Source organism: Alistipes sp. 56_sp_Nov_56_25 (assembly GCF_001915285.1).
Taxonomy (GTDB): domain Bacteria; phylum Bacteroidota; class Bacteroidia; order Bacteroidales; family Rikenellaceae; genus Alistipes; species Alistipes shahii.
In genome coordinates this window covers 57672-173014 of the sequence record NZ_MNQF01000003.1, presented here as the reverse complement: position 1 = coordinate 173014, position 115343 = coordinate 57672, and the positions used below count along the sequence as shown (strand labels likewise).

100 protein-coding genes, 2 tRNA genes, 1 other RNA gene, 1 pseudogene and 1 riboswitch (2 of these 105 cut by a window edge) are annotated in these 115343 nt (G+C 60.0%); of the genes and pseudogenes, 33 read left to right on the top strand and 71 right to left on the bottom strand.

Translation table 11 applies throughout. From position 1 onward, the window contains the following. The 6 genes from BHV64_RS02525 to BHV64_RS02500 all read right to left on the bottom strand — a co-directional run. A protein-coding gene (locus tag BHV64_RS02525; RefSeq protein ID WP_022062460.1) for a hypothetical protein crosses the window boundary here: on the bottom strand, nucleotides 1–222 show its 5' end (the start). The gene continues 429 nt to the left of window position 1, outside the view; 222 of the gene's 651 nt are visible here — the first part of the coding sequence; its start codon is at nucleotides 220–222; its stop codon lies off the left edge, out of view. A gap of 128 nt (nucleotides 223–350) precedes the next feature. Continuing rightward, the gene (locus BHV64_RS02520; RefSeq protein ID WP_015547766.1) at nucleotides 351–893 is read right to left on the bottom strand and encodes a DUF4251 domain-containing protein; all 543 of its coding nucleotides are present in this window, start codon (nucleotides 891–893) and stop codon (nucleotides 351–353) included. 180 nt (nucleotides 894–1073) lie between these two features. Next, nucleotides 1074–3890: an excinuclease ABC subunit UvrA gene (gene uvrA / locus BHV64_RS02515; protein ID WP_118406456.1), complete on the bottom strand. Its 2817-nt coding sequence runs from the start codon at nucleotides 3888–3890 to the stop codon at nucleotides 1074–1076. Nucleotides 3891–4086: 196 nt separating this feature from the next. Then, complete coding sequence (locus BHV64_RS02510; RefSeq protein WP_195285636.1) at nucleotides 4087–5580, bottom strand: BACON domain-containing protein; 1494 nt, start codon at nucleotides 5578–5580, stop codon at nucleotides 4087–4089. Nucleotides 5581–5919: 339 nt separating this feature from the next. Next, a complete protein-coding gene (locus tag BHV64_RS02505) occupies nucleotides 5920–6681 on the bottom strand; it encodes a nitrilase-related carbon-nitrogen hydrolase (RefSeq protein WP_217727164.1) in 762 nt (253 codons plus the stop codon). Nucleotides 6682–6686: 5 nt separating this feature from the next. Beyond that, nucleotides 6687–8498, bottom strand: coding sequence for a CocE/NonD family hydrolase (locus BHV64_RS02500; RefSeq protein WP_288115543.1), 1812 nt, complete (start codon nucleotides 8496–8498; stop codon nucleotides 6687–6689). Between the two features lie 168 nt (nucleotides 8499–8666). Between BHV64_RS02500 and BHV64_RS02495 the strand changes: the two genes are divergently transcribed. Next, the gene (locus tag BHV64_RS02495) at nucleotides 8667–9515 is read left to right on the top strand and encodes a CvfB family protein (RefSeq protein ID WP_022062465.1); all 849 of its coding nucleotides are present in this window, start codon (nucleotides 8667–8669) and stop codon (nucleotides 9513–9515) included. Further along, a complete protein-coding gene (locus BHV64_RS02490; protein ID WP_022062466.1) occupies nucleotides 9502–10266 on the top strand; it encodes a class I SAM-dependent methyltransferase in 765 nt (254 codons plus the stop codon). Before BHV64_RS02495 ends, BHV64_RS02490 begins: the two co-directional genes overlap by 14 nt. A 35-nt stretch (nucleotides 10267–10301) precedes the next feature. On the opposite strand, the gene BHV64_RS02485 is transcribed toward BHV64_RS02490, so the two are convergent. Beyond that, nucleotides 10302–12308 carry a hypothetical protein gene (locus tag BHV64_RS02485; protein WP_288115539.1) on the bottom strand — a complete coding sequence of 669 codons (2007 nt, stop codon included), beginning with the start codon at nucleotides 12306–12308 and terminating at the stop codon, nucleotides 10302–10304. Nucleotides 12309–12645: 337 nt separating this feature from the next. Here BHV64_RS02485 and BHV64_RS02480 point away from each other — a divergent pair. Continuing rightward, nucleotides 12646–12826 (top strand): annotated as a pseudogene (locus BHV64_RS02480) (DUF2795 domain-containing protein). Nucleotides 12827–12922: 96 nt separating this feature from the next. Here BHV64_RS02480 and BHV64_RS02475 read toward each other — a convergent pair. The 4 genes from BHV64_RS02475 to BHV64_RS02460 all read right to left on the bottom strand — a co-directional run bounded on the left by BHV64_RS02475 (nucleotide 12923) and on the right by BHV64_RS02460 (nucleotide 15989). After that, nucleotides 12923–13474: a cob(I)yrinic acid a,c-diamide adenosyltransferase gene (locus BHV64_RS02475; protein ID WP_217727159.1), complete on the bottom strand. Its 552-nt coding sequence runs from the start codon at nucleotides 13472–13474 to the stop codon at nucleotides 12923–12925. Continuing rightward, the gene (locus BHV64_RS02470; protein WP_022062553.1) at nucleotides 13471–13983 is read right to left on the bottom strand and encodes a hypothetical protein; all 513 of its coding nucleotides are present in this window, start codon (nucleotides 13981–13983) and stop codon (nucleotides 13471–13473) included. The genes BHV64_RS02475 and BHV64_RS02470 overlap by 4 nt, the downstream gene beginning before the upstream one ends. A gap of 5 nt (nucleotides 13984–13988) precedes the next feature. Continuing rightward, the gene (locus BHV64_RS02465) at nucleotides 13989–15260 is read right to left on the bottom strand and encodes an NAD(P)/FAD-dependent oxidoreductase (RefSeq protein WP_147620796.1); all 1272 of its coding nucleotides are present in this window, start codon (nucleotides 15258–15260) and stop codon (nucleotides 13989–13991) included. A gap of 144 nt (nucleotides 15261–15404) precedes the next feature. After that, nucleotides 15405–15989, bottom strand: coding sequence for a hypothetical protein (locus tag BHV64_RS02460; RefSeq protein ID WP_138266130.1), 585 nt, complete (start codon nucleotides 15987–15989; stop codon nucleotides 15405–15407). Between the two features lie 154 nt (nucleotides 15990–16143). Between BHV64_RS02460 and BHV64_RS02455 the strand changes: the two genes are divergently transcribed. From BHV64_RS02455 to yajC, 3 genes are all read left to right on the top strand, one after another. Beyond that, entirely contained in the window at nucleotides 16144–17079 is a 936-nt protein-coding gene (locus tag BHV64_RS02455) for a transcription antitermination protein NusB (RefSeq protein ID WP_015547776.1), read from the top strand. Nucleotides 17080–17091: 12 nt separating this feature from the next. Beyond that, nucleotides 17092–17505 carry a DUF1573 domain-containing protein gene (locus BHV64_RS02450; protein WP_015547777.1) on the top strand — a complete coding sequence of 138 codons (414 nt, stop codon included), beginning with the start codon at nucleotides 17092–17094 and terminating at the stop codon, nucleotides 17503–17505. Nucleotides 17506–17578: 73 nt separating this feature from the next. Beyond that, entirely contained in the window at nucleotides 17579–17899 is a 321-nt protein-coding gene (yajC, locus tag BHV64_RS02445; protein ID WP_022062549.1) for a preprotein translocase subunit YajC, read from the top strand. A 56-nt stretch (nucleotides 17900–17955) separates the two neighbouring features. Here the strand turns inward: yajC and nrdG are convergent, their stop codons facing one another. Together nrdG and BHV64_RS02435 are read right to left on the bottom strand one after the other, a co-directional pair. Continuing rightward, the gene (nrdG, locus tag BHV64_RS02440; protein WP_015547779.1) at nucleotides 17956–18441 is read right to left on the bottom strand and encodes an anaerobic ribonucleoside-triphosphate reductase activating protein; all 486 of its coding nucleotides are present in this window, start codon (nucleotides 18439–18441) and stop codon (nucleotides 17956–17958) included. A 305-nt stretch (nucleotides 18442–18746) separates the two neighbouring features. Then, nucleotides 18747–21134: an anaerobic ribonucleoside triphosphate reductase gene (locus BHV64_RS02435; RefSeq protein ID WP_015547780.1), complete on the bottom strand. Its 2388-nt coding sequence runs from the start codon at nucleotides 21132–21134 to the stop codon at nucleotides 18747–18749. 51 nt (nucleotides 21135–21185) lie between these two features. Next, nucleotides 21186–21386, bottom strand: a riboswitch (cobalamin riboswitch). Between the two features lie 109 nt (nucleotides 21387–21495). On the opposite strand from BHV64_RS02435, the gene BHV64_RS02430 reads away from it, so the two are divergent. After that, nucleotides 21496–21744: a TIGR03905 family TSCPD domain-containing protein gene (locus BHV64_RS02430; protein WP_015547781.1), complete on the top strand. Its 249-nt coding sequence runs from the start codon at nucleotides 21496–21498 to the stop codon at nucleotides 21742–21744. Nucleotides 21745–21806: 62 nt separating this feature from the next. After that, entirely contained in the window at nucleotides 21807–22058 is a 252-nt protein-coding gene (locus tag BHV64_RS02425; protein ID WP_015547782.1) for a GlsB/YeaQ/YmgE family stress response membrane protein, read from the top strand. A 46-nt stretch (nucleotides 22059–22104) separates the two neighbouring features. Here the strand turns inward: BHV64_RS02425 and BHV64_RS02420 are convergent. Beyond that, a tRNA-Gln gene (locus tag BHV64_RS02420) sits at nucleotides 22105–22175 on the bottom strand. A gap of 145 nt (nucleotides 22176–22320) precedes the next feature. Between BHV64_RS02420 and nhaD the strand changes: the two genes are divergently transcribed. After that, entirely contained in the window at nucleotides 22321–23667 is a 1347-nt protein-coding gene (gene nhaD, locus BHV64_RS02415; RefSeq protein ID WP_015547783.1) for a sodium:proton antiporter NhaD, read from the top strand. Between the two features lie 156 nt (nucleotides 23668–23823). Here nhaD and BHV64_RS02410 read toward each other — a convergent pair whose 3' ends face one another. From BHV64_RS02410 to BHV64_RS02400, 3 genes are all read right to left on the bottom strand, one after another. Beyond that, nucleotides 23824–25665, bottom strand: coding sequence for a S8 family peptidase (locus BHV64_RS02410; RefSeq protein ID WP_217727157.1), 1842 nt, complete (start codon nucleotides 25663–25665; stop codon nucleotides 23824–23826). 114 nt (nucleotides 25666–25779) lie between these two features. After that, nucleotides 25780–26289, bottom strand: coding sequence for a hypothetical protein (locus BHV64_RS02405; protein ID WP_015547786.1), 510 nt, complete (start codon nucleotides 26287–26289; stop codon nucleotides 25780–25782). A 319-nt stretch (nucleotides 26290–26608) separates the two neighbouring features. Next, complete coding sequence (locus BHV64_RS02400; protein ID WP_217727156.1) at nucleotides 26609–26983, bottom strand: thioesterase family protein; 375 nt, start codon at nucleotides 26981–26983, stop codon at nucleotides 26609–26611. A 133-nt stretch (nucleotides 26984–27116) separates the two neighbouring features. Between BHV64_RS02400 and BHV64_RS02395 the strand changes: the two genes are divergently transcribed. After that, entirely contained in the window at nucleotides 27117–27692 is a 576-nt protein-coding gene (locus tag BHV64_RS02395; protein WP_022062544.1) for a DUF4294 domain-containing protein, read from the top strand. Nucleotides 27693–27754: 62 nt separating this feature from the next. Here the strand turns inward: BHV64_RS02395 and BHV64_RS02390 are convergent, their stop codons facing one another. Continuing rightward, the gene (locus tag BHV64_RS02390; protein ID WP_015547788.1) at nucleotides 27755–28498 is read right to left on the bottom strand and encodes a hypothetical protein; all 744 of its coding nucleotides are present in this window, start codon (nucleotides 28496–28498) and stop codon (nucleotides 27755–27757) included. A 120-nt stretch (nucleotides 28499–28618) separates the two neighbouring features. Here BHV64_RS02390 and ffh point away from each other — a divergent pair, with 120 nt between their 5' ends. Continuing rightward, a complete protein-coding gene (gene ffh, locus BHV64_RS02385; protein ID WP_015547789.1) occupies nucleotides 28619–29950 on the top strand; it encodes a signal recognition particle protein in 1332 nt (443 codons plus the stop codon). 125 nt (nucleotides 29951–30075) lie between these two features. After that, complete coding sequence (locus BHV64_RS02380) at nucleotides 30076–31311, top strand: S41 family peptidase (RefSeq protein ID WP_022062542.1); 1236 nt, start codon at nucleotides 30076–30078, stop codon at nucleotides 31309–31311. Nucleotides 31312–31345: 34 nt separating this feature from the next. On the opposite strand, the gene BHV64_RS02375 is transcribed toward BHV64_RS02380, so the two are convergent. From BHV64_RS02375 to BHV64_RS02365, 3 genes are all read right to left on the bottom strand, one after another. Beyond that, on the bottom strand, nucleotides 31346–31510 hold the full coding sequence (locus tag BHV64_RS02375; protein WP_229094893.1) for a hypothetical protein: 165 nt from the start codon (nucleotides 31508–31510) through the stop codon (nucleotides 31346–31348). Continuing rightward, on the bottom strand, nucleotides 31432–31773 hold the full coding sequence (locus BHV64_RS02370) for a hypothetical protein (protein WP_229094888.1): 342 nt from the start codon (nucleotides 31771–31773) through the stop codon (nucleotides 31432–31434). The genes BHV64_RS02375 and BHV64_RS02370 overlap by 79 nt, the downstream gene beginning before the upstream one ends. A gap of 188 nt (nucleotides 31774–31961) precedes the next feature. After that, on the bottom strand, nucleotides 31962–32594 hold the full coding sequence (locus BHV64_RS02365; protein ID WP_288115538.1) for a hypothetical protein: 633 nt from the start codon (nucleotides 32592–32594) through the stop codon (nucleotides 31962–31964). A 354-nt stretch (nucleotides 32595–32948) separates the two neighbouring features. On the opposite strand from BHV64_RS02365, the gene era reads away from it, so the two are divergent. Genes era through BHV64_RS02350 form a run of 3 tightly spaced genes read left to right on the top strand, consistent with a single transcriptional unit; the run spans nucleotide 32949 to nucleotide 37267 of the window. Then, a complete protein-coding gene (era, locus tag BHV64_RS02360) occupies nucleotides 32949–33830 on the top strand; it encodes a GTPase Era (RefSeq protein ID WP_015547792.1) in 882 nt (293 codons plus the stop codon). 43 nt (nucleotides 33831–33873) lie between these two features. Continuing rightward, on the top strand, nucleotides 33874–35862 hold the full coding sequence (locus BHV64_RS02355; protein ID WP_022062538.1) for a tetratricopeptide repeat protein: 1989 nt from the start codon (nucleotides 33874–33876) through the stop codon (nucleotides 35860–35862). Between the two features lie 16 nt (nucleotides 35863–35878). Beyond that, nucleotides 35879–37267 (top strand): MFS transporter, encoded by a 1389-nt coding sequence (locus tag BHV64_RS02350; RefSeq protein ID WP_193559972.1) that lies wholly within the window; start codon nucleotides 35879–35881, stop codon nucleotides 37265–37267. Nucleotides 37268–37334: 67 nt separating this feature from the next. Here BHV64_RS02350 and BHV64_RS02345 read toward each other — a convergent pair whose 3' ends face one another. From BHV64_RS02345 to BHV64_RS02320, 6 genes are all read right to left on the bottom strand, one after another. Further along, complete coding sequence (locus tag BHV64_RS02345) at nucleotides 37335–37745, bottom strand: GtrA family protein (protein WP_118406461.1); 411 nt, start codon at nucleotides 37743–37745, stop codon at nucleotides 37335–37337. Then, nucleotides 37738–38517, bottom strand: a complete 780-nt coding sequence (locus BHV64_RS02340; RefSeq protein ID WP_015547796.1) for a polysaccharide deacetylase family protein — start codon at nucleotides 38515–38517, stop codon at nucleotides 37738–37740. Before BHV64_RS02340 ends, BHV64_RS02345 begins: the two co-directional genes overlap by 8 nt. After that, the gene (locus tag BHV64_RS02335) at nucleotides 38514–40424 is read right to left on the bottom strand and encodes a glycosyltransferase 87 family protein (protein WP_254886356.1); all 1911 of its coding nucleotides are present in this window, start codon (nucleotides 40422–40424) and stop codon (nucleotides 38514–38516) included. Before BHV64_RS02335 ends, BHV64_RS02340 begins: the two co-directional genes overlap by 4 nt. A 135-nt stretch (nucleotides 40425–40559) precedes the next feature. Then, on the bottom strand, nucleotides 40560–41705 hold the full coding sequence (locus tag BHV64_RS02330; RefSeq protein WP_288115537.1) for a glycosyltransferase: 1146 nt from the start codon (nucleotides 41703–41705) through the stop codon (nucleotides 40560–40562). A 244-nt stretch (nucleotides 41706–41949) separates the two neighbouring features. Further along, nucleotides 41950–42492 carry a ferritin-like domain-containing protein gene (locus tag BHV64_RS02325; RefSeq protein WP_044054567.1) on the bottom strand — a complete coding sequence of 181 codons (543 nt, stop codon included), beginning with the start codon at nucleotides 42490–42492 and terminating at the stop codon, nucleotides 41950–41952. A 74-nt stretch (nucleotides 42493–42566) separates the two neighbouring features. Continuing rightward, nucleotides 42567–43295 carry an acyl-[acyl-carrier-protein] thioesterase gene (locus BHV64_RS02320; protein ID WP_015547800.1) on the bottom strand — a complete coding sequence of 243 codons (729 nt, stop codon included), beginning with the start codon at nucleotides 43293–43295 and terminating at the stop codon, nucleotides 42567–42569. Nucleotides 43296–43380: 85 nt separating this feature from the next. Here BHV64_RS02320 and BHV64_RS02315 point away from each other — a divergent pair, with 85 nt between their 5' ends. The 5 genes from BHV64_RS02315 to BHV64_RS02295 all read left to right on the top strand — a co-directional run bounded on the left by BHV64_RS02315 (nucleotide 43381) and on the right by BHV64_RS02295 (nucleotide 50134). After that, nucleotides 43381–43992 carry a hypothetical protein gene (locus BHV64_RS02315; RefSeq protein ID WP_138266122.1) on the top strand — a complete coding sequence of 204 codons (612 nt, stop codon included), beginning with the start codon at nucleotides 43381–43383 and terminating at the stop codon, nucleotides 43990–43992. A 144-nt stretch (nucleotides 43993–44136) separates the two neighbouring features. Next, entirely contained in the window at nucleotides 44137–44850 is a 714-nt protein-coding gene (locus BHV64_RS02310) for a DUF2975 domain-containing protein (RefSeq protein ID WP_015547802.1), read from the top strand. Nucleotides 44851–44901: 51 nt separating this feature from the next. Then, entirely contained in the window at nucleotides 44902–45123 is a 222-nt protein-coding gene (locus tag BHV64_RS02305) for a helix-turn-helix domain-containing protein (protein ID WP_044054568.1), read from the top strand. A 35-nt stretch (nucleotides 45124–45158) separates the two neighbouring features. Then, on the top strand, nucleotides 45159–47957 hold the full coding sequence (locus BHV64_RS02300) for a M16 family metallopeptidase (RefSeq protein ID WP_288115542.1): 2799 nt from the start codon (nucleotides 45159–45161) through the stop codon (nucleotides 47955–47957). 119 nt (nucleotides 47958–48076) lie between these two features. After that, nucleotides 48077–50134, top strand: a complete 2058-nt coding sequence (locus tag BHV64_RS02295; protein ID WP_288115536.1) for an LTA synthase family protein — start codon at nucleotides 48077–48079, stop codon at nucleotides 50132–50134. Nucleotides 50135–50203: 69 nt separating this feature from the next. On the opposite strand, the gene BHV64_RS02290 is transcribed toward BHV64_RS02295, so the two are convergent. The 10 genes from BHV64_RS02290 to mltG all read right to left on the bottom strand — a co-directional run bounded on the left by BHV64_RS02290 (nucleotide 50204) and on the right by mltG (nucleotide 62985). After that, nucleotides 50204–51463 carry a DUF5689 domain-containing protein gene (locus tag BHV64_RS02290; protein ID WP_217727151.1) on the bottom strand — a complete coding sequence of 420 codons (1260 nt, stop codon included), beginning with the start codon at nucleotides 51461–51463 and terminating at the stop codon, nucleotides 50204–50206. A gap of 18 nt (nucleotides 51464–51481) precedes the next feature. After that, complete coding sequence (locus BHV64_RS02285) at nucleotides 51482–54316, bottom strand: TonB-dependent receptor (protein ID WP_288115535.1); 2835 nt, start codon at nucleotides 54314–54316, stop codon at nucleotides 51482–51484. Nucleotides 54317–54334: 18 nt separating this feature from the next. After that, entirely contained in the window at nucleotides 54335–55369 is a 1035-nt protein-coding gene (locus tag BHV64_RS02280; RefSeq protein WP_015547807.1) for an endonuclease/exonuclease/phosphatase family protein, read from the bottom strand. A 44-nt stretch (nucleotides 55370–55413) separates the two neighbouring features. Then, nucleotides 55414–56643 carry a DNA/RNA non-specific endonuclease gene (locus tag BHV64_RS02275; RefSeq protein ID WP_138266119.1) on the bottom strand — a complete coding sequence of 410 codons (1230 nt, stop codon included), beginning with the start codon at nucleotides 56641–56643 and terminating at the stop codon, nucleotides 55414–55416. 113 nt (nucleotides 56644–56756) lie between these two features. Continuing rightward, nucleotides 56757–59093, bottom strand: coding sequence for a hypothetical protein (locus tag BHV64_RS02270; protein ID WP_288115534.1), 2337 nt, complete (start codon nucleotides 59091–59093; stop codon nucleotides 56757–56759). A 246-nt stretch (nucleotides 59094–59339) separates the two neighbouring features. Next, nucleotides 59340–59807, bottom strand: a complete 468-nt coding sequence (locus BHV64_RS02265) for a DUF4293 domain-containing protein (RefSeq protein ID WP_015547809.1) — start codon at nucleotides 59805–59807, stop codon at nucleotides 59340–59342. Further along, nucleotides 59808–60764, bottom strand: coding sequence for a glycosyltransferase family 2 protein (locus BHV64_RS02260; protein ID WP_217727141.1), 957 nt, complete (start codon nucleotides 60762–60764; stop codon nucleotides 59808–59810). A gap of 2 nt (nucleotides 60765–60766) precedes the next feature. Then, nucleotides 60767–61282: a DUF4199 domain-containing protein gene (locus BHV64_RS02255; RefSeq protein ID WP_022061101.1), complete on the bottom strand. Its 516-nt coding sequence runs from the start codon at nucleotides 61280–61282 to the stop codon at nucleotides 60767–60769. Between the two features lie 65 nt (nucleotides 61283–61347). Continuing rightward, the gene (locus tag BHV64_RS02250; RefSeq protein WP_015547812.1) at nucleotides 61348–61950 is read right to left on the bottom strand and encodes an L-threonylcarbamoyladenylate synthase; all 603 of its coding nucleotides are present in this window, start codon (nucleotides 61948–61950) and stop codon (nucleotides 61348–61350) included. Nucleotides 61951–61971: 21 nt separating this feature from the next. Further along, complete coding sequence (gene mltG, locus BHV64_RS02245; protein WP_217727139.1) at nucleotides 61972–62985, bottom strand: endolytic transglycosylase MltG; 1014 nt, start codon at nucleotides 62983–62985, stop codon at nucleotides 61972–61974. Nucleotides 62986–63032: 47 nt separating this feature from the next. On the opposite strand from mltG, the gene ffs reads away from it, so the two are divergent. Together ffs and BHV64_RS02235 are read left to right on the top strand one after the other, a co-directional pair. Continuing rightward, nucleotides 63033–63130, top strand: an RNA gene (gene ffs / locus BHV64_RS02240) — signal recognition particle sRNA small type. Between the two features lie 126 nt (nucleotides 63131–63256). Continuing rightward, nucleotides 63257–64198, top strand: coding sequence for an NAD(P)H-dependent flavin oxidoreductase (locus tag BHV64_RS02235; protein WP_044054867.1), 942 nt, complete (start codon nucleotides 63257–63259; stop codon nucleotides 64196–64198). Between the two features lie 23 nt (nucleotides 64199–64221). Here the strand turns inward: BHV64_RS02235 and BHV64_RS02230 are convergent, their stop codons facing one another. Beyond that, the gene (locus BHV64_RS02230; RefSeq protein WP_022061472.1) at nucleotides 64222–65040 is read right to left on the bottom strand and encodes an NYN domain-containing protein; all 819 of its coding nucleotides are present in this window, start codon (nucleotides 65038–65040) and stop codon (nucleotides 64222–64224) included. A gap of 217 nt (nucleotides 65041–65257) precedes the next feature. On the opposite strand from BHV64_RS02230, the gene BHV64_RS02225 reads away from it, so the two are divergent. Further along, the gene (locus BHV64_RS02225) at nucleotides 65258–65533 is read left to right on the top strand and encodes a putative quinol monooxygenase (RefSeq protein ID WP_015547815.1); all 276 of its coding nucleotides are present in this window, start codon (nucleotides 65258–65260) and stop codon (nucleotides 65531–65533) included. A 59-nt stretch (nucleotides 65534–65592) separates the two neighbouring features. Here the strand turns inward: BHV64_RS02225 and rd are convergent, their stop codons facing one another. From rd to BHV64_RS02210, 3 genes are all read right to left on the bottom strand, one after another. Beyond that, a complete protein-coding gene (gene rd, locus BHV64_RS02220; RefSeq protein WP_162852210.1) occupies nucleotides 65593–66330 on the bottom strand; it encodes a rubredoxin in 738 nt (245 codons plus the stop codon). 170 nt (nucleotides 66331–66500) lie between these two features. Continuing rightward, the gene (locus BHV64_RS02215) at nucleotides 66501–68240 is read right to left on the bottom strand and encodes a hypothetical protein (protein ID WP_217727137.1); all 1740 of its coding nucleotides are present in this window, start codon (nucleotides 68238–68240) and stop codon (nucleotides 66501–66503) included. Nucleotides 68241–68242: 2 nt separating this feature from the next. Next, nucleotides 68243–71221: a tetratricopeptide repeat protein gene (locus BHV64_RS02210; protein WP_217727131.1), complete on the bottom strand. Its 2979-nt coding sequence runs from the start codon at nucleotides 71219–71221 to the stop codon at nucleotides 68243–68245. Between the two features lie 111 nt (nucleotides 71222–71332). On the opposite strand from BHV64_RS02210, the gene BHV64_RS02205 reads away from it, so the two are divergent. Continuing rightward, a complete protein-coding gene (locus BHV64_RS02205) occupies nucleotides 71333–71740 on the top strand; it encodes an OsmC family protein (protein WP_254886355.1) in 408 nt (135 codons plus the stop codon). 48 nt (nucleotides 71741–71788) lie between these two features. On the opposite strand, the gene BHV64_RS02200 is transcribed toward BHV64_RS02205, so the two are convergent. The 11 genes from BHV64_RS02200 to BHV64_RS02150 all read right to left on the bottom strand — a co-directional run bounded on the left by BHV64_RS02200 (nucleotide 71789) and on the right by BHV64_RS02150 (nucleotide 84793). Beyond that, complete coding sequence (locus BHV64_RS02200) at nucleotides 71789–73027, bottom strand: TolC family protein (RefSeq protein WP_217727128.1); 1239 nt, start codon at nucleotides 73025–73027, stop codon at nucleotides 71789–71791. Next, nucleotides 73024–76056 carry an efflux RND transporter permease subunit gene (locus BHV64_RS02195; protein ID WP_195579362.1) on the bottom strand — a complete coding sequence of 1011 codons (3033 nt, stop codon included), beginning with the start codon at nucleotides 76054–76056 and terminating at the stop codon, nucleotides 73024–73026. Before BHV64_RS02195 ends, BHV64_RS02200 begins: the two co-directional genes overlap by 4 nt. A gap of 7 nt (nucleotides 76057–76063) precedes the next feature. Continuing rightward, nucleotides 76064–77092: an efflux RND transporter periplasmic adaptor subunit gene (locus BHV64_RS02190; RefSeq protein WP_118406473.1), complete on the bottom strand. Its 1029-nt coding sequence runs from the start codon at nucleotides 77090–77092 to the stop codon at nucleotides 76064–76066. A 61-nt stretch (nucleotides 77093–77153) separates the two neighbouring features. Then, nucleotides 77154–78260, bottom strand: coding sequence for a BT_3928 family protein (locus tag BHV64_RS02185; RefSeq protein ID WP_118406474.1), 1107 nt, complete (start codon nucleotides 78258–78260; stop codon nucleotides 77154–77156). Continuing rightward, a complete protein-coding gene (locus BHV64_RS02180) occupies nucleotides 78257–78943 on the bottom strand; it encodes a dTMP kinase (RefSeq protein WP_015546591.1) in 687 nt (228 codons plus the stop codon). The genes BHV64_RS02185 and BHV64_RS02180 overlap by 4 nt, the downstream gene beginning before the upstream one ends. 19 nt (nucleotides 78944–78962) lie before the next feature. Next, nucleotides 78963–80183 carry a SufS family cysteine desulfurase gene (locus BHV64_RS02175; protein WP_217727127.1) on the bottom strand — a complete coding sequence of 407 codons (1221 nt, stop codon included), beginning with the start codon at nucleotides 80181–80183 and terminating at the stop codon, nucleotides 78963–78965. Between the two features lie 3 nt (nucleotides 80184–80186). Next, nucleotides 80187–81008, bottom strand: a complete 822-nt coding sequence (locus BHV64_RS02170) for a SufD family Fe-S cluster assembly protein (protein WP_217727122.1) — start codon at nucleotides 81006–81008, stop codon at nucleotides 80187–80189. Beyond that, complete coding sequence (gene sufC / locus BHV64_RS02165) at nucleotides 81008–81760, bottom strand: Fe-S cluster assembly ATPase SufC (RefSeq protein ID WP_217727121.1); 753 nt, start codon at nucleotides 81758–81760, stop codon at nucleotides 81008–81010. The genes BHV64_RS02170 and sufC overlap by 1 nt, the downstream gene beginning before the upstream one ends. A gap of 153 nt (nucleotides 81761–81913) precedes the next feature. Continuing rightward, a complete protein-coding gene (gene sufB / locus BHV64_RS02160; RefSeq protein ID WP_022062369.1) occupies nucleotides 81914–83359 on the bottom strand; it encodes a Fe-S cluster assembly protein SufB in 1446 nt (481 codons plus the stop codon). 139 nt (nucleotides 83360–83498) lie between these two features. Beyond that, complete coding sequence (locus BHV64_RS02155; protein WP_195579367.1) at nucleotides 83499–83810, bottom strand: hypothetical protein; 312 nt, start codon at nucleotides 83808–83810, stop codon at nucleotides 83499–83501. Between the two features lie 113 nt (nucleotides 83811–83923). Beyond that, a complete protein-coding gene (locus tag BHV64_RS02150; RefSeq protein ID WP_288115533.1) occupies nucleotides 83924–84793 on the bottom strand; it encodes a DUF4861 family protein in 870 nt (289 codons plus the stop codon). 611 nt (nucleotides 84794–85404) lie between these two features. On the opposite strand from BHV64_RS02150, the gene BHV64_RS02145 reads away from it, so the two are divergent. After that, a tRNA-Ser gene (locus BHV64_RS02145) sits at nucleotides 85405–85493 on the top strand. 234 nt (nucleotides 85494–85727) lie between these two features. Then, nucleotides 85728–86399 (top strand): MarC family protein, encoded by a 672-nt coding sequence (locus BHV64_RS02140; RefSeq protein ID WP_015546580.1) that lies wholly within the window; start codon nucleotides 85728–85730, stop codon nucleotides 86397–86399. Between the two features lie 29 nt (nucleotides 86400–86428). Here BHV64_RS02140 and BHV64_RS02135 read toward each other — a convergent pair whose 3' ends face one another. From BHV64_RS02135 to BHV64_RS02120, 4 genes are all read right to left on the bottom strand, one after another. After that, nucleotides 86429–87190 (bottom strand): TIGR03915 family putative DNA repair protein, encoded by a 762-nt coding sequence (locus tag BHV64_RS02135; protein ID WP_288115532.1) that lies wholly within the window; start codon nucleotides 87188–87190, stop codon nucleotides 86429–86431. Between the two features lie 4 nt (nucleotides 87191–87194). Continuing rightward, a complete protein-coding gene (locus tag BHV64_RS02130; protein WP_168950106.1) occupies nucleotides 87195–88454 on the bottom strand; it encodes a putative DNA modification/repair radical SAM protein in 1260 nt (419 codons plus the stop codon). 189 nt (nucleotides 88455–88643) lie between these two features. Beyond that, nucleotides 88644–88994: an RNA recognition motif domain-containing protein gene (locus tag BHV64_RS02125; RefSeq protein WP_015546577.1), complete on the bottom strand. Its 351-nt coding sequence runs from the start codon at nucleotides 88992–88994 to the stop codon at nucleotides 88644–88646. A gap of 27 nt (nucleotides 88995–89021) precedes the next feature. Then, the gene (locus BHV64_RS02120; protein ID WP_118406476.1) at nucleotides 89022–89468 is read right to left on the bottom strand and encodes a cold shock domain-containing protein; all 447 of its coding nucleotides are present in this window, start codon (nucleotides 89466–89468) and stop codon (nucleotides 89022–89024) included. A 375-nt stretch (nucleotides 89469–89843) separates the two neighbouring features. On the opposite strand from BHV64_RS02120, the gene BHV64_RS02115 reads away from it, so the two are divergent. After that, a complete protein-coding gene (locus BHV64_RS02115; protein ID WP_022062361.1) occupies nucleotides 89844–91115 on the top strand; it encodes a porin in 1272 nt (423 codons plus the stop codon). 111 nt (nucleotides 91116–91226) lie between these two features. Here the strand turns inward: BHV64_RS02115 and BHV64_RS02110 are convergent, their stop codons facing one another. Both BHV64_RS02110 and BHV64_RS02105 read right to left on the bottom strand, forming a co-directional pair. Next, the gene (locus BHV64_RS02110) at nucleotides 91227–91721 is read right to left on the bottom strand and encodes a 3'-5' exonuclease (RefSeq protein ID WP_022062360.1); all 495 of its coding nucleotides are present in this window, start codon (nucleotides 91719–91721) and stop codon (nucleotides 91227–91229) included. 102 nt (nucleotides 91722–91823) lie between these two features. After that, the gene (locus tag BHV64_RS02105) at nucleotides 91824–93509 is read right to left on the bottom strand and encodes a DUF6377 domain-containing protein (RefSeq protein ID WP_217727115.1); all 1686 of its coding nucleotides are present in this window, start codon (nucleotides 93507–93509) and stop codon (nucleotides 91824–91826) included. A gap of 222 nt (nucleotides 93510–93731) precedes the next feature. Between BHV64_RS02105 and BHV64_RS02100 the strand changes: the two genes are divergently transcribed. Continuing rightward, on the top strand, nucleotides 93732–95837 hold the full coding sequence (locus BHV64_RS02100; RefSeq protein ID WP_256169307.1) for a beta-glucosidase: 2106 nt from the start codon (nucleotides 93732–93734) through the stop codon (nucleotides 95835–95837). A 905-nt stretch (nucleotides 95838–96742) separates the two neighbouring features. On the opposite strand, the gene BHV64_RS02095 is transcribed toward BHV64_RS02100, so the two are convergent. The 4 genes from BHV64_RS02095 to guaB form a co-directional block, all read right to left on the bottom strand. After that, nucleotides 96743–96874 (bottom strand): hypothetical protein, encoded by a 132-nt coding sequence (locus BHV64_RS02095; RefSeq protein ID WP_256168911.1) that lies wholly within the window; start codon nucleotides 96872–96874, stop codon nucleotides 96743–96745. A gap of 99 nt (nucleotides 96875–96973) precedes the next feature. Further along, nucleotides 96974–98500: a glutamine-hydrolyzing GMP synthase gene (gene guaA / locus BHV64_RS02090; RefSeq protein ID WP_015546572.1), complete on the bottom strand. Its 1527-nt coding sequence runs from the start codon at nucleotides 98498–98500 to the stop codon at nucleotides 96974–96976. 13 nt (nucleotides 98501–98513) lie between these two features. Beyond that, nucleotides 98514–98684 carry a hypothetical protein gene (locus tag BHV64_RS02085; RefSeq protein WP_015546571.1) on the bottom strand — a complete coding sequence of 57 codons (171 nt, stop codon included), beginning with the start codon at nucleotides 98682–98684 and terminating at the stop codon, nucleotides 98514–98516. After that, the gene (gene guaB, locus BHV64_RS02080) at nucleotides 98685–100163 is read right to left on the bottom strand and encodes an IMP dehydrogenase (RefSeq protein WP_015546570.1); all 1479 of its coding nucleotides are present in this window, start codon (nucleotides 100161–100163) and stop codon (nucleotides 98685–98687) included. A gap of 161 nt (nucleotides 100164–100324) precedes the next feature. On the opposite strand from guaB, the gene BHV64_RS02075 reads away from it, so the two are divergent. Both BHV64_RS02075 and BHV64_RS13330 read left to right on the top strand, forming a co-directional pair. Continuing rightward, the gene (locus BHV64_RS02075) at nucleotides 100325–100597 is read left to right on the top strand and encodes a hypothetical protein (protein ID WP_288115531.1); all 273 of its coding nucleotides are present in this window, start codon (nucleotides 100325–100327) and stop codon (nucleotides 100595–100597) included. A gap of 30 nt (nucleotides 100598–100627) precedes the next feature. Further along, the gene (locus tag BHV64_RS13330; protein WP_441294227.1) at nucleotides 100628–101491 is read left to right on the top strand and encodes a TlpA family protein disulfide reductase; all 864 of its coding nucleotides are present in this window, start codon (nucleotides 100628–100630) and stop codon (nucleotides 101489–101491) included. A 76-nt stretch (nucleotides 101492–101567) separates the two neighbouring features. On the opposite strand, the gene panB is transcribed toward BHV64_RS13330, so the two are convergent. Together panB and BHV64_RS02060 are read right to left on the bottom strand one after the other, a co-directional pair. Continuing rightward, a complete protein-coding gene (gene panB / locus BHV64_RS02065) occupies nucleotides 101568–102383 on the bottom strand; it encodes a 3-methyl-2-oxobutanoate hydroxymethyltransferase (RefSeq protein ID WP_288115529.1) in 816 nt (271 codons plus the stop codon). Between the two features lie 34 nt (nucleotides 102384–102417). Beyond that, nucleotides 102418–102954 (bottom strand): TrmH family RNA methyltransferase, encoded by a 537-nt coding sequence (locus BHV64_RS02060; protein WP_015546567.1) that lies wholly within the window; start codon nucleotides 102952–102954, stop codon nucleotides 102418–102420. A gap of 90 nt (nucleotides 102955–103044) precedes the next feature. On the opposite strand from BHV64_RS02060, the gene BHV64_RS02055 reads away from it, so the two are divergent. The 3 genes from BHV64_RS02055 to BHV64_RS02045 all read left to right on the top strand — a co-directional run bounded on the left by BHV64_RS02055 (nucleotide 103045) and on the right by BHV64_RS02045 (nucleotide 107170). Next, complete coding sequence (locus tag BHV64_RS02055) at nucleotides 103045–104148, top strand: hypothetical protein (protein ID WP_138266071.1); 1104 nt, start codon at nucleotides 103045–103047, stop codon at nucleotides 104146–104148. 1 nt (nucleotide 104149) lies between these two features. Beyond that, nucleotides 104150–105826 carry a glutamine--tRNA ligase/YqeY domain fusion protein gene (locus BHV64_RS02050; protein WP_147620677.1) on the top strand — a complete coding sequence of 559 codons (1677 nt, stop codon included), beginning with the start codon at nucleotides 104150–104152 and terminating at the stop codon, nucleotides 105824–105826. Between the two features lie 123 nt (nucleotides 105827–105949). Then, a complete protein-coding gene (locus BHV64_RS02045) occupies nucleotides 105950–107170 on the top strand; it encodes a sensor histidine kinase (RefSeq protein WP_195579371.1) in 1221 nt (406 codons plus the stop codon). Between the two features lie 6 nt (nucleotides 107171–107176). Here the strand turns inward: BHV64_RS02045 and BHV64_RS02040 are convergent, their stop codons facing one another. From BHV64_RS02040 to BHV64_RS02010, 7 genes are all read right to left on the bottom strand, one after another. Beyond that, entirely contained in the window at nucleotides 107177–108013 is an 837-nt protein-coding gene (locus tag BHV64_RS02040) for a hypothetical protein (protein ID WP_168949458.1), read from the bottom strand. 83 nt (nucleotides 108014–108096) lie between these two features. Beyond that, entirely contained in the window at nucleotides 108097–109113 is a 1017-nt protein-coding gene (locus BHV64_RS02035; RefSeq protein ID WP_118406479.1) for a glycosyltransferase family 2 protein, read from the bottom strand. Next, nucleotides 109100–110020, bottom strand: a complete 921-nt coding sequence (locus BHV64_RS02030) for a lysophospholipid acyltransferase family protein (protein ID WP_022061511.1) — start codon at nucleotides 110018–110020, stop codon at nucleotides 109100–109102. Before BHV64_RS02030 ends, BHV64_RS02035 begins: the two co-directional genes overlap by 14 nt. Nucleotides 110021–110034: 14 nt before the next feature. Next, the gene (locus BHV64_RS02025; protein ID WP_217727113.1) at nucleotides 110035–111420 is read right to left on the bottom strand and encodes a TIGR00341 family protein; all 1386 of its coding nucleotides are present in this window, start codon (nucleotides 111418–111420) and stop codon (nucleotides 110035–110037) included. 19 nt (nucleotides 111421–111439) lie between these two features. Beyond that, a complete protein-coding gene (gene rsmI, locus BHV64_RS02020) occupies nucleotides 111440–112144 on the bottom strand; it encodes a 16S rRNA (cytidine(1402)-2'-O)-methyltransferase (protein WP_138266065.1) in 705 nt (234 codons plus the stop codon). Between the two features lie 4 nt (nucleotides 112145–112148). Further along, entirely contained in the window at nucleotides 112149–113636 is a 1488-nt protein-coding gene (locus BHV64_RS02015; protein WP_278409814.1) for a hypothetical protein, read from the bottom strand. 209 nt (nucleotides 113637–113845) lie between these two features. Next, nucleotides 113846–115343, bottom strand: partial view of a glycoside hydrolase family 3 N-terminal domain-containing protein gene (locus BHV64_RS02010; protein WP_288115528.1) — the 3' portion only. The gene runs 719 nt beyond the window's last position; only the last 1498 of its 2217 coding nucleotides appear in the window; its start codon lies beyond the right edge, outside the window; it ends in the stop codon at nucleotides 113846–113848.

The window sequence follows — 115343 nt, the reverse complement described above, 5'->3', positions numbered from 1 at the left end:
CTTATAAGCCCTGCGCTGGGCGCGGTCCATCCCCGCCGCAGGCTCCTCGTAGACGGTCGTATGCTCCACGACCTGCACCGGGGCCTGCTGCACGGGAACGATCGTCGTCTGCGGCACGCTGTCCGCGGCGGAAGTTTCGAGCGTATACTGCGGGGTCTGCGCGACGGCGGCGCAGGCAATGAAAGAGAGTGCGCCGCAGGTGGAAAAAACGGAGTGTTTCATAAGTCGGACATCGGATTGAACGGGAAAAAAGCCCCGCCTGAGGCGGGGGTTCGGGGATCGCCGGAGCGGCAAACGGACAGCGCAGCGGATACGGCTGCCCGGGATGGGTCCGACAAAATGGATTTACGTCAATAGAGCTGCGAAATCGAACCCGTATACTGCACGGGGTTATACCACGGATTGGTGATCGTCAGCGTAGCCCCGCCCGTGCGGGAGAAGATTTCGAAGGTGAACGTGTAGGTCGACGCCGAGAACAGCGAGGTCGAGAAGGTCACCATCCAGCCTTCGTGCGTCTGCTCGGTGATATAGCCCTGCAAATCGGAAACGGTGTAATTGATGATCGTCACATAGTAAGGCGGCACGTAACCCTTGATGTAGGGAAGCGTGATGTCCGCCGTTCCATCCCACATGCCGACGTTGAACGCGGGGTTCATAATCTGGCGCATCGGACCTGCGGGCTGACGCTGGAAGGTCGTCGGGTTGAACTGGAAGTTGCGCGACAGCACGAGCGAGTCCATGAACTTCTCGTAGTTGGCAATACGTTCCGCACGGCGTTTCTCGCGCACCTCGCGGCGTTCTTCCTTGGGCGACAGCACTTTTTTCTGTCCGATCACGGTAACGGCCGCCGCACAGAGCAGCAGGCCCACAACGATAATGACTGTTTTTTTCATAGCACATAAGGTTTGTTACGGCTATGAAAGCAAGTTTTGTGCCGAAAGCGGGATCATGGGCCACTTTCCGCGTCCGGACCACCGTTACCGTCACGGGCGTCGGCGTTTGCATACGCCGTCCTCCCTCGGGACGAGTTTCAGGGCCTCACGGCAGAGCGCCCCGCCGGACAGACGGAGACGCTACAACCCCAGTTTTTTGAGGAACTGACCCGTGTAGCTGCCCTCGCACTGCGCCACCTCGTGCGGCGTGCCCGCGACGATGATCTCCCCGCCGGCCGCCCCGCCCTCGGGACCTATATCTATAATATGGTCGGCGACCTTGATGACATCGAGGTTGTGTTCGATGACGATGACCGTATTGCCGCGGTCGACGAGCTTGTTCAGCACCTCCAGCAGCAGACGGATGTCCTCGAAATGAAGCCCCGTCGTAGGCTCGTCCAGGATATAGAGCGTGCGGCCCGTGTCGCGCTTCGAAAGCTCGGACGAGAGCTTGATGCGCTGGCTCTCGCCGCCCGACAGCGTCGTGCAGGGCTGCCCGAGCGTCAGGTAGCCGAGGCCCACCTCCTGAATGGCCCGGAGTTTCTGGTAGATATTGGGGATGTTCTCGAAAAACTCCACGGCCATGTTGACCGTCATGTTCAGCACGTCGTCGATATTTTTGCCCTTGTACTTCACTTCGAGCGTCTCGCGGTTGTAGCGGTGGCCGCCGCACGCCTTGCAGCGCACGTAGACGTCGGGCAGGAAGTTCATCTCGATGGTCTGCACGCCCGCCCCGCGGCACTCCTCGCAGCGGCCGCCCTTGACGTTGAACGAGAAACGCCCGGCCTTGAAGCCGCGGATCTGGGCGTCGGGCGTCATCTCGAACAGCTTGCGGATGTCGGAAAAGACGTTCGAATAGGTCGCGGGATTCGACCGCGGAGTGCGCCCGATGGGCGACTGGTCGACAACGACCAGTTTGTCGATATGTTCGAGGCCCTCCGCCCCGTCGTACTCCAGCGGCTGGTCGAAGGAGCGGTAAAGCTCTCTGGCGAGAATCGGCCGCAGGGTTTCGTTGACGAGCGTCGACTTGCCCGAGCCGCTGACGCCCGTCACGCAGATGAACTTGCCCAGCGGAAATTCCGCCGTGACGTTCTTGAGGTTGTTGCCCCGCGCGCCGCGGATCACGATGCGCCCGCCCGTTCCCTTGCGCAACGTTTCGGGAATTTCGATCCGCCGGCGTCCCGTCAGGTAATCGGCGGTGATGGTGTCGGACCGGAGGATGTCGTCGAACGTCCCGGCGGCCACGATGTTGCCGCCCTTGCGCCCGGCGCGGGGTCCCACGTCGACGATGAAGTCGGCGGCGCGCATCATGTCCTCGTCGTGCTCGACGACGATCACCGAGTTGCCCGCGTCGCGCAGCTCTTCGAGGCTGCGGATCAGCCGCTGGTTATCGCGCTGGTGCAGGCCGATCGACGGCTCGTCGAGGATATAGAGCACGTTGACGAGTTTCGAGCCGATCTGCGTGGCGAGGCGGATGCGCTGGCTCTCGCCGCCCGACAGCGAACGCGACGAACGCGCCAGCGAGAGGTAGCCCAGCCCCACGTCCATCAGGAACCGCAGGCGTTCGCGGATCTCCTTGACGATCTCCTGGGCAATCTTCCACTCCTTCTCCGAGAGCTGTTTTTCGATGGTGGGAACCCACTCCGAGAACTCGGAAATCGACATGGCCGACACCTCGGCGATGTTCTTCCCGGCGACGCGGAACTGCAACGACTCCTTCCGCAGGCGCGAACCGCCGCAGACCGAACATTTGCGGTAGACGAGGAACTGGTCGCGCCACTTCTGGCCGTGCTTCGAATCGTCGTCCTCGGTGCGGCCGATGTACTCGGCCACGCCCTCCCACGAGAGGAACTGGCGTCCGCCCGAAGACGAGAACTCCTGCAGGTCGACCGTCAGCGGCTCGGAATCGCCGTAGAGCACGGCGTTCAGCGCCTCCTCGGAGAAACTTTCGACAGGATCGTCGAGCGTGAAATCGTAACGGCGGCCCAGCATCTCCAGAATGGCGAAAAGCATGTTGTTGCGGTACTTGCCCAGCGGTCCGACGGCCCCTTCGCGCAGCGAGAGGCGGGCATCGGGAATGATCTTCCCCACGTCGAAAACCGCCTCCTCGCCCAGTCCGTTGCAATGGGGGCAGGCGCCCTTGGGCGAGTTGAACGAGAAGGTGTGCGGCGCGGGGTCCTCGAAGGCCACGCCCGTCGAGGGGCACATCAGGTGGCGCGAGTAGAAACGCTGCTGCCCGGTCCCGTAGTCGTGGACGGCCATCGTGCCCTTGCCCTGGCGCATCGACTCCTTCAGCGAGGTCATCAGCCTTTCGCGGGACTCCTCGCTGACCACGAGGCGGTCGACCACCAGGTCGATGGTGTGTATCTTGTAGCGGTCGAGGCGCATGCCCGACGATATTTCGCGGATCTCGCCGTCGATGCGCGCATAGATGTACCCCTTCTTGGCCAGCGACTCGAACAGTTCGCGGTAGTGGCCCTTGCGGCCCTTGACGATGGGGGCCATCAGGGCGATCTTACGCCCGGCGAAGCCCGTGAGAATCAGCTCGGCGATCTGGTCGTCGGTATAGTGGACCATCTCCTCGCCCGTCACGGGCGAATAGGCCCGCGACGCCCGCGCGTAAAGCAGGCGCAGGAAGTCGTTGATCTCGGTCACGGTGCCCACCGTCGAGCGGGGATTCTTGTTGGTCGTCTTCTGTTCGATGGCCACCACGGGGCTTAACCCCGTGATCTTGTCCACGTCGGGACGCTCCATCGTCCCCACGAACTGCCGCGCGTAGGTCGACAGCGTCTCCATGTAGCGCCGCTGCCCCTCGGCGTAGATCGTGTCGAAGGCCAGCGACGATTTGCCCGACCCCGAGAGGCCGGTGACGACTACCAGTTTGCGGCGCGGAATTTCGAGGTCCACGTTCTTGAGGTTGTGAACCCGGGCGCCCAGTATTTTGATCGTATCTTCCATTTCAGGTATGTAAACGTGCGGAACGTCCGGTTTATTGGATCGCAAATCAGCAACGTGCAAAGATACGTTTTTTTTCAATACATTGTCTTCTCCGCAGTTGTCGCGGTCAGGGTTCCGACGCTGAAAAAACGAAGTCCGCCCGAATGCCTTGCGGCATTTCGGACGGACTTTACACGAATCACCGGTATTAACGCCCCTACTCGTAGGTCTGGAGGATATACCAGTTATCGGAAGGATCCTCCGGGAACGACACGTCGATGCGCGTAGGATACCCTTCGGCGTCGAATTGGTAGGTCAACGCACCGTCGGCATCCGCATGTTCCGACATCAGGTGCTTGCAGGAGACGCCGAGCACGCCGATCCACTGGCCCAACTGATCGAAAACATCGGAAGAGCCGAATATATCGGGCGTAACGATCGGATACATGTAGCCACCCTTGTTCTCCCGGGCCGAATAGCTGTACGTGCTATGGTCCGTCTCGCGGGTGATAATATCTTCCTGGTTGAAAATGCCGTCGCCGTTATGGTCGTGATGGTAATATTTATGCCCGTCATACTCATCATAACTGCCGTCACAGGTGTGCACGCTCTCGGAATAAGTGCTCACCACATTCCCGTTCACCCACGTGGCATTGCAAAACCCGTCGAGTTTCCCGGCATTGTCCGTCATCCGATAGGAGACCAGCTGCCTCTGGTTGTTATAAGTATAGTATATCTTATAGAGCACGACGCCTTTGTGCTGAATAACCGAAGAGCGGGCCAGCCCCGCCGCATTGAGCGTATAGGTAACCTTAAACACGCCCGGCTCTCCGAGGGTTTCGCCGCCTTCGAACTGATACCAGACTTTGCCATCCTCGTAATTGATCGGAATTTCCAGCGTCAGGCCGCCCTGTGAAATCTTAATCTTCGACATCCGCCGATTCGCATCGTAACTGTATTCGATGGCGCCGTTTCCCTCCGTAGGTTCTTTCGACTCGACCCTTTTGATCTTCTTATCCGCCGACGCCGGGGGAGTTACGAAACGCTGCTCGTCGAGTTCCGCCGTGGAGGGAGTTCCGCCGGTCGGGGCGATCGTCATGGAGGCTTTGCCGTTCCCCACGTCGCTGATGGTGATTTTGCCGAAATCGCTCAACGTGAGTTCGTGCAGATCGGCAGCAACGGAATAGGCGCCCGACAGCAGGTAGATATTATTCTCCGCAGCCCGGGTAAAGGGCGTTTTGGATAAAAACGTATAAAGGCCGTCGGTTGTGAACTCGAGCGAAACATAGTTCGAACTCTCCGCAAAAGTCCACACTTTGGCGATAGCCTGCTTCAGTTTGGCCTCGGTATCGGGATATTGCTCCTTCCCGGCGGCTGCCTGCGTGACATCAATCGTCGCCTTTTCACTCCCGGCCGTCACCGTAATCACCGCCGGCGTCGGAGCTGTTTCCGACGTATTGGGATCGGCGGAAACCGTAAACTGACCCTCCCCCGCAGCGACCTTGCACCAGCTTTGCGAAGACTCGGCTTTCCACGCCGGTTGATTGGTGACGACCTTTACGGTGAAGGTCTCCGTCGCCGCGGCCGTAAAGGCAATCGCAGTTTGGGGACTGACCGACAAAGTCGCTTTATCCGGAGCCGGATCGTCCTTCTTGCATCCCGACAGCAGCACTGCCGCCAACAGGAACGATGTAAAGATTTTGGATTTCATACGCATTTTTTTATTGGATGAGAGTGATTTCGAGATACGACACGACAAAACACAACAACCCCTTGTCAGAGTCATTATATAATCGCGGAAAGCCGGATTCAGAAATTCAACCGGAACAGCGCGAGGGGGGGGTAAGTCGATCGACAGCCGAGAGCCAATGGGGAAGAAATTTACCTCCCGTTTCATTTTCCGAACGAAAACCCGTTCTATCGCTGTCAGATCGTTTCATAGCTGAAAACAAAGGTATTCAAATTCCGCTGAATTCAAAATAAATCAACGGAAATAATCGCCTGAAGGGCAAAATAACAGGCATTGGCGTCCCCCGCGCGCATGACACGTCTATTTCAAAACGAATTCGTCGGCATCCCGCCATGCGGGGAATTTCTCGCGGAACGCCGCCAGCGCCTCCGTGTCGAACACGCCTGTCAGAATTCGTTCCCCGCCGCCGGCTTCGGCCATCGTGCGGCCCTTGAAGTCGACCAACGCCGAATCCCCGGCGTAACGGGCCGCAGGGTCATCCCCCACCCGATTCGCCCCGGCCGCATAGCACTGGTTTTCGATGGCCCGGGCGCGCAGCAGCGTCCGCCACACTTCGCGCCGCGGCGCAGGCCACGAGGCGCAGCACAGAATGGCGTCGTAATCGCCCCGGCAACGGCTCCAGACCGGAAAACGCAAATCGTAACAGACGAGCAGCAGGAACCGCACGCCTCCGTATTCGACCACCGCACGGCTGTCGCCGGGCGTGTACTGGCGCGCTTCGCCGCCGGGTGCGAACAGATGGCGTTTATCATAGCCGATAAATTCGCCCGAGGGTTTCACGAAATACATCCGGTTGTAGAAACGTCCGTTTTCGGCAACGGCGACGCTGCCTGCGACCGCCTTGCCGTATCGGGCGGCCCAGCGGCGCAGGGCCGTGACGACCGCCCCGCCGGCCCCGTCGGCCACTCCGGCGGGATCGAGCGTGAAGCCCGTGGCGAACAGTTCGGGCAGCAGCACGACATCCGCTTCGGCGGCAGCGACCATCGGTTCGAGCCGCGCGAGGTTCCGCGCGGGCTGTTCCCAGGCGATGTCGCACTGGCAGAGGGCGATGCGGAGTTCCACGAAAATCAGAGCTTATAGACGGTCAGCGACGACGCGCGGTCGCGCTGGTGGAAAAGCGTCACCCGGCAGGGCACGAAATCCGACGCCGCACAGCGCCACAGGTCGACATACTGCTGGGGATTGCGCTCCGTGAGCGGGAACCACGAACTCTGCACCTGCACCATGATCCGGTGTCCGGCGCGGAAGGTGTGGGCGATGTCGGTCGTGCGGAAAGGCACGGTCTCGGGGTTGCCCGGCACGAAGGCTTTCGGACGCGCGAAGCCGTCGCGGTAACGGCCGCGCACCACGTCGCCGCGGACGAGCATCTGCATGCCGGCCTTTTCACCCTCGTCGGGGTAAACGTCGATCAGTTTCACGACGAAATCGGCATCCGAGGTCGAAAGGGCCACTTTCAGCGAAGCCTCGACCGGACCGGCAAGGGTCACGTCTTCCGCAAGCGGTTCGGTCACGAACGTCAGCACGTCCTTGCGGCCCTCCAGAAACCGCTGGTCGGCGATCATATACTCCTTGGGACGCCGCGTGCCGGAGGTTGCGATATACGGCACGGGGTCGGCAGGATCGGACGTATAGCTCGTCGAGGAGTTTTTCACCGTCGGTTTTTCGGTCGTGATGCGGCCGCCGTCGGCGAGGTAAAGAGTCAGTTTGCGGGCCTCGGAAGGCGTCCACCGCCCGAACGTATGCCAGCGGTTGTCGCCCGACGAGAAAGCCGCCACGGGCGGCAGCCGGTCGACCGTGTCGCGCGCCCAGAGGTAGCAGTCGAAAAAGGGCGCCTCGAAATGTTCCATATAGTAGGCTCCGGAGGCCTCCTCTCCGAAATCGAAGTCGCCCAGCGTACGCCCGTCGCCGCGCCATGCCCCGTGGGCCCACGGCCCGACGACCAGATGGAGCGGAGTCCGGGCGCTCTGGCGCAGGACGGCTTTGTAAAGGTTCCAGGCCCCGTAGCAATCCTCGGCGTCGAACGTGCCGCCCACGACCAGCATCGCGGGACGGATGTTGTAGCAGGCCCGGCGCGTGTCGCGCGCGCGCCACCACTCGTCGTAGTCGGGATGTTCGGCCATCTCCTCCCAGAACGCATTGGGTGCCAGCAGTTTCGTCAGGTCAGCCCGCGTGGGGCGCTCCGTGAGGAAGAACGTGCGTTCGTCGGGCGAGATCGTCAGCCCGCGCCGCGGCATCTTGTCGGTCGGCTCGTGTCCAGCGGGCGTGTTCATCGAATTGAGGAACCGCACGGCGTCGCTCAGCATCAGCACGCCGTTGTGGTGCACGTCGTCGCCCATGTACCAGTCCGTAACGGGGGCCTGCGGCGAAACGGCCTTCACGGCCGGATGCCCGCTCAAACCGCCCATCAGGGCGTAGAATCCCGGGTAGGAGCATCCCGCGAAACCCACACGGCCGTTGTTGCCGGGAATGTTCTTCACCAGCCAGTCCACCGTATCGTAGCTGTCCGTCGTCTCGTCCACGCTGCCGAAGCCCGCGGGACGCACGTGCATGAACTCGCCCTCGCTCATGTAGCGGCCCCGGACGTCCTGCCGGACGATGATGTAGCCGCGGTCGACGTAGCTGCGCATGTAGCCTTTTTCGAAACTGCCGGGAAACTGTCCCTCGCCGTAAGGTCCCGTACCGTAAGGCGTCCGGAAAATGATTATCGGGGCCTTGCCGGGGGCCTTGGGCGTGAAGACCGAGGTGTGCAGGCGCACGCTGTCGCGCATGGCGATACGGTATTCGGTCTTGTCGTAAAGCGTGCTGACAGGCTGGGCGCACGCGGCGGCCGCTACCAGCAATCCCGCCCAGAGCAGGAACAGAAATCGGCGTAGTTTCATCATTTCGGGAGATTTTTACGTTTCGTAAAGATACGGTTTTTCGGCCAATCCGCAAAACTTTCGCTCCGCAAGCCGGCAAATCCGCCGCATCTTCCGGCAGTACGGCCCGCGAAGTTTGGATTCGGACGAAAATAAACGTACTTTTGCAGCGTATATACCGGAAAAACCATGTTGAAAGCAGGACGCATACAAACCCTCACCGTAAGCCGCGTATCGGAATACGGCCTATACCTCGCCGACGAGGAGCAGAACGAAGTGCTGCTCCCCAACCGCTACACTTCGCTGACGGACAAGGTCGGCGACCGGAAAGAGGTCTTCCTCTACCACGACTCGGAGGACCGCCTCGTGGCGACGACCGAAACGCCGCTGCTGCGCGAAGGCGAAGCGGGCTATCTGCGCGTGGTGGACAAGACGGCCCACGGGGCTTTCCTCGACTGGGGACTGCACGGCAAGGACCTGTTCCTCCCCAACCGCAACCAGCAGGGCGGCATCCTGGCCGGACACAGCTACATCGTCTACCTCTACGAAGACAACATCACGGGCCGCTGCGTGGCCACGACCAAACTCAAGAGTTTCATAAACAACGACCTGATCACGGTGAAACCCCGCGAGGAGGTCTCGCTGCTGGTGGCTTCGGAGAGTGAAATCGGCTTCCGCGTGATCGTCAACAACCGCCACTGGGGCATGATCTACCGCAACCAGATCTTCCGTCCCGTGGCCGTCGGCGACCGGCTGAAAGGTTACGTTAGGCGTATCACCGAGGACAACCGCATCGACGTGAGCCTCCAGCAGACGGGATTCGCACAGGTGAAGGACTCGGCGGAGGTGCTGCTCCAGCTGGTCCGCGACAACGGCGGATTCCTGCCCCTGAACGACGACAGCGCCCCCGAGGAGGTGACGCGCCTCACGGGAACGAGCAAAAAGGTTTTCAAACGCTCGCTGGGCATGCTCCTCAAGCGCGGCGCGGTCGAAGCCGGCGAAAAAGGCATCAAAATCCGGAAACATGGCGAAGATTAACACCGCGGAGCGCGTTTCGGCGGAAGCCTCGGACAATTTCGTTTTCCAGCGCTCGCTGCTGGCCTACCACGCCGCCTCGGCGCGCATCGCGGGCGACGTGCTCGAAATCGGAACCGGAGCCGGCTACGGCATCGAGGTAGCGGCGCCCCGGGCGCGGCGGTTCGTCACCGTCGACAAGCACGCCCCGGCGCCGGAGCTGCTCGACCGCCCCAACGTCGAGTTCCGGCAGGCAGTGGTCCCGCCGCTGGACTTCCCCGACCGAAGTTTCGACTGCGTGATCTCGTTCCAGGTGATCGAGCATATCAAACGCGATGCGGAGTTCGTGCGCGAAATACACCGGGTGCTGCGCCCCGGGGGACGGTTCATCGTGACGACCCCCAACGCCCCGATGTCGCTCACCCGCAACCCGTGGCACGTGCGCGAATACACGGCCGAACAACTCCGCAGGCTGCTCGCCGCACGGTTTTCGGAGATCGAAACCCTCGGGGTCTTCGGCAACGAAAAGGTGATGGACTACTATGCGGAAAACCGCCGCGGCGTCGAACGCATCACGCGCTTCGACATTCTCGACCTCCAGCACCGCCTGCCGCGCTGGATGCTGCAAATCCCCTACGACATCCTCAACCGCATGAACCGCCGCAAACTCCTCCGGGAAAACACCGGGCTGACGACCTCGATCCGCATGGACGACTACCGCATCGAACCGGTGGGAGACGGTTGTTTCGACCTGTTCTACATCGCGGTGAAATAAACGAGGGAGGTTTTCGGAAACCTCCCTCTCTTTTTCTATTCCAGCGTCACCCCGAGGCTCTGCCCCGCGCGGAGCCTCTTGCGGACGACCTCCCGCCCGTCCTGCGTCACGGCGACCTCCATCCCCTTCGCCGCACGGCGCACCTCGATGTCGAACGCCGAGCCGAAGGCGCGCACGTTGCGCAGGTTCATGCGGTCCCACGCCGCGGGCAGGCGCGGCGTCAGGGTAAACGACCGGAACCCCGTCGGACGGATTCCGAACACCCCTTCGGTCAGGATGCGGCAGTAAAGGCCGCTCTCGGCCGAAAGATGACGCTGGGAACCTTCGGGCCACGCCTCGATGGCGTAGGGAACATGGTCGCCCAGCAGGCGCACCCCGGAATAATAGGACAAATAGCCGGTGGCCTTCTCGGTCTCGCCCGAGGCGTAGACTCCGCGCAGGGCGTAGAGCGTCGACCGGTCCCAGAAGGTCTTGTCGCCCGACCGGGTCAGCAGGCCGTTTTCGGTCCACAGTTTCGGCGAAAAGAGCGCCTCGACGGTCGCCTCCTTCCGTTCGTCGATGCCGACGGTCAGCGGAATGCAGATCCACGCACGCAGACGGTCGTTGCCCGTATAATAACGATAGGTCTCGAAGCCCTCGACCATGCCCCCGAAATGGCGGTCGATGTTTTTCCGCAGCGCGGCGGCCTGACGTTCGTAGGCGGCCAGCTGCCGGGCGGGCTTATGCAGTTCGCGGCCCAGCATTGCGGCCGAGAGCAGCGCGTCGTAATAAAGCGACGAGGTGCACAGATTGGCGTCCCCGGCCGGGAAGCGGCCTTCCAGTTCGTCCGAATCGGAGGCCACCACACCGTCGCCGGTCAGCCGGCGGCGGCAGTACTCCAGACACCACTCCACCAACGGCCACACTTCGGCCGCTTCGGCGGCATCGCCGCGCGCCAGCGCATAACGCGCCGCACCGTAGGCGATCATGGCTGCATCGCCGCGGTCGCCCGCGCCGTTCCAGATGTCGGTTCCTTCGGCTATGATCGAACTGGGAATCGGCCGGTAGTCGGGATTCATGTAGCGGGCGAAATAGCCGAACGAGCAGAGCGCCGAGCGGTTGCCCCGGTCGTAGCCCAGGAAGGGGAAGAACGGGTTGATGTACTCGGCCTGGTCGTTGGCCCAGATCGCGGCATAGAAACGCTCGCCGCCGGGACCGTGCATCAGGCCGCCCTTGGTGTCGTAGATGCTCTCCGCAGCGCGGATTTTCGCAAAGGCGAACATGGCGTCGATCACGGGATCGGGGGTGTCCAGCACCAGATTGCGCTGCCATTCGGCCACCAGCGCACGGCGTTTGGCGCACTCCGCGTCGGCGTTCAGCGCCAAGGCTTCGTCCCCGGACCGGCGGCCGCTGAAAAAGGCCCCGAAAGCGACCTCGGCCCGCGGAGCGAGCATCAGCGCCGTGTCGCCGCAGATCTCGGCCACCAGTTCGTAACTGCCCTCCACGCCCTTTGCCGGAGCTGTCCGGATCACCGAACGCGCCCGGGGAATCTCAACGTAAAGCGGCTTCTCGCCCGTATTCTTCAGGATGTATTTTTCGCAGAAGGCAGCCTCGTCGACCGACGGGAAAAGGACACGCGTCAGCGAAAGCGAGCCTTTGACCGCCGTCCAGTCGCTCTCGACGGTCATCGTGCCGTCGAGCACGATCCGGCGGACCTTCTCCTGCTGAAGGCAATTCTCATTGACCGAGAGCATCAGGGGAACGTCCCACGCGAAACGCCGCATCAGCGAACCGTGCGTATTGTTCGGGATGGTGCGCAGCATCGGCCACACGATACTGCGTTCGAACCGGAAACTGCCGTCGGCGCCGACACCGTAGCGCAGGACGGCGGAAATCCGCAATCCGCTCATTTCGATATGGTCCCGGTGCGAATCGCCCTCGCGGACATTCCACACGATGGCCGTGCTGTCGGGAACCACCTCCCAGCGGGTTTGCGTACCGGCAAGGGCAGACGCCGTCAGGCAACAGAGAAAAGGCAGGAAAAAGCGGCTGATGCGGATCATGGAGTCGGGGTTTTCGTTTTTAAAATAAGTCGTATTATTTCGAATCGTAACAAAAATACGATAAAAAACGAACTCCGCAAAAAAACGACGGCGGCATATTCCACGGGACGCCGCCCGCCGGAGGAGGCAAAACCCTTTCACCGCAATTTGCAGCCGAGTTTTTTCCACCGCTCAAAACATTGGTTACCAACCATATAATAACACACGCACGATGTTTTGCCGATTTTTCTTTGTTTTTCTCGTTTTTTTTATACTTTTGCAAATCAGCCATAACGGGTTAACACCCCTTGAGGACAAATAATCCGTTGACAATTGGGAACTTAAAAATATTGTGACTATGTATTGGACGCTTGAACTGGCATCGAAACTCGAAGATGCCCCCTGGCCCGCAACGAAAGATGAACTCATCGACTATGCAGGAGATAGAAGACGAGGGTGAAATCTACGAATCTATCGAAGACATCTGGCCCGACTACCCCTCCAAGGACGATTTCTTCTTCAACGAGGAGGAATACTAAAAAGCGATTTTGAGGCCGACGGCCTCAAAATAATATCAATGCGAAGCGGCACGATTCCCGGAATGTGCCGCTTCGCATTTTACATACCCGGCCAGGTCAGGGAATCCACAGGACCTCGTCGACGGCATAATGGGCCGTGAGGGTGCGTCCCAGCAGGTAGAAATAGTCCGAAAGCCGGTTCAGCCAGACCAGCGCCGTGGAGTCGACGCCGTATCTGGCGTCGGCACGGAGCGCGGCGCGTTCGGCGCGCCGGCAGACGGTGCGGCACACGTGGCACATCGACACCACGGCGTTTCCGCCCGGAATCGTGAATTTATCAATCGGTTTCAGAACCTCCTGCATGGCGTCGATGCGCCCTTCGAGCCATGCAACGGTCTCCGGGTCCAGCGGAGCGACCTTGTCGCTCCCCGACTGCCCCGTGGCCAGCAGCGCCTCGACCGACATCAGCCGCGAAAGAATGCGGTTCAGGTCGCCGACCGACGACGCCAACGCAGCGTCGCCGCGCATGTTGTCGGCCAGCAGAGCCATGAAAGCAGCCAGTTCGTCGACCGTACCGTAAGCCTCGACCCGTTCGTCGGTCTTGAAGACCCGCTCGCCGCCGATCAGCGAGGTCATTCCCTTGTCGCCCGTTTTCGTGTATACCTTCATATCCTGAAATGTTGTTTCGGCAAATGGTTGTTGAAAATCAGCAGGTAACCGCGGTTATCCACCGTCGTCGAAGCGTGTCCCGCGATAATCTGCCCGCACAGCGCTTGCCGTTCGCAGCCGTCGTAGGGCGACATCAGCGCCACGGTATGCCCCGCTTCGGCCGCCGCACGCACCAGCGCGAGCGTCGCAGGGCGCGGCAGGCCGCACGTGGCGACGCAGAACTCCGCATCCGCACGATTCAGGCCAAAGGTCGTATAGCCGCAATGAATCATCAGATTCTGCAACTGCACCGCCCGACGGCGGGAAACGCCCGCCGTGAGCAGGGCTTCGTACAGGTCCCGGCGCCCCGGCAGCAGGTCGTCGCGCATGAAGACGCTGCGCACAATGTCGTAGACGAACGGCGAATGTACTCCGTGACCGCGGAAATAACGGGCGCGTGAGAGCCGGTTACGCAGTTCGGAAACCCGCCCGGGCAACCGGAAAGAAATGGGATGGCCGACGATCTTCATAACGTCTATTTTTTCAGCGACCCGGCCAGGCGGCCCGTCGAAAAGGCGATCTGGAGGTTGTAACCGCCCGTATTGGCGTCGATGTCGAGCACCTCGCCGGCAAAATACAACCCTTTGACTTTCAGCGACTCCATCGTATAGGGATTCACTTCGTCACAGCGCACGCCGCCGGCCGTCACCACGGCGTATTCGAACGGCGCATAGTCCGTGATCGGGAAAGTCAGCCCCTTGAGCGTACGCACCAGACGCGTGATCTGTTCCTCGGTGATTTTGCCGACGTAACAGTTCGCACGGATGTCCACCTCCTGCGCCAGCGGCATCACCAGCGGCTTGGGAACCAGCTTGCGCAGCAGTTCGCCGAAGAACTCGTTGGGTTGCAGCCCGGCGATTTCACGGGCGATGCGTTCGTGCAGCACCTCCTCCGTGAGCGCGGGTTTCAGGTCGAGGACCAGCTTCACGCGCTTCTCTTCGATCAGGGCGTCCACCGCGTCGCGGCTCATGCGCAGCGCCACGGCGCCCTCGATGCCGCGGTCGGAAAATCCGATCTCGCCGAACTCCTCGCGCACGGGTTCGTTATCGACATAGAGCGTCGCGCGCACGTTGCGCAGCAGCACCTTGTCGAGGTATCTCATCTGGGCGTGCGACGACAAGAGCGGCGTCAGCGACGGACGCAGCGGCTCGATCGTATGACCCAGGTCGGCGGCGAAGGCATAGCCGTCGCCCGTCGATCCGGTCGCGGGATAGGAGACGCCGCCCGTGGCGAGGATCACCTGCGCGCACTCCTCCTTGCGTTCGAAACCGCGCCTGTTGATGTATTTCACACCGAAGACCCGGTCCCCGAGGGTCAGAATCTCCGTAACACGCGTATTGTAGATGATCTTGACGCCGTTTTCGACGCAGAACTCCAGCAGGGCGTTGGCGATGTCCCACGCCTTGCCGCTCTGCGGAAAGACCCGGTCGCCGCGTTCGATGTCGAGTTTCACGCCTGCGCGTTCGAAAAACTTGATCGCCGCCCGGTTGTTGAACTCCGAGAACGCGACCTTGAAAAATTCGGCGTTGGTGCGCACCTGATCGGCGAATTCCTCGGCCGGACGCGCGTTGGTGACGTTGCATCGTCCCTTGCCGGTGATGCGGACCTTGCGGCCCGACTTCTCCATCTTTTCGATCAGCAGCACGCGCCTGCCGCTGCGCGCCGCCGTACCCGCGGCCATCATGCCCGCAGCGCCCGCCCCGATGACGATCACGTCGAAAGGCTGTTTTTCTTCCAATTGTTCCATACGGGTGCAAAGATAGGCAAAAGCAAATTAAAAATTAAGAATTAAAAATTAAAAATCAGGATGCAAAGAGCCCCGCAGGCGGTCGGCAGAGTATATTTCTTTCGCAATTCAGTATATTTTTTTCTATTTATCCGTTCGCCTCTTTTATTTCAAAATCCAATGTCCTAAATTAGGACCAATATAAAACGCCATTGCTATTATTTCGGAGGCGAGGCCGAAGAGGGAATTTAAAATGAATCTGCCATGAACAAAACCGAGCTGAAAGTGTTTCTCAAAGGATTGGCTAATTTCTACGTCGTTCTGATGATTATAGCGTTTCTGCCCACACCCGGAAAAGATTGCTCTCCGGGACGCCTCGTGCGGTGCATCGCCATTTATACGATCGTAAGCATCGTGATCTTTTCGGCCGTCTATTTTTGGAACCGAATCAGAAAGGGTCCGGATAAACGTCCCGATACGTGTCCGGTTCCCGATGCAAAAGAGACGAAAGACGACGATTTGAGTATTTCCCGGTTCCTCACCTTGCGAAACATGGGCGCCTGCTTCATCTATTTTCTTTGTGTCTTCGCGCTTCTCTATCCGGAAATGTCTCTCGAAAGCATGCTCAAAGCCAGCGCCCGAAGCACCGGCTATTGCATCCTTGTCCTGCTCGTGGCCGGAATCGTTTATTGTGTCTATCAAAGTCATGTAGGCAAGAAAAAGTCGATCCGGGAAAAGTAGTTGCAGCATCGGGAGGCCATCGCGCCTCCCGTTTTTTCGGATACGCCGGAATCCGCCGCGACGGCCGCGCGGAAATCGCCCGGAGAAAGAATTCTCCCGGCTTAATTTTTTATTCTTGATTTTTAGTTGTATTTTTGCGGCCGTTAAAAATCGTTCTAAAAAAATGTTGAGCAGAAGATTACTCCGTATAAAGGTCGTCAAGGCGCTGTTCGCCCATCTCAAATCGGGCGCGGATAACATGATGGCGTCGGAAAAAACGCTGATGGCGTCCGTCGACAAGGCCTATGACCTCTATTTCCAGATACTGATCCTCCCCGTGGAGATCGCGCGTTACGCCGAACAGCGTCAGGAGCTGGCCAAACAGAAGAAACTGCCGACATTCGAAGACCTCAACCCCAACACCAAGTTCGTGGACAACGCCGTGATCCGCACCATCGCCAACAGCGACGCGGTGAACGATCACGTGGCGGCCCGCAAACTGGGATGGGAACGCTATCCCGAACTGATCCGCACGCTCTACGCGCAGTTGACCGAGAGCGACTACTACAAGGACTACATGCAGCGCGAGGAGCGCTCGTTCGACGACGACAAAAAGCTGCTCGAGGACTTCTTCAAGGAGTTGCAGAGCTGCGAGGCGCTGGACGACGTGCTGGAGGAGATGTCGATCCTCTGGACCGACGACCTTCCCTACATCGTGATCATGGTCCTGCGCACGCTTTCGAACCTGCGCGTCTCGCACACCGAACTGAAGGTTCCCGCAAAGTTCAAAAGCAGCGAGGACCCCGAATTCGTCAAGACGCTGTTCGAAAAGTCGCTGGTCAACTACTCCGCCTTCCAGGACTACATCGAGAAGTTCACGGCCAACTGGGACGTGGAGCGCATCGTCTTCATGGACAACCTGATCATCGGCACGGCGATGGCTGAGCTGACTTCGTTCCCGTCGGTTCCCGTCAAGGTGACGCTCGACGAGTGGATCGAAATTTCGAAATACTACTCCACCCCGGGCAGCAGCACCTTCATCAACGGCGTGCTGGACAAGATCGTCGAGTCGCTGACCGCGGAAGGACGCATCAAAAAGGCCGGGCGCGGCCTGATCTGACCCCTGCCGGCCATGACCCGCATGCTCGCGATCCTCGCCCTGGCGGCACTCGCCGTTGGCTGCGGCACATCTCCCCGTGCGGTCGAACGCAAGGGCCGGATTATCTCGCTAACGGATTCGATTCTCACCACGGGAGGCACGGACACCGTGCGTTTCGGACGCCTCGGGTCCGGCGAAATCGCCGTGCTGCGCCTCTGGCTGGCCAACGACGCGAGCCGTCCCGTGGCCGTCGCCTCCTACCGGCGCAGCTGCGGATGCACGACGCTCGAATTTGACGCACAACCGATTGCACCGGGCGACGCACGGCAGGTGACGCTCACCTTCGATTCGCGCGGCGAACGGGGCTGGCAACTCAAGGCGCTGGACATCACGCTGGCGGGAGGGCAGCGGCCCCTGCGGCTGTTCGTGGAAGCGGACATAAAATAAATCCTTGTTTATTCGGCAATAATTTGTACCTTTGCTTCGTTCAATGGAATAAACACTTAAAACGAATACAATTATGATTAATTTTCTTCAGACGGTCCCCATAGAGCCTCAACCGGGATTCATGCAGCAGTACAGTTTCATTATTATGATCGGCCTCATGGTGCTGGTTCTCTGGTTGTTCATGTGGCGTCCCGAGGCCAAGCGCCGCAAACAGATGCAGGAGTTCCGCAACGGTCTGAAAAAAGGCGACAAAGTCATCACCGCCGGCGGCATCTACGGCGTCGTGAAGGAGATCAAGGAGACCACCCTGCTGATCGAGGTCGACGGCAATGTGACGCTGCGCATCGACAAAAACATGGTCGTAGCCGACAATTCGGACCTCCAGCGTCAGTAGAGATAACCCGCGCATAAAAAAGAGCTGCAAGGATTTGCAGCTCTTTTTTCACACACCTATCCGAACAGGTGCAAGGCCCCGACGTCGATGATCCGCTGGTTGGAACTCCCCCGGAAATCGAGCGACAGATCGCGCAGCGCCTCGACGTAGCGTCCGTCGACCAGCGTGTCGATCCACCGCAAGCACTCCCGGCGGGCCGGGTCGGCGAGACACTCTTCGAGCGTATAGCCCGTATAGCACCAGACGTTCTGCCCGGTGCGCTCCTTCACCAGCCGCAGAAAGGCCGCCATGGCTTCGGGCTGCAACAGCGGATCGCCGCCGCTGAGCGTCACCCCGTCGAGAATCGGATTCGCGGCGATTGCAGCGCAGATGGTTTCGGCACGCTCCACGGTCAGCGGCTCGCCCCGCCGGGGATCGTGGCTCTCGGGGTTGTGGCAGCCGGGACAACGGTGCGCGCACCCCGCGAAATAGATCGCATAGCGCAGCCCGTAACCGTCGGAGATGGTTTCGGGATAGATGCCGATGATTCTTAATAATTCCATTGCGTTTTCATAACATGAATACAACACCGTCGGTCTCGATTCACGGCGGAACGCCGTGTTTACAAATCTGATCCACCTCTAAACTTTAGGCGGGGACTTGCCGCACGCGACCGGAGACGGCGGCAAAAAGGGATTCTTCCGCCGGGTGAATTTTGATTTTAGGCGGGCGGACAGGGGGCCGCCAATTTCGATTATCGCAGAGCGGTTTTCGGGCTTCGTGAAGTGGGGCGAAGCAGGAGCATACGAACGTATGTAACTGTTTCGCCCCGCAAGGGAAGTGCAAAAGATGCCGGTGAGAATCGAAATTACCGGTGCTTTACCCGATCGCGCTCCTCGGCCTGCTTGGCCGAGTTCCACGATTCGAGGCTGCCTGTCAGGTAACCCGTGATGCGGCGCATGCGCAGGATGTCGTCCGAACCGCAGACGGGACATTTCGAGTAGATCACCCCGCGGTGGCCGCACTTGCGGCAGGTGTCGATCGGATGGTTGATCGAGCCGTAGCCGATCCCCTCGTCCTGCATCACCTTGACGATCTTGAGGATCGCCACGGGATTCTTCCGGGCCTCGCCGTCGAGTTCGACGTAGGTGATGTGCCCGCCGCGCGTGATGGCGTGGAACGGCGCTTCGAGGCGGATTTTCTCGACGATGGAAACCGGCTCGCGCACGTCGACGTGGAACGAGTTGACGTAGTAGTCGCGGTCGGTGACGCCCGGAATCTCCCCGTAACGCTTGCGGTCCATGCGCGTGAAGCGTCCGCTCAACCCCTCGGCCGGGGTCGCCAGCACCGAATAGTTCAGCCCGTATTTGGCCTTGTACTCCTCGACCACGCGGTTCATCACCGTCACGGCGTCGTAGAGCGTCTGCCACGCCTCCTTCGAGGTCGCATGGCCTTCGCCGTAAATCGCCACCATCGCGTTGTGTCCGCCGATGAAGCCGATGCCCAGCGTGCCGTGCTTGAGCACGTCGCCCACCTCGTCGTTGGGCTGCAACCGGCCGCCGCCCTTCCAGACATCGTTCGACATCATAAACGGGAACTGCCGCGCAAGGGCCGTGCGCTGAAAGCAGTAACGTTCGTAGAGCTGCTCGGCCATCATCGTGGCGGTCTTGCGCACCGATTCGAGGAAAATTTCGCGCGCCTCCTTGCGGATCGCGTGTTTGTTGCCGTCGGGAATCATGTCCCCGGCCTCGCGCATCGCCTCGATGGCCAGCCGCGGCAGGTTCATCGACGTGAAGGAGAGGTTGCCGCGCCCCCACGACGACTTTTCGCCGTGCAGATTCTCGAAGACGCGCGTACGGCACCCCATCGTCGCCACCTCGTAGCGGAAGCGGTCGGGGTCGTCGATGCGCCACTTCTCGTGGCGGTTGAACGGTGCGTCGAGAAACATGAAGTTGGGGAACAGCGCCACCGACGTGGTGCGGCACGCCTCGATCAGCAGGTCGAAGTTCGGAGTTTTGAACTTGATCTCCCCGGCCAGCGCCTTGTCGAAGTCCTTCACCGCTGCGGCATAGTCCTCTTCGGACCACGAAACACCCTCCTTGACCTTGAAAATCTGGATCGGGAAGACCGGCACTTCGCCGTGCCCCAGCCCCTCGATCGTGGCGGAAAGCAGTTCGCGGATGACCATGCGGCCCTCGGGCGAAAAGTCCGTGCCGTAGTTCACCGAGCTGAACACCACCTGGTTGCCGCCGCGCGAGTGCATCGTATTGAGGTTGTGGATGAATCCCTCCATCGCCTGATGGGTCTCGCGGCGCGTCGTGTCGTATGCCTGCCGCCAGATGCGTCGGATGTCCTCGTCGGCGACCTCCACGCCCGACTGGCGCAGGGCGGCGAACAGACGCCCCACCGCCGTCTCGCAGGGTTCGATCGTCGGCACGTGTTCGGCGACCAGGGCCTTCAGCTCGGCGCGCTCCAGCGTCACGCCGCCCCGCACGCCGCACAGGAACAGCGTCATGTCGGTTAGGTGACGGCGGAAGGTTTTCAGCACGCCCGGGGCCATGAAATGGTCGAACGCCGGGATCGACTGCCCGCCGTGCTGCTCGTTCTGGTTGGTCTGGAAGACGATCGTGGCCAGCGTGGCGTAGCTCTGGATCGACTGCGGCGTGCGCACCGAGCCGTTCTTCGTCGAGAATCCCCGTTCGTAGATGTCACCCAGATCGTACTGAATGCACGTCGTGGTCTTCGTGGGATAGTAGTCCAGGTCGTGAATGTGAATGTCCCCGTCGCGGTGGGCGCGGCCGTGGCGCACGCCCACCAGATATTTCAGGGCGTAGTCCTTGGTGATCTCCGAGGCGAAGGTCATCATCTGCCCCGCGGGCGTGTGCGACGACATGTTGGCGTTCGAAAGGTTGATGTCGTTCTTCTCGACGGTCACGATGCCGTCCATGACGCTCTTGATCGACGAGCGGCGGTCGCGTTCGACGTTGCGCCACTCGCGGTAGATGATATAACGTTTGGCGATCGAGGGGTTGCGTTTCATCAGCCGCTCCTCGACCATGTCCTGAATCTCCTCGACCGAAATCTCGGCCTTCGTAATTGCCGCCGCCACGTCGGATGCGATCTGCTCGACGGCCTGCCCCTCGTCCGTTATGCCGCCCGCGCGAAAGGCCTTCGTGATGGCGCGGACGATTTTATCCAGAGAAAAAGGCTCGGTTTTACCATCACGTTTGATGATGGAAATCTGCGTGTAATCCATTGTAATATGAGTATATACGTTTCACAACAGGCCCCGTTTCCCCGCAGGGCCGACATTGCATGCGCAAAGGCAGGTCTTCTGACTCGCACCGACCCGCAGGCGGCCTTCCCGTCCCCCGCGGGACAGTGGCTCGACGATTCGCCTGCGGCATTGAAGTGCATACAGCAGCGGGAACTGTCCGGGATTCGCACCCGATTCCCTCTTATCCTCCGCCCCGGCGGGACGAAGGATACCTTTGCGGGTCACAAAAGTCTCCATTATTCCCCGACTTTCAAAATTCCGGAGCAGGAAGTTTTCAACATTTTGTGAAAGGCTCCGAATTTCGTATCTTCGCCCCCGCAAACCGGAAAATCGTAACTCCATGACACAGAAAATAACACACGTCTGCCAGGGAACCTGCTCCCGGCAAATCGACGTCGAACTCGAAAACGGCGTCGTCCGAAGCGTCTCCTTCACGGGCGGCTGCCACGGCAACCAGCAGGGAATCGCGGCGCTCGTGCGCGGGATGACGGCCGCGGAAGCCGTCGCCCGGCTCGAAGGCATCGACTGCCGGGGCCGCGGCACGTCGTGTCCCGATCAGCTGGCAAAAGCGCTGAAAAAGGCGTTATAAAACGCCCCGGCCCGGCCGGGTACGGATTTTGCACTCCGAAAAGCGTTCCAAAATGCAAGACTATGTATTTTCTATGGTATCTGCTGATCGGACTGGCCGCCGGATGGATCGCCAACCTGATCGTCAAGGGAGGAGGTTCGGGACTCTTCGTCAACCTGATCGTCGGGCTTATCGGCGGCGTATTGGGCGGCTGGCTCTTTTCGCTCTTCGGATGGGTTCCCGTCGGCACGCTGGGCAGTCTGGCGACGGCCGTCATCGGCTCGGTCATCCTGCTGTGGATCGCCGCGCTCATCTCACACCGCAAGATCCGCTAAACAAACGTATGCACGAAAAAGGCGGTCGCATGACCGCCTTTTCGTGTTGAGCTGCCGGGATTCGAACCCAGAACGACAGAACCAAAATCTGCTGTGTTACCATTACACCACAGCTCAAACATTCGCTCGAAAGCGACTGCAAAGATAAACAAAAAATCGCAAAAACCAACCCCCGGATGCAAAATTGGCAGGGACAAAACCGGACCTCTGCCGGATTTTTCGTATCTTTGCTTCAGTTACCCTGTAAATAAACGCAAACGATATGATTCCGACAATGATTCTGCTCTTCGTGGTGGGCTATCTGTTCATCGCGCTGGAGCACAAAACCAGGATCGACAAATCGGCCGTCGCCCTGCTGATGGCCGGAGCGATCTGGACCGTGTTCAGCCTCCTGGGCAACGACCCGCACATTCAGCACGAGCTGGTGGACCAGCTGGGCGACACGTGCGAAATCCTGGTCTTCCTGATCGGGGCCATGACCATCGTGGACCTGATCGACAGCTACGGCGGCTTCAACGTCATCACCGACCACATCACCACGCGCAACAAGCGCAAACTAATGTGGCTGCTGGCGATCATCACCTTCTTCATGTCGGCCGCACTGGACAACATGACCACCACGATCATCATGGTCATGCTGCTGCGGCGGTTGATCGCCAACAAGAAGGAACGGTGGATTTTCGCCAGCGTGATCGTCATCGCCGCGAACAGCGGCGGCGCCTGGTCGCCCATCGGCGACGTGACGACCATCATGCTGTGGATGCGCGGCAACGTCACGGCCGCCAACCTGATCGCCAACCTCTTCCTGCCGTGCCTCGTGTCGGTCGTGATCCCTGCGGCCATCGCCAGCCGCTACGTCGCCGACCGCCCCGCCGCCGCGGTCAGCGCCAAGGCCCTCGCATCGGGATGCCCCGAATGCATCGGTCCGCGCCTGCGGCTATTCATCCTTATCGTGGGCGTCGTAAGTCTGCTGTTCGTGCCGGTGTTCAAGAGCCTCACCGGACTGCCGCCCTACATGGGCATGATGGTGTCGCTGGGATTCATGTGGATTCTGACCGAAATCATCTACGACCGCAAACGCAGCATCCGCAACATGGAGGAGTCGATCCAGCCGCGCGTATCCAAAGTCCTCAAGCACATCGACATGCCGACGATTCTCTTTTTCCTCGGCATCCTGATGGCCGTGGGCGCGTTGCAGACCGGCGGCGTGCTGACCGACATGGCCGACTGGCTGGACAAGAATGTCCACGAAGTGTTCACCATCGCGGGCGCCATCGGCATCCTCTCGTCGGTGGTCGACAACGTGCCGCTGGTGGCGGCCTGCATGGGCATGTACCCGGTGGCCGACGTCGCAACGGCTGCGGCGAGCGCCGATCCGGCTTTCGCACAGAGTTTCGTGGCGGACGGGCTGTTCTGGCACCTGCTGACCTACTGCGCCGGCGTGGGCGGCAGTCTGCTGATCATCGGCTCGGCGGCCGGCGTCGTGGCGATGGGACTCGAAAAGATCAATTTCGGCTGGTACCTCAAACGCATCTCGCTGCTGGCCCTGTCCGGCTATCTGGCGGGCATCGCGGTGATCTGGCTCGAACACGTCCTGATCGGGCTTTGACCGAAAAGTTCCGGATGCGTCGTGCGCCCAGAATATTGCCGATCACGGGTTTGCCCCATAACAGTATAATCAGAGGTTGGATAAAATATTTTTATCCAACCTCTGATTTACAGCCAAATTATCAGCAGTTTGTAAGTCAGGAACTCCAATATCAATTTAGTAAGAGTACCCTTGCGGAATCAATGCCAGATGTACCCCGGAAGATGTGGATAGACCATTTTTCAACACCCGACATTCGATATCGTGAAGTACGGGTTCATCGGTATCCGACGCAAAATCAACGGTAAATGTGAAGCCCTCACCCGTGTACGGAGGCAGGGTGCTGCTCCATACATAAGTGACAGAAGAATCGTAATTTTCAATAGAACACGTTGCTTGCCCTTCTCCACGGGCCAAATACGCTATATTCCATTTATCATACCCCAAACCCATCATCGAAAGATCGCCGGGTTCCACCTCCGACAATGAAGTCCCGATGTTTGGAGCGGTGGGAGCGGGCCCCGAAACCGCTGATACAGCTGCATAGGCATTTACCAGACCATAACCCACAAATTGGTTCCATAATCCGTTCAATCGAAGCGGATCGACACCATAAGTGTTGCCGCCGATCTTTCGGGTAGTTTGTTCGATAATATTGCGTACCCGCCATACCGAAAGATCGGGATCCGTTGCCCATATCAAAGCCACGATGCCGGAAACATGGGGAGCAGCAAAAGATGTGCCCAGCACACAAGTATATCCACCGGTCACATCTGTTGTCCAGATTTCACGCCCGGGAGCGACAACATCCAATGAAGAACCATAACCGGAGAAATCCGATTTGTACCCATTCCGATCTATTGCACCTACTACTAACGTTGCAGAAGGTGCTCCCGCTGCCGGCTGTGATACAGCACTGCCTTTATTGCCCGATGAAAAAACAACGATGCATCCTTTACCATGAGCATATGTTATAGCATTATTGATTTCGGATATTGGAGAAGATGTATCAAATGACCATGAATTATTAATTACGCGCGCACCATTATTTGCGGCAAACCGAATTGCATTCGCAAAATTGGTCGTGGTGGAGGCAGCTATGCCAAGCTCGTTATCAGTATAACAAATACTGATGGGCATGATTTTCACTCCGGATGCAACGCCTGCAATGCCTTTGCCATTATTAGCCGTGGCTCCGATAACACCGGCAACCTTTGTGCCGTGATCTCCGTATAGCCCACTTGGAATTCCTCCCGTGTGAGCGTTGTAACTGACATTATACAAATGTAAATCATCATGGTTATTATAAACACCGTTATCGACAACCGCAACGATAATATCGTTGATATATGGAAAAGCAAAGGCATTCCTTGCGTTCACATAATTGATATCGATCCCCGAATAAGAGACGTTTTTCAGATTCCATTGATAGCTGAAATAGGTATCGTTCGGAGCGGCGTCGGGCATCGACTCAACGATAAACTCGGGTGTTGCATACTCAAACGCGCCCGATTCATACATAAAATTCGCCATTTCGAGCGCATTCCCTTTCGACTCCTTTGTACACGAAAGATAATAGATACTCGGGTCGAATTTGTTTTCTCCCAATATCTCCAGATTATACTCTTCCGCGATTTTTTGAAGTTTGGCAAGGTCTTGCTCTCCTGTCAGTTGTACGCTGAATACATTCGTTATGCCGAGATCGGCGCCATCGCTTGTTTTAAAATAGGGAGCCTCATACACTACATCCTGCGGATTAATCGATTTTTGTTGGGCGTTATCCAGCGTAAACGACGTAAGACTTTTTTGCATGCGGAACTCTTTTGACGATCTTATGCCCAGCGCAGCATAGTTATCAATAGTTCTGGTATTTCCCCCACGGATATTTACGGCCGATTTGCGAACACTTTCAATTTTTGCGGTTTCAACCAAAACATACGACTTGTTCTCGTTGACCGTTAGTGGGATTTTCACACCGTCACACCAAATAATAATAATCAGACGAACCCACAGACGCACGGGTCGCGGGAACGTTTTCTTGATATTCCTCTGACAAAATGTCATCCTGGCAACCATAAAATGTTATGACTGCAATGATAAGAGAAAGCAGCTTTTTCATGATATTAAGAATATCTAAATTATGATTTTGTTGACAGTAAGCGTTTTTTCGGGAAGTTTGTCGTATAGTCCCCAGAAATAAAAAATAGTCATAATCGCCGGAGTACCACCCTTCAGTTGCTTATACACCAAATTCAATGTCATCTTATCGGATTCGGTATCGACGGCCTGCTTCTCGAAAGAGTATCCGGGATGCCCCATCCAATGCTGTCCAATAATAAGGGTATATTTGTCAAAGTCGATTACCGGCAGCTCGACCGAAGGAGGTGCAACGGCCTCGAACTCTTCCATGCTGTTGATCACAAAACATTCGATGTCGCGATCATCGATCTCGCTGAAATTGAATTCCGGCTCGGGATGCGAACTGGAACTCGAAGGCAGATAGGTCTTGAAAAAAGCCGATACGTCCGCGGAGGCTGTGACGGGAGGAGTGCCGATATATTCGGATTCTTCCGAGTCGTTGCATGCGACAAACCCACCCAGTAGAAGCAGGGCTGCTGTCAAAGTCAAAATGCGAGTTTTCATAGTTTGAAGTTTAAGGATGAAACATTGAAGGCAGGTTCGCGAGAGTCTTACGGATAATTACAATATGTAGTTGTAATGGATGTAGGGCAAAAATAACGAAAAAAATCAATTATGCAAATTCAACCGCCAATAATTCAGCAAGATTAAGTAGTATAAGCACAGAAATTTACAGGCATCGGGCGACTTGAACAGAATTGTACACAAACGAAAAGGATCGAGCCCTGTCCAAACACGGAGCCCAATCCTTCGATCCGGCATAAATAACTACAAATCAAGCTGTACGTCTTTTCGCAGACGCAGAAGATCCGGAGCTTTTCCGTTACTTCACCTTGGCCATGAATTTTTCCCGGTCGACGATGTAGCGGATGTGGATGCCCTCGCCGATCAGCCCCTCGGCGTCGCGGACCCCGACGTTGAAGGTCAGCTTGCGCCCCTCGACTTCGGCAAGCACGGCCGTGGCGGTGATTTCGGCGCCAAGCCCCGACGGCTTGATGTGCGTGACGTTCATCTCGGAGCCGACGGTGGTCGCGCCTTCGGGAAGTTCGCCGGCAACGGCCGTCATGGCGGCGTTCTCCATCAGCGCCACCATCGCGGGGGTGGCGAAAACCGCAAGGTCGCCCGAACCCATCGCGGCGGCCGTGTTGCCGGCGGCGACGGTTGCGGCGCTGCGGGCGGAAAGTCCTTTTTCAAGCATAATATTCGCTGTTCGTAATTCGTTTATTGCGGTGAATCGTTATCTTTGCCGGAGACATCCCGGCAAACCGGATGCAAAACCGCACGGGTTTTCGTCCGGACTCCGCCGCAAAGGTACAAAAAATTCGCCGCCGTTGAAAAAGTGGATACTCCTCATCGCCCTGCTCGCCGCCGCGCTTTCCCAAGCGCAGGCGCAGGGAGGCCGTGGCTTCTGGCATCAGGAGTGGACGGTCGAGAAGGGCGATTCGATCCCGCTGGTCCACGTCCTGCCGGTCTACGTCTTCAGCCGCCCGGTCGACCTGCGCCGCTACCGCCGGCTGGTGGACGCCGTGAAAAAGGTCTACCCCATCGCGCAGATCGCCAAGGCCAAGATGGCGACGATGGAGGAGGAGTTGTGCCGCCTGCCGACCAAAAAGGCCCAGAAGGAGTATATCAAACAAATCTACCACGAGATCAAGGACGAATACACCCCCGTGCTGAAACACATGACCCGCACGCAGGGCCGCGTGCTGCTGAAACTCATCGACCGCGAAACCGAATACACCGCCTACGAGGTGTTGAAGGAGTTCCGCGGCGGTTTCGTGGCGGGATTCTGGCAGGGCGTCTCGAAAATCTTCGGCCAGAACCTCAAGTCGGAATACGACAGGGAGGGCGAGGACCGGATGATCGAGCAAATCGTGATTTATTACGAAGCCGGACTGCTCCGGTAGCGACGGACGGACCGGGTAACGGAGGGACCGGGTAACGGAGGGACCGTTCCGGAATCCCGCTCCTAAAAATTGAACGACAGCCCCACACCCAGCCCCATATAGGAGCGCGAAGGCCGAAACTCCCCGGCCCGGAAATTATCGGTCAGGTAGCAGTGATAGGTGAAGTCGCCGAAGAGGTTGAACCGCCAGATCGGGATGATCAGCCGCGCACCCGCGTCGAACGTACAGGAGAAACGCTGCCGGACGGTATAGGGCCGCCACGAAGGGTCGGTCGTCGAATAGCCTTCGGTCGTGAACGGCCCGCACATCAGCCCCGGGGTAAAGCCCGCATGGACCTCGAACCCCGAGGGCAGGATCGCAAGCAGCACGTTGAGAAACGTACTGCCCACGTCCGCCCCTCCGCCGGAATAAGCGCCGTAAGGATCTGCATAAGAGCCGTTGTAGTAATTATTCTGCACGCTCCGCTCCCGGCTCTCCCGGCGCCAGGACGAGGCGATACGTCCGGTCCGCCAGGTGAATTGCAGCGGCACGGAGAAATAGTTCTCGGCATCCTCGTCGACGAAGACGTTCAGCCCCGTTCGAAAACCGATATTGTAAAAATTATAACGGGCATAGTCGATCGAAAAGGCCTGCAATTCGGGTCCCCGCCCGTCGCCCACGTAAAGCTGCGCTCCGTAGCGCACGCCCAGTTCGTTGTCGAAGGTCTTCGGGACGGGTGGCATTTCGTGCTCGCCGGGATAGACGAGGGTTTGCGCCGGAGCGGTCCCGGCCGTGACGGCAAGCAGCAGGAAAAGAAATTTCTTCATTGCATGACGGTTAGGTTCAGTTGTAAACATAACTATTTTTCACGGCATAACAAAATTTCCACGGCGGATTGTGCTTTGTGAATTATTGATTATCTTTGCGCTCGGATAATTTCAGAAGTCATGTTTGAAAATTTAACAGATAAACTCGAACGGTCGTTCAAAATTCTCAAAGGCGAGGGGCGCATCACCGAGATCAACGTCGCGGAGACGCTCAAGGAGATCCGCCGCGCGCTGATCGACGCCGACGTCAACTACAAGGTTGCCAAGACCTTCACCGACGAAGTGAAGCAGAAAGCCCTGGGCCAGGACGTGCTCAAAGCCGTCAAGCCGGGACAGATGATGACCAAGATCGTCCGCGACGAGCTGGCCGAACTGATGGGCGGCACGGCCACGGACATCCGGCTGGAGGGCACGCCTGCGGTGATTCTGATCGCGGGTCTGCAAGGTTCGGGTAAGACGACCTTCTCGGGCAAGCTGGCTTCGCTGCTCAAGTCGAAGAAGGGCCGCCAGGTGCTGCTGGTGGCAGGCGACGTTTACCGTCCCGCAGCCATCGACCAGCTGAAAGTGCTCGGCGGACAGATCGGCGTGGAGGTCTACACCGAGGAGGGTAACAGGAATCCTGTCGAGATCGCCGAGAACGGTATCAAGTACGCCCGGCAGAAGAATTACAACGTGGTGATCGTCGACACCGCGGGCCGTCTGGCCGTGGACGAGGCGATGATGCAGGAGATCACGGCCATCAAGGCCGCCGTGAAACCTTCGGAGACGCTGTTCGTCGTCGACGCCATGACGGGTCAGGACGCCGTGAACACCGCCCGGGAGTTCAACGAACGGCTGGACTTCGACGGCGTGGTCCTCACCAAACTCGACGGCGACACCCGCGGCGGTGCGGCCATTTCGATCCGTTCGGTGGTCAACAAGCCCCTCAAGTTCATTTCGAGCGGCGAGAAGATGGACGCCTTGCAGGTGTTCCACCCCGAGCGCATGGCCGACCGAATCCTGGGCATGGGCGACGTGGTGTCGCTCGTGGAACGCGCACAGGAGCAGTTCGACGAGGAGGAGGCCCGCAAGCTCAAAAAGAAACTGGTCAAAAACCAGTTCAACTTCAACGACTTCATCTCGCAGATTCAGCAGATCAAGAAGATGGGCAACCTCAAGGACCTCGCTTCGATGCTCCCCGGCATGGGCAAGATGCTCAAGAACGTGGACATTCCGGACGATGTGTTCAAGCAGACCGAGGCGATCATCTCGTCGATGACCCCCGCCGAGCGCGAGCATCCCGAGATCATCAACGCCCGCCGGCGCGAACGCATCGCCAAAGGTTCGGGTACGACGATGGCCGACGTCAACCGCCTGATGAAACAGTTCGACGACACGCGCAAGATGATGAAGGCCGTGGCCGGCGGCGGCATGAAGATGCCCAAGATGCCGGGCGGGATGATGCGGCGATAGTATTATATAAGGATCGGGCAGGCTCCAAGGCTTGTCTGATTTGTTTACATGCGGACGTCTCAAATAGCACATTACGCAAGATCACAGAAAAATCGTCACCTTCACCGAAAGAAAACGTATAAACCATGAAGAAACTCCTCTTGCTGTTGCTCTGCACGTGCATGCAGGCGGCATTTGCACAATCGGGGAAAATCGACTGGAAAGCCGATCTGGAATTTCTGACCAAGGAGCTGCCCGAAAAGCATTGCAACTTTTTTACGGCCCGCAGCAAAGGGGAGTTTGTATCGGGAATCGAGGCTATTAAAGCAGAGTCGGAGCGACTGACTGATTTTCAGGTCGCCCTCAAAACGCAACAGCTGATCGCCCGCTTCGGCGACTCACACACCATGCTGCAATTCTTTCAGTTGATTGACCAGACACAGATTCTTCCGCTCGGCACATTATGGGTCAGCGACGGGCTCTACATTACGAAAACGACCCCGGAAAACAAAGAAATTTTGGGACTGCGGATTGTAGCGATCAACGACACGCCCATCGCGACGGTCATCGACAGTTTGAGCACTCTTTTCACCATCGACAACCAGGCGATCGTGAAGTCAATCGTCCCGGAAACGGTGATGAGCCTTCAAGCTCTCGAACACTTCGGATTTGCCGACTCCCGGCAAGTCAAGCTTATGCTGTCGGACGGAAAGACGCAGGTGGTAAAGCCGATACATCCCGACAATGCATTCGTAAATTTCAGACCCGACTCCCTCGCTTTCGCAACCGCCAACCGCAAAGTCCTCTTCACCAGCCGTTATTTCCCCGAAGATCGGATCTATTACATGCTTTACAACAAATGTCACAGCCGTGAGCTGGCGGCTGAACGGGGCGACGCGGAAGCTGCGCAAAAGCTGCCGTCGTTCGAGGCGTTTACCCGGAAAGCATTCGAAACGCTGAATGATAAACCGGTGGACAAACTCATTTTCGACATGCGTTACAACGGAGGCGGCAACTCATCACAGGGAACCGAATTTGTCGAACGACTCGCACAAGCCCTCAAACAACACCCGCAAGTTGCGGTATATGTGGTGCTGGGACGCGATACATTCTCCTCGGCGATTCTGAACGCCATGGATTTCAAACAGCTGACCAATGCCGTTTTCGTCGGAGAAGAGACGGCCGGAAAGCCCAACCATTTCGGGGAGGTCCGCAGCTTTCAGCTTCCGAGTTCGAAGGTTTTGGTCAATTATTCAACAAAATACTTCAAACGCTCGGAAAAAGAGATCGAGACCATCGAACCCGACATGTCGATCGAGATGAGTTTCGCAGATTTCAAAAAAGGAGTCGACCCCGTTTTCGAATGGATAAAAGCTCAATAGCAAAGAATCCCTGCGGTTTGCACAGGGATTCCGTTTACTCGGCCCAGCCGTTGCAGCGGACCTTTGCAGGGTCCCACTTCTGCTTGAGAGCGGGATTTTCGGCTGGATAACCGATCGGTATCACGTTGAGCGGCACGACGCGGCGGGGAAGCCCCAGCACGTTGCGGACGGCACGCACGCGATCCTCGGAGGAATACACGCCCGTCCAGACAGCCTCCCCAGCCCGACGGCATGGGCCGCCAGCAGCAAGTTCTCCGAAGCGGCCGCCGCATCCTGTACCCACCACCCGGCATTGGTCGCACCCTGCGACTCGGTCAGCACACCGCACACCACGACAGCCATCGGAGCCGCAGCGGCACTCTGCGCATAAGGCAGCGAGTCGGCCAGTTGCCGTAGCAAGGCCTTGTTATCCACCACGATAAAGGCCCACGGCCGGCGGTTGCGAGCCGAAGGGGCCGACATCGCGGCGCGCAGCAACAGTTCGACGACACGCGCAAGATGATGAAGGCCGTGGCCGGCGGCGGCATGAAGATGCCCAAGATGCCGGGCGGAATGATGCGGCGATAGGCTACATTTTACAAGACTTCATTGCAAAAAGGCTCTCGGAAACGAGAGCCTTTTTGCAGTCATGTGAAACCCGGTGAGGAATGCTACTTTTCGGAGAACGTCCTGCCGTTATCGTTGGTTTCATAGGATTTTCCGCTCCGGCCTTCATAATATTTTTCGCCGAACAATCCCGATTTTTCGGTCACCTCATCGCCATTGTCGAGCGAAAACCGCCTCTTTTTCGAACCTCCTCCGTCAAACAAGGCAATGATCGTCATCACGACACTCAACAGGAACAAAGCGATCGAAATGGCAATGGACAGCAAAACAAGAGCTATAAGCAGCGGGAAAATAGACGGTCCCAGAATAGCAAGCATCACACAAGTGAACAGTCCATATCCGATTTTCTGACCGGTCGTCGAGAACAAATACAAATGCCGTTTCAAATAATAGATCCAGTAGGCGACACAACACAGAAAAGGAATCACTACAAGAAAAGACATCGCCATGCGTATGCCAACTGTCGAATCAGGAGAAAGATTTCCGAGCAACATGCTCATAACTACACCCCTCAGCAGCGAGGTAATAAATGTCGCTCCGATAGATATGCCCGTCACGATCAGGATATGCTTACTCAAATCGGATGTGTAATCGGGATGATTCTTCCGGGTGAATTTTTCTTCCAGCGTGTTTATGCCCCGGTAAACATACACAAGCAAATTAAAGCGTTTCATCATTCAAGGAGTTAGAGTTTTACATCGAGCAAATGTCAAAACACAAAAAACGCGGACAAACTCTGTTCATCCACATTCAAGGCCTTGGACTGCCTGCACAGAAAGATGAAAGGAATGCCCGCGCCGTAAAACAGCGCGAGCATCAACTTTAATTCCTCTCTGTGATTCAAAAGTGTCCAAGTTCTGAATGTAAGAAGAAAAGCCGATGCGCTTTTATATGTCGTGTGCCGCCGTAGCGGCATTAAAAATCAAAAGTTCTCATTTTTTCATAGGCAGTGCGATTTTAGCATATTGTAAAACAAATATAGGATAAATTCGAATAAATCCCTACCTTTGTCTGCGAATAAAGCAAAAAAAATGCACCGTTCCGGCTTCGTAAATATCATCGGCAATCCCAACGTGGGCAAATCGACGCTGATGAACGCCCTCGTGGGCGAAAAACTCTCGATCATCACCTCCAAGGCGCAGACCACACGCCACCGCATCATGGGCATCGTCTCGGGCGAGGATTTCCAGATCGTCTACTCCGACACGCCCGGCATCCTGAAGCCCTCGTACAAGTTGCAGGAGTCGATGATGAAGTTCGTGACGGGCGCCCTGACCGACGCCGATGTGATCCTCTACGTCACGGACACCGTGGAGCAGAGCGAACGCTCGGCCGAAATCGTCGACAGCATCCGCCGGAGCGGCATTCCGACCGTCGTGGTCATCAACAAGATCGACCTCTCGACGCCCGAAGCGCTCGAAGCGCTGGTCGACAAATGGCAGGCCGAAATCCCCGGGGCGCAGGTCGTCCCCACGTCGGCCAAGGAGAATTTCAACATCGAAGGGCTGTTCCGGACCATCCTCTCGCTGCTGCCCGAAGGCCCGGCGTTCTACCCCAAGGATACGCTCACGGACAAGACGCTGCGCTTCTTCGCCTCGGAGATCATCCGCGAGAAGATCCTCAAATTCTACGACAAGGAGATCCCCTACTGCTGCGAAATCGAGATCGAAAGTTACAAGGAGGAGCCGACGATCGACCGCATCGCGGCGACGATCTACGTGGCCCGCGACTCGCAGAAGGGCATCCTGATCGGCCACAAGGGCGAGAAGCTGAAGAGGGTCGGACAGACGGCGCGCGAAGACATGGAACAGTTCCTCGGCAAGAAGGTTTTCCTCCAGTTGTTCGTCAAGGTCAGCGACGACTGGCGCAACAACGAACGGCAATTACGCAGGTTCGGATACGAACAGGAATAATAAATCGCTCGGAAAGACCGTTTAAAGAGCAAAATCAGTCAGCATGCGGAAACTCATCGCCGGAATCATATTGGGAACCGCCCTGCTGTGCGGCACGAAAGCCCACGCACAGTACAACCGGGAATATTTTTTCTGGGTCGGACGTTCGTGCATGATGAACAACGACTACCAGGAGGCCATCCGCACGCTGAACACCCTGCTGCGCTTCGACGAGGACGCTTTCGAAGGCTACTTCCTGCGCGGCATCGCCAAATACAACCTCGACGACCTGCTGGGCGCCGAGGACGATTTCTCGACGGCCATCCGGCTCAATCCCGTCTACACGCAGGCCTACACCTACCGCGCCATCACGCGCTCGCGTCTGGGCAACTACGACGACGCTTTGCAGGACTTCCGCGAGGCGATCGAGCTGCGCCCCGACCTGCCGGGCCCCTATTACAGCCGCGGCGTGACGCGCCTGCTGAACCAGCAGTTCAAGGAGGCCATCGATGATTTCGACAAGTTCATCCGCCAGGAGAACAAGGTGGCCGACGCCTTCATCTGCCGGGGATTGAGCTACCTCCACCTGAAAGACACCACGCGCGCCTACGAGAATTTCAACACCGCGATACGCACCAACCGCGAGAATCCCAACGGCTACAACCGCCGCGGCGGACTGCACCTCCAGCAGGAACAGTACAAGGAGGCCGAGGCGGATTTCAACAAGGCCATCGAGTGCGATTCGGCCTACCTGCTCTCCTACTTCAACCGCGCGCTGGTCTACAACGCCACCAACCGCCCGATGCAGGCGCTGGCCGATTTCGACAAGGTGATCCAGCTCGATTCGACCAACTCGCTGACCTATTTCAACCGCGCGATGCTGCGCACGCAGATCGGCGACTACAACCGCGCGCTGGAGGATTACGACAAAGTGGCGCTCTACTCGCCCAACAACGTGCTGGTCTACTACAACCGCGCAGGCGTCTACGCCCAGCTGGGCGAGATCGAGCGCGCCGTGGAGGACTACACCTCGGCCATCAAGCTATACCCCGACTTCGCCAACGCCTACATTTACCGCGGCCGGCTGCGCGAACTGCTCCGCGACCCGCAGGGCGCCAAAGAGGACCGCTCGATCGCCCAGCGGAAAATCGCCGAATACCGTTCGCGCCTGAACGACAGCACCTATTCGATCTACGCCGACACCACGCAGCGCTTCGACCGCCTGCTGTCGTTCGACAGCAAGTTCGCCGGAGGCAGCTTCGACCGCATCACGGGCCACAACGGCGGACACGAGGAGATGCGCCTGCTGCCGCTGTTCAAGTTCACGCTCATGCGCCCCGACTCGGTTCCCGCAGCCAAACCCTATCACCTGCAACGCGTCGACGATTTCAAGAAGCGCATCGGCAACGAATACCTCACCCTCTCGTGCCGCGAGAGCAACATCGCGCCCGACACGCTGGTGATGCTCGACAAGCAGTATGTGCAGGAGCTTAACGCAAGCAACCCCGCATGGACCGTGCTCTTCGAACGCGCCGTCACGCAGTCGCTCATCAAGCAGTACACCAATTCGGTGAGCACCTATTCGTCGGCCATCGAGTTGAACCCGTCGAACCCGTTCCTCTACCTGAACCGCTCGACGACGCGCGCCGAGATGATCGACTTCATCTCGTCGATCGACAACTCCTACCAGCGGATCACGATCGACTCGGACCCCGCCAACCGACTGAACAACAATTCGAAACGCACGTACAGCTACGACGAGGCGGTGGCCGACCTGAACAAGGCCGTGAAGCTCTTCCCCGACTTCGCCTACGCCTACTACAACCGCGCCAACCTGCTGGCCCTCTCGGGCAGCCTGCCCGAGGCGTTCGAGGACTACACCAAAGCCATCTCACTCAACCCCGCATTCGCCGAGGCCTACTACAACCGCGGCATCATCCAGCTGTTTATGAAAGACACCCGCAAGGGCTGCCTCGACCTCTCGAAAGCCGGCGAACTGGGAATCACCGAAGCCTACGAGGTGCTGAAACGCTACGCATCACTGGATAACTAACTCAACACAAAAAAATATGGCAGAAACTATCCAACGTAAACTCAACGACTCGCCCGCAGCCCGATGGACGGCGTTGTTGCTCATCGCGTCCACGATGTTTTTCGGTTACATGTTCGTCGACCTGATGTCGCCGCTGCAAAGCATGATCGAGGCACAGCGCGGATGGACCCCCGACGTATTCGGCATGTACGGCAGTTCGGAGTTCATACTCAACGTCTTCGGATTTCTGATCCTCGCAGGCATCATCCTCGACAAGATGGGCGTGCGGTTCACCGGCCAACTGTCGGCTTCGCTGATGTTCATCGGCGCCTGTCTGAAATACTACGCCGTGAGCGACTCGTTCGCGGGTTCGGGCATCGAAACGTGGCTCGGCTCGTGGTGGACCTCGTTCCCCGCCTCGGCCAAACTGGCGTCGCTGGGCTTTATGATCTTCGGCTGCGGCATGGAGATGGCCGGCATCACCGTATCAAAAGCCATAGCCAAGTGGTTCGAAGGCAAGGAGATGGCTCTGGCCATGGGGCTTGAGATGGCCATTGCCCGCGTCGGCGTTTTCGCCATCTTCTCCATTTCGCCGTGGCTCGCCGACATGGCTCCCGCAACGGTCGTACGACCGGTGGCATTCTGCACGGCGCTGCTGCTGATCGGTCTGCTGACGTTCGTGATCTTCTCCTTCATGGACCGCAAACTGGACAAACAACTGGGTCTCGACAGCCGGGGCGGAGGCGGCAGCGAGGAGGAGTTCAAGGTCAGCGACCTGAAGTACATCTTGAGCAGCAAGGTGTTCTGGATCATCGCGTTCCTCTGCGTGCTCTACTATTCGGCCATCTTCCCCTTCCAGCGCTTCGCCACCAACATGCTGGAGAGCAACCTCGGCGTATCGGCCCAGACCGCAGCCGACATTTTCCGCTGGTTCCCGATGGGCGCGGCGGCCATCACCCCCTTCCTGGGCCGATACCTCGACCACAAGGGCAAGGGCGCCACGATGCTCATTTTAGGCGCCATTCTGATGATCGTCTGCCACCTGACCTTCGCCTTCGTGCTCCCGGAGTTCCCGAGCAAGCCCGTCGCCTACGGCTCGATCGTCCTGCTCGGCATCTCGTTCTCGCTGGTTCCGGCCGCACTCTGGCCCTCGGTTCCGAAGATCGTGGAGACGCGCTATCTGGGTTCCGCCTATTCGCTGATATTCTGGATTCAGAACATCGGACTGTGCCTTTTCCCGATGCTCTTCGGCTTCGCACTCAAATATTTCAACGCCGGACGGACCGAGGGAATGCCCTACGACTACACCCGTCCGATGCTGATTTTCGTCGCATGCGGCGTGCTGGCGATGCTGCTGGGACTGTGGCTCAAAGCGGAAGACCGGAAAAAGAAATACGGGCTGGAACTGCCCAATATCAAGAAGTAGCCCAAGCTACACCCGAATAAATGAAGAAGGAGACCCTGCCGCGCATCGCACGGCAGGGTCCGTTTTTTCAGGATTTCAAACGCCCGCGCAGGGCGAAGCGCACCATCAGGAAATTGACCGGAAAGGCGACCAGAAAAACGCACAGCGGCGCATAGAGTTTCGGAACGCCCGCCCACAGCCAGATTTCGAGCAGTACGAGTTCGTTCACAAGGTTGATGAGGTGGGCCGTCAGGAACCGCACGGCACGGCGGGCAGAGGGCCGTACCCGAAAGGTGAAATAGCTCGACAGCAGAAAGTTGCAGACGATGCTGACGCAGAAGGCGCAAAAATAGGCAAGGGCCGGCCAGAGGTCGTCGAAACACCGCACCAGCACGACGTAAACGGCGTAATTGACCGCCGTGGCGACGCCTCCCACCACGGCGAAGCGCACGAACGGACTCTCATAGAGCCTCCGGAGCATCATCGCTACCCTACTCATCGCATCCGAGGTATTCGCGGGTGGTCAAAAACCGACAGCCGCGGGCTTTCAGCCACTCCAGCAGCCGGATGAATTTCCGTTGCAGGTCCGTCCCCGAACAATGCGTAAGATAGCCCGGAACACCGAAAGCCGGCTCGCGCAGCCGTGCGGAAAACTCCCACGGATGGAAATAGAGGTTCAGGTGCCCGTCGCGGCGCAGGGCGCTGCGGCACAGCAGTTTGTAGAGCGGCAGCGGCATGACGTGGAGCGAAATCCAAAACAGCGGCACGCGGAAAGGCGCGGAGACCGAAACCGGATAGATCGTGAGCCCCTCCTCCCGCGACACGGAGCACGGGGCCCGGAGGTTGTTGTAGCGCGTCGGAATCCACGTCGGATTGATCGACGAATTGTACCTGTACCCCGCCGCCGCGAGCGCCGCGGACGAAGCGGCGGCCAGCCGCGGGGCACGGTAGCCGACAATGCGCTGTCCGGTCAGCTCTTCGAGCGTCCGCCGGCTGCCGGCAGGGTCCGACCCGGCGGTCAGCCCGTGGTAATAGTCATGCGAAGCCACCTCGTGGCCTCCGGCGACGATGCGGCGGACAAGGTCCGTGCGGTGGAGGGCAAAATTGGCCGTCGTGTAAAACGTGGCCCGCAGCTCCAGCCGCGCGAGCAGGTCCAGCAGGAACTCCAGCCCCTCGGAGCTGACCGCAAGCTGGGTGCCGAAATCGATTCCGCGGCCCCTTTCGAGCGGAAAATCGAACTCCTCGACGTCGAAACCGAGTGTCACAGTCATAGGCGGATGGCGATACGGAAAAAGTTTCTCAATTCACGGAACAACACCCGCGGAGACATCGCCGACATGACGATGCCGTCGCGGAGCATGGTCTCGACCTCCTCGATGCGCAGGCGTTTGTCGCGTGCGGCGAGGACGACGAATTCGGTGTCGAACAGGAAATCGGAGATGCGTGTGCGCAGCATCACCGCCCGAGCGCGGGGCGAGAGGCCCTTCAGACCGCCCTGCGTGTCGGTATGGCGGATGTTGAGGAAGATGCGGTTAAGCAGTTTCGACCCGTAGGACATCATCTTGCGCATGGGCGAAAGCCGCGAATGGTAACTCCGGTTGCGCACGGCGATCACCACGTCGGTCCCTGCGAACACCCGGTCGATCACCTCGCACATCGACTCCGCCGTATAGGGCATGTCGATGTCCGTATAGATGGTATACGGGGCCCGGGAACGGGCGATGCCGGCCCGGATGGCAGCGCCCTTGCCGCCGTGCGGAATATCGACGATCTCGACATCCGGAACGGCCTGCCGCAGCGCCCCGTGCTGTTCCTCGCCGAAACCATGCGGCGAACCGTCGTTGACGACGATCAGGTGCAGGCGCTTGTCCGGATACCGGGCGCAAAGCTCCGCATAGGAGCGGGCCAGCGCAGGGACGAACCCCGGAGCCGGATTGTAACACGGGCATACGATGTCGAGCCCGTCGCCCGGCCGCGCGGGACGGGATTCTGCCGCCTCGTTTGCCGCCTCGTCTGCCGCAGGCAGGGTTTTGTAGTCCAGAAGGACGTCCGTGACGGCGAAATCCTCGCGCCACAGCCTCCGGATGCAGTGGAGCCAGATGGCGAAGAACGGCAGCGAACGCAGCGCGTAGGCTACGAATACGCCACGGTAGAACTTAGTCGGGAGTAAGTTATAGGAGAAACTGGCGAACAGGGCCAGTAGGAGCAGCGTCCATTCGAGCCGGCCGCGTGCGGGGGGGGGAAAATTCACCCACCAGATACCCATGCCGAGCGCGGCTATCACATAGCCGCTGTGTTCGCTGCCGCTGCTGAACAGCACGATGAACAACAGGAGTGAAGCCAGCATCGTCAGGCGGTAGCTGAAGTGTTTGTACTGCCCGGTGCGCAGGTAGGAGAGCAGAAACAGCACCATGGCGGGGACGATGATCAGCAGGTCGGAATAGGCCGGCGAACCGCTGATCTTGCGCACACAGCCCACCAGCGAGATGTTCGTATAGGCACAGAACATGTTCTCACCGTTCTTCTGCACAATGTCGGCGGCCCATGCCGCATACTGCGACCAGAGGTATTCGGGACTGACGAAGAGCAGGGGCAGCAGCAGGGCCATGGCGCTCCACAAAGCCATATACCCGATGAAACGTCCTTTGCGCCGCACGAAGAAGAAAAAGGCCAGCCCGACGATGCCGTAAATCTTGACGAACGTACCGATGACGATGAACAGTGCGGCCCATCCTTCGCGGCGTTTCTCGATCATGGCCAGCGCCCCGACGACCAGCGCCGCGACGGCGATGTTGAACTGCTGTTTGAAGCAGGCTCCGTAAAAGTCGTTGAGCGTCAGCCACAGCACCAGGCTCGTCAGCACCACGGGCATCGGCAGCTGCCGGACGGTCCAGTAGAGCAGCAGCGAAAGGCTCATGCACCACAGCGACATGCCCAGCCACGGCGGCAGCACCGCGAAAGGTGCGATGATAAAGGCGAAAATCGGACCGTAATGGTTGATATCCCCGTATTCGAGCGGATAGGGCTCGTAAAGGGGAAGCGAGGAGAACAGATGGTCGAACACCCCGCGGAAGACCAGGAAATTGTTGTAGTTCTGAGGCCCGGCCAGCGACTGCGTGATGCAGATCCAAACCGTGCAGAGCATCCAGACGGCAAATACCACATACGGGTTAAGCAACCTGGATTTCAGATTGATGAATTGTGACGCCACAATATGCAAGAGTATGAGTTAGGTCCCGCAAAGATAGGTCTTTTCGCCTGAATAACAAACGAAATGCCGAAAAAACAGTTCTCCCGGAAGCTGCGGCGCCCCCTATTTTCCGGAAGCCACCAGCCCGTACAGCTCCGTGATGCGGCTGCACATCTCCTCCCACGAAAAGCGGCGGCGTTCCTCGACGCAGTTTTCCCGGAAGCGTTGAAGCGTGTCCCCTTCGTACATCCGTTCGATGGCGCCGGCAACCCCTTCGGGCGTGGGTTCGCAGACATACCCCACCCGGCCGTCGGGCACGATCTCGGCCAGTCCCCCGACTTTCGTGACGACCATCGGCACGCAGAACTGGTAGGCTATCTGCGTCACGCCGCTCTGCGTGGCGGTCTTGTAGGGCTGTACGACGAAATCGGCCGCCGAAAAGTAATATTTCACGTCGTCGTCGGGGATGAAGCGGTCGTGGAGCAGCACCTCGTCCTGCAATCCGTTGTCGGCGATCCGGTTCAGATACGGCTCCCGGGCGGTGTAGAACCCCCCCGCCACGATCAGCCGGCGGCCCTCGGTGCGGCCCGCGCGCCGGAGCTGCGCCCAGGCGTCGAGCAGCAGGTCAAGCCCCTTGTAATCGCGGATCAGCCCGAAGAAAAGCACGTAGCGGTTCGCAGGGTCCAGCCCCAGACGCACGCACGCCTCGGAGCGTTCGACCCGCTCGCCGAAGTTCTCGAACAGCGGGTGCGGCGAAAACAGGGCCGGAGCGTCGCTGTACGCGCGAAGCTCGCTGTGCACCTGCTCGGACATGTAGACGAAGCCGTCCACCGAATGCAGGTAGTAGCGGTTGAAGGGTTTGTCGGTCAGGTGGTGTTCGTGCGGCTCGACGTTGTCAATCTGGCACAGCACCTTCGTATGGCCGTTGCCGCGGGCGATGCGGGCAATGGTCCCGAAACAGGGGGCCATGAAGGGCGTCCAGTACTTCATCAGCACGAAATCGGGACGCTCGCGGCGTATCCGGCGGCCGACGCGCACCCAGTTCAGCGGATTCATCGTATTGACGCAGCGGCAGATGCGGAGGTCCGCAGGCGGAGGCGTCGCAACCGTCTGGCTCTCGCCGGGAAACAGCAGCGAGGGATATTGCAGCGTGAAGGTCTTGATGTCGACCTCGTCGCCCCGCCGCTGGAACGTGCGGGCCATGATCTCCATGATCGAGGCCAGGCCCCCGCGGTAGGGATGGGCAGGTCCTAAAATCGTTATTTTCATCGTATCAGAGCATTCCGGCGATTTCATGCCGTTCATCCGATCCGGCAACCCGACGCCTGCGGCCTCCGGCCGCGTCGGCAGGCCCGCCCCGCCCCGAATCCCTCCCCCGGGAGGAACTCATGCGCCGGCCGGGGTTTGCACAGGTTCCCGCGAATGATTCAGGTACAAAGATAACCGAAAAAACGGGACCCCGGCAAAAGGATTCCGTTTTTTGCGTCAGAAGTGCTTTCCGCCGCGCGAACCGCTATTCGCCGCCGCCGGAATGGTTGAAACTCTTCGACGTATGCTTGCTGCCGGCGGCCGATTGCAGCGCGAGGTACTCCTCGCCGTAGTCGATCAGGTTCTGCAACTCGGTGCGGAAGGTGTCGAGATGCTGCTCCTCCTCGCCGATGATGTCCTGAAACATCTTGTGCGTTACGGCGTCCTTGTTCTCCGAGGCGATGCGCGAGGCTTCGTTGTAGCTGTCGATCGTACTCTGCTCCAGCTGCATGGCCATGCGCAGCATCTCCTTCACGTCGGTGACCTGCCGGGTGCGGAACGAGGCGTTCATGTCCACGTCGCCCTGCAGGAACAGGATGCGGTCGGAGAACTCCTCGATGTGGCGCATCTCGGCGATCGAAATCTCGCGCATGATCTTCGAGAGATACTGGTAGCGGTCGTCCTCGAAATGAGTGTGGAAATACATGTACTGCAACGAAGTGGCGATCTCCTTGCCCACGGCATCGTTCAGCAGGTCGATGCTTACCTGATACTTGTTTTTCGCTTGTGTTTTGGTTGCGCTCTCCATAATGAAAAAAGGTTTTGCAGCCGTAAACTGCAAAACCCGTTCCACAAGCGCCCTGCGAAGCGTTCCCCGCAGGCCTATTTCCATTCGATAGAGGCACGCACGGCAGCCGCAGCGCCGTCGGCCGAAATTTCGAACAGCGCCGAACGCCCGCGCAACTCGCACCCCACCGTCAGCGTCTGCCCGAAGCGGCACTCTTTCAGGAAATGAATGTCCAGCCGCACCGGAGCCTCCTGCGTCAGCATGTCGACGGGCAGCATGTCGAGCATCATTTCGATATAGCGCATCGTGTTGACGTGGCGGTTGAAGTCGATGTCGCTGTAAACCACGCGGTGTTCGGCCGTCGCGGTAGGGCTTACCGCACGGATCTTGCGCGGCTTGTCCGTCGGGGGCGCGGCATCGACGATGGCGTCGGCATGCGCGTCGCCCACCCACGAGAGGTCGATCGCCGAACGGCTCTGCAGGTCGATCATCGCCCACTGCGTCACGGCGCGGCCGAATTCGCGGCCTGCGGCATCGGTCAGCGTGAAGTTTCGCGTCGAGAGCACCCGGCCGTAATCGCTGATCCACGTAGCCACGGTGTAGTCGGTGTACTGCGTGGGCTGGCAGTCGAATTCGACGGCCATGCGCGAAAGCACCCACGAATGGTTGTCGGCATTCAGCGCATCGACTCCGAACCCCTTGCCGTGAGCGTCGATGCCCGCGGTGTTGAGTATCGAGCCGCCCAGCGAAGGGATTGTCGCCCGCAGCGTGAAATCCACGTCCTGCGGTTCAACCCGGTAATTATAGCGAGATTTTTCAGCCATTGCATTGAATTTTACGGTTATGCAGGCAAAGATACGATTTTTTTCGTATTTTTGTTTTTGATGTTAACCCTTAAACCTGTTAGTTATGGAAGTGAAAAAACTCGATTTCGGAGAAACCCTCAAGGATTCCGTCGCCATCGGCGTAAAGAACGCACCTTCGGTGATCGCAGCAGTGGCCTTATGGCTCATTACGATCTGGATACCTTATCTCAATGTGGGGACCACAATCGCCATCACCTTACTGCCCACACAGTTGGCCAAGGGTGAGATTGTCAATCCCCTGGGCATTTTCGACAGCAAATACCGCCGCTACATGGGCGAGTTCTTCATCACGATGGGCCTGATGGTTTTCCCGATTTTCATCGGCGTGCTCTTCATGGTCATCCCGGGCATCGTGCTCTCGATCGCATGGACGCTCTCCTACTATTTCCTCATCGAAAAGGGCAAAAATCCGATACAGGCCATCAAGGCTTCGAACGACGCCACCTACGGCAGCAAATGGACCATGTTCTTCGTGTCGCTGGTCGTCGGCGTGCTGTTCGGCATCGTATTCGGCATTTTCCAGGCCATCTGCAACGCGATCGGCATCGGCTTCATCACGTTCGTCGTCATGTTCATCCTCTACGTGCTGGCCATCTCGATCTCAATGTCCATCAGCGCTTCATTCTGGAAACAGCTGAAAGACAACGTGGAGTAAACGCTCCGGAGACGATCCGAAGGACGGCACAGGCGGCCGTCCTTTTTTGTCCGCCGCGAAAAATTTTATCGAAAAACGATAAATATTATTTGTTTTTCGAAAATTAATTCTATCTTTGCAACTGTAAAACCAAAATAGTCACACATGCAGAACAAAAAATCGCTCCTGCAACGCCTGCTGGTCATTTACATTACGTTTTTCATCGTACTCGTGGCAAGCATCGCCCACGGAATCCTGCCCAATTTCTCGCGGGGCGCGGCGGAAGGCGCGGAACTCGGTAACGACATCGCCGAAAAGTGGAAATCCGGCGTGCCGCGCATGATCTACATGCTGGGCGACATCCGGGTGACGGGACAGCCCGAAACGGCCGTCGAAATCGCCGCGGCGCCGGGCGTGGAAATCAAAGCCAACGTCCGCAAACTCGCCCTGGTCGTCGAGCAGAACGCCCCGGGCACATCCCCGCTGGGGCTGGCATTCCGTTCGATCGGCGGCAGCGCATGGCTCTATGCGCTGGTTATGCTCTGCCCGCTTCTCTATCTGGCCATCATCGTACTGATGTTCGTGATCATCCACTCGCTGCGCCGCTCGATCCGCGAAGAGCGCACGCTCGACAAACGCAACGTCTGGTATCTGCGCGCAATCGGCATGCTGACGATCGTCACCGAACTGATCAGCGACACCGTGGACTGGGTGATGAACAGCCGCGCCGCCGAACTGCTCGCCGGAAGCGGATACACCGTCGACGCGGGTTTCCACGTCTCCTACGCAATGATCATCATGGGTATCCTGATCCTTTTCGCCGCCGAGGTCTTCGCCATCGGCCAGAATTTGAGCGAGGAGCAGAAACTGACCATCTAAAACAGACGACATGAGAGAAATGCAAACGATAAAAGGGGGGGGGACGACTTTATGGCGATAATCATAAACATAGACGTAATGATGGCCAAACGCAAGATGTCGCTCGGCGAACTGGCCGAACGGGTCGACATCACGCCCGCCAACCTCTCGATCCTCAAGAACGGGAAGGCCAAGGCCATCCGGTTTTCCACGCTCGAAGCGATCTGCCGCGAGCTGGACTGCCAGCCGGGTGATATCATCGAATACCGCCCCGAAGAGACACAGAAACAATAAACCTTATACCACAAATGCCCATGAAAAAATTATTGATGCTGGCCGTCGCGGCGTTCGCCGCCGGCAGCGCCGCGGCACAGATGAACCAGCCGATCCCGGCCGATCCGGAGGTCCGCACTGGGAAACTGGAAAACGGAATGACCTACTACATCCGCCACAACGAAAAGCCGAAAGGCCAGGCCGATTTTTACATCCTCCACGACGTGGGAGCCATCCAGGAGAACGATTCGCAGCAGGGCCTCGCCCACTTCCTGGAACACATGGCCTTCAACGGAACCAAGAACCTCCCGGGCAAACAGCTCACGGAGTATCTGGAGACCGTGGGCGTGAAATTCGGCGCCAACCTCAATGCCGGCACGAGTTGGGATTACACGTGCTACAACATGAAGGACGTGCCGACCTCGCGCGAGGGAATCATCGACTCGGCGCTGCTGATCCTGCACGACTGGTCGCACTTCATCGCGCTGGAGCCGTCGGAAATCGACTCGGAGCGCGGCGTGATCATGGAGGAGTTGCGCACGCGCGACGGCGCGTCGTGGCGTTCGACGATGAAGCTGTTGCAGGCGCTGGGCAAAGGCACGAAATACGAGCGCCGCAACTTGATCGGCTACCTCGACGGGCTGAAGAACTTCCGGCACAAGGAGCTGGAGGATTTCTACAAACAATGGTACCGTCCGGACTACCAGGCCGTAATCGTGGTCGGTGACATCGACGTAGACGCCATTGAGTCCAAGATCAAGACGCTGATGGCCGACATTCCGGCTCCCGCCGCCGGCGCATCGCAGAAGGAGACCATCGAGGTTCCCGACAACGAGGAGCCGATCGTCAGCATCTACACCGATCCCGAAATGCAGGGTACGAAGGTGCAGCTCTTCATCAAGCGCCCGGCGCTTCCCGAACAGCTCGCCAACACGGTGCTGGCCGAGGCCAACAACGTGATCGAGGCCTACATGACCACGATGGAGAACGCCCGCCTGCAGGAGATCGCCATGCAGCCCGACGCGCCGTTCCTCGGCGCCGGCATGGGCACGGGCGACGTGATCGGCATCATCCCGACGCTCGACGCCACGGTATTCGTGGCCATGACCGAGGACGGCAAGCTGGCCCGCGGCTTCGAGACCCTCTATACCGAAATGGAGAAGGTGCGCCGCTACGGATTCACGCAGGGCGAGTTCGAACGCGCCCAGGAGAACCTGATGCGTCAGGCCGAACGCTCGTACGCCAACCGCAACGACCGCCGCAACAACGAATTCGTGCAGACCTATCTGAACAACTACCAGAAAAACCAGCCGATGCCCGATGCCGAGACCGAATGGCAGCTCGACAGCATGCTGATCAAGATGCTCAACGTGGATGCCGTCAACGCCTTCGCGAAGCAGACCATTCTCCCGACGAATCAGGTGATCGTGATCAACGCTCCCGAGAAGGAGGGCGTCGCAACGCCCACCGCCGAGGAGATTCTCGCCATCCGCGACAAGGTGGCCGCATCGGAGGTCACGGCCTATGAGGACAACGTGGTCAAGGAGCCGCTGATCGCAGAAGGGACCGTGCTCAAAGGCTCGCCCGTGAAGAAGACGGTCGAGGACAAACAGCTCGGAACGACGGAATGGACGCTGGCCAACGGTGCGAAGGTCGTCGTGAAACCCACGACCTTCAAGGCCGACGAAGTGCGCCTGGGCGTAGTCGGCAAGGGCGGCCTGTCGCTGCTCTCGGACGAGGAGTACTACATGGGCGAAATGATGCCCGCCGTGAACTCGATGTCGGGCGTCGGCAAATTCTCGGCCACGGAACTCAAGAAACAGCTTTCGGGCAAAACGGCCTCGGTGCAGCCCTCGGTGGAGAACTACACCAGCGCCATGGGCGGCGTCTGCTCGCCCAAGGACATCGAGACGATGCTCCAGCTGCTCTACCTCAATTTCACGCAGCCCCGGTTCAACAAGGACGACGTGGACAATCTCACGAAGATGCTCCTCGCCCAGCTCGCCAATGCCAAGTCGAATCCCGACTTCCTGATGCAGGAGAAGGTGGCCGACGTGACCTACGGCCACAATCCCCGCCGTCAGATGATCTCGACGGAGATCGTCGACAAGTTCGACTTCGAACAGCTGCCCGGCATTTACGCCAAGCTCTACCCCGGAGCCAACGGATTCGTCTTCACGTTCGTGGGCAACATCGACCCCGAAACGCTGAAACCCCTCGTGGAGAAATACATCGGTTCGATCCCCGCCGCCCGCAAACCGATCAATTACGTCGACGACAAGGCCTATCCGGTGAAAGGCGAGGTTACGGAGGAGTTCACGGCTCCGATGCAGCAGCCGAAGGTCTCGGTCAACTACCATTTCTCGGGTGAGATGCCCTACACGCTCAAGAACAAAATGGCCCTGACGTTCCTGACGCAGGCGCTCAATTCGCGCTATCTCGTTTCGATCCGCGAGGAGAAGGGCGGAACCTACGGCGTGCGCGTCCAGGGTTCGACGAAGTACATCCCCCGCCAGACTTACAGCATGACCATTTCGTTCGACACCAACGAGGAGATGGCCGACGAACTGCGCGAGATCGTGATGAAGGAGATCGAGGAGATCGCAGCCAACGGTCCCAAGAGCGAGGACATCGAGAAAAACCGCGAATTCATGCTCAAGAGCTGGAAGAACAGCCTCGAACAGAACGGCGCATGGATGAGCTACATCCAGATCAAATACGGCTCGGGCCTGAACTACATCGCCGACCACGAACAGGCGATCCGCGACCTGACCAACGCCGACGTGCAGGCGCTCGCCAAGAAGATCCTTGCGGACGGAAACCTCGTGAAGGTCGTCATGCGCCCGTCGAAGTAAGCACCAAAACAAACGATTTTTCAAAACAACAGAACAAGGCAATCACCCGGTGACTGCCTTTTCTTTTTCCGAACGGGCTGAAAATGGTTAACTTTGTACCGTTAATTCCCAAATTCATCATGCAAAAAAGTATTCGGCTGGTCTCCGGCCTCTATCTCAAACTGTCGCTGCTGACCGTCGCCGTCGGCCTCGTGCTGCGCGTCGTACTGCTTTTCAACGAGCAGACCACCTCACTCGCCTTCTCATTCGGCGAATGGTGCGAAGTCTTCCTGCTGGGCGCCGTGAACGATTTCTGCGCCGCGACGGCGGGATTCATTTTCCTCTGGCTCTTCATGTTGAGCGTTTCGCGCACCAAGTACAAAAAGCCGTGGGGCTACATCCTCCTCGCCCTGCTCGTGGCGGCGTTCTGCTACGTGGCGTTCTTCAACACGATCTTCGACGAATACGGAAGCGTCGCGCCGCGAATCGCCCTCTATGTGCTGGGCTACTGGGCCGGCAGCTTCGCACTGCGGCTCTTCCTGCCCGGATTCCGCAGCCACTGGACCACGGTGTGGTTCGCCCTCTTCATCGTCGTCTACGTGGGCGCCATCATCTTCAACGGCATCAGCGAATATTTCTTCTGGAGCGAATTCGGCGTCCGCTACAACTTCATCGCCGTCGATTACCTGGTCTACACCAACGAGGTGGTGGGCAACATCATGGAGTCCTACCCCGTCATTCCGATGACGCTGGGCATCGTCGTCGTGACGCTGCTCGTGACGTGGTACTTCTTCCGCAGCGAACTCGTGCAGACCGAATGCCTGAAAGGCTGGAGGTGGAAAGCCGTAATCGGACCGGCCTACGTCGCGGCGCTGTTCGCCGCGATCGGGCTGCTGAACTTCAACACCCGCTTCCAGGACAGCGACAACGTCTACGTCAACGAATTGCAGGCCAACGGACTCTACAAGTTCTACGACGCCTTCGTCAAGAACACGCTCGACTACGAACAGTTCTACCTCACGCGTCCCGAAGCCGAGGCCGAAGCCTTCGTGCACGGGGTCTACCAAAGCACGGGCGACAACCTGCACGCCGTGCGCGCCGAAGGGGAGGAGATCCGCCGCAACATCGTGCTGATCACCATGGAGAGCATGAGCGCCTCGTACATGGAGCGGTTCGGCAACACGGAACGGATCACGCCCGTACTCGACTCGCTCTACAAACTGGGACTGGCGTTCGACCGCGTATACGCCACGGGCAACCGCACGGTGCGCGGCCTGGAGGCCGTGACGCTCTCGCTGCCGCCCTGCCCGGGCCAGAGCATCATCAAGCGTCCGAACAACGCCGGAATGCACTCCACAGGAGCCTTGCTGCGCGACAAGGGTTACAACGTGACCTATTTCTACGGCGGCAACAGCTATTTCGACAACATGGAGACCTTCTTCTCGGGCAACGGATACGACATCGTCGACCAGAAAAGCTACAAGCCCGAAGAGATCACCTTCGCCAACATCTGGGGCGTCTGCGACGAAGACGCCTACCGGAAGGTCATCCGCACGCTCAACGAGGAGACCCGCAGCGGCAAGCCGTTCTTCGCCCACGTGATGACCGTCAGCAACCACCGCCCCTTCACCTACCCCGCCGGACGAATCCGCATTCCCAACGACTCGAAGAGCCGCGCCGGAGGCGTGCTTTACAGCGACTATTCGCTGGGACGGTTCTTCGCCGAAGCGGCCAGGCAGCCGTGGTTCGAAAACACGATCTTCCTCGTCACGGCCGATCACTGCGCTTCGAGCGCCGGCCGCACCGAGATTCCGTTGCAGAAATACCACATCCCGGCGCTGATCCTCGCCCCCGGGCTTATCGAACCCGGAGTGGTCGACGGCATCGTCTCGCAGATCGACCTGATGCCCACCCTGCTGTCGCTGCTCAACATGAGCTACGACTCGCATTTCTACGGCCGCAGCATCTTCGACCCGGCATATGTCAACCGCGCGTTCATCGCCACCTATCAGGACCTCGGCTACCTCGAAGGCGACACCTTCACGATTCTGTCGCCCGTGCGCCGCTTCGAGCAGTACCGCGTGGTTCCCACCGAGGAGAATCCCCACCACCTCGAAGCGATGGAGCGGAAGGACGCCGTGCAGGTCGACCGCGCGATCGGCTACTACCAGACCTCCTGCAAATGGAACAAGCGGTAACGCTGCCGCCGCGGCACAAAAAAACTGCGACCCTTTTGGGTCGCAGTTTTTTATTGCTCAAACGCGGGATCAGTCACCCTCGTAATCGTCGCCGCCGTTCTTCACGGGAGGCGTCAGCGACGAGGCGGGCGTATTGGCCCTGATCCACTCCTCGGAAAGCAGCGACTCGGGCGGGAAGCCGAGGTCCTCGATACGGCTCACTGAAATCTGGTACTGCGCCCAGTCCTCCGAACCTCCCGTGAAATCGCTCTTCTTCGCATAGATGCCGTAGATGCCCAGCACCGTACCCTCCGTGCCGTCCTTCGGGATGGGCTTCATGGCGAACTGGCTGTAACCGCTCGTACGGATGCCGTAAACGCCCGGGTCCGAAGTGTACTCCGCCGCATCGTTGTAGCTCATCAGCACCGAACCGTAGAGACGGATATTCTGCTCGCTGTTGTTGTAGGCCCAGCGATACCACGCGCCGAAGATGGGCGTTCCCCAGTCGGTCACGATCCAGCTCGGATAGGGATTCGCATTTCCGCCGTTTTTGAGGTTCGGAGGCGTCACGCCGTCCTGATTCTTCACACCCGCATAGCGGATCTTGATCTTGTTGAAACGCACCAGCCGGCCCAGATCGGCCTCGCCGAGCGACGTGTAGTTCGAACCGTCGACCTCCTTGATGTCCGAGTCGTCGAGCGTCGTGTATTCGCCGCGGAAGACGTTCAAGGCGGCAACCTTCGGGTTGTCGAGGTTCGAGTTGGCGTAGAACTTGTGGTTGCCGGCCGTGTTGATACCGTCCGAGGGAGCGCCTCCGATCGAAAGCATCATGCGGTAGTTACCCAGATAGAGACCGTCGAGACGCACGTAGACCCACTGGCTCTTGATCGGCTTCGCACCCAGATCGAGCAGGAAGTCGAGATAAAGGCCGTTGTAAAGCTTCAGCTCGATACCGGCTTTTCCGGTCTGGTCATCCCCATCCCACTCACCATCATCATAAATATAGAGCGACTTGTAGATGTTGCCCTGACGGTCGCTGCTGATCACCTTGCCCTTGATGTAGTATTTCGAAGCCTCGGGCCACTCCATGAGGCCGTCGAACTTGGCCTCCTCGGACGTGCGGGTTCCGAACTTGAGGGTCTTGGTCGTGGAGAAATTGTCGTTGGTTCCCGTATTGGAGATCGGACCAAATTTTTCCTTCACTTCGGCAATGGTGATCCGAGTAAGCCCCATTGCGGCCATATCGTCGTCCACATAGAGTTTCTGCGGAGCCGGAGTGTCGAAATCGTTGTAGCAGCTCACGGCCACCAGACCGACGAGAGCCGCCAATGCTATTTTAAGACTTTTCATAAATTATGCTTTGCGCGATTAGAAACGGAAATAGACATTCAGGTAATAGGTCGTACCGAACAGGTAGAAATACTTCGAGGGGAAGCGGCCGTAAATCTGCTCGCCGCCCTCGCCGCGGACCTTGCTCATACGCATCTGCTCGTAACCGCCCGTGCGGATGTCCTGATCGTTGAGGATGTTCTTCACCTCGAGGCTGAAGCCCAGCATGTAGACCCGGTGGATATACCAGTTCTTGCCGATATTGGCGCTCAACGTATATGCGCTGTCAAACTTCTCCTGCTTGCGGAGGGTCTTGATCGACGAGAGGGCCGATGCCTTCTGCGCATTGGTGGCCGTATTGGAAGTCAGCACATTCGTATAATACTTAATGGCGGTAGCCGTACGGTACATCGGGTTCATCGAAAGATAGATGTTGTCGTAGTAGTTGAAGTTCACACCGGCGAACCAGTTGCGCGGTCCGCGGTAGTCGAGACCGATGTTGAAAGCCAGCTGCGGCGAGCTTTCCACATGATAACCGTCCCAGTTGACCTTATCTTTCAGTACGATCTTGTCCACGTTGTCAACCGTCTGCACGAAGTTGGGATTCGACGTATAGATATAGTCGCCCCAGCTCAAGGCACCCACGACCGAGAGGCCGTTCCATACGGGAACCGAAAGGCCCAACTCAACGCCGTAGTAGCGTTTGTCGATACCGCTCATGGCGAAGTTGGTGAACGAACTGCGGGTATCGTCGTAGAACGAGATGACCTTCGACTGGTCCTCGATCGTCGTATAGTATCCCGAAAGACGCGCCTTGATGTAGGGCAGGTTGAGGTTATAGGTAAGATCGGCTGCGAAAATCTTCTCGGCCTTCAGACCCGGCGTGGTCGTGTTGCGCGTACGGGGCGACACGAATGCCGTCGCGAACTTGGGCGCCTGCTGCATGTAAGCCACATTGGCCTCGATCGAATGCGCTCCCGAGAACTTGTAGCCCAGCGAAAGTTTCGCATCGTAGGTCAGGTAGTCGAGTTTCTTCGAATCGCCTTTCGAATCGTTGGGGAACAGACCCTTGCGCCACATGCCCTCGCGGTACATGTTCGAGTAGCCGACCGATCCGGAAACGCCCAGCGAGAAACCGCCGATGCCCCACGTGTAGTTGGCCCAGGCATTGGTTTCGAGCAGGTGCGCCCGGTAGTAGTAACCGTACTTGTCGCCGACACGGGCAATGCGGGCGTGCCCCGTAGCCCAGTAGTAATCCAGGTCGTTCTGGTAAGCCTCGGCGCTGGCCATGTCGCGCTCGGCGAACTTGTCGATGTCATACCAATAGTCGCCGCCCAGCAGGTCCTTGATCTCCGAGTAGTAATTCGTGCGGTTGACGCGCAGGTTGGCGCCGCCGACGATGCGCATGTTGTGGCGCATGTTATGCTGCACGTTGACCGCCAGGTTGTAGTCCAGCTGGTCGGTGTGACGCTCCTCGATCATGTAGTTCGAACGACTGTTATTGCCCATCAGTTTGGACAGCACCGGATCGGTGTCGATATTCCGCATATTCGTCTGGAAGAATTTGTCGTAGTCGAGCATACCGTCCCACACACCTTTCGCTATGGCGCCATCCATCGCGTAAAAATAGATCGTCTCGTCGGTGGTTATGCCCGGCACGATCTGCGTCTTATCCGAATTCGGCATATAGCGGTAGTAGTCGCCGCGGGGGTCCGCTCCGGCGTTCCACGTCAGGGCCGAATAGCCGTTCCTGCCGAAACGCAGCGACGTGGCGGCGTTCAGGCGCGTGTTCTCCGACATGTCCCACGTATAGTTCAACATCACGATCGGCTCGTGGGTGTTGCGCACGCGCGAGTTGCGGAGCTTGCCGGCCTGGTAACCCACATTGGGGTTGTAGTAGTTGTTGCCGAACAGGGCGTAAGCCTCGTCGGTCGAAGCCTGCTGCGCGCCGCGCTCCGAAGGCGAAGCCAGCAGCGTCAGCGCAAGGCGGTGGTTCTGTCCGAAAAGCTTCTCGGCCGAAGCGAAATAGGAATAGGAGTTGTAGTAAACGCCGTCCACATAGCCGTTGCCGCCCTGGCGGGTTCCCACCGAGAAGGCGTACGACCAGCCGTTGTCCAACTGTCCCGAGCCGTAGGAAACCATCGCACGGAAACGGTACATCTGGTTGCCGTTCGACACGCTCACGCGGAATCCCTTGCGCATCTGCGAGGCGCGGGCGTTGACGTTGGTCATGCCGCCGATGCCGCCGATGCCGAAATCCGACGCTTCGAGGCCCGTGTAGTTCTCCTGGTTACGCGTCGCGTCGTTCAGTCCGCTCCACAGCGACCAGGGACCGTAGCCCGTCATGGCGTCGTTGAAGCGGATGCCGTTCAGGTAGATGTCCGAGTACTGCGAATCGTAGCCGCGGACGTTGAAACGCATCTCGCTGAAACGGTACGATGCGATGTTGTTGAAGAGGTCCTTCGACGAAGAGAGCGACGAAGGCAGCGCCTGCGTGTCCGACGACGAGGAGTCGCTGTCGAATTCGGCGAAAACGGCGTCGTCCAGAACCGCACTCTGCCCCGACGGCACGATGATCACCGACTTGAGGTCCTGCACATGCTTATCGCCTACGCGGACCATCAGGTTGAGATCCTCGAAGTCGGGCGTAGAGAAGAGCACCGTGTAGCTGCCCGCAGGAAGATTCTCGAAGATGAAGTTGCCGTCCTTGTCGGTCATGGCCGTCAGACCCAGCGATTCGATCTTCACCTGTACATTGCTCAAGGCCACGCGACCGTTGCGCGAAACCACCTTACCGCGGATGCCTCCGTCCTGCGCATAGGACGTGAAGGTCACGGCGGCGAGCATCAGAATAAGTAGAACTTTGAGTTTCATACAAATATTTTAGAGTGTTTATTTGGCGATGTAGATATATACGGGGAAGTGGTCGCTGAAACCGCCCTGGAAATCGTTGCCCACGAACGTACGCAGCGGATAGCCCTTGTACTGGCCCTCCTTCTGGATCATGTAGGGACGGCGGAAGATGCCGCCGTAGAACTTCGAGTTGCCGGCGGGCTGGATTTTCAGACTGCCCGTGGAACCGGTGGCGAGGTTCTCCGAAACGATGATGTTGTCGAACAGGTTCCACTCGTCGCGGTAAGCCAGCGTGCCGTAACCCGCTTTCAGCAGGCCGATGAAGGGATTGAACATGTCGCCCTTGCCGACCTCCTTGATCTTGCCCTTGGCGTTGAGGCCCTCGACGATGCTGTCATCCGTGGCATCGTCGTTCAGGTCGCCCATGACGACCACCTTCGTGGCCGGGTTGGCGGCGGTCACCGAGTCGACGATGTGCTTCACCTGCTTGGCGGCAGCCAGACGCTTGGGGGCCGAAGCCTCCTTGCCGCCCAGACGCGAAGGCCAGTGGCTCACGAGGAAGAAGAACGGCTCGCTGTCGATCGTGCCCCACATCGTGACGAAATCACGCGTCCTGAAGTTGGGCAGTTCCGGCATCTTGAACGGAATGGCGGCGCTTCCCTCCAGCTTGAAAACGTCGGGACGGTAGTAGAACGCCACGTCGACGCCGCGTGCGTCGGGCGAATCGTAATGCACGATGCGGTAGTTGCCGGGCGCGAGTTTCGGCTGCGCGATCACATCCTCCATCACCGAGCGGTTCTCGATCTCCGAAACGCCGATCACCACGGGATAATCCTTATCCTCGGCGGCGATGTCGAACAACACCCGTTCGAGGTTCCCGATTTTCCTGGTGTACTTGGCCGAGTTCCACTTCTTGGGTCCTTCGGGCGTGAACTCCTCATCGAGGACGCCGGGATCGTGAATGGTGTCGAACAGGTTCTCGAAGTTGTAGAAGACCACTTTGTAGGGCTTCTGCGCGAAGCATGCCACCGCGATCAGCGAGGCAAACAGTCCTGTCAAAAAGATTCTCTTCATAAACGATTTTTGTTGTTAAGGTTCAATTCATTGTATCATAATCCCTACCAGTCGGCGAGGTTCTTCTGGCTTTTCACCGCATCGGCCACGGCCGGGTCGAGGTTGCGGAAGAACTTGAAGCCCGTCAGCTCCTCGATCTCCTTCACCGAACGGACAGCCGATTCGATCGACGTGGCGGCTCCGGCGTCATCGTTGGTGAACACGAAGCCGATGGCTTTCAGTTCATCCGCCTTGAATTGAGAGATCTGCCGGTTCTGGTTGCCCCGCTGACGCAGCAGCACTTTCCAGCAATGCGACGGCACGGCGATCGGTCCGTTGGCATTGTCGATGGTCTTCGTGCTCTTGAAAGCGGCTCCCGTCACCACATAGAGCGTATCGTAGGTCTGCAAGCCTCCCCAGCCACGGACTTTGCCCTCCAGCGAGGCCCAGATATTCTGATTCAGCGTGCTGTTCTGGGGCATCATGTTGGTGCCGTAGTAAGTCATCCGGTTCGGCTCGTAATTGTTGTAACGCGAAGCCTGCGGAAGCATGTGCCCGCGGTCGTAACCCCTTGCACCGTAACCGCGGCCGTTGCCGCCTGTCCCGATGTATTGCTGGTCGCGGGTGGGAATCACGGGCAGCTGGTCATTGGGATCGTAATTGAAATCGTTGACCCGGCTCAAAACGGGCGTTTCGTAGACCTTCTTGAAAATCGGATAAGCCACCCAATGCGAAATATGCCGGTCGACATCGTAGCATACCGAATAGTTGCGCAGTTTTCCGCCCGGAAAGAACTGATTGCTCACAAACGTCGCATAATAGGTCTTATAGATATAAGCGTCGTCGGAACGATATTCGGGCTGCTCGCCCCACGAACGGTCGTAGTCGATGAAGCCCGCGGCCCTCTGCGTCAGCGTCAGGGAGGTGGAATAACCGTTGGTATAGGTTACGTCGATCCGCGCCGTGCGGTCGTCGTCGGAATTGTTTTTGTCCAAATAGAGGTAGGCCGGGTCCCCGACGTTTCCGCCGGCGGAGGATACCTGCTTATTCAAATCGAACGAACACCACTCCGCATCCCCGCCCTGCGAGACGATCGTCGCCTCGAAGGTGATGCCCGACGGGCCTTGGGTCGAAATCTTGTTCGTTGTGGTTGAACTGCTCACGGTCTCTGCAACGAGCGTCGCGAGGGACTCCTTGTCGCCCCCGTCGTCCTTGTCGCCGCATCCCGCAAACAGGACAAGCATCGCCGACATCGTCACGAGCAGCATGCCTATCTGTTTAATTTTCAACATCATTCAGAATAAAGTATAACATTTGGTCCGCAGACCCATTTAGAAACCAAACTCTTGACGGGGTGTTATCCCCGCCAAGAGTGGTTGGTTTTACAAGTCGGTTTCCTCGACTGTTGTTATTTTGCCAGGAAGAATACAACACCGGCAACACCAGACGTATTCGTCGTCACATACGACCGAATATATTTCGACGCAGCTCCAGTCGATGTCATCATAATAGATGCAAATGCTTTTGCGGTTGCCTTAACACCATCAGTGTCATCAGTAAACGTCCAATAGTTATCGCCCGCAGAATCAGCCAATACAAGTTGATTCTTACCGGCAGCACCAACTGTCAGATATTTTTCACCATACTTAATATAATAAGCATTAGAAACACCGCTTACAGCTACAAGTGAAATCTCTGCACCTGCGGCATCATCAGCAACAAATGCACCCGTTGCCTCGGTATATGAATAAGGAACTGTCTCACACTGCTTATTGGTAAGTACTCCTGTCCAAGTCTGATATTTACCATTAACAAGGCCTGCCAGATAGCCCGTTCCTTCTTTCAGATCGGCAATCTTTTCAATCTTCGCATAGCCAGAACCGCTCGTAGGCGCAGCCTGCTTCAGAGCAACCGTTGCAACCGTCGCACCGGCAACTTTGGCAACCAGATTGGCCGTATAGGCTGTCTTATCCGTGTTGTTGCCTTTCGCGCTTACGACGATGGTGTTATCAGTCTTGGCGCCGAGCGAGAACTTGTCGGCATTCGTACCCTCGATTGCGAACGTTACAGCCGAAGCCGTCGTGTTGGTAACCGTATAGTTGAGCGTTTGAGCCACGGGAGAGGTTGCAGCGAACTGCTGGGGAGCGGAGATTTTAACAATCGGCGTCGAAGAATCGGCCGTCACCGACGTAGCCATCGTCTGGAGATAGTTGGCCGTACCGCCCAGCAGCCAGCCTTCGACAGTCACCGGTTTGCCATTAAACGACGCCCACTCCGATTTGCCATAGGCAACAGAGCCTTTCGTGGTCGTACCGGCGATAACGACATTGTAATAGTTGCCGCTGACTGTAAACTCACCGTTGTATTTCACATACTTGTACACAGCCTTATTTTCCAAGGCCGTTGCGATATAGGCCGTGACAGCCGTGCCGTCCATCACCTCGGGAGCAGGCGTGTTATAGCTGCCCGTGCCGGTCTTGGCGACCGAAAGACCCTCCTTGCCGAACTGAATGACGCCATTCCGCAATTCGGTCGTTCCCTTAACGGTAACGGCATCGTTAACAGCTACCGCAGGAGCCTCGCCAAGGAACGCCAGCATGACACCCGACGCATCGCCGATCAGGATACCCTGCGTGTGCATGGCTACGACCGTAGCGGCAACCTCGTAGTTCTTGCCGGCTCCGGCTGCGATAGCCTCGGCAACCGTACCCTTCGTATAATCCACCGAAGGAACGACGAGTTCCGAACCGTTGCCGCCTTCATAAAGTTTGAAGTCGTCGATACGCAGACCGTGGTTTTCAAGTCCTGCATAGCCGTCGAAACGAACCCAGATCTTATCGGTCGAAACACCGGCGGGCAGTTTGAATTCGGCGGTGCAGAGATACCAGTAGCCGGAAGCGACTTTTTTGACTTTCAGAGCAACGGGAGCATAGCTCGAACCATCGGTAGACACCGAGAACCGAATCGTTTCATCCGTCATGTCGCCCAGCACTACGCCACCGGAATAGTTAACCTGTTGAGCGGCAGTAAACGTGAAGGTGAAATTGGTGTTCGATGCGATATTGATGTCATTGATGTTGAAAACCGAAGTCGATTTGTTCATCGAAACATAGGGAGGACCCGTAACTACCGTCGTTTCATCCTCGGCAGGATCGAAAACCTTGCCGCTGTTGGCTACCGAAGCGCTGTTGCCGGTATAAGTAACGGCCTTCTGATCGAGCGAACCGCCGCGGGTCCAACCTTCGAACTTGTCCACATAAGGCCAGTAGCCATCGACTTTCTCGACCTTCGTGCCGCAGTTCTCGCTGTAAAGAGCGTTACCCGTCGGAACATCGCTGTCGCTCTGTACGACCGTGATCGTAGCCTCGTCCGTAAGCGGGAAGCCCTCGACCTTGGAGCTGGCGGTCAGAACAAGGATTGCGCTGCGCTCTCCCGAAGCCTGACCCAGCGTGAAGGTAAGCTGCGTCGTACCGGTCTTGCCCGACATCGCGCTGGGAGTAACCCACTGCGAATCCCCGGGGTTCTTGAATGTCAGGGTCCAGTCGCCTTTCGAAACGACCTCGACCGTCTGTTCGAGCTTGCCGCCCTCGAGTTTCCCGGCGACAGTCACCGACTCGCCGCCGTTCACGGTAATTTCGGGCATGCCCGAATAACCGCCCTCTTCGTCATCGTCCGAACATGCGCTAAAAGCCGTCACGGCCAGCGCTGCACAGAACAATGTCTTCCAAAAATTTACTACTTTCATAGAGTTGAGTGTTAGTTAAAAAATGTATTGTTTGTAGCCAAAATTCTTTAAATTCACTACATAATGGCAATATTATGCCTCAAAGTTAAAATTATTTTCCGGACCTGCAAAGGTTTGTAATATTCTTTTAATAATCAGATCGGTCCGAATTGCAACCCTTTTCCGTCCGAACAGCAGTTCGCCGACGGGGACAGAAGACCCGGAACATGCGCTCGGGCATACTCCGGGTCAGCAGTATCCGCTCGATCAGCGTATTCTGTCGGCTGCGCGCACCAGCAGTTCGTCGCGGAAAATCGCACGGGCCGCCAAATAGGCAAACAGCAGGCAGACCAGAGGCAGCACAATGGCGGGCTTGAAGCCCTGCGTATGGAACGTCAGGTCGGAGAAGACCCGCCAGCTCAAAAAGTAATAGACGCCTTCCATCACCAGCGAGCCTAACAGCAACACCATTTCCACCACACAGAGGCGTATTTGCAGCAAACGGCGACGGAACAGGAAAATCGTCACCAGCGGCAGCGCGCAGGCCAGCGCCAGCAGGACGCCCATATAGACGGTGGACTGGACAAGCTCCCCTTCGGCGGTTTTCAACCCGAAGGCGTAAAGCCCGAACTCGCCGGCGTCACCCGCAAACCACGCCAGCCCCGAAAAGAGCGTCACGGCCATAAGCGCCGCAATGATCAGCAAATAAAGCGTTTGGATTCGTTGTATCATCATTTACAAAGTTTTGTCGATCAGGTATTTGTTCCGCTCGGAAGACCCTCTGTTGATCAGCTCGCCCAAAAATCCGGCCAAAAACAGCTGAACGCCGAGAATTACGGCCAAAATCGCCAGATAAAACAGCGGCTGGTCCGTAACCGCCCGCAGGGGCAGGGCGTGGCTCTGCTTCCAGAGCTTCTCGGCGATGATCCACACCGTCGTGCCGCCGCCCATGAGGAACATCAGCGTTCCGAGGCTGCCGAAGAAGTACATCGGCGAACGCCCGAAATGCGTCATAAACAGCACCGTGATCAGGTCCAGATACCCTTTCACCGTGCGTTCGAGGCCGAATTTCGAACTGCCGTACTTGCGGGCGCGATGGTCGACGACCTTCTCGCCGATGCGGCCGAACCCGGCCTGCTTGGCCAGGAACGGAATGAAGCGGTGCATCTCGCCGTAGACCTCGATGGCCTTCACCACCTTGCGGCGGTAGGCTTTCAGCCCGCAGTTGAAATCGTGGAGCCGGATGCCCGACGCGGCCCGGGCCGTCCAGTTGAAGAATTTGCTGGGCCAGCGTTTGCCGATCGGGTCGTGGCGTTTCTTTTTCCACCCCGAGACCAGATCGTAGCCCTCTTCGAGGATCATGCGGCGCAGTTCGGGGATTTCGTCGGGCGAATCCTGCAAGTCGGCGTCCATCGTAATGACGACCTCGCCTTCCGCAGCCGCGAATCCGCAGTAGAGGGCCGCGGACTTGCCGTAGTTGCGCGCGAAACCGATGCCCCGGATGGCCGGATACTGCCTCTTGAGCCGTTCGACCTCCTCCCACGAGCCGTCCGACGAACCGTCGTCGACCAGAATAAGCTCGTACGAAAACCCGTTTTCGCGCATCACGCGGTCGATCCATGCCGCCAGTTCGGGCAGGGACTCCGCCTCGTTGTAGAGCGGCACGACGACCGATATATTCAGTTTATCCATCCTTATTGGTTAGTGCCTTCCGAGAAAACGTCGGGATCACGCTTGGTGAAGGCAGCAATAAACAGACCGAAAAAGCCGCCCTTGATAGCCGAGGCGAGCATTCCGCTGAAGAGCTGCACCAGCGGCGAACGCATCAGTTTCATCATCATCTCGATCTGGTCGCCCGTGTAGAACCCGGTGTTCTCCAGCATGGCGATCGACGGACCGATCATCGCCTCGTATCTGGCCGCAAAGAGCCAGTTGGAGGCGACGCCCATGAAGGCTCCCTCGATAAACCCGGCGCAGAGCATCACGCTGACCATGAAACCCAGACACTGCCCGTAGCCGTATCCCCTGGCTCCGAAGCGTTCCGCGCGGCGTTTGGTGAAATACCCCAGCAGCAGGACGAAAATGACGAGCGACAGCAGGGACAGCAGCGTGTTCTGCACGTAAAAGCCCAGCACGTCGAAAAGGATCGCGACTAGAGCCATGATCACGCCGTATTTCGCGGCTTCGTTCCAGAAATTCTTCTTCTCCATTTTTCTATTTTGTTTTTAACACTCCGAGGCGCCAGCCTTGCCGCGCGGCGGCATCAGCCCCCTCTTCATTGCAGTTCACCCTTGCCTTCGCGCAGTATCTCCGGCCCGTCGCCCGTCAGGTCCACGACCGTCGTGGGGACGTTGTCGCCGATGCCTCCGTCGATGACCAGCGCGACCTCGCGGCCGTAACGCTCGTGGATCAGCTCGGGATCGGTCGTATACTCCACCACCTGGTCGTCGTCCTTGACCGACGTGGTGATCATCGGACACCCCAGCGCCCCGACCACGGCCCGCGCGACGGGGCTGGCCGGAATGCGGACGCCGATCGTGCGGCGCCGTTCGAGCGCCTTGTCCGGAATGCGCGCCGAAGCCGCCAGCACGAAGGTGAACGGCCCGGGCAGATTGCGCTTCAGAATCCGGAAAACGGCATTGTCCACCCGGCAGTACTCCGCGACCTGGGCGATGTTTTCGAAGACCACGGTGAACTTCTCCTCGCTCTTGCCCCGGATGCGGCGCAGCCGCTCGATGGCCTTCGGCGAGCGCAGCGAACAGCCGAAGGCATAGACGCTGTCGGTGGGATAAATGATGATTTCATCCCGCTCCAGGGCGTCTACGACGCGCTGCAACTCCTTCTCCGAGGGGTTCTGTTCGTATATCTTCGCAAGCATGGGATGACAAAGATACGAAAATTATTTAATCTTACGCCGATTGAGTTCGTCGCTGTACGCCCGGGCGTTCTTATTGTGCTCGCGAAGGGTTTTGGCGAAGTTGTGGTAACCGTCGAATTCGGGCCGTGCGCAGAAGAAGATATAGTCGTGCTTTTCGTAGTTCAGCACGGCGTCGATGGCGTTCTTTCCGGGCATGCAGATCGGCGAGGGCGGCAGCCCCTCGTTCACATACGTATTATAGGGAGAATCGTATTTCAGATGGCGGTAGAGGATGCGGCGCAGGCCGAAATCCTGCATGGCGTACTTCACCGTCGGGTCGGCCTGCAACTTGATGCCCTTCTTCAGGCGGTTGACGTAGACCCCGGCCACGCGGGGCATCTCGTCGCTCTTGCGGGTCTCCTCGTAGACGATCGAAGCCAGCGTCATCACCTCCAGCCGGCTCAATCCGCTGCGCTTGCGTTTTACATCGCGTTCGGAAGTCCAGAAACGGTCGTACTCGCGCTTCATGCGCCTGACGAACTCCCCGGGCGTCACCGTCCAGTAGAACTCGTAGCTGTCGGGAATGAACATCGAAAAGAGCGTCACGCTGTCGAATCCGACCTCCGCGGCCAGCTCCTCCGAGGTCAGCGCCTGCATGATCGCCGTGGAATCGGCGTCGATCTGCCGTGCGAGTTTCTGCGCCAGCTGGGCCGGGATGCGCACGTTGTTGATCGTCACCCGCACGGGGGTCTGCAACCCCAGCTTGAGCATGCGCGCGATTTCGATGACGCTCATGCCGTGTTTGAGCACGTAATGCCCGGGCTTGAAGGTTTCGGCCAGGTTGATCCTCCGGGCATAGGCGTCGAAAGCCCGGCGGTGTTTGATCTGCGGCAGCAGCGAGTCCGCGACCTGCCCGTATTCGGCCCGGACGCTCACGTAGAGGTCCCGCTCCGTAACGACCGCATTTCCATAGAACTGCTGCCGCAGGACAAGCCCTGCGCCGGCCGTCAGGACGAACGCCGCCAGCAGGCCCCAACCTAATATTTTCTTACGCATTTCAGTTTTTTTTTGCAAAGATATAAAATTTTCCTACTTTTGTGCCCGGGTGAGTCTTACACGACCAGCTCCTACAGAATCCCCCAGGCGAGGAATCGAGCAAGGGTATGTGGTCGTAGCGGTGCGATGTAAGTAGCTCACCCTTTTTTTCATAACGGCGTTTTGACCCGACGGGTCGAAGCGCCGCTTTTTTTTGCGCATACCTTCCGGAACATCCGCTCCCGTTTTGGAAAAATAATTGTATCTTAATCCCGCAGAAAACCAGAAAACGATGGAAAACAGAATCACGACCCTTTTCGGCATCCGCTACCCCGTCGTCGCAGGCGGGATGGTCTGGTGCAGCGGCTGGCGGCTGGCCGCCGCCGTCAGCGAGGCCGGCGGGCTGGGGCTGATCGGCTCCGGCTCGATGACCCCCGAACTGCTGCGCGAGCACATCCGCAAATGCCGTGCGGCCACCTCCCGGCCGTTCGGCGTCAACGTGCCGCTGGCCTACCGTTATGCGCCCCAGCTGATGGACGTCATCACGGAAGAGCGCGTCCCGGCCGTCTTCACCTCGGCGGGCAACCCCGCGACCTGGACCGCACGTCTGCACGACGCAGGCTGCCGCGTGGCGCACGTGGTGTCGAGTTCGAAATTCGCGCTCAAGAGCCGCGAAGCGGGTGTGGACGCCGTGGTGGCCGAGGGATTCGAGGCCGGGGGTCACAACGGCCGTGAGGAGACGACGACGATGGCCCTCGTCCCGCAGGTGCGGCAGGCCGTCGACCTGCCGCTCATCGCCGCGGGAGGCATCGCCACGGGGGCCGGCATGCTGGCCGCTTTCGCCCTGGGCGCCGAAGGATGCCAGTTAGGGACGCGCTTTGCGCTGTCGCGGGAGAGTTCGGCCTGCGAGGCGTTCAAACGGCGGTGCGTAGAGGTACAGGAGGGCGGCACGATCCTGACGCTCAAAAAGGTGATCCCGACGCGCCTCGTCCGCAACGGTTTCTGCCGCACGGTCGAGGAGGCCGAATCGCGCGGCGCCGACGCCGAAGAATTGTCGGCCCTGATCGGCCGCGGACGCCCGAAACGGGGGATTTTCGAAGGCGACCTCGACGAAGGGGAACTGGAGATCGGACAGATCGCCGCGCTCATCGAAGACCTGCCGCCGGCCGGCGAGATCCTCCGCCGTCTCGTCGCCGAATACGAAGCCGCCCGCGGGAGCCTCGGCCCGCTCTGATCCCTCCCGAAATACGGAAAGCCCTACCCCACCCGGTTGCGGACGTAGACCCGTTGCTGCTCCGTCTTCATGTCGACGGCATCGGAAAGCGCCCGGACCAGGAGCGAAAGTTTCTTGTAGCCGTAGTTGCGGGGGTCGAAATCCGGCATCTTCTTCGACAGCACGCTGCCCACGTCGCCCAGAGAGGCCCAGCCGCTGTCGTCGGCGGCATCGTCGATCGTGTTCTCCAGCAGCGTGCGGAATTCGTCGTCGAACGGACGGATGATCGTCGAGGCGTGCCCCGCATCCGGCGACGGTTTCTTTTCCCCGGCAGTTTCGGCGGCCGGCCCCACAGGCGCTTCGGCCCCGGCGGATCTTTTCGCGTCCGCCTTTTTCTTCGCAGGGGCCGCCTTCTCCGGCGGCGTCTGCCCGAGGATTTCGACGTAGATGAATTTGTCGCAGGACTTGATGAACGGCTTCGGCGTCTTCTTCTCGCCGAACCCCAGCACCTCCCGGCCCGATTCGCGGATACGGCTGGCCAGGCGCGTGTAGTCGCTGTCGCTCGACACGATGCAGAATCCGTCCACGCCCTCCTTGTGCAGAATGTCCATCGCGTCGATGATCAGCGCCGAATCGGTCGCGTTCTTGCCCGTCGTATAGGCGTACTGCTGAATGGGCGTGATGGAGTTCTCCAGCAGCACCTCCTTCCAGGCGGCGAATTTCGGGTTGGTGAAATCCCCGTAAATGCGTTTTATCGTCGGTGTGCCGTAGTTGGCGATCTCATCCAGAATATCCTTTATCTTGCGGTGCGAGATGTTGTCGGCATCGACCAGCACCGCGAATTTCTTGTCGTTCAGTTCCATAATTAATGCGGTTAAAGGCACAAGATACAAAAAATTCCGGCAACTCGCACCCCGCAGCCGCCGGACGGTTCCCTCGCGGACTCCTCCCCGACGCCGCAGAAGCGGGACTTCCGGCGGGATTTCCGGGGAAGTCGACAATTTGTTTCCGCCGACGGCGCACCGTCACCGAAAAATTCGTTATATTTGCAAAACGACAAAACCAAAAAACTGGAAACCAATGATACGTCTCAATGTATTTATCCGCACGACGGAAAGCAACCGCGAAGAACTGGTGCGCACAGCCAAGGAGCTGGCAGCCGCTTCGCTCAAGGACGAGGGATGCGTGGCCTACGACCTGTTCGAAAGCGCCACGCGCAGCGACGTGCTGATGATCTGCGAAACCTGGAGCAATGCAAAGGCCCTCGCGGCCCACGAACAGGCGTCGCACTTCACGACCCTCGTGCCGCGTCTGGAACAGCTGGGCGAACTGAAAATCGAAAAGTTCGTCTTCTGATCCGTTCCCGCGACCCGGGCACAAAAAAACCTCCGCGTTTGCACGCGGAGGTTTTTCGTTTATTCCTCGACAGCCTCGAAGTCGGTCTTGTAGAGTCCGCAGATCGGGCAGGTCCAGTCGTCGGGAATCTCCTCGAACGGCGTCCCCGGCTCGATGCCCGTCTCGGGATCTCCCTTCGCCGGGTCGTAGACGTAGTCGCAGGCCGTGCACTTGTACCGCTTCGGGATGCAGCGGTCGGCGACCTTTTGCCAGTCGATCAGCTCCCAGAACGCCGCCAGAAAATCGGGACGACGGTTGCGGTAGTCGATGTAATAGGCGTGCTCCCAAACGTCCACGGTCATCACTGGACGCAGTCCGTCGGTCATCGGGTTGCCGGCGTTCGGCTTGGCGACGATCGACAGTTTCCCGGCCTTGTCCATTGCCAGCCACGCCCATCCGGAGCCGAACAGCCCCACGGCGGCCTTGGTGAACTGCTCCTTGAAAGCCTCCACCGAACCGAACGCCTCGGTGAGTTTGGCGGCCAGCTTCGCGGGCATCGGCTGCTGCGCGGGAGTCAGCATCCGGAAAAAGAAGGTATGGTTCCAGGCCTGGGCGGCATTGTTGAAAATGCCCCCGTCGGCCTTGCGAACGATCTCGTCGAGCGGCATCTCCTCGTAAGGCGTCCCCGCGATCAGGTTGTTCAGGTTGTTCACATAAGTCTGCAAATGCTTTCCATAGTGGTAATCGAAGGTCTCTTTGCTCATCTTCGGAGCAAGCGCTTCCGGTGCATAGGGAAGCTCGGGCATTGTATGTTTCATGGTCGTGTGAATTAAATTCGCTCCAATATAGCGAAATTTCCGGTCGGTTCTTCCCGACAGCCGAAAATGATCATCAATTAAACGAATTGTCGTCTTTCGCGAGGGGCAAAAAAACGGGGGCTTTTCGAAAAAGCCCCCGTTCCGGAAAACCGCTCCCGGCGGAAACGGTTTCAGAAATTGGCCTTGACGCCCACCGTGAAATTGGCTCCCAGTTCGGGATACCAGGGGTATTCGTACAGGCGGCGGTTGACGAGGTTGCGGCCCTCGGCGAAGAACGTCACGCGGCCCGAAACCTTCCAGTCGAAATTCACCCGCAGGTCCACGCCGAAGGGCGCTTCGAAAGACGGACCACAGACCGGTTCCGAAGCGTCGGTCGTAGCCGAAAGGTCGATCACCGTCCAGCGGCGCACACCCTGCATCAGCGCCTTCACCCCGAACGAGACCTTGCGGCCCTCGTAGGCGACGCCCACGTTCCCGGCGAACGACGGAGCGCCGTTTTTCAGGTCCGTCTCGTCGTTATAGAGGTAGCCGTGCACGCCCAGGTCGAATTTCAGCGCGCTCACGGGCCGGAACTCGATCTCGCCGTTGAACGAAGTGACGGTCTGCCGCGCCATCACAGGGACCAGAACGCCCTGAAAAACCTCCGAAAAAGCAGGATCGTCCGACAAACTCCGGTACGTGGTCCAGAAAAGATGGTTGTCGCGGACCGACACCCCGGCGTAGACACGGTAGTCGAAGCGGCTGCGCCAGAGACTGCCGCCCAGTCCGAGACGGAAATTGTAGTCCACGGAACTTTTGTCGAGCCACGTCGAGGAGGCGACATAGGGATTTTCCAGCGTCAGCGCCCGGAAGTCGTTCGGCGTCACCGCGCCGTCGGCCTCGAAGAAGGGTTTCAGCCCCGGCGTTCCGAGGTTGAAATCGAGCCGGGCGAAAGGAATGACATAATTTTCACTCTTCACGAGGTTCGAGGGTTCTCCTTCGAACTCGGTCCGGTCGCGGTAGTAGTCGGCCCCCACGTCGAAGCGCACGACCCCGCCTGCGAAACCGTAGCGCAGGGCGGCGTGGATCAGCTGCTGGCTGCTGCCCTCCAGCGATTTCTGCCCGGACCGCAATTCGTATCCCGCTTCGAGCGAGAACCTGCTGCGGCCGAATCCCCGGGCGATCTTCGCCCTGGCCCCGAGTGCGGTCTGCCGGGCCTTGTCGCCGTAATCCGGCCACTCGGAGTGGTCGAAGAACATCCCCCCGCGCAGGGCTATTTCAAAGTTCGTGCGGCTCAAGTCCTGAAAATTGTCGCCGAAACGCACCGCGACGTTCGCATCGCCGTAGTCGTTCATCCCCCCGATCCCGAGGCCCGCACCGTCTCCGTCGGCCCAGGCCCCGTAACGGTGATACATCCGGTTGTCGTAGTAAATGTCGCCTTCGAGGATGTGCCGGCCGAAATACTTGCCCGCGGCGGCCCCGATGCGGTTGAACATCCGCGTCGAATTGTTCTTCACCCCGAAATCGTTTTTAATATCGGCGTACCGCCCCTCGTGGTTGACGTACCCCACGACGTAGCCCGTCGACGGATTCTGCGACGAGGCGTAGAAGTCCAGCACCGAGTTGAGCGGATACCCCGCCCCGGCCTTCAGGTAGAAGGGCAGCGGGCGGTTGAACTCCCAGTAGGTCACCGTCGCGGGGCGGATCGGACGCGGCGAGAGCGTCGTGCGCAACGACAGCGGCGTAATGGTGTAGTCGATTTCGGGGCGCATGCGCGCCGTGTCGGTCATGTCGGGCTGGACGGCCAGTTTCGAGGCGCTCTCCACCTTCGGGACATAGGCCTTGGTCACTTCGACCTGCTTTTCGACCTGCGCCGCAGCCAACTGCGGCAGCACCGCCGCGAAGGCGGCCACTATCAGCATCTTCTTCATCGTCAGTTGAGTTTTGCGATTCGCGCCTTCGCTTCGTCCACGATGCCGTCGTCGGCAGGCGAATAACCGTCGGCGACACTCTGCCACGTTGCCCGGGCCTGGAAATTATCCCCTTTCTTCACATACACGTCGCCCAGCAGGATAAAAGCCTTGGCCAGCCAGTAGGCCTGCGGCTCCCGTTCGGAGAAGGCAAAGACCTCCTTTTCGGTCTTGTCCATGTCGCCGCTCCCGAACGTGGATTCGATCACGTAATAGGCAGCCTCGGAACCCTCTTTCGTGCGCACGTCCTTCGCCAGTTCGCGGTAGAGCTTCACGGCCTCGTCGCGGCGGCCTTCGGCGCGCAGCTGCCCGGCCCAGGCGTACTTCGCTTCGCGGAGCGCCGCGGCCCCCGCATCGTCGTGCCCGCAGACGTCGGCGGCCATCGCGGCGATCTTCGCCCCGTCGCCCCCGGCCACCGTCGCACGCACATAGCCCTTCATGGCCTCCTCGCGGCCCGTTTTGGTCGGCGCGGCGTCGTAAAGCCGGCGGTAGGCCGAGGCGGCCTCGTCCCAGCGTTCGTCGGCATAAGTCATCTCGGAGAGCTTCTCCAGCACGGCGACCGTGTACTGGGTCGTCCCCCGGTCGGCGAGCGCCGTGAGCGTCTCGATGGCCTCCCCGCGCTCGCCCGAGCGGAGGTAGCAGTCGCTCAAATAGTAGAGCGCGTCGGTCAGGTAATACCCCTTCGGATAGCTCTGCACATAGCTGCGCAGCGACTTCGCGGCAGCCTCCTGCTGTCCGTCGAGGTAGAGTTTCTGTGCCGCGGCGAACGACAGCGAGTCGCGCGAAAGGGCCGTCAGGTCGCTCTCCAGTCCGGCCTTGGCGGCGTAGTTGAAATAGGCGTCGGCATCGCCCTGCGAAACGTAGATCTCGCGGATCGATTGCATCGCGCCCCTGGCTTCCGAGGAGTGGGGCGACGCCCCGACCACCCGATCGTAATACTTGAGCGACTTTTGCTTGTCGCCCAGATTCAGGTAGGCCAGCCCGAGGTCGGACAGCGCCTGCGTGCAGCGCGGCGACGACGGATAGGCGGCCACGAACTTTTCGAGCTGCGCGGCGCCCTCGGCATACTTCTCCTGCGCGATGTAGCTGCGTCCCAGCTCGTAGGAGGCTTCGTCGGCATAGTCGCCGCCCGAAGCGGCGATCTGCCGCAGGGCCTGCTGCTTCTGGTCCGTGCGGCCCAGGATGCCGAGCGTCACGGCCCGTTTGTAGCGGGCGTACTGCTGTTCGGGCGTCGCCAGGGCGATGGCTTTGTCATACTCCCCCACGGCCTCCTCGAAACGGCGGTCGGAATAGGCCGCGTCGCCCAACCGGTTGTAGGCGTCGGCGCGGTAACGGTCGCGCGGCGACCAGGCGGCGAGGAACTTTCGGAACGAAGCCTGCGCCTGCCCCAGGTCGTTGCGGTCGAAGGCGCAGTAACCGAGATTGTACCACGCCAGCGCATACTCCCGCTCGGTGCGGGGCGCACGCTTCAGGTAGGCGTTGTATTTGGCCGCCGCCACCGGGTAGTCGCCCTGTGCGAAGGCGATTTCACCCTGCCAGAAGGCATTCAGCGCGGTGTACTTGGGGCTGACGTTCACCGCGGCGGATTCCGTGAGGTAACGCTGCGCCGCACGCATGTCGCCCGCCTTGTAGGCCTCCAGAGCGCGGAAATAGGTGATCTTCTGCAACGCCGCACGGATGTCGGCGTCGCCCGAGGGCATCTGTTTGATGGCCCTGTACGCGGCATCGTAGTCGCGGGAGTTGTAGTAAGCGGCGATCAGCAGCGCACGGGCCTCCTCCGCACGCGGCGACGAAGGATAGCGTTCGACATAGCGCGTCAGCACGTTGATCGCGCCGTTGAAGGCGCCGCCGCCCAGTTCGTACTGCAATTTGGCGTAGTTGAACAGCGCGTCCTCGGCCACCGTCGCGTCGAGCGACTCGTCGGAAGCCATCGCGAAAGCCTGCATCGCCGACTCCTTGTCCCCGGCGCGCAGGTAACAGTCGGCCAGGTGGTAGGAGGCGTTCTGCGTCAGCGCGTCTTCAGCGCCGCACGCCTTGCGCAGCCACTCCGCGGCCTCCGCATAGCGGGCCGTGCGGTAGAGCGAGAAGCCCTCCAGGTAGCTGGCGTCGCGGTCCATCTCCCCGCCGGCCTTCCGGAAAGCCGCGAGGTGCTCCAGCGTCCTGTTGAAATCCTCCAGCCGGAACCACGATTCGGCGACCACGCGCTCCAGCTCGGCGCGCCGCTCGGGAACGGCCCGGCGGGCCAGCGTCTCGCCGTTTTCGACCACATAGCGGTAGTTGCCCTCGCGGAACTCGATCTGCATGAGGTAATAGGGAACCACGTCGCGGTAGGCGTCGCTGCGCAGAAGCGCCGTGAAGGCCTGCTTCGCACGGCCGTAACGCCCTTCGGCGTAGTCGATATAGGCCTTGTAGTAACGGGCGTGATCGGCGTATTCGCTGCGGCTGCCGATGCGGTCGAAATAGTCGTACGCCTTCCGGTAGTCGCCCCCGGCGAACGCGACGTAGCCCATGCGGATGTCGTACTGCTCGCGGCGCGGCGCGCTCAACGCCTTGTAATCGGTCTGCGCGAAAGCCTCGCGGGCCTTTTCCATGTTCCCCGCGGCGCAGTAGAACGAACCGAGTGCGAAACGCACGTCGTTGGCGTAGACCGATTCGGGATAACGCTCCGCGAATTCGCGCAAGGCCCCTTCGGCATCGGGGCTGCCCAGCTCCACGGCGCAGGCGGCCAGGTAAAAATCCGCCTCCTGGGCCAGCAGGCGGTCCGAAGGCGTCAGCGCCGCCCTGACGCGCAGGAATTCCTGCCGGGCGTCGCTCCAGCGGCCGTAATCGAACAGGTCGCGGGCGCGCCCCGCGAGGGTCTCTATTTCAGGCCCGGCAGCCTGCGCGCCGAAGGCGCACGCCGCAAGGGCAAGGGTCAGCAATGAAATCCGGAATTTTCGCATATGCATTGTTTCACTAAATACGGGCAAATATACGAATTTTTGCCCATCCGCACACTACCAAAGGAACGGAATTTGCCCCCGGGTTATTGTTGAACACAAAAACCGAAATCCATGATTGAAAAAGTAACTTTACAGATGTCCGGAAACGGGAAATTCCGGACCGAAAACGGCACCGGATGCGACGCAATGAATCCCAAGACCCTGATGCTCTACGCCGCGGCGCAATGCTCCGCCCAGACGGCGCTGATGATCATGCAGAAAGAGCGCATCACGCCCAGACGCTTCGAAATCAGCTATTCGGGCGATTTATCCGCCGAGACGGTTCAATCCGAAAGCGTATACCGCTCGTTCCATGTGGTTTACAACGTCGAATGCAGCTCCGAAGACGACCAGGCGAAGGTCGGCCGCGCACTGGAACTGACACACGAAAAGTACTGCGGCATGGTGCAGATGCTGCGCAGGATCGCACCCGTGTCGCGCGAAATCGCGGTGGTCAGCACCCAGCCGGCGAAGGCGTAGAACGCCCGGCGGCAGGAAAAAACGGCGGAGAGATTCTCCGCCGTTTTTCTATTGCGCCGTGATGCGCTGGTAGTCCGACACCGCCACGGCATAGTTGTAATGCGCCCGGATGGCGTTCGAATAGAGCTGAATCCAGCTCAGCTGGGCTTGCAGGACGTCGAGGATCGTCGCCAGGCCTTCGCCGTAGGAATAGGTGCTGATGGAGAGGTTCTCGCCCGCGATGCGGAGGCTCTCTTCCGAGGCGTCGACCTGCGCGCGGCTCTGCACGAGGGCCGTCCAGCCGTTCATCTCCTCGCGCACGATGTCGTCGTGCACGAGCGCGGCGTTCCACTCCTGCTGCAACTGCACGGCGCGCGCGGCCCCCACGGCCCGGCGGCGTTCGCCCCAGTGGAAGATCGGCACGGAGAGTTTCACGAAAGCCGATCCGTCGACGTAGGTCGCCCCCGTGCTGTTGGGGTAATAGGGCTGCCACATGCCGCCGACACCCACGCTCAACTGCGGATTGAACGGCGCGCGGACGGCCCGGATTCCCGCCTCGGCCTGCTCCGAGCGCAGCCGTGCGGCGGCATAGTCGGGACGCCGCTCCAGCGCCTCGGCCGCCACGACCCGTCCGGGCATCGGCAGCGAGTCGCGGATGTCCTGCGCGAGCTGTACGCCGAGCGCGGCGTCGGTTCCGCGGAGGATGTTGAAGTTGTGGAGCGCGACCTCGTAACTCTGCTCGGCGCTCACGAGCGAGTATTCGGCCTCGCTCAACCGTGCGTCGATCATCAGCACGTCGCCCTTGGCGATATAGCCCTCCGAAAAGCGGCGGTCGACGACCTCCTTGAGCGAACGGATGATCGCGACATACTGCCGCATCGAGGCGGCATAGAGTTCCACGGCCGAGAGGTTCCAGTAGGCGTAGTCGGCGGCATAGCGCACGTCGAGGCGCGAAAACTCCTCGTCGCACAGCGCGATGCCGTAGCCCAGTTCGGCCTGCCGGGCCGCGGCCCGCACCGCACCGCCGCCGTAGACGGTCTGCACCAGCTGCGGCAGGAGGCTGAACGTCCAGCGTTCCACGCCGTCGAAATGGCGCACGGTCGCCGTGAAACTGCCGTCCATCGCGAGCCGCGGCAAGTAGCCCGTGCGGGCCTGCCCCGCCGTCTCGGCCGCCGCATCGCTCTTCGAGGCGGCGATCTTCAGCTGCCAGCTGTAATCGGCGACGGCAGCGCGGTAGTCGGCGAGCGAGGTCTGCCCCAGCGCCGGGACGCAGAGCCAAAGGGCGATTATCGAAACTGTTATCTTCATGGCTTGCGGATATTGTAGAACAGCGCGTAGACCACCGGCAGGACGCAGACCGTCAGCAGCGTGGCGACCAGCAGTCCGCCCATGATCGTGGCGGCCATCGCGCCGAACATCGAGTCGAACAACAGCGGCAGCATGCCCAGAATGGTCGTTCCCGAGGCCATCGCCACCGGGACGATACGGCTGCGCGTCGCAGAGGTCAGGGCCTCGTAGGGGTCTTTGCCCGCGGCCCGCAGCACGCCGATCTGCTCGACGAGCACCACGGCGTTCTTGATGTTCATGCCGACGAGCCCCAGCAACCCCAGCAGGGAGAAAAAGTTGAACACCTTGCCCGTGACGGCCAGTCCCAGCACCACGCCGATGAAGATCAGGGGGATCATCAGCAGAATGACGACCGGCTCGCGGTAGTTGCGAAACAACAGCAGCAGGACGATGAGGATGAGCACCAGCGTCAGCGGCATGTATTCGGCCAGCGCCTCGTTGGACTCCTGCTGGCTCTCCTGCTCGCCGAAGACCTTCATCGAGTAGCCCTCGGGAAGCACCACGGCGCGGTCCACCGAATCGCGCAGCGCGGCGAACAACTGCATGGTGTTGACCCCGCGGCCCGGGTCGCATTGGGCCTTCATCACCCGCTGGCGGTTGAAACGCTTGATGACGCCCGGCCGGAAATCGAAACGGAATCCGTCGGTCGCCTGCTCGATCGAAAAGACCTTGCCCGAAGGATTGAAGATCGGCAGGGCCTGCAAATTGGTCAGGTTATACGAACCGATGTTCTCGTCTTTCAGAAGGATCGGCATGAACTGGTCGCCCTCGCGGTATTCGCCCAGCGTGTAGCCCTGCGTGGCGATGGTGATGCCGCGGGCCATCTGGCTGCGGGTGATGCCGATGCGCTGGCCCTTCATCTGCGAGTAGACCGGCTGCCACATCGGCACGCGGTTGCCCCAGCCGTTGCGGATGTTTACGGCTCCGGGGGTGCGCCACATCACCTCTTCGGCCCGGGCCGCGAGACGGCGCAGCGTGTCGACGTCGTCGCCGATGAAGCCGAATTCGATGGCCGCGTCAGGCACGGGCGAGAGCTTGAAGAGCGACGAGCGCAGCCACACGTCGGGAAAATTCGCGGTGACATAGGCGTTGAAACGCTCCTCGACGGCCTCGGTCTGCCGCTTGTCGTGCAGTTCGACGAGGATGTTGCCGAAATTGGGACGCAACGAAATGCTACTGCTGGCCAGATAGTAACGCGGCGGCGTCGACCCGAGCGTCATCGAGACGGTCTTCACCTCGGGCTGCGCGCGCAGCCACTCCTCCATGGCGAGCAGATTACGCTCCGTATCGCGGATATTATACCCGTCGGGCAGCAGCACGTCGGCCCGGAAATAGGGTTTGTCGAGCGACGGAAAGAAGTTCTGGGGCATCAGCCCCATGACGGCCAGCGACAGGACGAACAGCCCCGCGACCGTCGCCGCGACGGCCCACCGCCACCGCAGCAGGGCGGCCAGCAGGCGGTCGAAGGCGCGGTAGAAGCGCGTGTCGTAGGGATCGCCGGCGACAGGTTTCACCTTGAGCATGAAATTGCCGAACAGCGGCGTCTGCGTCAGGGCCAGCACCCAGCTCAACAGCAGCGAGAGAGCCAGCACGACGAACAGCGGCTTGACGATCTCGGCCACCGACGAGGGGGCGAGGTACAGCGGCAGAAACGAGAATATGGCGATCAGCGTGGCCCCCAGCAGGCTCCACCGCGGGGCGTTGGCTCCCTCGACAACGGCCGTGCGGCGTGCCGCGCCCCGCAGCATGGCCTGTTGTGCATTGTCGGTGACGACGATGGCGTTGTCGACGAGCATGCCCATCGCGATGATGAAACCGGCCAGCGAGGTGCGGTTCAGCCCCTCGCCCAGAAACTGCATCAGGAGCAGCGTGCCGCCGATCGAAAAGAGCAGCGAACTGCCGATCAGCACCCCGGCGCGGAAGCCCATGACGAGCATGATGATCAGAATGACGATCGCAACCGACTCGGCGAGGTTGAGAATGAACGTGGAATTGGCCTCCCGGGCGATGCGGTTCTCGGGATAGAGCACCGTCAGCTCCATGCCCAGCGGCATCTGCCGCGTGAGCGAAGCCAGCAGGGATTCGATCTCCGCACCGGTCTTCACCACGTCGACGCCCTCCTCGGTCGAGACGCCGATGCCCACGGCGCGGCGGCCGTCGACGCGCATCATCGTCTGCGGCGGCTCGGCGTAGCCCCGCTCGACGCGGGCGATGTCGCCCAGGCGGTACTGTTTGCCCGAAGAGGAGATCAGCAGCTGGTCCGAAAGGTCGTCGAGCGTCTTGTAGGTCCCGTCCTCGAGAATCTGTATCTGGAGTTTTCCGGCCTGCTTCTCACCGCTGTCGACGATGGAATTCTGCTGGCCGATGGTCGCGACGATGGTTTCGGGACGGATGGCGAAATTGGCCAGCGTCGCCATGCTGACATAGACGTTCACCACGGGCGTCTGTTCGCCGTAAAGGGCCACCTTCTGCACGCCGTCGACCGTCACGAGCGCCGTTTTGAGCCGCTGCGCCCAGTCGCGCAGTTCGGACCAGGTGAAGCCTCCGTCGACCGAAAGCCCGTAGTAGATGCCGTACACGTCGCCGAAATCGTCGGCGACGGTCACCGCCGAAGCCCCCGCGGGCAGGCGCGGCTGGACGTTGAGCACCTTGCGGCGCAGTTCGTCCCACAGTTGCGGAATTTCGGCGGCGGGTGTGGCCGGGTCCAGTTCGACCTGTATCTTCGAAAGCCCGTAATAGGATTCCGAAGTGATTTTATGCACGCGGCGCATCGACTGCACCTCGCGTTCGATGGGTTCAGTGACAAGCTCCTCGACCTGCTGCGGCGTGGCCCCCGGATAGGAGCAGACGAGCGACGCCGACTTGATGACGAAGACCGCATCCTCCTTCTTGCCCAGCGTGGCGAACCCCAGGGCGCCTCCCGCCAGCAGCACGGCGAGGAAGAACCAGATCACCTTGGCGCTGCGCAGCGAATATTCGGGCAGGTTCATGGCGGCGTCAGTTTAAGATCCGGACCCGTTCGCCCTCGCGCAGCTGGTAAACGCCCGCCGTGACGACCCGTTCGCCGGGCGCGACACCGCTGTCGACGACCACCCGGTCGCGGCCGAACAGCTCCCCGAGCGTCACCTCGCGGCGCATGACGCGGTCGCCCGCGCCGACGATCCAGACGTAGGTCCCGCCCCCGGCCGGGGCGTAGACGGCCGAAACGGGCAGCGACACGGCATCGGGAACGGGATCGGCGCTCAACATGGTGATCGTGCACGACATGCCGGGCGAGATGCGGTAACGGGCCGGATCGGGGTTTTCGAGAGTCAGCGACACGGGGAATCCCGAGGCGTCGGACGAGGTTTCGACATACTCTTTCAGGCGGGCCGGAATGGCCGCGCCCCGGTAGTTGTCGAACGCGACGGTAAAGCGCGTGGAGCTGTCCCGCAACAGCGGCAGCGCGTTTTCGGGCAGCGTGAACTGGACGGTCGAGGTGACGGGATTGACCAGCCGGAGAATCGGCTGTCCGGCCTGCACGCGTTCGAAATTATCGACGTACTTGCGCTCGACGACCCCGGCGAACGGGGCCTTCAGGCGGGTGTCCTTCAGCAGGTCGAGGGTGTTCTCGTAGGTCGAGCGGGCCTGCGCATAGCGCGTCGCGGCCGCTTCGGCCTCCTGCCGCGACACCGCCTCGTGCTCCAGCAGCCGCTGCATGCGCTGCTGCTGCGAGCGGGTCTCCTCGAAGGCCGAGCGGGTCGCCGCGACCTGCAACTCGATGTCCCGGGGGTCGAGTTCGGCGAGCAGCTCCCCCTTCTTCACGCCCGCGCCCTGCGAAACGGGCACGTCGAGGACCTGCCCCGCCACCTTGAAGGCGAGGTTCACAGCGTCGTCGGGAGTAGCCATGCCGGCGAAATCCTTGTCGATAAGTCCCGCGCCGGCAGCCGTCGCCACCTTCACGGGGCGTACCACCGCAGGTGCGGGCGTCTTACGGGAACACGCCCCGGCAAGCAGGGCGATCGCTAAAATGGGGATGATTCGCATACGAAAAAAGTTGACACCGTTTCCGGCGTCAACTTTCATACCAGCGTCCCGCAGGATGCCCCTACGGACGAATATCGCGACAGTTCTTTTTAGAGGTGATGGTTCCGTCGTCCAGCACGACAAGCCCGTTATCGGCGCGGAGCATGGTTTTCATCGTCGAGGCGTCGATGTTGTAGCACCGCACCTCCACCGTGCCGAACTCGTGCCACGTGACGCCGTAAAGCGGATCGGGCGTCAGGCAGACCACGTGCGCACCCTCCTCACGGGCGCGCTCCGCAAGCCGGGCCATGCGCCGTGCGCACGAACGCGGCAGGCGGTCGAAAGCCGTGACGCAGAGCATGTAAACCCGCCCCGGCATCGTCAGCACCTCCTCCGTGGCGTCGCCCTCGGCGTCGCGCAGGGCGAATTCGCTCACAAGAGGTCTCACGGCCGGGACTTCGCTCGTGGTGCGGGTGTCGACCCACTCCCATTTTTCGGCATCCTGCCACTCGGTGTCTTCCAGCGAGAACTCGCGCTCGCGGCCCGTCCGCCTGTTGCGGTAGACCAGCACGGTTTCCGACTCGCCCGGCTCGACGATGGGAGCCTGCATCGCCTCGCGGATATTGACCCCGACCTTATAGGGCAGGAAATCCACGAGCGGCAGGTGAATGTAACAGTAATAGCCGAGGTACATCGCCAGAAAGAAGAACGTGCAGGTAAGCACGATCTCCAGCGGTTTGAAGGCGAAAATCTTGTCGGGCCGGTAACGCCACCACACCACGAAGGCCATCGGCAGCAGCACGACGTTCTTGACGAAAGTCTCCCACGGGGTAAGTTTCAGCGCCTCGCCGAAGCACCCGCAGTCCTCGACGGGGATGAGCGTGGCGCTCAACAGCGTCAGCAGCGTGAAGAAAACCATCGACAGCACGGCGAAGATCGAAATCAGCCGGATACGGACCTTGAACAGCAGCATGCAGCCCATCATCAGCTCCGCGCCGCACAGCCAGATCGAAAAGACCATCGCCCCGGGCTGCAGGTAGTCGAGTCCGTAGATCGAAAGGTACTCGTTGACCTTCAGCGCCGTGCCCCACGGATCTATCACCTTCGTGAAACCCGAAACGATGAACGTGCAGGCGAGGATCAGCCGGCAGACGTTGGCCGCGATTTTGAAAGTCCGGGTCTTTCTCATCGCGCGTCGAGTATCGGGGCCAGCACGGCCCGTATTTTTTCGAAATTATGTTCGGGCGAACCCATCGCCCCCGACGGATCGCTGCAATCGACCACACGCAGCGAATCGTCCTTCGCCGCGGCGGCGAGGTACACCTCGCGCACGCGCCGTTGCAGGTCGAGAGCGTCTTCGTGAATGTCCCGGCTGCCTTGCAGGTAGTCGCGGTCGTCTCCCTCGCGGACCTCCGTGAGCTTTCGTTCGGTGAAGGCGAACGGCACGTCGAGGAACAGCGACAGATCGGGGCGCGGCAGGTCGTTGTAACCGAATTCCAGGTCCAGAATCCACTGCGCGAGGCGGTCGCGCCGCTCGCCGGCAGGTAGTTTCGCACACTGGAAACCCACGTTCGAATAGACGTAACGGTCGAGGACCACGGCTTTGCCTTCGGCGATCCACGCCCGGATCTGCGGGCCGGCCGCCGCCCGGTCGCCCGCGAAGAGCAGGGCCACCAGATAGGGGTCGACTTCGTTCACGCCGCCGAATTCGCCGCGCAGGAAGCGGGCGATCAGTTCGCCGTAGACCGGCGCATCGAAACGCGGAAAATGAACGTATTCGCTCTCCACGCCACGTTCTGCGAGCAACTGGCGCAACATCCGGATCTGGGTCGACTTGCCCGCTCCGTCCAAGCCTTCGAGTACGATGAACATAGGTAGTAGTTTTTAATTTTCAGTTGCGCAGCATCTTCACGGCCCGTTCGACCCCGGCGGCCAGCGCATCGGCCTCCGCAAGCGTATTGTACAGTGCGAACGAGGCCCGGCACATGCCCGTCGTCCCGTAGTGGTCCATCACCGGCTCGGCGCAGTGCTGGCCCGTGCGGACCGCAATGCCCAGCTTGTCGAGAATCATCCCCATATCATAGGGATGCACCCCCTCGACATTGAACGAGAGAATGGCGCACTTGCCGGGCGCCGTGCCGTAAATCCGCAGTCCGCCGATCCCCTCCAGCCGCTCCGTGGCGCGGCGCAGCAGCGCCTCCTCGTGGGCTTCGATCTCCGCAGGGTCGAACCGCTGCATAAACTTCACCGCCTCGCCCAGTCCGATGGCGCCCACGAAATTGGCCGTTCCGGCCTCGAATTTCAGCGGCACGGGGGCATAGGTGGTCTTCGCGAACGTCACCGTGTCGACCATGTCGCCGCCGCCCATGAACGGCGGCATCCGTTCCAGCAGTTCGCGCTTGCCGTACAGCACGCCGATTCCCGTCGGCCCGTAGAGTTTGTGGCCCGAGAAGGCGTAGAAGTCGCAGTCCATCGCCCGGACATCGACCCCGCCGTGAACCACGCCCTGACAGCCGTCGACAACGACAACGGCTCCGACGGCATGCGCCGCTGCGACCACCGTCCGCAGGTCGGGCCGCGTGCCGAGCGTGTTGGACGCCTGCGTGACGGCCACCACGCGCGTACGTTCGTCCACGAGCGACGGCAGGAGGTCCGTGCGCAGCGCTCCCGCCTCGTCGAACGGAAGCACGCGGATTTCGGCCCCCTTGCGTTCGGCCAGCATCTGCCACGGCACGATGTTCGAGTGGTGCTCCATCTCGCTGACGAGGATGTTGTCCCCCGCTCCGACGAAGGCGTCGCCCCAGGCGTAAGCCACCGTGTTGAGCGACGCCGTGGCGCCCGCCGTGAAGACGATCTCCTCCTTCGCGGCCGCCCCGACGAACGACGCGATCCGCTCCCGGGCGGCTTCATACAACACCGTCGCCTCCTCCGAGAGGAAATGCACCCCGCGGTGAATGTTGGCGTTCAGCTCCCGGTGAAGGCGATCGACCGTCTCGATCACCGTCCGGGGTTTCTGGGCCGTAGCCCCGCTGTCGAGGTAAACCAGCGGCTTGCCGTAGACTTCGCGGTGCAGGATCGGGAACTCCTCCCGTATTTTTTCAACGTCGAACATTTCTCACAGGGTTTCGATTTTCGCCGCGGCCCGTTCCAGGATCGCCCCGCACAGCGGCTCGATGCCGCAGCGGGTCACCACGTCGCCGACGAATCCCTCGATCTGCAACCGCCGGGCCTGGGCTTCGCTCAAACCGCGCTGGCGCATGTAAAGTATCGCCTCGGCATCCATCTGCCCCACCGTCGCGCCGTGCGAGCATTTCACGTCGTCGGCGTAGATTTCCAGCTGCGGCTGGGTCGTGATGCGGGCCGTCCGGCTCAACAGGATATTGCGGCTCTGCTGCCGGGCGTCGGTGCGCTGGGCGTCGGGGGCCACGTAGACCATTCCGCAGAACTCCCCGACAGCCTGCCCGCCGGCAACACCTTTGATGTAGGAATTGCTGCGACAATCGGCGACATTGTGTCCCGTGCGAAGTTTCACCACGCAGTGCTCATTGCCCGCGGCGAGGAATACCCCGCCCAGTTCGTTTTCGGCATCCGCGCCGTCGAGGTCGATGCGGTACGAGGCGTTGGCGCTCGACAACTGCACCGTCGTCAGGCGGCAACGGCTGCGGGCAGCCTGCTTCACCGAGACCTCGGCAAACGCCTCGGCCGTAAACAATTCGGTCAGCTCCAACTGCGCCTCCTCGCCCAACTCCACCTCCACGACCGACATGTCGGCCGCGGTGTGCAGCACGACGATCCGCGCCGAAGCGCCGGCAACGGCCTCGATGCGGAGCTTCCGGGGATCGACCGCCGCAAAGGGTTCGGCCGCAGCCCCGTCGATCCGGAGCACCTCGCCATCCGCCGGACGAAACCTGCGGATGATGTCGAGAATCGCCTCCATTACCGGTCGTATTCGTTGATGAGCCAATCGTACCCCTCCTTCTCGAGCCGAAGGGCCAGCGACTTGTCGCCCGAATGGATGATACGGCCCTTGTAGAGCACGTGCACCACGTCGGGCACGATGTAGTCCAGCAAGCGCTGGTAGTGCGTGATGACCACCGTGGCGTTATCCGCCCGGTGGAGTTTGGTGACGCCCGTGGCGACGATGCGCAGGGCGTCGATGTCGAGCCCCGAGTCGGTCTCGTCCAGGATCGCCAGCTTCGGATCGAGCATCGCCATCTGGAAAATCTCGTTCTTCTTCTTCTCGCCGCCCGAGAAGCCTTCGTTCACGGCCCGCGAGGTGAGTTTCGACGAGAGTTCCACCACGGCGCTCTTCTCGCGCATGAGTTTCAGGAATTCGGCGGCCGAAAGCGGCTCCTCGCCGCGGAACTTGCGCTGTTCGTTGACGGCCAGCTTCATAAAATTAGCCATCGTGACGCCCGGGATCTCCACCGGATACTGGAAGCCCAGGAACAGCCCCAGCCGCGCCCGGTCCTCGATGGGCATCGACAGCAGGTCGCGACCCAGAAACTCGGCCGACCCTTCGGTGACGGTGAACTTTTCATTGCCCGCCAGCACCGACGCCAGCGTCGACTTGCCCGAGCCGTTAGGCCCCATGATGGCATGCACCTCACCGGCCCTGACTTCGAGGTCGATACCCCGGAGAATCTCCTTGCCGTCGACCGAGGCGTGTAAATTATGTACCTTTAACATATCATCAACTTACTATTATTCTCGTTTCCTTTTTTCGCTCTCGCAGGTCGTTTCCACGGCGTTCCGCCGTGTTTGCAAGCCTGACCCCACCCTAAACCCCTTCCTCGGGAGGGGCTTATCGCATGCGACCGGATTGCAGACGCAAACAGCAAACTACCCTACGCTGCCTTCCAACTGGAGAGCCAGCAGTTTTTGCGCCTCGACGGCGAATTCCATCGGCAGTTTGGCCAGCACCTCGCGGGCATAGCCGTTGACGATCAGCCCCACGGCGTCTTCCGTCGAGAGTCCGCGCTGGTTGCAGTAGAACAGCTGGTCGTCGGAGATTTTCGAGGTCGTGGCCTCGTGTTCCACCACACCCGTCGGGTTACGCACGTCGATCACCGGGAAGGTATGCGCCCCGCACTTGTCGCCGATCAGCAGCGAATCGCACTGCGAGTAGTTGCGGGCGTTCTCCGCCCCCTTCGCCACGCGGACCATGCCGCGGTAGGAGTTCTCGCTCCGGCCCGCCGAAATGCCCTTCGAGACGATGCGGCTGCGGGTGTTGCGGCCGATGTGGATCATCTTCGTACCCGTGTCGGCCTGCTGGAAATTGTTGGTCATGGCCACCGAGTAGAACTCCCCGACGGAGTTGTCGCCCGCGAGGATGCAGCTCGGATATTTCCACGTGATCGCCGAACCCGTCTCGACCTGCGTCCACGACAGCCGGGCGTTCTCGCGGCAGATGCCGCGCTTGGTGACGAAGTTATAAATGCCGCCCCGGCCCTGCTTGTCGCCGGGATACCAGTTCTGAACGGTGGAATACTTCACCTCGGCGTCCCGCTCGACCACGATCTCGACCACGGCGGCGTGCAGCTGGTTCTCGTCGCGCTGCGGCGCGGTGCACCCTTCGAGGTAGCTCACGTAGGCGCCCTCGTCGGCCACGATCAGCGTGCGTTCGAACTGCCCCGTGCCGGCGGCGTTGATGCGGAAATAGGTCGACAGCTCCATCGGGCAGCGCACCCCCTTGGGGATGTAGCAGAACGAGCCGTCGGAGAAGACCGCGGCGTTCAGCGCAGCGTAGAAGTTGTCGGTATAGGGCACGACGCTCCCGAGGTATTTTTTCACCAGCTCGGGAAAGTCGCGCAGCGCCTCGGAGATCGAACAGAAGAGGATGCCCTTCTCGGCCAGCACCTCCCTGAAAGTGGTCTTGACCGACACGGAGTCCATCACGGCGTCGACCGCGACGCCCGCAAGAGCCATCTGCTCTTCGAGCGGGATGCCCAGTTTGTCGAACGTGCGCTTCAGCTCGGGGTCGACCTCGTCCATCGAACCGAGCTGCTTTTTGGGCTTGGGAGCCGCGTAGTAGATAATGTCCTGAAAGTCGATCGGGGGGATCGTCAGGTGGGCCCAGGTCGGAGGCTCCAGCGTCAGCCAATGGCGGTAGGCCGCCACGCGCCGCTCGGTCATCCACTCCGGCTCGCCCTTTTTGGCGGAGATCAGCCGCACGACCTCCTCCGAAAGACCCTTGCCGATGGTTTCGGTTTCGATGTCCGTCGTGAAGCCGTACTTGTATTCCTGCTCTCCGATATTCTCCAGTATGTTTTTCTCGTTTTCTGCCATTACAAGCGAAATATCATGCAAAGATACAAAATTCCATTTACATTTTTACCATCTCCCCTGCAAATCCGGTTCCGCAACGGTCAAACGGCAAAAAAGAGGCGCGGAACGTTCCGCGCCTCTTTTTTGCGAAGCCTTCCGGCTACCTGGCGGCCCCGGTATCGTCGGTCGCCGTCCACGTACTGTCGCCGGCAGCCCAGCTGGTCGACAGGCCCGTGATGTTGGGCGAGAGCACACCCGCCGTGACCGAGAGGGTCATCGCATAGTCGGTTCCCGCGTCGTCGCCGCCCGAGCCGCCGCAGTCGGCGACGCTGACCGCATTCGAAGGAATCGCGGGCCGGGCGACCTGCGGCATCTCGAACGGAAGGTTGCAGGCCGGGGCGTGTGCGCGGCATCCTGCGGCGGCTGCCAGGAGCGCCGCGGCTGCGCAAATCGTCACTTGTCTGAAGTTCATAAGAGAGGTGGTTTTATTCGTATACGTAAAATTTTCGCAATTTCAGGTATACAAAAGTACACTGCCCCCGCTTATCGGACAGGGATTTTTTGACGCAAACGATGCACTTTTTCTCAAAACTGTCTGATCCGCGAAACGACGACCGGGGTCCGGGCCGCCCCCACCGACTCCATCAGTCCCAGGACGCATTCGGTATCGCTGCGGTCCTTGAGCCATTCGCTCTTGCGCCAGATCATCTCGAACGCGTAGTCGATCCGTCCGCGGGCATCGGGCGTGAGCTGGAAGAGGTAGCTGGTCTTGTCGTCGGTCTGCGAGACGATCTGCCTCTGCGGCACGGCGACGGCCAGCCCGACGCTCTCGCGCTCCCACTTCACGGTGTCGTTTTCGGGGAAGTCGCGCCCGAAGGCGGCGATCACGTTATCGTTCTTACAAACCTCGCTTTCGGCCATCTTCATCACGCCGGTCGTGAAGACCAGTCCCCTGAAGTCGCCCTCGATGCGGTTTTCGACCTGCACGTCGCCGTGCCCGGCGTAAAGAATGTAGCGCGAGGTCATCGTGATCTCGCGCCCTCCGTAGCGCCACCCTTCGACCCGCATTTCGACCACCGTGCGGATGGGTCCGTCGGCCAGAATGCGGGCTTCGCGGCGTTTGAAATCGGTGATGTGGACCATCTTTCTCTTTTCGGCGTCCCAGCCCTTGAGCGTCCCCACGCCCACCGACCCGAAGACGCGCAGGTTGTCGTGGCCGTAGCCGCGGGAGAGCTGCTCGTCCGAAGGATACCACATCGTCTCGGCCAGCTCGAGCTGCGGACGCTTCTTGCCGTAGGTGTCGATGGTCTGCTTGTTGTCGAAATAGATGCGGTAGGCGGCGTACTCCGACTCGAAGGCCGGGCCGTGGTGGTGCAGTTTATGGTACATGTCGTTCTTCTCCGAGGAGGCGCAACCGACGGCTCGCAGGGTCTTGTCGGGGTTCTTGAGCCACATCTGGGCATGTACGCGTTTTTTGAAAACGCGCTTGTCGGGTTCTGGTGTCCCGTGATGTTGGCTACGAAAACCAGTTCGCCCAGCCGTTTGTCCAGCTGGGAAGGAATCTGATGCACGCCCCCGAGCGACACGACGGCGCTCTGCGCCCACTCGGGCACATCGCGGATCACGACCGGACATTCGGCGCGCTTGCCCGTGACCGTCACACGGTAGAGGCATTTCCGGGTTTTGGCATTCAGGCTGCAAACGGCCCCGAGGGCCAGCAAAAGCAAGAGAATCCGTTTCATGGCTATTCCAGTTTTCGATGATTCGTTCCGGTCGTGCGCAGCTTGGGAGAGCCGCCGGGGGCAGTCCGCCCGGGAAAGCGCACGGCGCAGCTTCGGGCAGCACCTCGGCGAGCGGCCGCACGAGGCGGTTTTCCGGCGCAGGCTGCGCTGCGGCGGATACCGCGACAAAAGCAGCACACCATATGTAATATGCAACGGGTGCGTTTCAAACCGGGGTCGAGGATTTACGCAAAAATACAAATTTTGACCGCATTTCTTTGTATTTCCCTAAAAAGATTCTATATTTGCACACCCTTTCGGAGTTAACAGCCGGAAGGCGTGTCCGGAGAGGTGGGTGAGTGGCTGAAACCACCGGTTTGCTAAACCGACGTACGGGGCAACCTGTACCACGAGTTCGAATCTCGTCCTCTCCGCAAAAGCCGACACGCAAAGCGGCTATAAAACAGAAAACCCTGCAAGATCAACGACTTGCAGGGTTTTACTTTTCCGGTCTGCGATTGTTGTCGTCGTTGGAGACCGGGATTACGCGTGATCCGGAAACCGAACGGCTTCCGCCTCCGGGCGATATGGCTCCACCCGCAAACCGGAAAGGTTTGGAACGGTTCTTGCTGGAGTCAAGCCTGCAATACAAAGTTCCGAACCTCAAGATGTTAAAGGAAGGGTTTCTGTTCACGTTCATATCCGCCTTCATGGCGCTGTTCCCGGTGGCCAACCCGGTGGGAGCCGGATTCCTGGTCAACGGACTGCTGTCGGGGCTGAACGACGAGGACCGCAGGTCGATCATCCGCAGAATCGTCACCGACTATCTGCTCGTCGGGCTGGGCAGCCTGGCCGTGGGGCATTTCGTGCTGTCGCTTTTCGGGCTTTCGCTCCCGGTCATCCAACTGGGCGGAGGACTGCTGATCTGCCGCACCGCCCTGCAATGGCTCGGCGATTCGGACTCCTCGGTGGGACGGACGCAGGGCAAGGACGTCAACCCCATTCACAAATCGGCCATCGAGTCGCAGATCTTCTACCCGATCACCTTTCCCATCAGCATCGGCCCGGGCAGCGTCTCGGTCATCCTGACGCTGATGGCGTCGGTCAGCATGAAGAACGGCTGGGCGCGGGGCCTGCTCTCCTACGCGATCATCGCGCTGGTCATCGTACTGATGTGCCTGATACTTTATCTGTTCCTGTCGCAGGGCGAACGGATCATCCGCAAAATCGGCAACAGCGGCAGCATCGTCATCAACAAGATGGTCGCCTTCTTCACCTTCTGCGTCGGCGTCCAGATCGTCGTGACGGGCATCGCCAAGCTGTTCAACCTGCATGTCTGACCGAAAACCGGCCTCCCCGTCCCGGCCGGTCACTCCATTTCAGTCAGATGCTTCCAGTAACGACGGGGCATCATACGGCGCTGCTGGCGCTCGTTGATGCGCTGGGGGATCGCCAGCGCCCGGAAATAGTTTTTCCACAGCAGCTGAAACTGCCGCTCGTCCTCGGCGAGCCATTCGTCGGCAAGTTTGTCGGCGATCATTCCCCGGTCGTCCTCCAGCGTGACGCACCGCGCCGTATGCCCGTCGTAATAGTAGCCGCAATCGCGCCGCCTGTCGTAGATCAGCCACCGCTGGTCGGCGAAACGGTCGGTGAAATAGTCCACCGCCAACGGCAGGGCGTCGTGCTCGGGCGTGACGGCGGCGAAATAGGTCCCGTCGGCGGCTTTCTGGAAGCGGACGAACTGTTTGAGACGTTCCCGCTCGTGGGAGACCTTGAGCGCCAACTGGAAAAGGGACTTCATGTCGGGATCGGCCTGGTCGGCCACGACGCCTCCGCCCTCGTCGAAAACACGGCGCAGACAGCGCAGCATCAGCAGGTCGCCCTGCGGCTGCTCCCCGTGCCAGGCATAGACGAACATCGAACGGGTGCGGGCGGTCAGCCGCCGTTCCAGTCCCCGCCACACACGGCCGGCATGCGCCTCGTCGGTCGCAACGTCGTGGACGCGCTCCGTAAAAAGCGGTTCGGGTTCCCCGGGGCCGATCAGCGCCTCGGGAAACGCCCGCATCGAGTAGGCATCGAACAGGGCCGACAGCAGCCCGTCGAAGGATTTGTCGTATCGGAAAACCAGCATCGCGTCAGAAAAGGGTCAGTTGGCCTTCGTTCCGATCCTGCCTGCGCCGCTGCGGAGCGGTCAGCAGGCGGCGCACCTGCTCGGGGCGCAGTTCGTTGACGCCCTGCCCCGCAGTAAGTTCCCGGCAGCTGATGAAATACTGCGCCTTCTTCATCACCACGCCGATCTGCCGCAGCGACTGCTGCGTCAGCGTCCGGTAGCGGCGCGAGGAGACGATCAGCCGGGCCGACTTGACCCCGATGCCCGGCACGCGCAGCAGAGCCTCGTAGTCCGCACGGTTGACATCGACAGGAAAAAACGCGGGATTCCGCAAAGCCCAGGCCAGCTTGGGGTCGATGTCGAGATCCAGCCGGGGCGTCTGCTCATCGGCGATCTCCTCGGCGCGGAACCCGTAGAAACGCATCAGCCAGTCGGCCTGGTAGAGCCGGTTCTCGCGCACGAGCGGCGCCTTGTCGAGCGCCGGAAGCCGCTTGTCGTAGGGATTGACGGGAATGAAGCCCGAGTAGTAGACCCGCTTCATCGTGGGCCGTCCGTAGAGGGCCGACGAGAGCAGCAGGATGTCGCGGTCGCTCTCGTCCGTGGCCCCGACGATCATCTGCGTGCTCTGCCCGGCAGGAGCGAAGCGGGGCGCATGGCGGAAGCGCGTACGCTCCTCGGCGCTCTGGAGCACCCCCTGCTGGATGTAGCTCATCGGGCGGTAGATGCTTTCGTAATTCTTGTCGGGGGCCAGCAATTGCAGGTTGCGTTCGGTCGGGATTTCGATGTTGACGCTCATGCGGTCGGCGTAGCGTCCGGCCTCGGCCACCAGTTCGCGGCTGGCACCGGGAATGCTCTTCAGATGGATGTACCCGTTGAAACGGTGCACCGTGCGCAGGTCGCGGGCCACGCGGACCATGCGCTCCATCGTATAGTCGGGATCGCGGACGACGCCCGACGAGAGGAAAAGCCCCTCGATGTAGTTGCGGCGATAGAACTCGATGGTCAGTTCGGCCAGTTCGCCCGGCGTGAAGGCGGCGCGCGGAATGTCGTTGCTGCGGCGGTTGATGCAGTAGGCGCAGTCGTAGATGCAGACGTTGGTGAGCATGATCTTCAGCAGCGAGACGCAGCGTCCGTCGGCCGTGAAGGAGTGGCAGATGCCCCACCCCGCGGCGCTGCCCACCCCGCCCGCACGATGCTTGCGCGTCACGCCGCTCGAAGCGCACGAAACGTCGTATTTGGCCGACTCGGCCAGCACCTTGAGTTTTTCGAGCACCGTCTCCTTCATGGCGGCAAGTTATCGCTTTTTTCGGGAAAAACAGAGGTCCCGCGGGTAATTTTTCGCTCTTTTTCCCGATGTCGCTGGGCGTGTGGAAAATAGGGAAAAACAAAAAACGGGGCGGTAAAAACCGCCCCGCTCCGTATGGTATGGGGAGAAACGCTCTCCCGGAGATCCGTTCTGAAATAAAATCCGGAATTAGTACCGGTTGCGACCGTAACCGCCGCCGTTGCCGCCGTAGCCTCCGCCACGGTTGCCGCCGTAACCGCCTCCGCGATTGCCGCCGTAGCCGCCCGAAGAGCGCTCCTCGCGGGGACGAGCCACGTTGACCGTGATCGTCTGACCCTCGAAGCTGGTTCCGTTGAGCTGGTCGATGGCCTTCTGACCCTCTTCCTCATTGGGCATCTCGACGAAGCCGAAACCGCGCGAACGGCCCGTCTCCCGGTCGGTAATAACGTTAGCCGACGCTACTTCGCCGAACTGCATGAATAAATTTCCTAAGCCCTCACTGCTCGTGCCCCAGCTCAGATGCGAAACATAAATGTTCATTCTCTTGATAAGTTAATTAAAAAAGTGTTATTTGTTACTGATAACTATTCGTACTGCATTCATTCCCCGCGTGCCGCGTTCGAGTTCGAACGTCACCCGGTCCCCTTCGGCAATGCCCGCCGGGGCGTTGGTGATGTGAAAAAAGTATTTCTCGGAACTGGCGGCATCCTTGATGAAGCCGTAGCCTTTGGATGCGGTGAAATATTCCACCCGGCCGCTCATCGGCTCCTCCTCCTCGATTTCCGACTGTCTCGGGACCGAAATTTCGATCTGCGAGGCGTCGATCTCCTCCTTGGGCTTCACATCCTGCGGGGTCGTGTGAAGGACGCCGTTTTCGTCGACATACGCCAGCATGTCCTCGAAACTGCGGCTCCCGCCGCTCAGACGCTCCTCCTTTTTCTTCTGCTTGTCCTGACGTTTGGTCTGCTTTAATTTCTCTCTTTCTCTCTTTCCCGATGTAATTCGTTTGGCCATTTATCAATTATTTTTTTGCAAATACCGAAGCGCACAAGGCGCACCGCTCCCAACAAAAGAGCAAGCTAATGAGGTCGATTTTGAGAATGGGGGAAACCGCGATGGACTGCGGGATCAAACACTTACAAAGAAAGATTCAAAACAAAACTCGATTGTTTGGCAACAAAGATACACATTTTATTCCAGAAATCCTATTTTTCCGGATTTTATCTCTTCCGCCGCATCTTTTTACCCGCCGAAAGCCCTCTGCCGCCCCTGTATTTCAAATTCGTTTCAGATTTACGCCCCAACTTTGCATCGCGGTTCCCCGGACTCTGCATATTTTTTGTACTTTTGTCCGACATGCAACCGAAAGAGAATTAACAGAAAGATACGATGAAAAAATTCCCGATCCTGCTCCTGCTGACCGCCTGCTGGTCGCTGGCCGCGGCACAGGAGAGGCCGCAGGTCCCTGCGGCGCAGAAACGCAACCTCCGCACCGAAATCATCGCGGCCGATTCGACCGGCGAACTGCTGGCACAGCTGCGCAACATGCCCAACATCGAAATCGGCAAGGGCATCACCTTCCGGCCCAAAAACGACTGGTTCGAACTGACGATGCGCTTCCGCATGCAGAACCTTCTGGCGCTGTCGTTCGACGACGACTTCACGCTCACCAAGACCGAGGCCCGCGTCAAACGGCTGCGGCTGCGCTTCGACGGTTACATCTATTCGCCCAAACTGGTCTACTCGGTCCAGCTGGGATTCACCTCCTACGACACAGAGCCGCTGCCCGGCGGCGACATGAACATCGTGCGCGACGCCATCGTCTACTACGTGCCCAACGCCACCTGGAACATCGGCTTCGGGCAGACCAAGATCAAGGCCAACCGCGCGCGGATCAACTCGTCGAGCGCCCTGCAATTCGTCGACCGGAGCATCGTCAACAGCGAATTCAACCTCGACCGCGACTTCGGGTTCTTCGGCGAATACAACATGCGCCACGGCGAGGGCTTCAACCTCTCGGCAAAAGGCTCCGTCACGCTGGGCGAAGGCCGCAACTGGGGCAGTTCGCCGACCGGAGGGCTGGCCTATACGGGGCGTCTGGAACTCTATCCGCTGGGACGCTTCAAGTCGAAGGGCGACGTCATCGAGGGCAACTACGAATTCGAGGAGCGGGTGAAGATTCTGCTCGCCGGAGCCTACTCCTACAACCACAAGGCCTCGCGGCTGAAGGGTCAGCGGGGAGCCGTGATGCCCGGCGACGCCACACGCAACCTGGGGTCCTATTTCGTCGATTTCATCCTCGAATACCGGGGCTTCGCCTTCTACACCGATTTCATGGGCCGTTCGTGCAGCGACCCGCTGTTCAGCCCCGAAACCGGAGCCTTCGTCTACAACGGGCAGGGTCTCAACGTGCAGACCAGCTACCTGTTCAACAAAAAATGGGAAATCGCCCTGCGCAACTCGACGCTGTTCCCGGACAGCGAAGTGCAGCCGCTGGCCGGATACCGCAACTGGAACCAGACCACGCTGGGCATCACGCGCTACATCATCGGCCACAGCCTCAAAGTGCAGGCCGACATGTCGTACAACACCCGGAGCAGGTCCATAGACCCCAATTACAACCGCTGGGAGATCCGCTTCCAGCTGGAGCTGGGGCTTTGACGGAGAGAAAAGGCCGTCCGAAAAATCCGTCCGAAAAAAATCACCCCTGCCGGAAGCTCTCCGGCAGGGGTGAAATCGTAAAAATCAGACTTCTCGAGCGACACCTATATATTATAGGATTTTCAGGGCGATCTGCGCGCACGCCTCGGCATCGGCCAGCGCGTGGTGGTGGTTTTCGAGTTCGAAGCCGCAGGCGGCGGAGACGGTGTGCAGCTGATGGTTGGGCAGGCGGCTGCCGAAGGTGCGGCGCGAGGCCCGACAGGTGCAGTAGAAGGTATAACCGGGCCAGGGCATGCCGTACAGTTCGAAGACGGCCCGCAGGCAGCCTTCGTCGAAGGGCGAGTTGTGGGCCACGAGCGGCAGCCCCTCGATACGGGGTTCGATTTCGCGCCACACCGACGCGAAATCGGGGGCATCAGCCGTATCTTCATAGCGCAGACCGTGGATGGCCGTCGTGAAATGGCTGTAAAAATTGGGACGGGGACGGATCAGGCGGTAAAACGTATCGACCACCTCGCCGCCGCGCACGACGACGACGCCCACCGAGCAGACGCTCGTGCGCTTGCCGTTGGCCGTTTCGAAATCTATGGCTGCAAAATCTTTCATCGTATCGGTATATGCGAGCTGCAAATATACGCATTTCCGCGTCGGAGCGTACACCCCGAGCGAAAAAACTCCGTGTTTCGCCGACAAGAGGCCCCGTTCCGATCAGGTCCCGGAAAGCTCCGCGGCATCGTCCCAGAGACCGATGGACTGCACCCGCTGTTCGAAATCCCGCTCCGGAACGAGCGAACGCAACCGCATGCGCGAACGGTAGCTGTACACCGTATTGACCGAACAGTGCAGCAGTGCGGCGATGGTCGCCGTGTCGGTGATGCCCAGCCGGACCAGCGCGAAGATGCGCAGTTCGGTCGTGAGGCTTCCCGGACGGCGGACCCCGATGCGCGCATCGTCGGCGAGCAGGCGGTTGAACTCCCCGATGAACGAGGGGAAAAGCCCCAGGAAGGTGGTGTCGAAATTGTGGTAAAACTCTTTCAGTTCGTCGCTCCGGACATCGGTTCCGGCGTACTCGCGGCGCAGCTCGTCGGAACGGCCGTCGCGCAGCATCCGGCCGACATGACGGTAGGTGTCGGCCAGTTTGTAGATATATTCGGAGATCGTCTTCAGGAACCCGCCGATATAAACCTCCTTGATGCGGTTGGCGTCAGCGATGCGGATGTTCTGCCGGCTCAAGTCGGCATTGGTTTCGCGCAGGCTGGCAGCCAGCTCGGCCAGTTTCCCGTTCGACTCGCGCAAGGTCTGCTGCACGGCGTTGAGCCGCCGGTTCTGGCGCAGGACGAACAGCACGCCTCCGATTGCCGAGAGGGCGAAAAGAAAGGCCAGAAGGATCAGCGCGACGTACATCGCGCGCAGACGGGCATTGCGCTCGCTGTACGCCTGCTCGATCTGGGGCAGAATCGCCATGTCGCGCCACGAACGGATGGGCGAATTGTAGGCCTGCGTGTCGTTGATCGCAACGCGGATACACCGCATCGCCCGTGCGGCGTCGCCCCGGCGCAGCAGCTCTTCGGCCACGCCGCCCAAGGCGCCGTAGTCGCGGACAGCTCCCTGCACGTCGGCCATGGCGGCGCGCACGAGCCATTCGAAACGAGCCGCTTCGTCGCCCCGGAACCTTTCGGTCTCCGAACGGTAGAACGCCGCCCGAGCATAGTCGTGCGACGCGGGCGGAGCGCATGCCAACGCACTGTCGCAGGCCGCGGCGGCACGGTCGTAATCCCCTTCGTCCACAGCGACGAGGTAGGCGAAATAGAAACGTTTCGAAATGTCGCCGGTGGTTTCCAGCGCACGGCGGGCGTAGTACTCCTCGCAGGCCCGAAACCGGTCGCGCTCCGCCCCCGGCTCGCTCTGGCTGCGGCACTCGCGGTTCTGACGGTGCTGCGCGGCATAATAGGCCGCCTGCGTCGCACGGCTCATATGCAGCGTGTCGGTCGCCCCGGCCAGCACCCGGTCGGCTTCGAGGAAGCGGCCGTTCATGCTGTAACACATCGCCATGACCGATTTGGCGCGGATCGTCAGGTCGGCATTCCCCGCCCTTTCGGCCAGCGCGACATTCCGGCGCAGGTAGGCGATCGTCGAGTCGCTCTGGTAGGCGAAATAACGCTCCGCGATCTCCGCCGTGACGGCATAACGCGCCCCGAACCCGAGGGTGTCGCCGCATAGCAGGGATTTGAGCGAGTCGAGGCGCGCTTCGTGACGGAGCAGGAACTCCTCGCGGCGGTCGAGCAGACCGTCCAGGCGGCGAAGCAGCGTATGTATGTCCGAAGGTTCCCCGGCACGCAGGCCGGATGCGGAGACGACGAGAAAGGCCGCGAAAAGGAGAGGCAGTTTTTTCATTTCAGGCAACGGATTTGCACAAATATAACGATAAAAAGCATGCAAAAGCAAATTATCGGACCTGTTTTATTTGTATAATTCAACGCCATCCGAAACATCAATCAACTGGTTTTCAGAAAACTGACAGTTCATATCATTTATATTTTTCCGAAGAGCCGTTCCGGCGGGCCGTTCATGCGCTAACTTTGCAAAAGACAGAAACGCAAACCAATTCAAAAAACGATGAAAACCTCCGTAAAACTTTTGCTCGCCTTCGCAACGGCAGCCGCGGCGATCGCACCGGCCGCCGCCCAGCAGGTCGTAGCGTGGGACGAGGCCTACCGGCAGGCCGACGCCCGGATCGCACAGCTGACCCTCGACGAGAAGATCTCGTTCATGCGCGGCTACTCCTCGTTCTTCTTCTACGGCGTGCCCGAGAAAGGCATGCCCTACATCTATCTCTCCGACGCCACGCAGGGCGTGCACATGCGCGACAACCTGTCCGACCCGACGATGGTCCGCCAGCTGGAGCGTTCGACGGCCTTTCCGTGCCCGATCTCCCTCGCAGCGACCTTCAACCCGTCGCTGGCCTATCGTTATGCCGAAGCCGTGGGCGAAGAGTGCCGCGCCGGAGGCATCGAAGTCCTGCTGGGTCCGGGCATGAACATCTACCGCAACTCGCAGAACGGACGCAACTTCGAATACATGGGCGAAGATCCGCTGCTCGCCTCGGCGATGGTCGCCGAGTATGTGAAGGGCATGCAGTCGACGGGAACCGTGGCGTGTCTGAAACACTTCATCTGCAACGAGACGGAATTTTACCGCCGCCGCTCGAACTCGATCGTCGACGAACGGGCGCTGCACGAACTCTACCTGCCGCCGTTCAAGGCCGGCATCGACGCTGGCGTGGGTTACGTGATGACCTCCTACAACCGCCTCAACGGCGAGTGGGCCGGGCAGAACGCCGACCTGATCCGGCGCATCCTGCGCGGCGAGCTGGGATTCCGGGGCTGCGTGATGAGCGACTGGTCGTCGGTGAACGACACGGAGAAGGTGGTCAAGAGCGGCCAGAACGTCGAGATGCCGGGCCGCAAGGAGTTCTTCGGCGAGGTGCGCGCGCTGCTCAAGGAGGGCCGCATCACCGAAAGGGACATTGAGAAAATGATCCGCCCCAACATCGCCACGAGCATCGCCTTCGGACTTTACGACCGGGAGAAGTACGTTCCCGCCCTGCTGGAGAAATTCCCGGCGCACAAGCAGACCGGCTACGACGTGGCCGCCGAGGGCATCGTACTGCTGCGCAACAACGGCATCCTGCCCCTCGCCGAAGGCCGCAAAATCCTGCTGACGGGACGCTTCACCGAGCAGATTCCCCGCACGGGAGGCAGCACGTCGTCCTCGGCCGAGGTGCTGGGCTACGACAACGTGACGCTGACCGCGGCGCTCCGCGAGGTCTACGGCGATGCGGTCCGCGTCGTCGAAAAACCCTCCCGCGAGGAGCTGGCCGCCGCCGACGTGGTGCTGCTCTCGACGGGCACGATCGACGTGGAGTCGTTCGAACGCCCCTTCGCGCTGCCCAAGGAGGAGGAGGCCTTCATCCGCACGGCCGTCGAGTCCAATCCCAACACCATCGTGCTGGTCAACTCGGGTTCGGGAATCCGCATGGGCGGCTGGAACGACAAAGCCGCGGCGGTGATCTACGGCTGGTATCCGGGCCAGAGCGGCTTCACGGCGCTGGCCGACATTCTTTCGGGCAAACTGTCGCCCTCGGGCAAACTGCCCATGACCATCGAGAAGGAGTTCAACGACTCCCCCGCCAAAGGCACGATGCCCGCCGGCGCGGAGTTCTACAACAAGGCGCCCCGCGCCTACAACGAACGCCTGATCCAGCTCTACGACATCGACTACAAGGAGTCGGTGCTGGTCGGCTACCGCTGGTACGAGACCAAGGGCATCGCACCGCTCTACCCCTTCGGATTCGGACTTTCGTACACCACGTTCGAGCTTTCGAAACCCCGCGCCCCGAAGGTGTTCCCCGCCGACAAGCCGCTGAAGGTGAGCGTCACGCTGACCAACACGGGCGACCGCGAGGGCGCGGAGGTCGTGCAGCTCTACGTCACGGAGAACGCCCCGACGGTCCTCCGGCCGAAAAAGGAGCTGAAAGGCTTCCGGAAAGTGACCCTGGCCCCCGGCAAAAGCGCCGTCGTGGAGTTCGAACTCGACCGGCAGGCGCTGGCGTTCTGGGACACGCAGTCGCGCGGCTGGAAGGTCAACCCGGGCGAATACACCCTTTCGCTGGGAACCTCGTCGGCCGACATCGCCGCCACGCTGCCCGTCTCGGTGAAATAACCCCGCAGCGGCAAGAAAGGACCGCATCCGCGGAGAGTTCACTATTGACTATCGTAAACGAGGTTTCGGTTTCCAGGCCATCGCCTCGTTTACTTTTTTTGCCTTTCATTGCGCATCATACTGAATGACAACATGCAGTCTCTCGCCTTCTCGCCCATTCCCGAACAGAATCCGATCGAAGCATACGGCAATATGCTGCATTCGGACGGATTCATCTCCGTTTCCGGCATAAATCGCCGAAAAATTTGCCGGCCCCGTATGAACCGTTAATTTTGTATATGGATTCAGTTTGTCGGAATGCGTAAATCGGTATTCATACTGCTAACGGTTTTCATGGCCTGCCTGCTCTGCAAGGAGTCGGGGAACAGGCCGGACGCTCCATGGAAATTCACGAATGAAACGTTCCTAACCCGTGGGGGGGGGAATTTACTTGCCGACCAATGGCAATGCGAATACGTCTATAATTCCAATTTAAGTCTTACCGGTGTCTTGCAGGAGTGCGAAAAAGCACGCACGTCCGTATCCATGTTCCAGCGCGGAGCCCAAGGGTGCTCGCGTGCTGCGTTTTTATCAATGTGTTGCGTCACATACGGTATTTCGGGCGTTGCCGGACTCGTTGCAAGGGTGCACAGAAAAGGTTTCGCTGCCGGACTGCATGCCGTAGACCATTACGTCTACCGTCTGCGCCGGCTCATTATTTAGCCATGCGGCAAGAAAATTCACAAAAAGCCATGCACGCTGTTTACAGCGAAACAATCTATACCGGGCATCGCCGCCCAGGGCTTTTCCATAGCCCGTCCTAAACAAAAAATGCGCGTACACTGCGGCATAATGCCCGGCCGCATCAGGCCCCGACAATCAAGGCCCGCATGCGCTCCCCGTTTTCAAGCCCGTCACCGTGTCCTTCATTTTTTCACCCGCACCTCGTACAGGTCGCTGCGGCGGTCCTTGAGGTTGCAGACCTCTTTCGGAATTTCCATGACGACGGTCGGAATAGGCGAAACGCCCGCTGCGGATTGCAGTTCAGAACGATGCATATAAACAAAAGCAAACGAGGCGACGGTCTGGAAACCGAAACCTCGTTTACAACAGTGAATTTCCCGCGGATGCGGTCCTTTTTCATAACGGGAATCCCCCTACTCCCACTCGATGGTTGCGGGCGGTTTGGAGGAGATGTCGTAGACTACGCGGTTGACCCCCTTGACCTTGTTGATGATGTCGTTCGACACGTTGGCCAGGAACTCGTAGGGCAGGTGCACCCAGTCGGCCGTCATGCCGTCCGTGGAGGTCACGGCGCGCAGGGCCACGCAGCTCTCGTAGGTGCGCTCGTCGCCCATCACGCCGACGCTCTTCACCGGAAGCAGGACAGCCCCCGCCTGCCACACCTGGTCGTACAGCCCGGCGGCGCGCAGCGAGTCGATATAGATTTTGTCGACGTTCTGGAGGATTTCGACCTTCTCGGGCGTGATGTCGCCCAGAATGCGGATCGCAAGGCCCGGTCCCGGGAAGGGATGGCGGCCGATCAGCTGTTCGGAAATGCCCATCGAACGGCCCACGCGGCGCACCTCGTCCTTGAACAGCAGGCGCAGCGGCTCGACGATCTTCAGGTTCATCTTCTCGGGAAGCCCGCCGACGTTGTGGTGCGACTTGATCGTGGCCGAAGGGCCGTTGACCGAACACGACTCGATCACATCCGGATAGATCGTACCCTGCGCCAGCCACTTGACGTCCTTGATCTGAATGGCCTCCTCGTTGAAAACCTCCACGAAGTCGCGGCCGATGATCTTGCGCTTCCGCTCGGGGTCCGTAACGCCCGCCAGATCGCCCAGGAACTTGGCCGAGGCATTCACGCCCTTGACGTTCAGCCCCATGTGCTTATAGGACTCCAGCACCTCCCCGAACTCGTTCTTGCGCAGCAGGCCCGAGTCGACGAAGACGCAGTAGAGGTTCTTGCCGATGGCCTTGTGCAGCAGCACGGCCGCCACCGACGAATCCACGCCGCCCGAAAGCGCCAGCACGACCTTGTCGTCGCCCAGCTTCTCGCGCAGTTCGCGCACGGTAGCCTCCACGAAACCCTCCGAGGTCCACGACTGCCCGCAGCCGCAGATGTCCACGACGAAGTTTTTGAGCAGCTGCGTGCCGTCGGTCGAATGGTACACTTCGGGGTGGAACTGGATGCCCCACGTCTGCTCGCCCCCGACGTGGAAGGCGGCGACGCGCACGTCCTCGGTGCTGGCGATCAGTTCATAGTTGTCGGGCACGCGCGTAATGGTGTCGCCGTGCGACATCCACACCTGCGTGCGGGCCGGAAGGCCGCGCATCAGCGCATCCGAGGCGTCGCCCACGGTGAGCATCGCACGGCCGTATTCGCGGCTGGGCGCGGGCTGCACCTCGCCGCCGAAAGCCGAGGCGAGGAACTGCGCGCCGTAGCAGACGCCCAGCAGCGGCAGTTTGCCCTTGATGGCCGAAAGGTCGGGAGTCGGGGCCTGTGCGTCCCGCACGGAGAAGGGACTGCCCGAAAGAATCACGCCCCGCACCGACGCGTCTATCGCCGGAATTTTGTTGAAGGGGTGGATTTCGCAATAGACGTTCAGTTCGCGGACACGGCGTGCGATCAGCTGCGTGTACTGCGATCCGAAGTCGAGAATCAGGATTTTTTCCATATCAGTCGTTCAATTACTTTCCAAAATTTCGATAGCCCACCCACACGCGCCGGAGAAGATAACCCAACGCCGCCGCAAGGACCAGCGTACGCAGCACCGGAAGGCGGGTGATCAGCCATGCGGCGAACAGTGCGAACGCCGCCGCCAGAATCCACCAGTCGTATTTCGAAACCGGGAGTCCCATCTACCGTTCGCTCGAATAGTTGGGCGCCTCGCTCGTGATGGCTACGTCGTGCGGATGGCTCTCCTGCATGCCCGAAGCCGTGATGCGGATGAACCGGGCCTGCTTGAGCGTCTCGATGTCCTTCGCGCCGCAGTAGCCCATGCCCGAACGGACGCCGCCGATGAGCTGGTAAACCGTCTCGGAAAGGGAGCCCTTGAACGGCACGCGCGCGGCGATGCCTTCGGGAACGAGCTTGCTGATGTTGCCTTCGCAGCCCTTCTGGAAATAGCGGTCGGCCGACCCGGCCTTCATGGCGTCGATCGAGCCCATGCCGCGGTAGCTCTTGAACTTGCGGCCGTTGAAGATGATCGTCTCGCCCGGAGCCTCCTCCGTGCCGGCGAACATCGAACCGATCATCACGCAGTCGCCGCCCGCAGCCAGCGCCTTGACCAGATCGCCCGAATAACGCAGTCCGCCGTCGGCGATCACCGGAACGCCGCTCTCGCGGGCCACGCAGGCCACGTCGTAGATGGCCGTCAGCTGGGGAACGCCCACACCCGCGATGATGCGCGTCGTGCAGATCGAACCGGGACCGATGCCGACCTTCACGCCGTCGGCGCCGTTCTCGATCAGGTAGCGCGCGGCCCCGCCCGTGGCGATGTTGCCCACCACCACGTCGAGCGACGGATAAACCTCTTTGATCCGCTTGAGCATCGAAACGATGTTGGCCGAATGGCCGTGCGCCGAGTCGAGCACCACGGCGTCGACGTCCTCGGCGACCAGCGCCTTCACGCGGTCCATCGCGTCGGGCGTAACGCCGACGCCGGCCGCCACGCGCAGGCGGCCCTTCGCGTCCTTGCAGGCATTGGGGTGATCCTGCACCTTGGTGATGTCCTTATAAGTGATCAGCCCCACCAGACGGCCTGCGTCGTCCACCACGGGGAGCTTTTCGATCTTGCTGTTGAGCAGTATTTCCTGGGCGTGGGCCAGTTCGGGATTGTGCGTCGTCACGAGGCGGTCGCCGGGCGTCATCACCTCCTCGATGCGGCGCGACATGTCGCGCTGGAAACGCAGGTCGCGGTTGGTGACGATGCCGATAAGCATCCTGTCCGCATCCACGACCGGAATGCCTCCGATCTTGTTCTCTTTCATCAGGTTCAGCGCGTCGCCGACGGTGTGGTCCTTGGAAATGGTCACCGGATCGTAGATCATGCCGTTCTCGGCGCGCTTCACCTTGCGGACCTGCGCGGCCTGCTCGGCGATGGTCATGTTCTTGTGGATCACGCCGATTCCTCCTTCCCGCGCCAGGGCGATGGCCAGCGGCGCCTCGGTTACCGTGTCCATGGCGGCGGACACAATGGGGATGTTGAGAGAGATATTTCGCGAGAAACGGGTCTGAACATTGACCTCTCGCGGCAACACTTCCGAATAGGCGGGTATAAGCAGCACATCGTCGAAGGTAAGTCCCTCGGGCTGAACCCTTTCATTGATAAAAGACATAATGAACGTGGATTTTTGTTGCTCGCAAATGTAGTGTTTTTTTTCGAAACGGCCTAATTTCCGGACCTATCCGCCGGTTTTTTTATCAACATTCTATCAATAGGTTCGGCGGAAGACTTTTTGTGTTATCTTTGAATGCAAAATCGACCCACCATCCCGAAATGAAAAGAGACCTGCTCCTCCTGCTTGCGGCCGCCGTCGCCGGCTGCGCACCCCGACATACGATCACGGGGCATATCGACAGCCTGACCAACGATTCACTCTGCATCGTGCACTGCGCGATCGAAGATATGCCCGGTCTCAAGGGAGATGACGACCAACGGATCACCTACGACACGATCGTCGCAACCGCGGGCCGCTTCGTCTACGACACGCCCGTCGAGCGGCCGACACAATTCATCATCATCCCCATGCAGCTCATGGAATTCGATTAGGGAAGACGCCACTCGACCAGCACTTCGGACATGAAATTATTCCTCGACAAAGGCGAACAGGTGAAAATCGAGGGCCGGATCGACTCGACGGTTTTCAACTGCACGCTTTCGGGCACACGTCTCAACGAAGATCACAGCCGCCATTATCAGGAATTGCGGCCCTTCTGGATCGAAGGCCTGCGATTGCAGGATGCCATGGCCGGAAAAAGCCGCGCGGAACAGGAAGCGCTCTACGAGCGGTTCCGGCAGGTGATGGCCCGCCGCCGGGCTTGCGAAATGGACTACATCGACGCCAATCCGGACAACCCGCTCGCAGGATACTGCCTGACGAAAATACCCATCGACAGCGTTTTAACATACCACGAACGACTCGCCGATGCGGCCCGCAACTCGATATTTAGGCCATTGCTCGAACCGCTGCTGGCCAAAGCCGGAAAATACCGCCTGATCCGGCTGGCCGAAGCGAAGATCGTCGCCGGCAGCCCCGCTCCGGACTTCACGCTGAAAACCGCCGACGATAAGAATTTCACCCTCTCGTCGCTTCGCGGAAAGTATGTCGTGCTCGACTTCTGGGGCAGCTGGTGCGGATGGTGCATCAAAGGAATCCCGGAGATGAAGAGATACTACGACCGTTATAAAAGCAAACTGGAAATAGTCGGCGTCGACTGCAACGACACTCCGGAGAGATGGCTCGCCGCGGTCGAAGAACACCGGCTGCCGTGGATCAACGTCTACAATCCGAAAGACGTTCCGGCAGCGGAAGACATCTCCGTCGAATATGCTGTCAGCGGATACCCCACCAAGGTGATCATCGGTCCCGACGGCGTCATCATCGGAAAATACGCGGGCGAAGGACCCGATTTCTACGAGGCCCTGCACAAGACGATCCAATAGCCTTCTTTAGCCTTCTGCAACGCAAGCCCCGGCTGGAATGTTCCAACCGGGGCTTGCGTGTATAAGGAATCAGGGACTAATACTGCTCCTTTTCGTTGGGGAAATCGCACTCCTTCACATCCCTGACATACTGCTCCACGGCACCGGTCATCACCGTGTGCAGGTCGGCGTAGCGGCGCAGGAAGCGCGGCGAGAACCCTTTGTTGATACCCAGCATGTCGTGGATCACGAGCACCTGGCCGTCGCAGCCCGCGCCGGCGCCGATGCCGATCGTCGGGGTCGGAATCTCGGCGGTCACGCGCGCGGCCAGCGCCGCGGGAATCTTTTCGAGCACGATGCCGAAACAGCCCGCCTCGCTCAACAGGTGCGCGTCGCGCAGCAGCTTTTCGGCCTCGGCCTCCTCCTTGGCGCGGACGGCGTAGGTTCCGAACTTGTGGATCGACTGGGGCGTCAGGCCGAGGTGTCCCATGACGGGAATGCCGGCCGAGAGAATGCGCTGGACCGATTCGAGGATATCCTCGCCGCCCTCCATCTTCACGGCGTCGGCCTCGGTCTCCTTCATAATGCGGATGGCCGAATCGAGCGCCACCTTCGAGTTGCCCTGATAGGTTCCGAACGGCAGGTCGACGACGACCAGCGCCCGCTCCACGGCACGCACGACCGAACGGGCGTGGTAGATCATCATATCGAGGGTGATGGGAACCGTGGTCTCGTAACCGGCCATCACGTTGGCGGCCGAGTCGCCCACGAGAATCACGTCGATACCCGCGGCATCGACGATCTTCGCCATCGAATAGTCGTAAGAGGTGAGCATGGCGATCTTCTCGCCCCGCTGTTTCATCTCCGTCAGGCGGTAAGTCGTTACCGCGCGGACGGTGCTTTCTACTGACATTTTTTCAGATTTTAAGTTTTACAACGCGGCAAAGTTAACGCTTCGGACGGATTTGGCAAAAGAAACTCCATAAAACGACGCCGCCCGACACCGAGACGTTGACCGAATGCTTGGTCCCGGCCTGCGGGATTTCGACGGCCCCGTCGCACCGGTCGACGGCCTCCTGCCCCACGCCGTCGACCTCGTTGCCGAAGACGAGCGCATACTTCACCCCCGGCGCGGCACGGAACGCGTCGAGCATCACGGCCCCCTCGACCTGCTCCACGGCGTAGACCGCATATCCTTCGGCACGCAGCTGCGCAATGCATCCGACGGTCGAAGCGCAATAACTCCAGGGCACGGTCATCTCGGCCCCCAGAGCCGTTTTGTGAATGTCACGGCTGGGCGGAGTGGCGGTGATGCCGCACAGGACGATCCGCTCCACGGCGAAAGCGTCGCCCGTGCGGAAAAAGGCCCCGACGTTCTGGGCCGAACGAACGTTGTCCAGCACCACCGTGACAGGCATCTTTTCCATCGCGGCGAACTCCTCGGCCGAAGGCCTGCCGAGTTCTTCGTTGGTGATTTTGCGCATAATGGGTTCGGAACGATTGATTTCGGGGGCAAAAGTAAATAAAATTAAAATCTTTTCCTTACTTTTGTCAGCTATATTCCGTTGACACCTATGAAAAAACTTTTACTCTTGCTCGCCCTTTCCGGATGCGTCGCCGCAGGACACGCACAGGAGATTCTGCTGGGAACCGATTTCAAAATGTATTTCGACAACAAGGAATTCGGCAGCAACGAGTTCGCCGTGCCGGGACTGGACATCGAATCGGGCACGGACTTCGCGGCCCGGCTGACGCCCCGTGTCGGCATCCGGTGGGACGAGAAAAACACGCTGGTCATCGCCGCGGACATGATCAAGAATTTCGGAACCCAGGAATCGGCCTATCTTTCGGAGATCAAACCCGTCTTCTACTACCAGTTCCAGACGCCCAAGGTGACGGCCGCGGCCGGTATCTTCACGCGCGACATGATGCACGACGACGACTATTCGACGGCATTCTTCTCCGAGTCGGAACGCTTCTTCCACAACCGCATGAACGGCGTGCTGGCGCAGTACAACGGAAAAAGGAACTCCTACGTCGAGTTCGTCTGCGACTGGGAGGGCATGTACTCGACCCTCTCGCGCGAAAAGTTCCGCATCCTGCTCGCCGGACGCCACTACCTCGACACGTTCTACTACGGGTTCAACTACTCGATGTTCCACTATGCGGGACAGCAGGGCGCGCCGATCGAAAACGTCGTCGACCTGCAACTGCTCAACCCCTGCGTCGGCGTGCGGTTCAACGCCTTCTTCGATTTCGACATCAAACTGGGAGCTTTGCTCACGGCCCAGCGCGACCGCAGTTTCGGCCACTCGTGGGAAAAGCCCTGCATGGGCGAGTTCGCCTTCCGGATCAGCCGCTGGGGACTGTCGCTCGACGAACGCCTCTATGTCGGCGACAACATCCACCCCTTCTTCTACGGACATGAACTCGAAGACGGCACACCGCTCCCCTACGGCCGCGAGTTGTACCCCGCCGAGAGTTTCTTCCGCACCGACCAGAAGGTGTACAGCCGCACGGCGCTCTCCTACCGCCGCTCGTTCTTCAACGACACGGTCTCGGTCCGCGCGGAGTTCGCCGCCCACCACGACGGCACGGCCCTGGGAACCCAGCAAATGCTGGTCGTGGGGGTGAAACTGCTCAAAACCGTTTACAACAGCAAAAATCATAAAAAATAATATGGCAAGCGAAACAAACGAAACACGGGAGAAGTCGCTGAACTTCCTCGAAGAGATCATCGAAGAGTCGATCGCCGGGGGCGAAACGCGCATACAGACCCGTTTCCCGCCCGAACCGAACGGTTACCTGCATATCGGCCACGCCAAGAGCATCTGCATCAACTTCGGACTGGCGAAGAAATACGGCGGCAAGTGCAACCTGCGCTTCGACGACACGAACCCCGTCAAGGAGGACGTGGAGTACGTCGACTCGATCAAGCGCGACATCCAGTGGCTCGGCTTCCAGTGGGAGCTGGAGCGTTACGCGTCGGACTATTTCGACCAGCTCTACGAATGGGCCGTCGTACTGATCAAGAAGGGGCTGGCCTATGTCGACGACCAGACGCAGGACGAGATCCGCGAAAACCGCGGTACGGTATCCGTGCCGGGAACGCCCTCGCCGTGGCGCGACCGTTCGGTGGAGGAAAACCTCGATTTGTTCACGAGAATGAAGAACGGCGAGTTCCCCGACGGAGCCAAGGTGCTGCGCGCCAAGATCGACATGGCCCATCCGAACATGCTGTTCCGCGACCCGATCATGTACCGCATCATCCACGCCGAGCATCACCGCACGGGCGACAAATGGTGCATCTACCCGATGTACGACTACGCCCACGGCCAGAGCGACTCGATCGAGCGGATCACCCACTCGATCTGCACCCTGGAATTCGACGTGCACCGTCCGCTGTACGACTGGTTCATCCAGGCGCTCGACATTTTCCCCTCGCACCAGTACGAGTTCGCACGCCTGAACCTCACCTATACGATGATGTCGAAGCGCAAGCTGCTGAAGCTCGTGCAGGAGGGCGCCGTGATGGGCTGGGACGATCCCCGCATGCCGACGATCTGCGCCCTGCGCCGCAAGGGCTACACGCCCGCCTCGGTGCGCAACTTCGCCGAGATGGTGGGCGTCGCCAAGCGCGACAACGTGATCGACCTCGGGAAGCTGGAATACTGCGTGCGCGAAGACCTGAACCGGGTCGCCCAGCGCCGCATGGCCGTGCTGAATCCGCTGAAGGTGGTCATCACGAACTACGAGGACGACAAAACCGAGCTGTTCACGGCGATCAACAACCCCGAGGACGAAGCCGCCGGCACGCGGCAGGTTCCCTTCTCGAAGGTGATCTGGATCGAGCGCGACGACTTCATGGAGAATCCGCCCAAGAAGTTCTTCCGCCTCTCGCCGGGCGGCGAGGTGCGCCTGCGCTATTCGTACCTCATCAAGTGCGAGGAGGTCGTCAAGGACGAGGGGGGCAACATCACCGAACTGCGCTGCACCTACGACCCGATGTCGGGCGGAGGTTCGTCGAGCGACGGCCGCCGCGTGAAAGGCGTCATCCACTGGGTGTCGGCCGCGGATGCCGTGGAGGCCGAAATCCGGCTGTTCAACCCGCTCTTCACGAAGGAGGACCCCGACGACGTGGACGAAGGGCAGACCTGGGAGGACAACCTCAATCCCGAATCAATGGTCAAAATCACAGGCTACCTCGAGCCGTCGCTGCGCGACATCCCCGTAGGCCAGGCCGTACAGTTCGAGCGCGTGGGCTACTTCTGCCCCGACACCGACTCGACCCCCGGTCATCTGGTGTTCAACCGCACGGTAACGCTCAAGGACTCGTGGGCCAAGATCAACAAATAGAAAGATCCCCCACCGACAAAAAAAGACATCCGGACGATTCCGGATGTCTTTTTTATCATTTACCCTCCTATTTCACCGGATTTTACCTACCTTTGGGATCGGAAACGAAAACCGAATAATCGGATGCAGTTGTTATACGTAATAGGAACAGGGGTGCTGGCGGCGTTTTGCGTCCTCCTGGCCGTCCGTATCTGCTACCAGCGCCGGTACATCCGAACAAGCGACCGGATCAACGACTGCATATTCCGCAACGTAGCCGCCTACCTGCTGCTGATCGACCCCGATTTCAACGTTCTGCAAACCAACTATCGCTCCGCGACGGGAACCGCACCGCAAGCCGTGCCGCCCAAGGTGGGCAACCTGCTGCGCTGCAGGAACGGCGAGGACGCCGGCGTCTGCGGCACGCACGAATTGTGCGCCGACTGTCCCGTCCGCGCGGCCATCACCGGGGTGTTCCGGACGAAGAAAGGCTTCTCGGGACTGGAGGTCCCGATGGTGCTCTACACCTCCGACGACCGCACGGCAACCGTCGACTGCGACGTAAGCGTGGCGGGCAATTTCCTCACCGTCGCAGGACAGCCCCGGGTGGTGCTGACCGTGAGCGACATCTCGGCCCAGAAACGCACCCAGCGCGAACTGGAGAAAGCCCGCGTTCGCGCCGAGGAGTCGGACCGCATGAAATCACGCTTCCTGGCCAACATGAGCCACGAACTGCGCACGCCGCTGAACGCCATCATCGGATTCTCGGAACTGCTCATGGACGACCCCGCCCCGACCGAGAAACAGGAGTACATGCGCATCATCCGCTCCAACGGCGAGGTACTGATGCAGCAACTCAGCGACATCCTCGATCTCTCGAAGATCGAAGCCGGAACCCTCGGCTACGAATATACCGACGTGGAACTCAATGCCGTCATGGAAGAGCTGGAAGGCGGTTTCCGCATGCGGCAGCCCAAGAACAGCCCGGTGCGGATCACCTTCCACAGGAAATATCCCGTCCGCTACATCCGCACGGACCGCAAACGGCTGATTCAGGTGATCGCCAACTTTTTGAGCAACGCCATGAAATTCACCTCCGAAGGCTCCGTCGATTTCGGATTCGAAATCCGCGGCGGGGAACTCTACGTCTACGTCGCCGACACGGGAGCCGGCATCCCCGAAGAACACCGGGAACAGCTTTTCCAACGTTTCGTCAAGGCGGGATCGTTCAGGCAGGGCATCGGCATCGGACTGGCGATCTCGAAGTCGATCGTCGAAACGATGGGCGGCCGCATCGGCGTCGAATCCCGACCGGGCAAAGGCTCGACCTTCTGGTTCACGCTCCCCTGCAAGCCGGAGCAATAAGCATCGTTATCCTCTTCGCGGTTTCCAAACCCTCCCGGCCCTGCGCAGCGGAATAAAATACGCCTGTTCCTTCCAGGTCTCTCCGACCCACCAGGCATCCCAGCGCGACACCGAGCGAAACGCCCGCAGAGCTGCCTGCAACAGCGGGTCAGCCGGATCGCTGACAACAGGACTTCCCTTTTCCGACAACAGTCGCGCCCGGTCGATCCGAACCACCCGCCCTGTGGAATCGGCTGCAAAGACCACATACAGCGACAGCAGATCGGGCGACTTTCCGACATGAAGGCTGTCGAACGCCGCGGCCACACGCTGTGCATTGTCCGTCGCATCCGCACCTCTTTCATACAGCCGGTTCCGGTAGGCTTTCGTCTCCCTCACGCGCCCCTCGGACACCGCAGCCACCCATTCGCGTTCGAGATTCCGCATAAATCCATCGTGTTGGTAATACACCAGATTCCCCGTGCCATAGCGGATCTCTCCGCTGAACCAGCCGGCACGGGCGCGTGATCCCGCTGCAAATTCGGGAACCAGCTCCGCTCCGGAAAATACGACGTCGCCGTCCTCGGTGTTCACGCACTCAAGCCACAAGATGCCCTCGTCGTCCAGCCGCCAGACACCGATACACCGACGCCAGCAAGCCGTAGAGCCGGAGGCATCGAGTTCGTCCAGCCGTTTTTCGAGCCGGGCGAGCACGGCGGAATCCGCCGTCGCCAGCGGCAGTGCGAACAACTGCATCGTATCGCGCCCGACGACAAGCCGTTCGGCAGCCTGCCCTGTCGCCGACGCGCGAAAAGGCTGCAAAAAACACACGACTGCCGACAGCAGAAGAGCCGCACGTATCATAAGCGAGGGTATTTTTCAGAAAGATACGCAAAAAATGAAGATCGCACAAGTCCCGTTGCGAAAACGACGACATCGGCTCCGCGTCAGCGCATCATGCCGCCGAAGGTCCGCCGGCCGAAAAGGTAGCGCAGCACCACCGAGCCGCGGTAGATGTTTTCCGCGGCGGAACCCTTGCGGTTCGCGCGGATCTCACGCCGTTTGCGGGCCAGCGCCCCGTGCCAGCGGATGAAGTCGCCCCAGGCGCGGAACACGGCGCGGAAGTTGTCCCGGCGGCCCTGCATGAGGTAGGACAGCGCGGCGAGCAGGTCGAGCGCCGGGCGCGCAACGGCCACGCAAAGCCGCTGTGCGGGCGAGGCGCACTTGTAAAGCATGGCGAGATTGTTCCGGTGATTGTAGAAGACCTTGGCCGGAGAATCGGTCTGGAGCGTGCCGCCGCCCAGGTGGTAGACCCTGCTCCGGGGCACGATCCGCACCCGGTAACCCGCCAGCTGCATCCGCCAGCAGAGGTCGATCTCCTCCATGTGGGCGAAGAAATCGCCGTCGAAGCCGCCCAGCGCGCGGAACACGTCGGCCCGGCAGCAGAAAGCCGCGCCGCTCACCCAGAAAACGTCGCGCTCGTCGTCGTACTGGCCCCGGTCCTTCTCCACGCAGCGCAGGATGCGCCCCCGGCAGAAGGGATAGCCCAGGTAGTCGATGAAACCGCCCGCAGCCCCCGCATACTCGAACTCCGTGCGGTCGGCGCAGGAGATCAGCTTCGGCGCGGCGACCGCCACGTCGGGATTCCGGTCCAGACAGTCGAGAATCGGCGCAAGCCACCCCTCGGGGGTCTCGACATCGGAGTTCAGCAGCAGGTAATAATCAGCCTCGATATACTCCAATGCGCGGTTGTAGCCTCCGGCAAAGCCGTAGTTGCGGTCCATGCGCAGGACCGTGACCGACGGAAACCCGGCGGCGAGCGCCGCAAGAGAGTCGTCCGTCGAACCGTTGTCGGCGACGATGACCTCGACGCCGGCGGGAGCCGCGGCCACGACCGACGGCAGGAAACGACGCAGGTGGTCCGCACCGTTCCAGTTGAGTATGATAATTTTAGCGACCGGCATGAGTTCGTTTGTGCTTCCAGCGGCGATGCGACCACATCCACAGTTCGGGACACTCGCAGATCATCCGCTCCAACTTACGAACGTAACGCTGCGTGATTTCGTATTCGGCGACCTCCTCTTTGCCGTCATAAATCAGTTCGAAGGACATTTCGTAGCGTCCCCGCCGCAGGCGGCTCATCTTCACGAAGTAGACCGGGAGGTTGCAGCGCAGGGCCAGTTTCTCGCCGCCGTCGAAGAAGATCGTATCCTGATTGAGGAAGCGGAACCAACGGCTGTCGGGCCGCCGCGGGGGATTCTGGTCGGCGATAAGCCCCATCACGAGGTTCTTGCCGGCGATGCCTCCGGTCCGGTTGCGCAGGTAGAAACGCAGGCTCTCCTTCATCGAGACGGTCATCGAATTTTCGTAATTGCGCAGCCGCCGGTAGAGTTCCTCCATCACCTTGCTGCGCAGCGGATGGTAGACGGCGACCAGCATCTGCGACCGCTCGTAAAGCCCCCAGTAGGAGCAGTACTCCCAGCAGCCGAAATGGGCCGTCATGGCGATCCAATCGCGGCCGTGCACCGCTTCCACGTGTTTCTCCACGTCTTTGACCGTAAGCACCGTCCGCCCCTTCTCCTCGTTCATGTAGGCCATGTTGATCGTGTCGACGAAGATTTCGGACAGCGTGCGGTAGAACCGCCGCCGGATGACGGCCAGTTCGCGTTCGCTCTTCTCGGGGAACGAGTTCCGCAGGTTGGTCTTGACGACCTTCATGCGGTAGCGCAGGCAGTAGTAGAGCAGGACGAAAAGCAGGTTTTCGACGACGTAGTACTTGAACCAGTAAGGCATCACGGCGAACACGCGTGCGCCCAGCCAAAGGGTCTCCAGCCAGAAGCGCTGCAAAATGGTCAGATCGGTTCGTTTCATGCCTGCCGCCCGGATTAGGGTTCCACGAAAAGTTTGACGTTCTCGACCTTGGTGCGGATTCTCAACCAGCGAATCAGCGTTTCACGGTCGACCGGAAGCGCGGAATCCCGGGGCGTCACCACGCACACGAGCGTCGTATCGCCGGGCGTGCCCTCGACGTCGAAGGTGATGCCCTTGGTCAGCGAAATGGCCCCGATGTTGTCCATCATGGCACCCACTTCGCGCGAGATGTCGTTCACCTCGACGTTGGTCACCCGGTAGCGTTTCAGCTGCGAGGACATCTCGCCGATCCGGCGGTTCTTCTCCTCCAGCAGCTCCTGATAGCTCTTCTGGAGCGAAACCACGTCGACCTTGTCCTCCGTATTGGCCTGCCGGACGACCAGTTCGGCCTCCTCCAGCCCGAAATTGCGCATCTGCGTACGGGCATTCTCGATCACCTCCTCGCCCAGCGGCTCGCCCACGAGCAACAGCTCGATCTGCGAGGGGTTCTTGCCCTGCGCGTAGTATTTGTTGCACTCGATCACGCGGGTATGCGGAAAGTTGAAGACCTGCGACACGTATTTGTCGGCCACGGCCTCGAACAACGAGACGCGGACCATGTGAAACCCGATGACGACGCTCGGGATGAAGGTCACCAGCGTGATGACCATCATCAGCCGCTTGACCGTGCGCTCGCGGACCTTGTCGATGAAGACCTTCTTCTCGTATTGCAGAAAACGCACCATGGCGTAGGTCGCCAGCGCGATGAACACCGAGTTGATGAAGAAGAGGTAGAAGGCACCGATGAAAAAACGGAACTGCCCCGTGGCCAGTCCGAAGCCCGCCGTACAGAGGGGCGGGATGAGGGCCGTGGCGATGGCCACGCCGGGAATTACGGTCGACGTGCGGTCCTGCCGCGTCTGCGCCACGATGCCCGCCAGGCCGCCGAACAGGGCGATCAGCACGTCGTAGGTCGTAGGCACGGTGCGCGCCAGCAGCTCGCTGCTGTTCGACGAGAGCGGCGAGATGAAGAAATAGACCGTCGAGGTGATGATGGCGACGATGAACATCAGCGCCAGGTTGCGCAGCGACTTCTTGAGCAGTTCGAAATCGTTGATGCCCAGCGCGAGGCCGACACCCATGATCGGGCCCATGATCGGCGAAATGAGCATCGCGCCGATGATCACCGCGGCCGAATTGACGTTCAGGCCCAGCGAGGCGATCATCGTGGCGAAGATCAGCACCCAGAGGTTGACGCCGCGGAACTCCACGCCCTTCGAGACGGAGGCCACGACCTCGTCGCGCTGCGCCTTGTCCTCGTCGAGGCTGAAACGGCCCTTCATAAATTCGCGCAGCTCCCCGAGCCACGCCGAAAACGAACGTTTTACCTTTTGTGTATCGTCTGTACGGTTCTCTTCCATCAATGCGTTTCGATTTGAGTTACTCCTCCCCGTCCTCCCGGACGCGGCGGACTTTGGGTTTTCCGGCCACGACGATCACGAACTCGCCCTTGGGTTCGGTCGTGCGGAAATGCCCGAGCGCCTCGGCGACGGTTCCGCGCACGGTCTGCTCGAACTTCTTGGTGATCTCGCGCGACACCGAAACCCGGCGGTCTTCGCCGAAAACCTCGGCGAACTGCTCGAGACACCGGACCACGCGGTAGGGCGATTCGTAGAAAATCATCGTGCGCTCCTCGCCGGCAAGCGCCTGCAACTGCTTCATCCGCCCCTTCTTCTGGGGCAGGAAGCCCTCGAAGCAGAAACGGTCGCACGGAAACCCGCTCTGCACCAGCGCCGGAATCAGCGCCGTGGCGCCGGGCAGCGTCTCGACCTCGATTCCCGCCTCGACGCACGTGCGCACCAACAGGAACCCGGGGTCCGAAATGCCGGGCGTCCCGGCGTCCGACACCAGGGCGGCATTGCGTCCTGCGGCGATCGCCCCGGCAACCATTTCGACCGTGGCGTGCTCGTTGAACTTGTGGTGCGAACGGAGTTTCTGCTCGATGCCGAGGTGCTTCAGCAGGAACGACGTCGTGCGCGTGTCCTCGGCGAGGATGAAATCCACCTCGCGCAGGACGTTCACCGCGCGCAGCGTGATGTCGTCCAGATTCCCGATCGGCGTAGGTACGATATAGAGTTTGGCCATCGTGTCAGGCGAATTTGCGTTCGAGCAGTTCCATCATAAACTTCGCGCCGTCCGAATTGGGATTCCAGGCGTAGTTCTCGGCAATGTGGATCATGCACTCGTCGAAATCGTCGAAGGCGTTGAGCGTCGCGATCGCCTCTTCATAGGCTTCGCCGTCGCCGCCGAACAGATCGCGGATCAGCAGGAACTTGTCGTTGATGCCGATGGCGTTGCGAAGGTCGGCGACCGGTTCGCCGCGGCGCAGTTCCGAAGCCATGTCGCGCCGCGGAGCGATCGTGTCGGCCAGCGTCTGCACGTCGTGGTTGATCACCTCGCCCAGCACGGCCCCGACAGGGACCGCAACCTCCCTCGCTCCGGATTCGGCCTCCTCCGGCTCGGCGGCGGCAGGCGCTTCCGAAACGGTGACGGGCTCCGCCGCGGACTGCGGCACGGACGTTCCGGACTGCGGCACGGACGTTCCGGACTGCGGCACGGGGCCTGCGGACGCAGACGCAGCAGCCGGTTCGGGAGTCGCGGCAAACCCGGGACGGACAGTCGGTCCGGGCGTCACAGCGGGTTCGTGACGGGCAGCGGGTTCGAGCGTCACAGCAGGTTCGGGACGGGCAGCGGGTTCGGGACGCTCCGCCGGTCTTTCCGCCGTTTCGGGCCTTGCGGGCTTTTCGGCGGGCGCAGGCGTATCGTAGAGCGACATGATGACGCGCTGTTTGTGACGGTGGCGGACGGTCTCCTCCTCCAGTCCGAACAGCGTGGGCGCAATGTATTGGGGTTTCTCCGCAGGAGCGGGTTCCGGAGCTGGCGCAGGAGCGGGTTCCGGAACGACGACCGGTTCAGCCGCAGCGGCAGGTCCAGGCGCAGCGACCGGCTTCGCAGACGGTTCGGACACAGCCTCGGATTCAGGCGCAGCGACCGGCTTCGCAGACGGTTCGGGCACAGCGTCGGATTCGGATGCTGCGACCGGTCCGGATTCGGCGGCCGGTTCGGATTCTCCGGCGACGAATGCGGCTTCGGACGCCGCTTCGGGATCAGGCTCAAATCCGGATTCCCCCTCAAGTTCCGGCTCGGAATCCGACACCGCAGGCTCCGCCATTCCGGGCGTCTCCGTATCGGGATTCCCCCCGGCAAACGCCCCGGCAGAATCGGCCGCGACCGTCGTATCGGGTTCGGAAAACGGCTCTGCGGGTTCCGCCTCCGCATCGAACGCGGGTCCTGAAACGGCATCGGGACCGGGTTCGAACACGGCTTCGTCCGTCGGGTCGAGCGAAAGCACCGCCCCGAGGTCGATGGGCACCGGAGCCGCCGCAGGCTCCGTCTCCGCAACCGGGAATTCCGGAAGGGATTCCACCTCCGTAAAGCGCACCGCATCGTAGAGCGTCCGCAGTTTTTCCAGCGCCAGGTCGCGTTCGAGGGCCGGAATCTCCCCGGAAGGCTCCCAGCCGTCGACAATCGCGGTCAGCTTGCGCAGTTCGGCACGTATCGTCTTCAAATCCATCATTGCGTACTGTTTTGACCTCCAAAGGTAGAAAAAATTTGCGAAAGCCCAGCCATTCCCCGGAACCTTTTGTCCGAAACATCTCCGAACGGGTTTTTCCGGGACATCCGGACCGTCCCGCCGGGCACGGAAAAGGGAGCGGCGGCCGAAGCCGCTGCTCCCTTGCAGCTGTCCCGCACCCGCGGCGTCGGCCGCCGTGCCGGAGAGACGAATCATTCGGTGATCCGGAAACTGCCGCCGAGCGTGCAGTCGGAGTCGTGCCCTACCCAGACATGGTAGTCGCCCGGCTCCTGGCCCCACTTTTTGTCGAGACGCCAGAACGAAAGGTCGTCGGGCGTCAGTGTGAAGGTCACCTCGCGGCTCTCCCCGGCGCGAAGCATGACCTTCCGGAAACCTTTCAGTTCACGAACCGGACGCGTCACACCGGACAGCAGATCGCGCACGTAGAGCTGCACGACCTCCTCGCCGTCGCGGCCGCCCGTGTTGGTCACGCGGACCGACACGCGAACCTCGCCGCCGACGGCGGCTTCGGGCGTCAGCACCCGCAGGTCCGAATAACCGAACGTCGTGTAGCTCAACCCGTAGCCGAAACAATACTGCGGCGAATTGGGTACGTCGAGATAGCGCGAAGTGTATTTGTTGGGCTTGCCCGACTCGTCGGCCGGACGTCCCGTGCTCTTCATGTCGTAATGGATCGGAACCTGCCCCACCGTGCGGGGAAAGGTCATCGGCAAACGCCCCGAGGGGTTGTAGTCGCCCGACACGACATCGGCCAGCGCCTCGCCCGCCATCGTGCCCGGATACCAGGTCAGCAGCAGGGCGTCGGCAAGTTCCGCTTCGCGGGCCAGCCCCATAGGACGACCCGTAACCAGCAGGACGACAACCGGTTTCCCGGTTTGCTTCAAGTTCTCCAGCAGGTCACGCTGCGCGTCGGGCAGCGCAAGCGACGCAAGGCTTGCCGCCTCGCCGCTCTCCCCCGCCTTCAATCCGAGCGCAACCAGCACCACGTCCGACTTCGCGGCTGCGGCCACCGCCTCCGAAATACCGCCTTCGAGGGCCTTGTGCGGGTCGCATCCGCGGGCATAGGTCACACGGTCGGCTCCGAAACGCGCCCGCAGTCCGTCGAGAAAGGTCGAGGTCCGGCCGGCCTCGGCGAAATGAACCCACGAGCCGATCAGGTCCCACCGGGAATCGGCGAAAGGTCCCACCAGCGCGATCCGGCTCCCCTTTTTCAGGGGCAGCACGCCGCCGCGGTTCTCCAGCAGCACCATCGAACTGCGGGCCACGCGGCGCGCGGCATCGAGATGTTCCGGGGCGTAATAGCACTTCTCGCGCTCCTTCGCCTGGTAGCGGAAAGGATCGTCGAACAGCCCCAGGCGGAACTTCACGGCCAGCACCTCACGGCAAAGGCTGTCGATCAGCGACTCCGGGATACGCCCCTCCCGCACCAGTTCGGCGGCATGGAACAGGTAGGCGGCGCTCATCATGTCCATGTTGACCCCGGCGCGCAGGGCCAGTTCGGCAGCCTGCGCATCGTCGCCCGCCACGCCGTGAGCTTTCAGTTCGCCGATCGTGCCGTAGTCGGTCACCACGAATCCGCCGAAGCCCAGTTCGTCGCGCAACAGGTCGCGCATCAGCCAGCGGTTGGCCGTGGCCGGAACGCCGTCGAGGTCGTTGAACGAGGTCATCACCGTCGCGGCCCCGGCATCG

Bases quoted from the DNA above. Each gene is read 5' to 3' on its own strand.
- BHV64_RS02520 (WP_015547766.1), bottom strand. From the start codon at position 893: ATGAAAAAAACAGTCATTATCGTTGTGGGCCTGCTGCTCTGTGCGGCG.
- uvrA (WP_118406456.1), bottom strand. From the start codon at position 3,890: ATGGAAGATACGATCAAAATACTGGGCGCCCGGGTTCACAACCTCAAG.
- BHV64_RS02510 (WP_195285636.1), bottom strand. From the start codon at position 5,580: ATGAAATCCAAAATCTTTACATCGTTCCTGTTGGCGGCAGTGCTGCTG.
- BHV64_RS02500 (WP_288115543.1), bottom strand. From the start codon at position 8,498: ATGAAACTACGCCGATTTCTGTTCCTGCTCTGGGCGGGATTGCTGGTA.
- BHV64_RS02495 (WP_022062465.1), top strand. From the start codon at position 8,667: ATGTTGAAAGCAGGACGCATACAAACCCTCACCGTAAGCCGCGTATCG.
- BHV64_RS02490 (WP_022062466.1), top strand. From the start codon at position 9,502: ATGGCGAAGATTAACACCGCGGAGCGCGTTTCGGCGGAAGCCTCGGAC.
- BHV64_RS02485 (WP_288115539.1), bottom strand. From the start codon at position 12,308: ATGATCCGCATCAGCCGCTTTTTCCTGCCTTTTCTCTGTTGCCTGACG.
- BHV64_RS02475 (WP_217727159.1), bottom strand. From the start codon at position 13,474: ATGAAGGTATACACGAAAACGGGCGACAAGGGAATGACCTCGCTGATC.
- BHV64_RS02470 (WP_022062553.1), bottom strand. From the start codon at position 13,983: ATGAAGATCGTCGGCCATCCCATTTCTTTCCGGTTGCCCGGGCGGGTT.
- BHV64_RS02465 (WP_147620796.1), bottom strand. From the start codon at position 15,260: ATGGAACAATTGGAAGAAAAACAGCCTTTCGACGTGATCGTCATCGGG.
- BHV64_RS02460 (WP_138266130.1), bottom strand. From the start codon at position 15,989: ATGCTGCAACTACTTTTCCCGGATCGACTTTTTCTTGCCTACATGACT.
- BHV64_RS02455 (WP_015547776.1), top strand. From the start codon at position 16,144: ATGTTGAGCAGAAGATTACTCCGTATAAAGGTCGTCAAGGCGCTGTTC.
- BHV64_RS02450 (WP_015547777.1), top strand. From the start codon at position 17,092: ATGACCCGCATGCTCGCGATCCTCGCCCTGGCGGCACTCGCCGTTGGC.
- yajC (WP_022062549.1), top strand. From the start codon at position 17,579: ATGATTAATTTTCTTCAGACGGTCCCCATAGAGCCTCAACCGGGATTC.
- nrdG (WP_015547779.1), bottom strand. From the start codon at position 18,441: ATGGAATTATTAAGAATCATCGGCATCTATCCCGAAACCATCTCCGAC.
- BHV64_RS02435 (WP_015547780.1), bottom strand. From the start codon at position 21,134: ATGGATTACACGCAGATTTCCATCATCAAACGTGATGGTAAAACCGAG.
- BHV64_RS02430 (WP_015547781.1), top strand. From the start codon at position 21,496: ATGACACAGAAAATAACACACGTCTGCCAGGGAACCTGCTCCCGGCAA.
- BHV64_RS02425 (WP_015547782.1), top strand. From the start codon at position 21,807: ATGTATTTTCTATGGTATCTGCTGATCGGACTGGCCGCCGGATGGATC.
- nhaD (WP_015547783.1), top strand. From the start codon at position 22,321: ATGATTCCGACAATGATTCTGCTCTTCGTGGTGGGCTATCTGTTCATC.
- BHV64_RS02405 (WP_015547786.1), bottom strand. From the start codon at position 26,289: ATGAAAACTCGCATTTTGACTTTGACAGCAGCCCTGCTTCTACTGGGT.
- BHV64_RS02400 (WP_217727156.1), bottom strand. From the start codon at position 26,983: ATGCTTGAAAAAGGACTTTCCGCCCGCAGCGCCGCAACCGTCGCCGCC.
- BHV64_RS02390 (WP_015547788.1), bottom strand. From the start codon at position 28,498: ATGAAGAAATTTCTTTTCCTGCTGCTTGCCGTCACGGCCGGGACCGCT.
- ffh (WP_015547789.1), top strand. From the start codon at position 28,619: ATGTTTGAAAATTTAACAGATAAACTCGAACGGTCGTTCAAAATTCTC.
- BHV64_RS02380 (WP_022062542.1), top strand. From the start codon at position 30,076: ATGAAGAAACTCCTCTTGCTGTTGCTCTGCACGTGCATGCAGGCGGCA.
- BHV64_RS02370 (WP_229094888.1), bottom strand. From the start codon at position 31,773: ATGTCGGCCCCTTCGGCTCGCAACCGCCGGCCGTGGGCCTTTATCGTG.
- BHV64_RS02365 (WP_288115538.1), bottom strand. From the start codon at position 32,594: ATGATGAAACGCTTTAATTTGCTTGTGTATGTTTACCGGGGCATAAAC.
- era (WP_015547792.1), top strand. From the start codon at position 32,949: ATGCACCGTTCCGGCTTCGTAAATATCATCGGCAATCCCAACGTGGGC.
- BHV64_RS02355 (WP_022062538.1), top strand. From the start codon at position 33,874: ATGCGGAAACTCATCGCCGGAATCATATTGGGAACCGCCCTGCTGTGC.
- BHV64_RS02350 (WP_193559972.1), top strand. From the start codon at position 35,879: ATGGCAGAAACTATCCAACGTAAACTCAACGACTCGCCCGCAGCCCGA.
- BHV64_RS02345 (WP_118406461.1), bottom strand. From the start codon at position 37,745: ATGAGTAGGGTAGCGATGATGCTCCGGAGGCTCTATGAGAGTCCGTTC.
- BHV64_RS02340 (WP_015547796.1), bottom strand. From the start codon at position 38,517: ATGACTGTGACACTCGGTTTCGACGTCGAGGAGTTCGATTTTCCGCTC.
- BHV64_RS02330 (WP_288115537.1), bottom strand. From the start codon at position 41,705: ATGAAAATAACGATTTTAGGACCTGCCCATCCCTACCGCGGGGGCCTG.
- BHV64_RS02325 (WP_044054567.1), bottom strand. From the start codon at position 42,492: ATGGAGAGCGCAACCAAAACACAAGCGAAAAACAAGTATCAGGTAAGC.
- BHV64_RS02320 (WP_015547800.1), bottom strand. From the start codon at position 43,295: ATGGCTGAAAAATCTCGCTATAATTACCGGGTTGAACCGCAGGACGTG.
- BHV64_RS02315 (WP_138266122.1), top strand. From the start codon at position 43,381: ATGGAAGTGAAAAAACTCGATTTCGGAGAAACCCTCAAGGATTCCGTC.
- BHV64_RS02310 (WP_015547802.1), top strand. From the start codon at position 44,137: ATGCAGAACAAAAAATCGCTCCTGCAACGCCTGCTGGTCATTTACATT.
- BHV64_RS02305 (WP_044054568.1), top strand. From the start codon at position 44,902: ATGGCGATAATCATAAACATAGACGTAATGATGGCCAAACGCAAGATG.
- BHV64_RS02300 (WP_288115542.1), top strand. From the start codon at position 45,159: ATGCTGGCCGTCGCGGCGTTCGCCGCCGGCAGCGCCGCGGCACAGATG.
- BHV64_RS02295 (WP_288115536.1), top strand. From the start codon at position 48,077: ATGCAAAAAAGTATTCGGCTGGTCTCCGGCCTCTATCTCAAACTGTCG.
- BHV64_RS02290 (WP_217727151.1), bottom strand. From the start codon at position 51,463: ATGAAAAGTCTTAAAATAGCATTGGCGGCTCTCGTCGGTCTGGTGGCC.
- BHV64_RS02285 (WP_288115535.1), bottom strand. From the start codon at position 54,316: ATGAAACTCAAAGTTCTACTTATTCTGATGCTCGCCGCCGTGACCTTC.
- BHV64_RS02280 (WP_015547807.1), bottom strand. From the start codon at position 55,369: ATGAAGAGAATCTTTTTGACAGGACTGTTTGCCTCGCTGATCGCGGTG.
- BHV64_RS02275 (WP_138266119.1), bottom strand. From the start codon at position 56,643: ATGATGTTGAAAATTAAACAGATAGGCATGCTGCTCGTGACGATGTCG.
- BHV64_RS02270 (WP_288115534.1), bottom strand. From the start codon at position 59,093: ATGAAAGTAGTAAATTTTTGGAAGACATTGTTCTGTGCAGCGCTGGCC.
- BHV64_RS02265 (WP_015547809.1), bottom strand. From the start codon at position 59,807: ATGATGATACAACGAATCCAAACGCTTTATTTGCTGATCATTGCGGCG.
- BHV64_RS02260 (WP_217727141.1), bottom strand. From the start codon at position 60,764: ATGGATAAACTGAATATATCGGTCGTCGTGCCGCTCTACAACGAGGCG.
- BHV64_RS02255 (WP_022061101.1), bottom strand. From the start codon at position 61,282: ATGGAGAAGAAGAATTTCTGGAACGAAGCCGCGAAATACGGCGTGATC.
- BHV64_RS02250 (WP_015547812.1), bottom strand. From the start codon at position 61,950: ATGCTTGCGAAGATATACGAACAGAACCCCTCGGAGAAGGAGTTGCAG.
- mltG (WP_217727139.1), bottom strand. From the start codon at position 62,985: ATGCGTAAGAAAATATTAGGTTGGGGCCTGCTGGCGGCGTTCGTCCTG.
- BHV64_RS02235 (WP_044054867.1), top strand. From the start codon at position 63,257: ATGGAAAACAGAATCACGACCCTTTTCGGCATCCGCTACCCCGTCGTC.
- BHV64_RS02230 (WP_022061472.1), bottom strand. From the start codon at position 65,040: ATGGAACTGAACGACAAGAAATTCGCGGTGCTGGTCGATGCCGACAAC.
- BHV64_RS02225 (WP_015547815.1), top strand. From the start codon at position 65,258: ATGATACGTCTCAATGTATTTATCCGCACGACGGAAAGCAACCGCGAA.
- rd (WP_162852210.1), bottom strand. From the start codon at position 66,330: ATGAAACATACAATGCCCGAGCTTCCCTATGCACCGGAAGCGCTTGCT.
- BHV64_RS02215 (WP_217727137.1), bottom strand. From the start codon at position 68,240: ATGAAGAAGATGCTGATAGTGGCCGCCTTCGCGGCGGTGCTGCCGCAG.
- BHV64_RS02210 (WP_217727131.1), bottom strand. From the start codon at position 71,221: ATGCGAAAATTCCGGATTTCATTGCTGACCCTTGCCCTTGCGGCGTGC.
- BHV64_RS02205 (WP_254886355.1), top strand. From the start codon at position 71,333: ATGATTGAAAAAGTAACTTTACAGATGTCCGGAAACGGGAAATTCCGG.
- BHV64_RS02200 (WP_217727128.1), bottom strand. From the start codon at position 73,027: ATGAAGATAACAGTTTCGATAATCGCCCTTTGGCTCTGCGTCCCGGCG.
- BHV64_RS02195 (WP_195579362.1), bottom strand. From the start codon at position 76,056: ATGAACCTGCCCGAATATTCGCTGCGCAGCGCCAAGGTGATCTGGTTC.
- BHV64_RS02190 (WP_118406473.1), bottom strand. From the start codon at position 77,092: ATGCGAATCATCCCCATTTTAGCGATCGCCCTGCTTGCCGGGGCGTGT.
- BHV64_RS02185 (WP_118406474.1), bottom strand. From the start codon at position 78,260: ATGAGAAAGACCCGGACTTTCAAAATCGCGGCCAACGTCTGCCGGCTG.
- BHV64_RS02180 (WP_015546591.1), bottom strand. From the start codon at position 78,943: ATGTTCATCGTACTCGAAGGCTTGGACGGAGCGGGCAAGTCGACCCAG.
- BHV64_RS02175 (WP_217727127.1), bottom strand. From the start codon at position 80,183: ATGTTCGACGTTGAAAAAATACGGGAGGAGTTCCCGATCCTGCACCGC.
- BHV64_RS02170 (WP_217727122.1), bottom strand. From the start codon at position 81,008: ATGGAGGCGATTCTCGACATCATCCGCAGGTTTCGTCCGGCGGATGGC.
- sufC (WP_217727121.1), bottom strand. From the start codon at position 81,760: ATGTTAAAGGTACATAATTTACACGCCTCGGTCGACGGCAAGGAGATT.
- sufB (WP_022062369.1), bottom strand. From the start codon at position 83,359: ATGGCAGAAAACGAGAAAAACATACTGGAGAATATCGGAGAGCAGGAA.
- BHV64_RS02155 (WP_195579367.1), bottom strand. From the start codon at position 83,810: ATGAACTTCAGACAAGTGACGATTTGCGCAGCCGCGGCGCTCCTGGCA.
- BHV64_RS02150 (WP_288115533.1), bottom strand. From the start codon at position 84,793: ATGTGGCTCAAGAACCCCGACAAGACCCTGCGAGCCGTCGGTTGCGCC.
- BHV64_RS02140 (WP_015546580.1), top strand. From the start codon at position 85,728: ATGTTAAAGGAAGGGTTTCTGTTCACGTTCATATCCGCCTTCATGGCG.
- BHV64_RS02135 (WP_288115532.1), bottom strand. From the start codon at position 87,190: ATGCTGGTTTTCCGATACGACAAATCCTTCGACGGGCTGCTGTCGGCC.
- BHV64_RS02130 (WP_168950106.1), bottom strand. From the start codon at position 88,454: ATGAAGGAGACGGTGCTCGAAAAACTCAAGGTGCTGGCCGAGTCGGCC.
- BHV64_RS02125 (WP_015546577.1), bottom strand. From the start codon at position 88,994: ATGAACATTTATGTTTCGCATCTGAGCTGGGGCACGAGCAGTGAGGGC.
- BHV64_RS02120 (WP_118406476.1), bottom strand. From the start codon at position 89,468: ATGGCCAAACGAATTACATCGGGAAAGAGAGAAAGAGAGAAATTAAAG.
- BHV64_RS02115 (WP_022062361.1), top strand. From the start codon at position 89,844: ATGAAAAAATTCCCGATCCTGCTCCTGCTGACCGCCTGCTGGTCGCTG.
- BHV64_RS02110 (WP_022062360.1), bottom strand. From the start codon at position 91,721: ATGAAAGATTTTGCAGCCATAGATTTCGAAACGGCCAACGGCAAGCGC.
- BHV64_RS02105 (WP_217727115.1), bottom strand. From the start codon at position 93,509: ATGAAAAAACTGCCTCTCCTTTTCGCGGCCTTTCTCGTCGTCTCCGCA.
- BHV64_RS02100 (WP_256169307.1), top strand. From the start codon at position 93,732: ATGAAAACCTCCGTAAAACTTTTGCTCGCCTTCGCAACGGCAGCCGCG.
- BHV64_RS02095 (WP_256168911.1), bottom strand. From the start codon at position 96,874: ATGCATCGTTCTGAACTGCAATCCGCAGCGGGCGTTTCGCCTATTCCG.
- guaA (WP_015546572.1), bottom strand. From the start codon at position 98,500: ATGGAAAAAATCCTGATTCTCGACTTCGGATCGCAGTACACGCAGCTG.
- BHV64_RS02085 (WP_015546571.1), bottom strand. From the start codon at position 98,684: ATGGGACTCCCGGTTTCGAAATACGACTGGTGGATTCTGGCGGCGGCG.
- guaB (WP_015546570.1), bottom strand. From the start codon at position 100,163: ATGTCTTTTATCAATGAAAGGGTTCAGCCCGAGGGACTTACCTTCGAC.
- BHV64_RS02075 (WP_288115531.1), top strand. From the start codon at position 100,325: ATGAAAAGAGACCTGCTCCTCCTGCTTGCGGCCGCCGTCGCCGGCTGC.
- BHV64_RS13330 (WP_441294227.1), top strand. From the start codon at position 100,628: ATGAAATTATTCCTCGACAAAGGCGAACAGGTGAAAATCGAGGGCCGG.
- panB (WP_288115529.1), bottom strand. From the start codon at position 102,383: ATGTCAGTAGAAAGCACCGTCCGCGCGGTAACGACTTACCGCCTGACG.
- BHV64_RS02060 (WP_015546567.1), bottom strand. From the start codon at position 102,954: ATGCGCAAAATCACCAACGAAGAACTCGGCAGGCCTTCGGCCGAGGAG.
- BHV64_RS02055 (WP_138266071.1), top strand. From the start codon at position 103,045: ATGAAAAAACTTTTACTCTTGCTCGCCCTTTCCGGATGCGTCGCCGCA.
- BHV64_RS02050 (WP_147620677.1), top strand. From the start codon at position 104,150: ATGGCAAGCGAAACAAACGAAACACGGGAGAAGTCGCTGAACTTCCTC.
- BHV64_RS02045 (WP_195579371.1), top strand. From the start codon at position 105,950: ATGCAGTTGTTATACGTAATAGGAACAGGGGTGCTGGCGGCGTTTTGC.
- BHV64_RS02040 (WP_168949458.1), bottom strand. From the start codon at position 108,013: ATGATACGTGCGGCTCTTCTGCTGTCGGCAGTCGTGTGTTTTTTGCAG.
- BHV64_RS02035 (WP_118406479.1), bottom strand. From the start codon at position 109,113: ATGCCGGTCGCTAAAATTATCATACTCAACTGGAACGGTGCGGACCAC.
- BHV64_RS02030 (WP_022061511.1), bottom strand. From the start codon at position 110,020: ATGAAACGAACCGATCTGACCATTTTGCAGCGCTTCTGGCTGGAGACC.
- BHV64_RS02025 (WP_217727113.1), bottom strand. From the start codon at position 111,420: ATGGAAGAGAACCGTACAGACGATACACAAAAGGTAAAACGTTCGTTT.
- rsmI (WP_138266065.1), bottom strand. From the start codon at position 112,144: ATGGCCAAACTCTATATCGTACCTACGCCGATCGGGAATCTGGACGAC.
- BHV64_RS02015 (WP_278409814.1), bottom strand. From the start codon at position 113,636: ATGATGGATTTGAAGACGATACGTGCCGAACTGCGCAAGCTGACCGCG.